Here is a 110076-nt window from a genome sequence, read left to right as displayed (position 1 = left end):
ACAGGATGCTCCTCGACGTCCTGGACCAGGGCTCGGCGGCCCCGGTGATCGCGGACGAACTGCGCGCCGGACGCCGCGTCCCTGGTCTCGGCCACCGGCTCTACCCGGGAGAGGACCCACGCGCGCGTGTGCTGTTCGCCCTCCTGGAGGAGCTTCCCAACGCCGCTCCCGCTCTGGCGGCGGCCCGCGACGTCGTCGCCACCACGGCCCGCCACGTGCCCCTGCACGCCAACGTCGACCTGGCCCTCGCCGTCCTCACGGCCGCGTCCGGCATGCACGCCTCCGCGGGCGAAACGATCTTCGCCGTGGCCCGTACAGCCGGCTGGATCGCTCACACCCTGGAGGAGTACGCCGAGGCTCCCCTGCGCATGCGCCCGAGCGGCCACTATGTAGGCGCGCGGCCCCCTCAGCCACTTCCGGAGCAGTGATACTTCCAGACCCGGAAGTCGTTCGCCGTCAAGTCAGGTTAGGCTCACCTCTGTGAGTACGTGCGCGAAGGTCTCCCGGGACCTGGCGGAGCCCCTCGCTGGGACCGCCGCCACCGCGAGGACGTGGCTGCTGGTGGAACAGCCCGGCCCCTGGGGTGCCAAAGCGCTGACCTCGAGCCATCTGGACCCCGCGCTCGGCCGCGCCCTGGAACAGGCCGCCGAGGGCACGGGCGTACGCGTCGCACTGATCCGCCGCCCGGGACGTCACGCCGACTTCCACACGATCGCCGAGCGACAGGTGTACGCGGCCCACACCACCCCGGGAAACGTATGGCTGCACAACGCCACCACATCGGACCCCGAGCAACTGCTCGAACTTGACTTCGCCGAACTCGGCAGGGGCCTCCCCCACAGCTTCGACGCGGCCCTCGACGGCCGCCCCCATACCGGCGACCCGCTCGCCCTCGTCTGCACCAACGGCAAGCGCGACCGCTGCTGCGCCCTCCTCGGCCGTCCCCTCGCCGCCGAACTCGCCGCCTCCGGAGTAGCAGGCGCCTGGGAAGTCACCCATCTGGGGGGCCACCGCTTCTCGCCCACTCTCCTCGTACTGCCGTTCGGATATGCGTACGGGCGTGCCGAGGCCCATGCCGTCAAGGAGATCCTCCAGGGAGTACGGGAAGGGCGTGTCGTCACCGAAGGTTGCCGGGGGAGCTCGGCCTGGGAGCGTCCTGGGCAGGCCGCCGAGCTGGCGGTGCGCACGGCGGCGCACGAGGCTGCCGCAGGCGCGCTGAGCGTCCTCCGCACGGACGGCGCGGCGCCGCGCTGGGAGGTGACGGTCGCCCACGCCGACGGCCGCCTCTGGCGCGTCACGGTGGCCCAGGGCGCCGGGCTGCCACCCCGGCCCGAGAGTTGTGGCTCGGCCCTCGGCTCCCCGGCCCGGATGGACGTGATGGCGGTGCGCGAACTGCCCCGTACGGCCGTCGCCAGCCGCGTCGACCACTGATCACGTCTCCCGAACGAGATCCACGCCACACCCCCCTACGGCACAGCCCGCACCTCCCCGTACCTTCATAGTCATGAGCCCCACTCCCCCTGCACGACGACTCCGCCTCGGCATGCCGAGGCGGATGTTCTCGCAGGTGCTGCTGATGCAGGTGGCGATCGCCGCCGGAGTCGCCGTACTCGCGACCGGGCTGTTCCTCGCTCCGCTCAGCGACCAGCTGGACGACCAGGCGATGCGCCGCGCGCTCGCGATCGCGCAGACCACGGCGGCGCAGCCACGGCTCGCCGACGAGCTGACGTCGACGAAGCCCTCGGCCGACGGGCCCGTGCAGGCCGAGGCGGAACGGATCCGCAAGGCCAGCGGCGCCGAGTACGTCGTGGTGATGAACATTGACGGCCTGCGCTGGTCGCACACCAACCCCGCCGAGATCGGTGGGCCCGTCTCGACCGATCCCCGGTCGGCCCTGGCCGGCCACGAGGTGATGGAGATCGACGACGGCACGCTGGGCCGCTCCGCGCGCGGCAAGGTGCCGTTGCGCGACGCCGACGGCGACATCGTCGGCGCGGTCTCGGTCGGCATCGAGTACGACAGCGTGCGCGCCCGCCTGATCCACGCGATCCCGGGGCTGTTGGCGTACGCGGGAGGGGCCCTGGCCGTCGGCGCGCTGGCCGCGTATCTGATCTCCAGGCGGGTGCATCGGCAGACCCGCGACCTGGCCTTCTCGGACATCGCCGCACTCCTCTCGGAACGTGAGGCCATGCTGCACGGCATCAGGGAGGGCGTCGTCGCGCTCGACCGCGGAGGCAGGATCCGGCTCCTCAACGACGAGGCCCGGCGCCTGCTGGGAATCGGCGACGAGGCCGTCGGACAGCCCCTCGACACAGCGCTCGGAGAGGGCCGTACGACCGACGTGCTGGCCGGCACCGTCACGGGAACCGATCTGCTCACCGTCCGAGGCCAGCGTGTTCTGATCGCCAACCGCATGCCCACCGACGACGGCGGAGCCGTCGCCACCCTGCGCGACCGCACCGAACTGGAACAGCTCGGCCGCGAACTCGACTCCACCCGCGGCCTGATCGACGCCCTGCGCGCCCAGGACCACGAGCACGCCAACCGGATGCACACGCTGCTCGGACTGCTGGAGCTGGAGATGTACGACGATGCCGTGGAGTTCGTCGGCGAGGTGGTGGGCGATCACAGGGCCACCGCGGAACAGGTGACCGAGAAGATCCACGACCCGCTGCTCGCCGCCCTCCTGGTGGGCAAGGCCACCGTCGCGGCGGAGCGCGGGGTGGCTCTGTGGATCTCCGACAGGACGCTGTTCCCCGATCGGTTGATCGACCCACGGGGACTGGTCACGATCGTCGGGAACCTTGTCGACAACGCACTCGACGCCGTCGCCGGCACCCTCCACGCGCGCGTGGAGGTCGAATTGCGCGCTGAGGGACGTACGGCTGTGCTCAGGGTGCGGGACACCGGGCCGGGAATCCCCGCCGACCAGCGTGAGTTGATCTTCGCGGACGGTTGGTCCACCAAGAAGCCCCCGGCCCACCGCAAGCGCGGGATCGGTCTCTCCCTGGTGCGCCGGCTCGCCGAGCGGCAGGGCGGCAGCGCACGCGTCGCGGAGGCGGACGGCGGAGGCGCCGAGTTCACGATCGTGCTTCCGGAGGCACTGACGGAGCCCGGTCTCGCACCGGCCCTCGTACCTGACCCCGTACCGGAGGAAGCCACCGCAGTCGCCACGACCACCAAAGAGGAGCCGAGATGATCGAGGTATTGGTCGTGGACGACGACACGCGGGTCGCTCGGGTCAACGCCGCCTACGTGGAGAAGGTCGCCGGATTCCATGTCGCCGGCGAAGCGCACTCCGCGGCGGAGGCGCTGCGGCAGGTGGAGGCGTTGCCTCAGCTGGACCTGGTGCTTCTCGACCACTATCTGCCGGACGAGACGGGCATCGCCGTGGTCCAGGAGATGCGTCGGCGCGGCCATCAGACCGACGTGATCATGGTGACCGCGGCCCGTGACGTGTCCACGGTCCAGGCGGCGATGCGGCATGGCGCGCTCCAGTACCTGGTGAAACCGTTCGCCTTCGCCGGGCTGCGCGCCAAGCTGGAGGCGTACGCGGAGCTGCGCCGCACGCTGGACGGCGGCGGCGAGGCCGAACAGGCAGAGGTCGACCGGATCTTCGGCGCCCTCTCGGCGGGCTCGGAGCCCGATCTGCCCAAAGGGCACTCCCCCACCACCGCGGAGGCCGTCCGCCGGGCGCTGGTGAACGCCGAAGGCCCCCTGTCGGCCCAGGAGATCGCCGACCGGACCGGACTCAGCCGGCAGACCGCCCAGCGCTACCTGAAGCTCCTGGAACGCACGGGGCGGGCCACGCTGACCCTCAAATACGGTGACGCGGGCCGCCCGGAGCACCGTTACATCTGGGCGACCCGCGCCTGAGGGCACGGCCGGATTGCGGGGGAGGTGACCGCGCCCCGCCTCCGTACGGCTGTCAGGGGAGTACAGCCGTACGGAGGAAGACTCAGCCCACGGCCGGTTTGGCGGCCTGGGACAGGGCCGTGCGCCAGGGGAAGGCGGCGTCCTGCCGAAAGACGAAGCCGACCTTGTCTCCGACGCCTTCGACCCGTGCGCCGGCCGCCAGGCCCTCGCCTTCAGTGGGCTTTTCGAGGCCGCTGACGAGGTTCGGAGTGGTCGATTCGCCGCAGCCGGCGGGGCGCACGACGGCGACGAACTCGCCGCATCCCAGGGTGAGATCGAGCCCGCTGAGGGCCGTGTGCGGTCCCCCGGACGGGGTCCTGGAGGCCTTGCTCACGCCTCGTGGTTCGATGGCGGGGCCGGTGTCTGCGCTCATGCCCGGGACGGTAGGCGGGGCATGGGGCACGGCATCAGCCTTGTGGGCGCAAGGCGCTCTTCTGCTTACAGAAGGGTGTTGTGCTCTTTTTGCTCGCGCTACAACACTGGAGGCCGACAGCCCGGGCTCAACGCTCACATCCGGGCTCGGGAAGAGAGGCCCGATGATTGAGGTCCTGGTCGTGGACGACGACTTTCGTGTCGCCGAGATCAACGCCAAGTACGTGGAAAAGGTTCCCGGCTTCCGGGTGGCCGCCCGCGCACACAACGCTGCCCAGGCCCTGGCCGCGGTCGCCCGCGAGCCCGTCGACCTGGTGCTGCTCGACCACTACCTGCCCGACCAAACGGGCCTCGAACTCGTCCATCGGATGCGGGAACTGGGCCACGGCGCCGACATCATCATGATCACCGCGGCCGGCGACGTGGAGACCGTGCGGGCCGCGATGCGCCTCGGCGCCCTGCACTACCTGGTCAAACCGTTCACCTTCGCGGCGCTGCGCACCCGGCTCGACTCGTACGCCGCGCTGCGCCGCACCGTCGACCGGGTCGGCGGCCGGGGCGTAGCCGGTCAGGAGCAGGTCGACCGCATATTCGGCGCGCTCCGCACGACGCCGACCCCTTCCTCCTCGCCCGGCCTCCCCAGCGGCCACTCGGAGCCGACCACAGACCTGATCTGCGCCGTTCTGCACCAGGCCGACCACCCCCTCTCGGCCCACGAGGTCGCCGCCGAGACGGGCCTAAGCCGCTCCACGGCCCAGCGCTACCTCCGCCACCTGGAACAGGCCGGACGGCTGCGGCTCTCCCTCAAGTACGGGGACACGGGGCGCCCGGAGCATCGGTATGCGTGGGTGACGCCTTGAGGGGTCGGGGCTGTACGGGGGCGGGGGCGCCCGGAGAAGTCAAGTTCCAGTACTTCATACCGAGCCGTTCGCGAGAGCCTCAGACCGCCCCCGCCCCCGTGAGCGCCCGTACCTCGGTCTCCGCGTGCTTGGCCTCGTCCGGCGGCTCCGCCGAGGTGACCGTGCCGAGCCAGCCCGCGAGGAAGCCCAGCGGGACCGACACCAGGCCCGGGTTCTCCAACGGGAAGTACTGGAAGTCGACGCCCGGGAACAGCGACGCGGAACTCCCCGACACCACGGGCGACAGCACCACGAGCACCAGAGCGGGCACCAGCCCCCCGTACACGGACCACACCGCGCCGCGCGTCGTGAAGCTCCGCCAGAACAGCGAATACAGCAGCACGGGCAGATTCGCCGACGCGGCGACCGCGAAGGCGAGTCCTACCAGGAATGCCACGTTGAGGTCGCGCGCGAGCAGCCCCAGCGCGATGGCGACCACGCCGATACCGACCGCGGCGGTCCGCGCCACGGCCACCTCGCTGTGCGGCTTCGCGCGCCGACGCCGCAGCGACGCGTACAGGTCGTGGGCCACGGACGCCGACGAGGCGAGCGTGATGCCGGCGACCACCGCGAGGATGGTGGCGAAGGCGATGGCGGCGACGACCGCAAACAGAACCGTTCCTCCAGTTGAGGCCGCGCCGCCACCCAGGTCGAGCGCGAGCAGCGGAACCGCCGTGTTCCCGGCCGCGTTCGACCCCCGTACGGCATCAGGACCGACGATCGCCGCCGCACCGAATCCCAGGACGATCGTCATCAGGTAGAAGCCGCCGATGAGACCGATCGCCCAGACGACCGAGCGACGCGCGGCCCGCGCGGTCGGCACGGTGTAGAAGCGCGACAGGATGTGCGGCAGCCCGGCTGTGCCGAGCACCAGCGCGAGGCCGAGGCTGATGAAGTCGAGCCGCGCGGTCCAGTCCCCGCCGTACCTCAGGCCCGGGGCGAGGAACGAGTCCCCGTGCCCGCTGCGCTCCGCCGCCGTACGCAGCAGCTGGTTGAAGTCCCCGTGGAACCGCACCAGGACGAGCACGGTCAGCGCGATCGCCCCACCCATCAGCAGGACCGCCTTGACGATCTGAATCCACGTGGTGGCCCGCATCCCTCCCATCGACACATAAATCACCATGAGCGCGCCGACACCGATGACCGTCCAGGCCTGCGCCGCCTCGCTCGTACCCCCCAGCAGCAGCGCGACCAGGCTGCCCGCCCCCACCATCTGCGCCACCAGGTACAGAACGGACACGGTCACCGAGGAAGTTCCCGCCGCGATCCGCACCGGCCGCTCACTCATTCGCGCCGCGACCACGTCGGCGAGCGTGAACCGCCCACAGTTGCGCACCAGTTCGGCCACCAGGAACAGCACGACGAGCCAGGCGACGAGGAATCCCACCGAGTACAGCAGCCCGTCGTAGCCGAAGAGCGCGATCAGCCCCGAGATGCCGAGGAAGGAGGCGGCGGACATGTAGTCACCCGCGATGGCAAAACCATTCTCCATGGGCGAGAAAAGCCGTCCGCCCGCGTAGAACTCCTCCGCCGAACCATGCCGGTGGCGGCTCACCCAGGTCGTGATCCCCAGTGTGATCGCGACGAACACGCTGAAGAGCAGGAGCGCCAGCGTCTGATGGTTCCCGGTCACCGCTCACCACCCGTGACGCTTCGCGTCAGTTCCTGTGTGTCCCAGCGCAGTTCGAGCGCGGCCCGGTCTCTGCGCAGCCGGGCGTGCCGGGCATACGCCCAGGTGAACAGGAACGTCGTGAGGAACTGGCCGAGCCCCGCGAGCATCGCCACGTTCAACGCACCGGCGACGGGCCGCGCCATGAGCCCGGGCGCCGTCGTCGCCGTCACCACATAGCCCACATACCAGGTGAAGAAGACAGCGACGGCCGGGATCACGAACCTCCGGTACCGGCTGCGCACCTCCTGGAAGGCCGCACTGCGCTGCACGTCCAGATAGACGTCGGCCGTGCGGGCGGTCCGGTCCTCCTGCTCCCTGCGCGCGGGAGGCACGGCGGGAGCGGGCGCGCCCGTGTCGTCCAACTCACCCCAGCCGGAGGCGAGCGCGTCGTACCAGGGGTCGTCGAACCGGACCTTTCCGGAGTCGGGACCGTCGTACTTCTCCACCGAACTCTCCTTGTCCCCGGCCCGTTTCGGCCGCGTGCCCAAGGATGGACAGAACGGGAAGATCCCTGACTCTTCTCACCGTGCTCTTCACCCCATCAGGTGACTCACCCCCCGGGTGGCCGCACAAGACCCTTCCCGTAGGCGTAACGGACCGCCTGCGCACGGCTCTTGAACCCGTCTTGGCGAAGGGGTTGTTGATCCGGGTCTTCACGGTGGCCTTGGAGACGGGCACTGCCGACGTCTTCGACGCTACGGAAATCGGCAGACGGGCAGATCGACAGACCGGGGCCAGAGAGGATCATGCCTGGAGCATGGGTGGATCCCGGGAGACCAGTCCCCACGCACGGGAGGAGACGCCCTCACGGACGTCTCCGCTGCCCCGGCCAGGCCCCCGTCTGCCCCAGCCAGGCCCGCTCTGTCGGCCCCGCCCCACCGGACCGCCTACGCGTCGATGCGCGAGCGGTCCAGCGTCGCCGCGGAGCTGGAGATGAACTCCTTGCGCGGGGCGACGTCGTTACCCATCAGCAGGTCGAACACCCGCTCGGATGCCTCCAGGTCGGAGATGTTGATCCGGCGCAGGGTGCGATGGCGCGGATCCATGGTCGTCTCGGCCAGCTGGTCGGCGTCCATCTCGCCGAGGCCCTTGTAGCGCTGGATCGAGTCCTTGTACCGCACGTTCTTGCGCTGGAGCTCCAGCAGCGTCTCCCGCAGCTCACCGTCCGAGTAGGTGTAGATGTACTTGTCCTGGCCCTTCTTGGGCTGGCTCAGCTCGATCCGGTGCAGCGGCGGCACTGCCGCGAACACCCGGCCCGCCTCGACCATCGGCCGCATGTAGCGCTGGAACAGAGTCAGCAGCAGGATGCGGATGTGCGCGCCGTCGACATCGGCGTCGACGAGGAGAATGATCTTCCCGTAGCGCGCCGCGTCGATGTCGAACGTCCGGCCGGACCCAGCTCCTATGACCTGGATGATCGCGCCACACTCCGCGTTTTTCAGCATGTCCGTAACGGACGCCTTCTGAACGTTGAGGATCTTGCCGCGGATCGGCAGCAGCGCCTGGAACTCGGAGTTCCGGGCGAGCTTGGCGGTGCCGAGCGCGGAGTCGCCCTCGACGATGAACAGCTCGCTGCGCTCCACGTCGTCGCTGCGGCAGTCCGCGAGCTTGGCAGGCAGCGAAGAGGACTCCAGGGCCGTCTTCCGGCGCTGCGCGTCCTTGTGCTGGCGGGCCGCGATCCGCGTGCGGGCGGCGGAAACGGCCTTCTCCAGGACAACACGGGCCTGCGCGGCCGCGTCACGCTTCGTGGAGGTCAGGAACGCCTTGAGCTCCTTGGAAACCACGTTCGTCACGATGCGGCGGGCCGCCGACGTGCCGAGCACCTCCTTGGTCTGGCCCTCGAACTGCGGCTCGGCCAGGCGCACGGTGACGACCGCGGTGAGGCCCTCCAGGGCGTCGTCCTTGACGACGTCGTCCTCGGCGACGCGCAGCAGCTTCTTGGTGCGCAGCACTTCGTTGACCGTCTTGGTGACGGCCTGCTCGAAGCCCGCTACATGGGTGCCGCCCTTGGGCGTGGCGATGATGTTCACGAACGACCGCAGGGTCGTGTCGTAGCCCGTGCCCCAGCGCAGTGCGATGTCGACGCCGAGCTCACGAGTGACCTCGGTCGGCGTCATCTGCCCGTGGTCGTCGAGGACCGGGACCGTCTCCTTGAAGCTGCCCTGGCCGGACAGGCGGAGCACGTCGCAGACCGGCTTGTCCGTGGCCAGGTACTCGCAGAACTCGCTGATGCCGCCGTCGAAGCGGAAGGACTCCTCACCCTTGCTGCCGTCCTCGCCGAGCCCGACCTCGTCGCGGACGACGATGGTCAGGCCGGGCACCAGGAAGGCGGTCTGCCGGGCGCGCTGGTGCAGGTCCTCCAGGGAGAGCTTGGCGTCCTTGAGGAAGATCTGGCGGTCGGCCCAGTAACGCACGCGCGTGCCGGTGCGGGTCTTGGGGATCCTCTTGAGCTTGCGCAGCCCGGCCGACGCGTCGAAGGCGGCGTCGGGGCCGTCCGCCTTGAACGCTCCTGGAGTGCCCCGCCGGAAGCTCACCGCATGGGTGTTGCCTCCGCGGTCCACCTCGACGTCCAGCCGGGCGGAGAGCGCGTTCACCACGGAGGCGCCCACGCCGTGCAGACCGCCGGAGGCCGCGTACGAGCCGCCGCCGAACTTGCCTCCGGCGTGCAGCTTGGTCATCACGACCTCGACACCGGACATGCCGGTCTTGGGCTCCACGTCGACCGGGATGCCGCGGCCGTTGTCCCGCACCTCGACGGAGCCGTCGTCGTGCAGGGTCACGTCGATGTGGTCGCAGTAGCCTCCGAGGGCCTCGTCCACGGAGTTGTCGATGATTTCCCAGAGGCAGTGCATCAGACCGCGGCTGTCGGTCGACCCGATGTACATGCCCGGGCGCTTCCGCACGGCCTCGAGTCCCTCGAGGACGAGCAGGTGCCGCGCGGTGTAGTTGGAACCGTCCCGGTCTGCTCCGGTCAGCAGCGCTGTGGACGGCACGGACGTCTCGGCGGTCACGCGGTTCGCTCCTCGCTGAATTTCAGATGGGGCCCTTTTGGGTAAGGGGCCGGCTTCGGTCGCCGGTCCGAGGGTACCGAGGCCTGGTAGAGCCGTTGTAACGCCACCCTCGTCTGAAACTCAGACTAGTCCAGAGTCGCATGCCTGTTCGATCCCTCGATGGAGTGAAGTACATATCACGTTCCCTTCCAGGCATGAACCATTTAGGCTCCGGGCACGTCCTCATGAACAACCGGCAAGCCAGCCGGGAGGACTGAACCTGACAGAGCGCGAACCCGTAAGACACGAAGACACGCAATACGGCTCATTCGCCGCCAACCGGCAGCAGCCAGCCGACTCGGAAAGATTTTTTCGAGGAAGAGCCACAAGCGGGAACGTTTTCGGCCTGGTTGGATGTTGACCCTGGTACGACAGCTCGTCGAGCTAGAGAAGAGGCGACGTGACTACTGTTCTGACCCCCGCGAGCCCGCTGACGGCCGCTGACCGCTGCGACCGTTGCGGCGCCCAGGCATATCTGCGCGTCGTCCTCCTGAGCGGCGGAGAACTGCTCTTCTGCGCCCACCACGGTCGCAAGTTCGAGCCGGAACTCAAGAAGATCGCCGCTGAGATACAGGACGAGACGGAGCGGCTTACTTCCGCTCCGGCGAGCGCCAACGACGAAGAGCACTGACACTTCGCGTCGACGACGAGCCATCTCCGGCAAAGGCCGGTGACCGGGCGGCCGCCCCTGGATTCCAGGGGCGGCCGCCCGTGCTCGTCCCCTGTGACGCCCTCAGAGGCCCATTCCCAGCCTTCTGACGACCTCGGAGACCCGCGTATAGACCCCAGGGCTTCCGGCCCGCCCGCAGCCGCTCCCCCACGACACGATGCCTATCAGCCGCCCCTGGGCGACCAGGGGCCCTCCACTGTCCCCCTGACAGGCGTCCCGGCCACCGGCTCTCTCCCCCGCGCACAGCATGGAGCCGGCGAGATACGTTCCGTCGGCACTGGCCGGGTACGCCTTTTCGCAGACCGCGTCGGGCAGCACCTGGACGCGTCCGGCCCGCAGAGCACGCGCGTAGTCGCCGCCCCCCGTCATGTCGCCCCAGCCGTAGACCACAGCGCCCGTAGCGGGTCTGTACGCGGCATCTCCCGGGCCCGCCATGCGGATGACCGAACTCGCGGCGAGCGGCTCGGCGAGGGTGAGTACGGCGAAGTCGCCGGCGTTCGTGTAGCCGTCGTACCGCGGGTTGATCCAGGTGTCGCGTATGGCGATCTCTCTGCCCTCGTCCGACAGCAGATCCCCGCGCCCCGCGATGACCCTCAGATCGCGGACCTGCCCCGGAGGCGCGCCCAGCACCTCCTCTCCCAGGCAGTGAGCCGCGGTCAACACGGACGAGCGGCCGATCACCACACCCCCGCAGAACTGCCCCGCACGCGTACCACCGAACCGGTCACGGCTGGACAGGGCGACCGTCCAGGGACTCTCGGAGATCTCGACGGGATAACCGCCGATGACGATGCTGTCGGCCGCCACCGGGGCGGGGGCGGCCAGCGGTATCAGGGCCGTCGTGGCCGCGAGGGCCAACGCTCGAACGAAAGGACGACGCATACGCGCTCCTCACTCTGAGGTCGTCATGAGACACCCAGAGTGATCCAGCGGGCAGCGGTGCGCACTCCGCGCAGACCGAGGGCCCGGTTCCCTGGACGGAAAACCGGGCCCTTCGTGTCGTACGGCCGAGATCTAGTCGAGGTAGTCGCGCAGGACCTGCGAGCGCGACGGGTGACGCAGCTTCGACATCGTCTTCGACTCGATCTGGCGGATGCGCTCACGCGTCACGCCGTACACCTTGCCGATCTCGTCGAGGGTCTTCGGCTGACCGTCGGTGAGACCGAAGCGCATGGAGACGACGCCCGCCTCGCGCTCGGACAGTGTGTCGAGGACGGAGTGCAGCTGCTCCTGGAGGAGCGTGAAGCTGACCGCGTCGGCCGGGACCACGGCCTCGGAGTCCTCGATGAGGTCGCCGAACTCGCTGTCTCCGTCCTCACCCAGGGGGGTGTGGAGGGAGATCGGCTCGCGGCCGTACTTCTGGACCTCGATGACCTTCTCGGGGGTCATGTCGAGTTCCTTGGCCAGCTCCTCCGGGGTCGGCTCGCGGCCCAGGTCCTGGAGCATCTGGCGCTGCACGCGCGCGAGCTTGTTGATGACCTCGACCATGTGCACCGGGATACGGATGGTGCGGGCCTGGTCGGCCATCGCGCGGGTGATCGCCTGACGGATCCACCAGGTGGCGTACGTGGAGAACTTGTAGCCCTTGGTGTAGTCGAACTTTTCCACCGCGCGGATCAGACCGAGGTTGCCCTCCTGGATGAGGTCCAGGAAGAGCATGCCGCGGCCGGTGTAGCGCTTGGCCAGGGAGACCACCAGACGGAGGTTCGCCTCCAGGAGGTGGTTCTTGGCGCGGCGGCCGTCCTCGGCGATGATCTCCAGCTCGCGCTTGAGCTTCGGTGCGAGCTTGTCGGCGTTGGCCAGCTTGTCCTCGGCGAACAGACCGGCCTCGATGCGCTTGGCGAGCTCGACCTCCTGCTCGGCGTTGAGCAGCGGGACCTTGCCGATCTGCTTGAGGTAGTCCTTGACGGGGTCGGCGGTGGCGCCGGCCGCGGCGACCTGCTGCGCGGGCGCGTCGTCCTCGTCCTCGTCGGACAGGACGAAGCCCTGGGCGCCGTCCTCGGCGGGCTCTTCGGCGCCGGCCTTGGCGGTACCCGAGGTCTCCTCGGCCGCCTCGTCGTCGACAAGCTCGGCGTCGTCCTTCTTGGCGGTGGTCTTCTTGGCCGTTGCCTTCTTGGCGACGGCCTTCTTCGCGACGGCCTTCTTGGCGGTCGCCTTCTTGGCAGCGGCCTTCTTGGCCGGCGCATCCTCGGCGGGAGCGTCGGCGGCAGGCATCGCCGGGGCGGCGGTGGCGGTGGCCGTCTGGGCCGTCGCCGTCTTCGCCGCGACGGTCTTGGTGGCGGTGCGCTTGGCCGGACTCTTCGCTGCGACGCTCTTGCGGGTGCGCTTGGGCTCCGCGGCACTGACCATCAGCGTCACACCCTCTTCCTCGAGGATCTGGTTGAGGCTGCGCAGTACGTTCTTCCACTGAGTGGCCGGAATCTGGTCAGCTTCGAAGGCCCGACGCACGTCATCGCCGGCGATCTGCCCCTCAGCCTTTCCCCGCTCAATGAGCGCCATGACAGAGACGGACTCGGCGATCTCCGGCGGGAGCGTACGGGATGTGCTGGCCGACACGAACAACCTCTCGGAACGTTGGAAAACGGCTTCCGGCCCCGTCCAGTGCGGACAGGAACCGACGACCGCCGACTTGGGGATGGGCCGACGGCGCGGGCGGGGCCGGGAAGAGTCACAGCGCCTTGAACGGCGCTCGTATTCCCTACTCGGCTGTCACCTCTTAGGTCATCGCGCTGTTCCGCAGAGCGTTACGCCCAATCTGCGTGGCCCGAGTCACACCCCGTAAGCACTCAAAAGCGGCCAGACATGGTCAGAGGTGGTCAACCAACGGGCCGAGCACCTCGCCACACCGCCGGACCCCGCTGGATTCCATGAGGATCCAGCGGGGTCCGGCGGCAGATGGTTCGCCTGCCAAGCGATGCCACGCGAGGGCGCATGCCCCGACCGCTCCGCCCCGGTACGCGGTCAGTGCTCGCGCGGCGCGGGCACCACGCGCTCCACCTCGGGATGGACGGTGAGCAGTTGCCGCATGGCCGCCTCGGCACCCGACCCGTCGCCCGTGGCGAGGGCGTCGACGATGCGGGCGTGGTGCGAGAGGGAGGCCTCGTTCGGCCGGTCGCAGCCGGCGATCGGGCCACCGGAGACCTGAAGCGCGGCCGACACGATCCCGGAGAGGTGCTCCAGCATGCGGTTGCCGGATACCTGGATGAGCAGGGAATGGAACTCCGCGTCGGCGCGCGAGAAGGTGAGCGCGTCGCCCTGCGCCATGGCATGACTCATGATCTCGACCATGTCGGCGAGCCGCTGCTGCACCTCCTCGCGTCCGTGTCCGGCCGCGAGGCGGGCGGCCAGCGGCTCGATCGTCCAGCGCAACTCGCTCAGCTCACGCCGCTGGTCATCTCGCTGCGGCCCAAAAGCCCGCCATTCGATGATGTCCGGGTCAAGAAGGTTCCAGTCACTGACAGGACGTACGCGCGTGCCGACATTCGGGCGGGCACTGACCAAGCCCTTCGCCTCAAGGACGCGGAGCGACTCACGGACGACAGTGCGGGAGACCTCGAACCGCTGCCCGATCTCCTCGGGCACGAGCGGGCGGTCCGCACCCAGGTCGCCGGAGACGATCATTTGACCCAGCTGCTGAACGAGTTGGCCATGCAGGCCACGGCCCCGGTTGCCGGCTGTACGCCGACCCACGCGGCCCAGCTCCGGGTCCGTGCTGTCCCAGACGGAGGCACTGACGCGGTCTGCGCCGGGGGCCTCCGCATAGGGGTAGCGGTCGAGTTCGCCCGGGCCGGTGAGGCCGGAGTCTGCGGAACGGGCGGCGGTCATCATGGTGTGCGCAAGGGTACTCACGGATCCTTTGTCGGCGCCGTCTCCAACTCCCTTGAGGTCTTTGGTGAAAAGCACACGAAAGGGTGATCGCTCACCCCGTCGCAATTGACGCCTTATCGGAAAGAAATGGGCGTTCCATGCGGAGTTGCGCACACCACGGGAACACGTGTGCGCGGACAGTCGTCATCGGACCCTGCTCCGCAGGGTCGTGAGCAGATATGCGCACAGCAGAGCGGTCAGCGACAACATCAGTGCGCCGCCGACCGGTTGGGCGATCACTCGCGCCACGGCGGCCAGATAGCGCTCGCCCCCGAACGGCCACTGCATCAGCACGAGCTCACGCAGCCGGGTCGAGAACCCCGCAGCCGTCCGTACGGACGGCCCCTCCAAGACTTTTTGCACGAGCGGTACGACGAGGATCGGCACGGCGAGAACCGCCGCGAGTCCGGCGGTCGTCGACCGGAAGATGCCCGCCGCCAGCACGCCCGCCCAGGCACAGCCCACCACGAGTCCGATCCAACTCACACTCATCGAAAGCCAGTCCGGGGGAACTCCGGCGAGCTCCCGTCCGTAGACGATGTAGAGCAGTTCGGCGTCCACACACACCGTGAGTAAGGCCAGGGTCAGGGCGGTGGCGGCGGCGACGAGGAGTTTGGCGGCGAGGAGTCCCAGGCGGCGGGGGACGGTGCCGCGATCCGCGGCCAGGGCGGGGTGGCGGAACTCGTCGCCGAAGGCGATGGCGCCGAGCAGCCCCGCGCCGAGCGCCGCGGGCGGCAGGGGGAACTCTTGCGGCCACGCGGCGAGCAGACGCGGCTGCGGCGTGTGTCCCACTCTGGCCAGGAGCACGGCGATGACGGCGGAGGCGGCGAGTACGGCTGCCGCGGTGAGGTAGCCGGTGCCGACTCCTGCCGCGCGGCGAAGCTCGTAGCGCAGCGGACGCAAGGGGCTGGGGCCAGGACGGACGGCGATGGGGGGCGGGAGGAGGGGCAGTGCGTCCGCGCCCTCCGCGTCGGCGGATCTCGGTGGCGCCAGAGCCTCGCGAGAGTCATTAGCGGGGTGCTGTACGGCAGCGGGCCCCATGTCACCGATTTCGTCTGCGAGTTGGTGTACGAGGATGCCGTGGCGGTACGCGGTTTCACCCACGTCGGCACAGGTGCTGCCGTACACGGAGAGGCGGTTGCCGTTTTCCCGCACGACCTCCACCGAGCGCCGCGCGGTGCGGGCCTCCTGCGTGAGCAGGGCGCCGAGACGGGCGGCGTACGGACTGCGGACGGCGACGCGAGGCCGTAGGCGGGTGCGGGCGAAGTCCGCGACCTCCTGGTCGGCGACGAGCCTGCCCTCATCCATTGTGACGACCCGGTCGGCGATCCGTGCTGCCTCCTTGGGGTCGTGCGTGCTGAACAGCACGGTGCCGCCGACGGCGGCGTGGGCGCGCAGAATCCCGTGCAGCCAGCGGCTTTCGCGGATGGAGAGTCCGTCCGAGGGGTCGTCGAGCAGGAGGGTGTGCGGGTCTGACAGCAGTGCGCAGGCCAGGCCGAGGCGACGGTCCATGCCGCGCGAGAGCGTGGCGAGGCGTTCGTCGCGCAGGCTGACGAGACCCACCACTTCGAGGACTTCGTCGGCACGCCGGGCGGGCACGCCCGCCGCGGCGCACAGCATGCGGAGTTGACCGCGGACCGTGCGTGCCGGGTGACCGGGGACCTCCCCGAGAAGAACGCCCACCTCGCGTGAGGGATGGGCGATGCGATGCAACGGGCGGCCTCGGAAGTAGGTGATCCCGCGACCCTGTTCGATTTCGAGCATGAGCCTGAGCGCAGTTGTCTTACCTGCGCCCGGGGCTCCCAAGAGCGCCGTGACGCGGCCCGCGGGCACCTCGAAGGAGACGTCGTCGACGGCGGGCGGAAGCTCCTTGCGGGGGTTGCTGGTCAGTCCGATGGCCTGGATCACCCAAAGCAAGATAGCGTGATATGCCGGATTTACCGGGCACCTCGAGCGTGCTCGGAAGCACACTCCGCACCGGTCCGCCCGCATGTCCGGATGTCGGGCCTCGGGGCGGTGTCGGACCTCGGAAAGTGTTAGACCTCGGGACGGAGCATCGGCGGGTTGAGCAGCGTGGCACCGCCCGCGCGGAAGAGCTGGGCAGGGCGGCCACCCTGTCTGGTGGTCGTACCGCCGGTGGGAACGAGGAAGCCCGGCGTGCCGGTCACCTTTCGGTGGAAGTTGCGCGGATCGAGTGCCACGCCCCACACCGCCTCGTACACGCGGCGCAGCTCACCGACCGTGAACTCGGTCGGGCAGAATGCGGTGGCCAGCGACGAGTACTCGATCTTGGAGCGGGCGCGCTCCACACCGTCCGCCAGGATCTGCGCGTGGTCGAAGGCGAGCGGCGCGGCCTGTTCGCCGTCACGGCCGTAGCCGCCCCGCTGAAGGAGTTCCTCGACGGGGGCCCAGCGTGCGATGTTCGCGTCGCCGCCTGCCCGAGGTGCGGGCAGATCGGGAGCAAGCGCGAGATGGGCGACGCTGACGACCCTCATCCGCGGGTCACGCTTGGGATCACCGTACGTCGCGAGCTGCTCCAGGTGTGCGCCGTTGGCCTGTGCGGGGGCGGCCGGGTCGTGCGCGCACAGCCCCGTCTCCTCGGCCAGTTCCCGCGCCGCGGCCTGCGCCAGGTCCTCGTCGGGCCGTACGAAGCCGCCAGGCAGCGCCCACCGCCCCTGAAACGGCGGCTCACCCCTCCGTACCGCCAGCGCGCACAGGGCATGGCGACGCACGGTCAGCACGACCAGGTCAACGGTGACGGCGAACGGTGGAAAGGCTGACGGGTCGTAGGGCATGCCGCGATCATAGTCGTCTGCCTGACGATAAACACGCCCTTCGCCAGTCGCTTCGGTGGCTGATCCACTGCTCTCAGGTACGGACGTCAGAGGCCGCTGTCGGCTTGGTCCCGTCGGGTTACATGAGCTCACGCTCCCAGCTGGAGGCCGTCTGCCGCCTCCTCGACCATGGCGAGGCCGAGTCTGCTGACGCGTATGGAGAAGGGGGCGCCCGCGACGCGCAGGCCCGTCAGGCCGATCTCGCCCAGGGGCGCGCCGCGGACCGGGCGCAGTGTCACCGTTCCGGCCGGGGCGTCGGGACGGATTCCGGCGAGAGCGGTGAGCAGGAGAACCCCGGCGGCCGCCGCCGTGGCCGCCGGCCGGCAGGCGGCCGGATGCGGCACCGGGGCGCCGCCTTCCGCACGCTGCTCCCCCGCGTACATCTCGGGCAGCCGGTGACCGAAGGCCTCGGCCGCCGCCAGCACTCCCCGCAGGAGTGAGCTTGCCTCCTTCTCATAGCCCGCAGTAGCCAAGCCCGCGACGGCCACGGCTGTCTCGTGAACCCGCACGGCCCCACTGCGATGGCCGAACGGGTTGTACGCCGCCTCCTTCACACCAAGGCTGCGCAGCCCCCAGCCCGAGTCCATGGCGGGCCCGCCGAGCAGCCGCGCGAGTTGTTCCGTCTGCACCTTGTCGAGCAGCCCCTGGGCCGGTGCACCTGCGCCGAGCAGCCCGGTGTCGAGGAGGTGGACACTGCCCGTGCCGAAGTGCGGCAGGAGCCTCCCGTCCGGCAGGCGAGCCGCAGCCGGTCTACCGCCTCCCCTGTCCTCGATCCAGAAGTCGTCCCGGAACGCGGCCCTCATCTCCCACGCCCACTGCCGCAGCCCGGCACCGCCTGCCTTTCCGTACGCGTCGAGTAGATCGGCACCCAGCAGCGCGGCTCGGTGAGCGCGCGCCTGGGTCTCGCAGCGCATCGGTCCGCCGGGGTGCGGGTCGGGCAGATACGTACCGTCGCCGACGGAGGCCCGCAGCCACTGAAGGCAGCGCTCGGCCGCGGGCAGCAGGTCCTCGGTCTCCTGCTCGGAAAGCCCCCAGCGCCTGGCCTCCGCGAGGAGCACCGGGAACAGGAGAGTCGCCTCTACGCCCGTACAGCTCGGTGGCAGATGCGTACCGGCGTGCCGTCGCGGCCCGGGAATCAGGCCGGACTGGGATCCCGTGTCCGCGAGTTGAGTACGGGCGAGGGTACGCAGGGTGCCTGCGGCGAGCCTGGTGCCCAGCGGCAGGGTCATGCGCGCCGCCGCGAGCGCCTCGGCCGGAGCCATACCGCAGCGCCACGGCGCGCCGGCCGCGAGGTGCGTGTCGGACGACTGCACGGGGTCACGCAGCAGCAGGGACTGGAGGTCCTCGATGCTGGTGTGCAGGAGCGCTTGAACCCTTGGGTCGTCGCCCATGGCCCGTGCCGGGGCGAGCGGGCTGGTGGCGCCGCGCGCGGCTGTACGGATGGGCCCGGCACCGGCCGGCCGCACCCTCAGTTCCACGCTTCGGGTGCCGCCTGGCGGCAGTTCGAGTTCCCAGCGCAGCAGCCCTGCGGAGGCCAGCGCGTCTGCGGGCGGCGGGTCGGCGGTGACAACGGATTGCCCGGTGGCACAGGACCACCGCATGCCGGAGTCGTGGACGCTGGCGGGCAGTTCGGGACCGGCTCTCCCCGAGGCGACCGCGCCCAGTTCCGCCAGGTCGGTGCCAAGCGCCACCTCGACGGGCAGCCGCAGATGGCGGTGGGCCGCGCTGCGCAGGGTGATCCGCTCCATGCCGTCCGCGTGCCGCGTCCGTTCGACGACGACGTCCGGGTCGGGGCCACCATCCCCGGTCAGGCTCAAGGTCGCCACGAAACATGCCTGGTCCGCCGTGACCATCCGGGCCTGGACCGCGAGCGGCTCCCGCCCCGCCACGCGCAGCCGGCACCGGGAGAGCATGCGTCGACCTGCGCAGTAGAAACCCTCCAGGCCCTCGCCGGTCAGCTGGCCCTGCGCCGTGGAGATCGCAAGCCCTGGCAGGGCGACACAGATCAGCGCGGCGTGCGCGGGCGGCAGGTCCGCTATCCGGCGCGGCGCTGCGACGGGCGCCTGCGGAGCAGTGGCACCGCCCGGACCCCTGAGGGGCTGTGCGGAGCTGCGAAGCAGAGGGTGATCGCCGTTCGGGGTGGAGGACGGGATGGGCAGGGGCATGGGGCGGCTTCTTCGGTGCTCCGTGCGCTGAGTACGCACTGGGCTGCGTGTGAGGGCTCCGGACGGGCAGTGTCGACGCGACGGCACGGCACGGCCGCGGGCTGCGCCACTCAGGTGAACGGAGCAGGACCGTCCCGGGTCACGCCCCGTGTCGTGCAAGCCGACCGGGTGGTGGTGAGCTAGGGGATCACCAGCCCTCATGCGTCGCCCTTCTTCATCCCCTGCCGACCGCCTCCTCGGCGGGACCGAGGAGCGTTGCCCGTACTGCCGACAGCCCGGCCGGGTCCTTCCACTGTGGGTGACCCGTCGACGGCGGGCCGAGGGCGGCGCGTGCTCCCGGTTCCGGGTGACCGGGGACTCGGACGACCGCCTGTGCTCCCGGGAGACCGCGGCTTGCGTCGGCGACGAGAATCCACCGATGTCGACCGCCTCGGGGCGGACCCTGACGGTCCGTCGGCGTCGACCGGTGACACCGAGGAGGCGACCACCTCCGCGCCGGAGCGATCCGCGCGCTCCCTGCGGAGGCAGCGGCGAATCGACTCCGGGTCCAAGCCCTCGTTGCACGCCTGGTGCAGAAGACGGGCGAAGAGGTATCCGGGATCCGCTCCGAGCGCCATGGCCAGGGCTTCCCGGGCCTCCAGCTCATCGCCGGAAGACCAGGCGACCCATCCAGCGAGCGTGAGCGGCGCCGCGGCGTGCTCCCCGTACGGGCCAACGCAACGGCGGGCCAGAGCCCGCCAGAGGCGGAGGGCCGGGTCGGCCTCATCGCCCTCCATCCACTCGGCCGCCCGGTCCCGCGTCGTGCGGTCCTGGAGGCCGAGAATCAAGGTGGCCGCCTCGTCATGGCCCAGCAGTTCGTCGTCTTGGAGATCCGCCGCAAGCGTGCCGGATACGGGCGTGGCGTCGGCGAACCGGCGCATGACCCGGTCAGCCAGTTCCAAGGTCTGGTCGGCCACACCCGTGCGGCTCTCGTCGTCCAGGATCCTGGGGATCAGCGCCATGCTCACCGCGTCCAGCGCGGACTCCTGCTCCAGCGCCGCCGCGGTCTCCCACGAAGTGAGCCTCGCCCTCAGCTCCCGCAGGGTGCCGCGCACTTGGAGACCGGCGTAGGTCGCGGCGGCGGCCAGCACGGAGGTGCCGGGCAATCCCATGGGCGTACCGTCGGGCGGGCAGCAGTGCTCACTGGGGCAGCAATACGACCAGAAGCGCCCGTCCGAGATACACAGGGCTTCGATCACGGGGACGTCGAGGGCACCGCATGCCGTGCGCAGCAACTGCGCGAGCGGGCGCAGGCGCTCCATGATCTCCCGGCCCGATTCGCCGTTCCTGGGGTCCTGGCAGAGGAAGGCGACCATGCTCTCGGGGAGGACACCCCTGCGCTCGCTGCCCTTCACGAGCCCGTGTGTCAGTTGCTCGGCCACGGACGGCCAGTCGTCCGCGTTGCCGGGGATGCCGAGCCGGGCGCGTCCGCCGAACCGGCCACGCCCGTCCCTGTCATGCAGGGCGACGAGCACGATGCTGTCCTCGGGCCGGTACCCGAGCAGGTACGGCAGGGCGTCGGCCAGCTCCGCCGGGGTACGGAGTGTGACCTGGTGCTCGGCGCACGGGAGGCCGGTCGCGCGGTGCCCCGAGCGGGCAGCGCTCTCGCTGCCGAGGGCTTGGCCATGCCCGCCGTGGGCGTCGTCATGCCCGCTGCGAACCTCTGCATGCCCGCCGTGCGCTTCACCATGTGCACCACGGGCTTCGCCAAGTCCACCGCAACTTTCGCGCCGGCCACTCCCGGCTTCGCCCTCTCCACTACCCGCACTCCTACGCCCGCCGTCCCCACCACGGCCGTCGTGCCCGCTGATGTCGCCGTTGCCGGAGGTCCCGGCCGCTTCGCTGTGATTCGTCATGCCGTGACCATCCCGCGGATCCCAAGATTCCGTTTTGCCCTGTGGATAAACACGACCATGATCACATCAGAAGTTGTCCACAGCTGGCGGGCTCATTCGCGTGATGTCCGACCCATCGGGTTGCATGGGGGCATGAGCAACGAAGAGCTGCGTACCGCGGCCGACACCGTCCTCGCCCGCCTCGTCGGCGACCCGGCAGGCGAGGCACGCCTGCGCGAGGACCAGTGGCACGCCATCGAGGCACTCGTCGCCGACAAGCGCAGAGCCCTGGTCGTGCAGCGCACCGGCTGGGGCAAGTCCGCGGTGTACTTCGTCGCGACCGCGCTGCTGCGGGAGCGCGGCGCGGGCCCCACCGTCATCGTCTCCCCGCTCCTCGCCCTCATGCGCAACCAGGTGGAGGCCGCCGCGCGCGCCGGCATCCACGCGCGGACCATCAACTCGTCCAACACGGAGGAATGGGACACGATCCAGGACGAGGTGGCCGCGGGCGAGGTGGATGTACTGCTGGTGAGCCCTGAGCGGCTCAACAATCCCGACTTCCGGGACCAGGTGCTGCCCAAGCTCGCCGCAGCCACCGGCCTTCTCGTGGTCGACGAGGCACACTGCATCTCCGACTGGGGCCACGACTTCCGGCCGGACTACCGCCGGCTGCGCACGATGCTCGCCGATCTCCCTCCGGGCGTTCCGGTCCTCGCCACCACAGCCACGGCCAACGCGCGCGTGACGGCCGACGTGGCCGAGCAACTGGGCACCGGCGGCAGCACGGACGCGCTCGTCCTGCGCGGCCCGCTGGACCGGGAGAGCCTGAGCCTCGGCGTACTCCAGCTGTCGGACGCCGCCCACCGCATGGCCTGGCTCGCCGAGCACCTCGGCGAGTTGCCCGGCTCCGGGATCATCTACACGCTCACGGTGGCCGCTGCCGAAGAGGTCACCGCGTTCCTGCGGCAGTGCGGGCACACCGTGACGTCCTACACCGGAAAGACGGAGAACGCGGATCGTCAGCAGGCCGAGGAGGACCTGCTCGCCAACCGCGTCAAGGCTCTGGTCGCCACGTCCGCACTGGGCATGGGCTTCGACAAGCCGGACCTCGGCTTCGTGGTGCACCTGGGCTCGCCGTCGTCCCCCATCGCGTACTACCAGCAGGTCGGGCGCGCGGGTCGCGGTGTGGAGCACGCCGAGGTGCTGCTCCTGCCGGGCAAGGAGGACCAGGCGATCTGGCAGTATTTCGCTTCGCTCGCCTTCCCTCCGGAGGAGCAGGTCCGGCGCACCCTGGACGTCCTCGCCCAGGCAGGCCGACCGCTCTCGCTGCCCGCGCTCGAACCGCTGGTGGAGCTGCGCCGGTCCCGGCTCGAGACGATGCTCAAGGTCCTTGACGTGGACGGCGCGGTGCATCGCGTCAAGGGCGGCTGGATCTCCACGGGGAAGCCGTGGACGTACGACACCGAGCGCTATGCCTGGGTCGCCAAGCAGCGTGCGGCCGAGCAGCAGGCGATGCGTGACTACGTGACGACGACGGGCTGCCGGATGGAGTTCCTGCGGCGGCAGCTGGATGACGAGGGGGCGGAGCCGTGCGGTCGCTGCGACACGTGCGCGGGGCCGCGGTTCGCGGATTCCGTGTCCCCGTCCGCCCTGGACTCAGCGCGCGGTGAGCTCGGTCGCGCCGGTGTCGATGTCGAACCCCGGAAGATGTGGCCGACAGGTCTGCCCGCGGTCGGCGTGAACTTGAAGGGACGTATCCCGGTCGGCGAACAGGCCGCGTCCGGGCGTGCGTTGGGGCGACTCTCGGACATCGGCTGGGGCAACCGCCTGCGGCCGATGCTCACGCCCCAGGCCCCCGACGGACCCGTTCCGGACGACGTCGCACAGGCGGTGGTCGGCGTGCTGGCCGATTGGGCGAAGGGACCCGGCGGCTGGGCTTCGGGGAGCTCCGACGCACAACCACGCCCGGTCGGCGTCGTCACCATGGCCTCGCACAGGCGACCGCACCTGATCCAGTCGCTGGGCGCGCGGATCGCCGAGGTCGGACACCTGCCCCTGTTGGGTTCCATCGAGTATGCCGCCGGGGCCGAGGCGGCGCAGGTCTCCAAGAGCAACAGCGCGCAGCGGTTGAAGGCGCTCGACGGAGCGCTGACGGTGCCACCCGCACTGGCGACGGCTCTGGCCCAAGCCCAAGGGCCCGTCCTGCTCGTGGACGACTCGGCCGAGACCGGCTGGACGCTCGCGGTGGCCGCGCGCATGCTCCGACGGGCCGGTGCGCAGGGGGTGTTGCCGCTGGTCCTCGCCGTGCAAGGGTGATCAAAACGGTTGCGTGGAGGATATGCGGCAGGGATATAGGCGACGGATCACCAGATAACGGTCGGTGGGCCCGATTGCTCGTTGCCGCAACCAAGTTCGACAGGAAGAATTGAGGGTGCGCCCCGCGCGGCCCTTATAAGGCCGCCCGTTCGGGCTGTGCCGCGGTGCGCTCCCCCAGTCCGACCCCGCCCGCAGTGTGGGCGCGTAGCCGAAGGGAGGACCGTGACCTTCGGATTCGCTCCGTCCTCGGCGGCATCGATGTCGACGTCCGCCACATCCGCCAACCCACTGGCCCGGATGCTCGAACCCGCTGAATGGGCCGCCGCAGGGATTCCGCTGCTGCGCAATCCCCGGGAGGTCGTCAGCGGCCTGCACTCCCGGCATCAGCCCCGGCCCACGACCGCGGTCGTGGCCGTTCTCGATCCGGACGAACGGCTGACGGCGAGCGCCTCCTTCACTCGGCGGCCGGCTCCGGCGGACGGCTGGATGTTCCGCAACGCGCTGCTCGCTCAGCTGCGCCGGGTCATCCCGCATGATCTGCGGCGGCGCACTCCAGTGCGTACCGCCGTGCTGCTCTACTGCCGTGACGGTGACGCTCGGTGGACGGAGGAGGATGGGGCCTGGATGTGGGGGCTGCGGGACGCCTGCACACTGCACGGGCTGCGCTGCGGGGCGTACATCACGCTGACGCGTGACGGCTGGCAGGTGCTGGGCGAGGGCCGCGGCGGGCGTCGGCCCAGCGCGGACTCGCTCCCGGAGTCTCTGGAGTCCTTCGCCGCGGCCGAGACCGTCCATCCACGCACCGGTGGCGCCGCCTCGGAGGTGCTGCGCCGCGCGGCCGCCCGCTGAGCCGACACCCGCCGCCCGTTGCACGGGCGGTCGTCCTCAGCACCGGCCTGTCCGCTGCCTCCGTGCCGCTACGGCCGACCTCGCGAAGGCGCGTGCCGTCGGCCCGGCTCGCGGCGGCCTGGCCCACAGACGCGCGGGGAGCACACCACGACTCCCCCGAACACATACAGAGGCACGTCGCCCCCAAGCCCGTACAGAGGCACGACCGTCCACCTGGAGAGCACCCCTGAAGGGGCCGCACTCCAAGGCGCCGAAGTGCTCCGAGGGCAGGCGAATACTGCCGCAGAGCACGGAGAAGCCCATGCACGCCCGTATGCGAGCACGGCACATGGGCATGTGACTCCACCCCACGGCGGTTCACACCACGACGGTCGCGCCGGCACGTCTCCCCCGTACCGGCGCACGCCGAACCATCCACTGTGCAGATGCCACCGCGGTGGCACCCCGCCCGAAAGAACCCCAGGAAAACGGGGGTCCTCAGACCCCCGCGCCCAGCACCGAGTTGATCTGCTGCGGATCCCCGCAGACGATCAGCAGGGCGCCGGCTCGGCCGAGAGCCAGCGGCAGGGCGGTGGCAGCGGCCGCGTCGGGCCCGCCGTTGACGGCGACGACGACCACGGGACGGGACGCGGCACGACCGGCGGCGGAGGCGTCGGCGTAGAAGACGTCGTCGCCCGCGTCGTGCTGGGCCCAGTACGCGGCCTCACCGAAGGACAGCTCGTGCGCGGCCCACGGGTGCGGTTCGCCGGTGGTGATCACCAGCACCTCACCAGGGGACCGGCCCGACTCGAGAAGCAGGTCGACCGCTTCCTCGGCGGCATCCAGCGCCCCCTCGGCCGAGGCCGGGATCAGCTGGATCTGCGGAGTCGAGGCAGCGGTGGGGACGGCCGGAGCGGATGGCTCCGGCTTGGCCACGGCCGTGTCGCGCGGCGCGCGTTGCGTCGGCGGCATCGGTCGGACAGGACCCGGACGGCCGGGCCGCGGCGGAGCCGCGGGACGGGGGCCGGGCACGGGACGGGGGGTCGGCGCGGTACGGCCACTGGCCGGAGTTGCGCGGGGACCCTGGGCACTCTCGTGAATCTGAGGCTCCTCGGGAATGAGAGGCATGAGCTGATTTTTATCAAACGCCGGTGCGACTCGCGTCGGCGGGTGGCACATGAGTGCGAGCGGAACCGTCAGAAGTCGAAGCCGAGCTGACCCTCGATCTCCGGAACGCTTCCGTCCGCCCAAGTACGGGCCTTCTTGAGATGCCGCCACTGAGGCAGCGCATCAAGATACGCCCACGACAACCGGTGGTACGGGGTGGGTCCCCGCATCTCCAGCGCGGCCTTGTGCACCGGTGACGGATACCCGGCGTTGGCCGCAAAACCGAAGTCTGCATGGTCGATACCCAGTTCGGCCATCATTTTGTCGCGCTGAACCTTCGCGATGACCGAGGCCGCAGCGACGGCCACACAGGACTGGTCGCCCTTGATCACCGTACGAACCTGCCAGGGAGCCCCGAGATAGTCGTGCTTCCCGTCGAGGATGACCGCGTCGGGGCGCACCGGCAGGGCTTCAAGGGCACGTACGGCCGCCAGCCGCAGCGCGGCCGTCATCCCCAAGTCATCGATTTCCTCGTGAGAGGCATGCCCCAAGGCGTACGACGTCACCCATTTCGCCAGTACCTCGGCGAGCGCCGTACGCCTCTTGACGGTGAGGAGCTTGGAGTCGGTGAGGCCTTCGGGCGGGCGACGAAGGCCCGTTACCGCTGCGCAGACGGTGACCGGGCCGGCCCAAGCGCCGCGCCCCACCTCGTCGACACCGGCAATGATCTTCGCTCCGGTCATGGCGCGCAGGGAGCGCTCGACGGTGTGGGTAGGTGGTTCGTACGGCATGGCGCTCTTAGACTACGCCGCCCGGAAGCCCACGCGACACCTCGGTATCCCCGGGCAGCCTCGACGCCTTCGCCCGAGCGCCCGAAGACCCGTCAAGCACCTCGGGCGTGCCGCTGCGAAGACCCGTCAAGCGGCCTCGGGCGTGCCGCTCCGAAGGACCCGTTCAGGCACGTCGGTCACGCCGCCCGAAGACCGGTCAGGCACCTTCCCGCCGCAGCAGCGGAACCATGAACTGGTCGATCATCTCCTCGAGATCACGCTCGGTCCATTCGCTCGCGCACATCTTGGAGCGGTACATCATCATCGCCGGAATGGCGTCGAAGACGTACCGGTTGGCCGCATCGGGCCGCACTTCTCCCCGTTGGATTCCACGGTTGATGACCTCACGGAGCAACCGGATGGTCGGCTCCACGACCCCCTCGAAGATCACCCCGTGGAATCGCTCGGCCTGGGAGGTGTCGCATTCGTGAATCACCGCGCGCAGCGCGAATCCGGGGCGCGAGAACATCGCCTCGCGCACCCATCGGCACAGCTCCAGCAGGTCCTCTCGCACGTTCCCGAGGTCCGGCACTTCCTGAAGTGACGGCAGCCCGGCCTGGAGCGCGTCCGCTACGAGGTCTTCCTTCGACGGCCAGCGCCGATAGACGGCCGCCTTGCCGGTCTGGGCGCCGGCGGCGACACCCTCCATCGTGAGTCCGTTCCAGCCGACCGTGCTGAGCTGTTCCAGCGCGGCGTCGAGGATCGCACGTTCGAGCACGGCGCCACGGCGGCGCGGAGAGGCCACCTGAGCGGGGGCAGCCGTCCAACTCGAAGTAATCATCAGCGTGTCTCCGTTGAGCGGGGAGGCGGCACGCACGCGTGCCAGGTGGACTGGGGGATCCGTGAGCAGTCAAGTGACGTAAAACGGAAGCGACTTCAGTGAACGGTTGCGTTCACTGTCGGGGACTCACTACCGTTTGACGCGGCAGTGAACGCGAGCGTTCACTAACGCACTCGTGGGGGACCTAATAGTGACAACCTCTCCGTTGATTAAGGATCAAAAACCGGGGGCGGCCCGCCGGGAGGGGCATCCCGGCATCGCGCTCACCGTCATCGCGGCCTGCCAACTCATGGTCGTACTGGACGCGACGATTGTGAACATCGCGCTTCCGCACATTCAAGACGCGCTCAAGTTCTCCACCACGGACCTCACCTGGGTGGTCAGCGCGTACACGCTCACCTTCGGCGGCATGCTGCTGCTCGGCGGCCGGGCCGGTGACATCCTCGGTCGGCGCCGGGTCTTCATGACCGGCATCCTGCTCTTCACGGCCGCCTCGCTGCTCGGTGGTTTCGCGCAGGAGCCCTGGCAGTTGCTGGCCGCGCGCGCCCTCCAGGGCGTGGGTGGCGCGATCGCGTCGCCCACCTCGCTGGCACTCATCACCACGACGTTCCCCGAAGGGCCCGAGCGCAACAGGGCGTTCGGAGTCTTCGCCGCGGTCTCGGCCGGCGGCGGCGCCATCGGCCTGCTGGCCGGCGGCATGCTCACCGAGTGGCTCGACTGGCGCTGGGTGCTCTTCGTCAACGTACCCATCGGTGTGCTGATCGCCGTCGTCACACCGCTCTACATCAGTGAGTCCGAACGGCACCCGGGGCGCTTCGACATCGCAGGCGCGCTGACCTCGACGGCCGGCATGGCGTCCCTCGTCTACGGGTTCATCCGGGCCTCGGAGGAGGGCTGGGGGGACAGCCTCACCATCGGATCCTTCGGCGCGGCCGTGGTCCTGCTGCTGACCTTCGCGCTGGTCGAGTCCCGGGCCAAGGAACCGATCACACCCCTGCGGATGTTCGCCGACCGCAATCGTTCGGGCACGTACGTGATCATGCTGAGCCTGGCCGCGGCGATGTTCGGTATGTTCTTCTTCATCGTGCTCTTCGTGCAGAACGTGCTGGAGTACACGCCGATCGAGGCGGGCCTGGCCTTCCTGCCGGTGACGGTCGCGATCGCGGTCGGCGCGGGCCTTTCCCAGCGGTTCCTCCCGGTGCTCGGCCCGAAGCCGTTCATGGTGGTCGGGTCGGCGCTCGCCGCGGTCGGGCTCGCCTGGCAGACCTTCATCGACCCCGGGAGCTCGTACGCCGGCGGGGTGCTCGGTCCGATGCTGGTGTTCGGCTTCGGCATGGGTCTGAACTTCGTGACGCTGACCCTGACTGCGGTCTCCGGAGTCGCTCCGCACGAGGCGGGCGCGGCGTCGGGCCTGCTCAACGTCACGCAGCAGGTGGGCGGTTCGCTCGGCCTCGCCATCCTGACCACCGTCTTCGGCACGGCCAGTCGTGACGAGGCGGAGAAGCAGGTGACGGACTTCATGGCCAACGCCTCAGCCGAACAGAAGGCGGAGTTCGCCCAGACACAGCAGTTGCCCGCGCCATGGGGTCACGAAGTGCTGTCCCAGGGCATCTCCACGGCCTTCATCCCGGCCTTCGCGATGGCCGTACTGGCGCTGGTCGTCGCCGCGCTGGTGATCCGGGTCCGCAAGAGCGACCTCGACGCTCTCGCGGGCACTGCGGGGCCCGCCGGGGGCTGACAAGAGCCTGAGGCCGAGAGAGGCCGGGCCGCGTCCTGTAAATGGACGCCGGTCCGGCCTCGCGGCTCGCGGCTCGCGGCTCGCGGCTCGCGGCTCGCGGCCAGGCGTCTCCGGATCCGCACGTCCCAAACTCGTACGCCTCTGAAGTCGTACGTGCCTGAAGTCGCGTACGGAGTCGACGCGAGCTGCCTCAGCGGTACCGCAGATTGTCACCCAGCCCGTTGCACACGCTCCAGTCGGCTTTGAGAGAGAGCGACCGGTCGTCGAGAATGTTCCGAGCGTTCGCCTCGCCCCAGCTCGTGGCATACCAGGGCTTCTCCTCCCGCTCCAGGTCCTGGGCGATGGACTCCAACGCGCAGGAACGCAGCGGTTCCTTGAGCCCGTCGAGAGCCGGTACGGCGTCGGCGGACAGCCCGCGCGCGTAGTCGAGGTCGAACTTCCCCGTCTCCTTGTACCGCTGGACGTTGCGCTCGGCGATCAGGCCGTCCGGCGACACGAGCCCGAACGCGAGCACTCCCGCGGCGGCACTGACCAGCACCGCACGCGGTAGCCAGCGGGCGCCCCAGATGCCGGCCGCCATGATGAGCACGATGACCAGGCCGAGCCAGAGCTCCACGCCCACCACCGAGATCCTCAGTCGCGTCAGTCCATATGCGTCCACGTACATGTACATACGCCGCACCGCCGATGCGACGACAACGAGCGCGAGGACACAGAGAGTTCCCAGGACGGCGCGCACCAGCGTCCGGTCACGCGAATCGTCGCGCGGGGCCCAGCGCAGGGCGAAGACGATGACGAGCAAGGTGAGAAGCGTGACCAGGAGCAGCTGCCAGAAGCCCTGGCGCGCGTACTCGGCATACGTCTGACCGGTCTTCTCCAGTACGGCGTCGTATCCGCCGAGCAGGACGACTAGCTGCACCGCGTTGAAGACCGCGAAGAGCACGGCGAGCACCACCAGGGGCAGCGCCCACTCGACGCGACCGCGCGGTCGGCCCGGAGGCACCTCGACGCGGTCCCACTGAACGGGCGCGGCGGCCGTGTGCGCCGCCGCGAGCGCTCCCACCACGCCGATCACGAACAGCACGACGTCCCACGGGGCACCGGAGACCGACGCGTCCGGCACGAGACCACCGAGGAGATCCGCGAAGGCGGCATCCGCCCCGGCGAACAGCGCGCCGAAGACCAGCACGAGCACCGCGGCCACCACGAGCGCGCGCAGCACCGGGCCCACGTTCCCGCGTGTGCCTCCGGTCCGCTCGCGCAGCCCGCGCCAGCCCCAGGCAGGACCGGTCAGCAGCGAGGTGTAGAGGCCGATCGCACCGAACAGCACCCCGGTCCAGGTGCGACCGCCGTGCAGGGCGAGCGAGCCCGCCGCCACGGCGGCCACGATGGCGAGGAACGACGGCCAGTCGGCGTCGCGGAGCGCCGGCACGATCAGCAGGGCGAGTCCTCCGACGCCCCACACCAGAGACCAGCGGCGCGGGCGGCGGCCCGCCCCGTGGGCCGCGAAGTACGCGCCGAGCGTGGCCGGTATCGCCACCAGCATGAGGTTGAGGGCCAGGCCGCCGCTGAGCAGGAGCATGCCGAGCACACCGGTGGCCAGGGCCGCCCAGAGAGTGGCAGTGCGAATGGGGCCCGGAGGCTCCGCATGGATGTCGGTGAACCAGGACTCGGCGAAACGATTGTCCCAGCCCTCGTACTCATCGAGTTCGTTCTCGTCCGAGTCACCCTGCTCGGAGTCGCCCTCCGAGGACGCGTGCCGGGACCGGGACGTGGGAACGGCGTCTTCAGGCCCCTCGGCCTCGGTGCCAGGTTTCATCGTCCGGGCAGCGGTACGCCCACGAGTAGGCGCCGCTGAAGCACGGGCACGGGCACCAGACCCCTCCGCCGGCGCACGCCCCCCGGCGCTTGGTCTTTCACTTCCATCCGCTACCGCTGACTCCTCCGTTTCCGACCCTCTCGGCTCGGCCTCGGACGGCGTGTCGGACACGGGACCCCCTCCCTACCGGTCCGCGCGGCGCACAGCTCGTGGCTGTGACAGAAGCCCAGGGACCGGTGTCTCGTCGGCGCCCGCCCGGGATGATCAACGGACGGCGTGGCGGAAAGGCTAACCGCGCGACAGACGGCACAGCGGGTCACAGGCTCTCTGTGGCAGGGCTGTGACAGTGGCGGACGATTAGGCGGACAGCCGCATGCGGGCCCTAACCCGCAACACCCGACGGCAGCCACTCCGGTAGCCCCTCAGTCCGCTCCACCCACTCCGCGGGCGGCGTCCCGGCCTTCCCTGCGGCCACCACACCCCCGACGATGGCACAGGTCGTGTCCACGTCCCCGCCCACCTGGGCTGTCGTCCAGAAGGCCCGCTCATAGTCACCGAGGGCCCGCGCGGCCGACCAGAGCGCGAAGGGCACGGTGTCGTGAGCAGACGTACGACGCCCGCAGCCGAGGACCGCCGCGACCGTCGTCGTGTCACCGTAGTCGAGCATGTCCCGGGCTCGTCGCAGACCGGCGCCCACGGCGCTCCGCGGCACGAGGGCGATGACTCCGTCGAGCAGCGACTCGGGGCTCGACGGGCCTCCCGGCGCGGCGGCCAGCGAGGCAGCCGCCGCCACGGCCATGGCGCCGACCACTGCTTCCCGGTGCTGGTGCGTGGGGTAGGCCGAGATCTCGGCCTGGTGCGTCGCCTGCTCCGGGTCGTCCGCGTACCAGGCGCCCAGGGGTGCGATCCGCATCGCGGCGCCATTCCCCCACGAGCCCTGTCCCTTGAAGAGGGCCGAGGCCAGCTCGCGCCAGTCGCCACCCTCCCGGACCTGCCGCAGCAGCCGGTTGACCGCGGGTCCGTAGCCCCGGTCGAAGTCGTGGTGCTCAGCGAAGGAGCGAGCCAGATCATCCTGGTCGACGCGGTGATGAGTGGCCAGAACGGCCACTACGGAGGAGGCCATTTCGGTGTCGTCGGTCCACTGCCAGGGGCCGGGCGGCAGCGTGCGGCGCTTGAGCGACGGATAGTTCGCGGGCACGAAGAACTGCGAGCCCAGCGCGTCCCCCACCGCGAGTCCGCGCAGGCTGGCCAAGGCGCGGCCCAGGCGCCCGTCGGGTGAGGAGTCAGCGGTCATCGCCCTGCCACTCTATCCAGTGACTCCGTACGGTTCCGGATCACGCCAGCGTTCGAAAGAACGGTCAAGCGTGTACCTGCCGTCCTCCCCGAGAACGAGCATTCGCACCTCCGCGTTCCCCGGGTTCGACAGCGACTCGAATTCCGCGACCGTCCAGTGGAACCAGCGCATACAGAACAGCCGCATGGCCAGGCCGTGGGTCACAAGGAGCACGTTCGGCGGGTGATCGGGTGCCTCGAAGCTCCGGTACAGGCTCTCCAGGAAGCCGCCGACCCGGTCGTACACGTCGGCACCCGACTCCCCCTGCGCGAAGCGGTAGAAGAAGTGCCCGTACGCGTCGCGGTACGCCTTCTGCAGCCGTACGTCGTCCCGGTCCTGCCAGTTTCCCCAGTCCTGTTCGCGCAGCCGCGGCTCCTCACGTACACGCACCTGTTCGGGGTCGAGGTGGAAGGCGCGGAAGGTCTCGTGCGTACGGCGGTACGGGGAGACGTAAACGCTTACGCGCTCATTGCCGAAGACCTCCCGCAGCCGCTTCCCCGTCTCCTCCGCCTGCCGCCACCCCTTCTCGGTGAGCGCCAGGGCGTGGTCGGGTTCACGCTCGTACACAGAGTCATCGGCATTGCCCACCGACTCGCCGTGCCGGACAAGGACGATGCGCCGTGGTCGTGCCATACCGAAACCCTAGATCGGGTCGGGGCCGATCGAGCACTCGTACGGACTTCATACGGCACAGGTCACATAGATCGGGGCCGTTTCAGACCGAAATCTCTACCGTCTCAGACCGTCCAAGTCGGTTCCAGCTGCACGATGTCGCCCGAGAGGGCCGCGACGTCCGCCTCGATCTGGGCCCGCAGGGCGAGCCGCTCCACGCGTTCGGCACGGTACTTGCCGTGCTCGGCGGCCGCCTGCCACATCGACAGGACCAGGAACTCGTGGCCGGGCCCCTCCCCGAACAGGCCCCGCACCATGCCGGGTGAACCGGCCATCGCGGGATTCCAGACCTTCTCCTGCATCAGCGCGAAGTGCTCGGCCCGCTCTTCGTGGACACGGCAGAACGCCACGCGTACCAGGTCGGCGTCCGTGAAGCGCGGCTCGAAACCGGTCTTCACATCGAAACGGTGATCGAAGAGCTTGATATGGGAATCCTTGAAGGTGCCTGACTGAGCGGTGGCCAGCCGATCATGGGAACGCGCCATGAAGGAGTCGTAGAAGGCACGGCTCTCCCAGAAGGCGAAGATGTGGGCCACCCCGGGCCTTCCCCGGCTCCAGCCCCCGCCCTGCCCCCGGAATCCCGGCTCCCCCAGAAGTCCCGCCCATTTCCGCTGCCCCCGTTCAAAACCGCGGCGGTCCACCACGGTGCAGCGAGTCCACTTGACCAGCACCGCGCCATCGTAAGGCCACGGAACGTGGCGTCGGTCACGCTCTGGCGGAGTACTTCCGCACGAGCGCCCCCGCGCGCGTGGCACGATGGGCAACGCGCCTCACCTGCCGGGCAGTTGGGGTGACTGACGCAGGGGGACCACGAGGGGAGAACCGGTGAACGGCCTCAACAAGGGCATCAGCAAGGTCGAGATATCGGTGAAATGGGATCCCAGTGCCGCCGGTGAGGCGGCCACCGATCTCGACATCATCGCCGCCACCTACCTCGCGACCGACACGCACGAAAACCCTGCCTACATAGTGCACTTCGACAGCCGCTCCCCGGACGGCACCATCAACCTCAACCGGGACAGCAAAGACGGCAAGGGCTTTGGCTGGGACGAGGTGATGACCCTGGAGCTGACCCGTCTCGACAAGCGGTACGCGCGCGTGGTGGTCGGCGTCGCCATCCAACAGCGCGGCGGGCGACGGACCTTCGTCAGTGTGCAAAACCCGGCTCTGCGGATCCGCGAGGGGTACACGGCGCTGGCCGAGGACGACTTCGGCGGCGTACTGGGGGCGACGGCCTCGACGGTCGCGGAGTTCGTACGCGACGACTCCGGAGAATGGACTTTTCACCCAGGCATCCGCGGGTTCGACTGTGACCCCGAGACCTTCGCCAGGACCATGGGCAGCGCCCACTCGTCCTGACCCGCTCACGCCGAAGGGGCGGTACGGCCGGTGGCCGTACCGCCCCTTCGGCGTGAGTCAGCTGCAGCCGCTGGTCGAGCCGCAGCCCTCGCAGATGTAGCAGGAACCGGCCCGCTGCATCTTCGTACCGCAGGAGAAGCACAGCGGGGCGTCTGCCTGGATGCCCATCTGCATCTCCACCAGTTCGGCACTGGTGTGCGCCTGCTGCGGGGCGGGCTTGGCCGCCTCGACCTCGGCCTTCGGGGCGGCGACGGCCTTCAGTTCCTGCGCGCGGGGCGCTGACTGGGCGAGGCCCTCGACGTCCATCTCCTCGTCGGTCGGCTCGTACGAACCGGTCTCCAGGTGACGCTGACGCTCATCGGCCGAGTGGATGCCGAGCGCGGAGCGCGTCTCGAAGGGCAGGAAGTCGAGCGCCAGGCGGCGGAAGATGTAGTCGACGATCGACTGCGCCATCCGCACGTCCGGGTCGTCCGTCATGCCGGCCGGCTCGAAGCGCATGTTGGTGAACTTCGAGACGTAAGTCTCCAGGGGCACGCCGTACTGCAGGCCCACGGAGACGGCGATCGAGAAGGCGTCCATCATGCCCGCGAGGGTGGAACCCTGCTTCGACATCTTCAGGAAGACCTCGCCGAGACCGTCGTCCGGGTAGGAGTTGGCGGTCATGTAGCCCTCGGCGCCACCCACCGTGAAGGAGGTGGTGATGCCGGGACGGCCCTTGGGGAGGCGCTTGCGGACCGGGCGGTACTCGACGACCTTCTCGACCGCGGTCCGGATGGTCTCCTCGGCCTTGGCCGTGACCTCGACCTTCTCCTTCTCCTTCTCCTTGGTCTTGGCGGAGAGGGGCTGGCCGACCTTGCAGTTGTCGCGGTAGATCGCGAGCGCCTTGACGCCCATCTTCCAGGCCTCGAAGTAGACCTCTTCGACGTCCTCGACGGTCGCCGTCTCCGGCAGGTTGACGGTCTTGGAGAGCGCGCCGGAGATCCAGGGCTGGATCGCGGCCATCATGCGGACGTGGCCCATCGCGGAGATGGAGCGCTCGCCCATGGCGCAGTCGAACACCTCGTAGTGCTCGTGCTTGAGGCTCGGCGCGTCGATCACATTGCCGTGGTCGGCGATGTGGGCGACGATCGCCTCGATCTGCTCCTCCTGGTAGCCCATGCGGCGCAGGGCCTGCGGAACGGTGCCGTTGACGATCTGCATCGAGCCGCCGCCGACCAGCTTCTTGAACTTGACCAACGCGAGGTCGGGCTCAAGACCCGTGGTGTCGCAGGACATCGCGAGACCAATGGTGCCGGTGGGCGCGATGACAGATGCCTGCGCGTTGCGGAAGCCGTTCTTCTCGCCGAGGCGGAGCACGTCCTGCCAGGCCTCCGTGGCGGCGGCCCAGACCGGCGTGTCCAGGTCGTCCATGCGGATGGCCACGGCGTTGGCGTCGGAGTGCTGCTTCATGACGCGCTGGTGCGGCTGCGCGTTGCGGGCGTAGCCGTCGTACGGGCCGACGACCGCGGCGAGCTCAGCGGAGCGCTTGTACGACGTGCCGGTCATCAGCGACGTGATGGCACCGGCGAGAGCGCGGCCGCCGTCGGAGTCGTACGCGTGGCCGGTCGCCATCAGCAGGGCGCCGAGGTTGGCGTAACCGATGCCGAGCTGACGGAAGGCGCGGGTGTTCTCGCCGATCTTCTGGGTCGGGAAGTCCGCGAAGCAGATGGAGATGTCCATCGCGGTGATGACCAGTTCCACGACCTTGGCGAAGCGCTCGACCTCGAAGGACTGGTGGCCGAGGCCGTCGTCCTTGAGGAACTTCATCAAGTTCAGCGAGGCGAGGTTGCAGGACGTGTTGTCCAGGTGCATGTACTCACTGCACGGGTTCGAGCCGTTGATGCGGCCGGACTCCGGGCACGTGTGCCAGCGGTTGATCGTGTCGTCGTACTGAATGCCGGGGTCGGCGCAGGCCCAGGCGGCCTCGGCCATCTTGCGGAAGAGCTCCTTGGCCTCGACCTCCTCGATGACCTCGCCGGTCATGCGGGACGTCAGACCGAACTTGTCGCCGTTCTCGACCGCCTTCATGAAGGTGTCGTTCACGCGGACCGAGTTGTTGGCGTTCTGGTACTGGACGGACGTGATGTCGTCGCCGCCCAGGTCCATGTCGAAGCCCGCGTCGCGCAGGGCGCGGATCTTCTCCTCTTCCTTGACCTTGGTCTGGATGAAGTCCTCGATGTCGGGGTGGTCGACGTCGAGGATGACCATCTTGGCCGCACGACGCGTGGCGCCACCCGACTTGATCGTTCCCGCGGAGGCGTCGGCACCGCGCATGAAGGAGACGGGACCCGAGGCGTTGCCGCCGGAGGAGAGCAGTTCCTTGGAGGAGCGGATCCGGGAGAGGTTCAGGCCGGCGCCGGAGCCGCCCTTGAAGATCATGCCCTCTTCCTTGTACCAGTCGAGGATCGACTCCATGGAGTCGTCGACGGCCAGGATGAAGCAGGCGGAGACCTGCTGGGGCTGTGGAGTGCCGACGTTGAACCAGACCGGCGAGTTGAAGCTGAAGATCTGGTGCAGGAGGGCGTACGCCAGCTCGTGCTCGAAGATCTCGGCGTCGGCGGGCGAGGCGAAGTACTTGTAGTCCTCACCGGCCTTCCGGTACGTCTTCACGATGCGGTCGATGAGCTGCTTGAGGCTCACCTCGCGCTGCGGGGTGCCGACGGCACCGCGGAAGTACTTGCTGGTGACGATGTTGACCGCGTTCACCGACCAGAAGTCGGGGAACTCGACGCCACGCTGGTCAAAGTTGACCGAGCCGTCGCGCCAGTTGGTCATGACGACGTCACGACGCGCCCAAGCCACCTCGTCGTACGGGTGCACGCCGGGGGTGGTGTGGATGCGCTCGATGCGCAGCCCCTTGCTGGCCTTGGTTCCCTTGGCCCGGGAACCTCGTGCCGGACCGCTCGCCGTCTCTGTCATGCCGCCTCCCTGTATCGGGCTAAAACGCCCTGAAGTGCCTCGTTCTTCCCGTGGCACGGTGTATGTCTGGTGCCGCGCGCAGCGCATACGCGTCCGCCCGCAACAGGTCTGTGATCGCCGCCGGCCGGGCCGGACCGACCCCCCTCGTCAGTCGGCGGCGCTGGCGGGCGCAGGGACTTCGACAGCCCCTCCGGACCCGCGGTCCGTTCCCTGGCGCTCCTCGCCCGCGTCTTCGTCGTCCGCGGTGGGGCGCTGCGTCTCTTCCCTGAGTTCCACGATGGCGGCCTCGAAGTCGTCCAACGAGTCGAACGCCCGATACACGGACGCGAACCGCAGGTAAGCGACGAGGTCCAGCTCCTGCAACGGGCCGAGTATGGCCAACCCCACGTCATGGGTGGTCAGTTCGGCGCTTCCGGTGGCCCGCACCGCCTCCTCGACCCGCTGGCCGAGCTGGGCGAGTGCGTCCTCGGTGACAGGCCGCCCCTGGCACGCCTTGCGCACGCCGTTGATGACCTTGGTACGACTGAAGGGCTCGGTAACTCCGGACCGCTTGATCACCATCAGTGAGCACGTCTCCACCGTCGTGAAACGACGGGAGCAGTCAGGACACTGGCGGCGCCTGCGGATCGACGTCCCGTCGTCGGTCGTACGGCTGTCGACGACGCGGCTGTCGGGGTGCCTGCAGAAGGGGCAGTGCATCGAACTCCAACCCTCCTTCACAGCACGACTCAATAGCCTCGACAGGCCCTTTGGGCCCCTCGAAGCAGCCCCCAGCATAGGTGATGACCATGGGCCCGAAGTACCGGGGGACCACAACTTCTGGGCTGCTACCGCAATCCAACCACTAGATGTGGGGCTTAGCCCGGAAATTCTCCACTCAGACGCGTGTCGCACCCTTATTGGCATGTGCCGCATGGCCATACCGGCGCCGGGCCTACGGGGATACGGTGGGCGCCACGGGGACAGGGGCCGGTTCCGGGCCGACAGGGCACCTGGTGGCACACTGTCCTTCGCCCCGCTCCGGCCCACAAGGCCATTGCCCCGGCGGCAAGGAGTACCGCAATGAGTGCTTCCGTCCGCCCAGTGCAGCGTCTGCCATACACCCAGGCACATGATCACGTCAGGTTATCCGCGATATTTCACTCGAACGTGTGTTTGGCGCAACCTTTCGAAAGCAACTACCGTTGTGCAGCAGGGAGACGAACGAGAGGGGCCGACGTGACCACCACCGCAGACAGTGCCACCATCACTGCCCAGGACCGCTCCCAGGGCCGATTTGAGCCGGTGCATGCCATGAATGAAGTGAACCAGGAGGGGCCCAAGCCCACACGCTCCCTGCCGGGCCGACCTCCAGGCATCCGGGCGGACAGCTCCGGACTCACCGACCGGCAGCGCCGGGTGATCGAGGTCATCAGGGACTCCGTACAGCGGCGCGGTTACCCACCGTCCATGCGGGAGATCGGACAGGCCGTCGGCCTCTCCAGTACTTCCTCGGTCGCACACCAGCTAATGGCACTGGAGCGCAAGGGCTTCCTGCGCCGCGACCCGCACCGTCCGCGGGCCTACGAGGTCCGGGGATCCGACCAGTCCACCGCGCAGCCCACCGACACGGCGGGCAAGCCGGCCGCGTCGTACGTCCCGCTGGTCGGCCGGATCGCCGCCGGTGGCCCGATCCTCGCCGAGGAGTCGGTCGAGGACGTGTTCCCGCTGCCCCGGCAGCTGGTCGGCGACGGCGAGTTGTTCGTCCTGAAGGTCGTCGGTGACTCGATGATCGAGGCCGCGATCTGCGACGGGGACTGGGTGACGGTCCGCCGCCAGCCCGTCGCCGAGAACGGCGACATCGTGGCCGCGATGCTGGAAGGCGAGGCCACGGTCAAGCGCTTCAAGCGCGAGGACGGCCATGTGTGGCTGCTTCCGCACAACTCCGCGTACCAGCCGATTCCCGGCGACGAGGCGACCATCCTCGGCAAGGTCGTGGCGGTGCTGCGGCGGATCTGAGCCGCCGCCCCTGACCGGGCCCCGGGACCTCTGCGCCGGTTCCGGGGCCCTGTGCTGTCCACACTGGCGCTCTTCACTGGGCCCGGCTCCGGCTTGAAACCGGAGCCGGGCCCAGTGATCTATGCGCCTTCAGCCTTCCGCGCCACCTCGTCGATCGCGGCCAGCGACCGTCGCACCTGATTACGGTCCGTCGTGTACCAGAAGTCGGGCAGCGACGCCTTCAGATAGCTGCCGTAACGGGCCGTGGCGAGCCGCTGATCCAGCACGGCGACCACACCGCGATCCCCCATCGCCCGTACGAGGCGGCCGGCTCCCTGGGCCATCAGCAGGGCCGCGTGGGTGGCCGCGACGGCCATGAAGCCATTGCCCCCGGCATCCTCGACCGCCTTCTGGCGCGCGCTCATCAGAGGGTCGTCAGGGCGAGGGAAGGGGATCTTGTCCATCACGACCAGCTGGCAACTGGCGCCCGGCACGTCCACGCCCTGCCAGAGCGAGAGCGTGCCGAACAGGCAGGTCTTCGGGTCGGCCGCGAAGTTCTTGATCAGCTCGCCGAGCGTCTCCTCACCCTGGAGCAGGATGGGGAACTCCGGGATGCGGGACCGCAGTTCCTCCGCCGCGAGCTGGGCGGCCCGCATCGAGGAGAACAGGCCGAGCGTGCGGCCCCCAGCCGCCTGGATCAGCTCGGTGAGCTCGGTGAGCATGTCCCCACGGTCGCCGTCCCGTGCGGGCCGCGCCAGGTGCTTCGCGACGTACAGGATGCCCTGCTTGCCGTAGTCGAAGGGCGAGCCGACGTCGAGGCCCTTCCACGGCGGGTTGTCCTCGCCCTCGGTGCCTTCCGGGGCGAGGCCCAGTGAGGCACCCACGCCGTTGAAGTCGCCGCCCAGCTTCAGCGTGGCCGAGGCGAGGACGACGGAGCGGTCTGTGAAGAGCTTCTCGCGCAGCAGGCCCGACACTGACATCGGGGCGACCCGCAGAGAGGCGCCGCTGTATCGATATCCGGCTCCGCCGCGGGGCTCGTGCCGCTCGTACCAGACGACGTCCCACTCGGAGCCGTTCGTGATCCGCTCCGCCACGTCGTGGACCGTCTCGACGGAGGCGAGGGCCTGCTTGCGTACCGCGTCCTCGTCTCCGACGGACTTGTCCCGAGTCGCGCCGATCGCCGAGATCACCGTACGGGCGGCGTCGCGCAGGGCCATCAGCGCGTATCCGAGGTCCTCCGGGATCTCCTCCAAGCGACCGGGCAGGGCGAGCTCCATCAGGCGCTCGAAGCCCTCGGCCGCCGTCTGGAGCTGATCGGCCGCCTTCTCGTTGACGAGCTTCGCGGCGCGGCGCACGGCGCGGTTGACCTGGCCGGGCGTGAGCTCGCCGGTCGCGACTCCGGTGACGCGGGAAACCAGCTCGTGCGCCTCGTCGACGATCAGCACCTCGTGCTGCGGAACGACCGGGGCGCCCTCGATGGCGTCGATCGCGAGGAGGGCATGGTTGGTGACGACGACATCGGCGAGCTTGGCGCGCTCCCGGGCCATCTCCGCGAAGCACTCGGCGCCGTATGCGCACTTCGAGGCGCCCAGGCACTCCCTGGAGGACACCGAGATCTGCGACCAGGCCCGGTCCGAGACACCAGGGGTGAGGTCGTCACGGTCGCCGGTCTCGGTTTCGTCCGCCCAGTCCCGCAGTCGCACCAGGTCCTGGCCCAGCTTGCTGGTGGGCGCGGCCGCCTCGAACTGGTCGAAGAGGCCCTCCTCCTCGTCCTGGGGCATGCCTTCATGGAGGCGGTGCAGGCACATGTAGTTCGACCGGCCCTTGAGCATCGCGAACTGGGGGCGGCGGCGGAGCAGCGGATGCAGCGCGTCCACCGTGCGCGGAAGATCCCGTTCCACGAGCTGCCGCTGAAGCGCCAGGGTGGCCGTCGCCACGACGACCCGCTCCCCGTGCGCGAGCGCGGGCACCAGGTAGCCGAGCGACTTGCCGGTGCCGGTGCCCGCCTGGACCAGCAGATGGGAGCCGTCGTCGATGGCCTGCGCGACGGCTTCGGCCATGGTCACCTGGCCAGGGCGCTCCGTACCGCCGACAGCTGTGACGGCGGCATGCAGGAGTTCAGGGAGTGAGGGCTCTGTCATAGCGAAACCACCCTACGGGGCGGCACTGACAACCGGGCGATCAAGGCCGAGGCGAGCGACGCGATCAAGACGCCTGCACAGTCGGTGATCAAGGCCGGTACAGCGGGTTCGGGACGGTGCCGTGCACGGCGGCGTGCGGGCGCTGGGAACGGTCGCGGTAGCCGTCCAGGTGCAGACGGTTGCGATTGAGACACAGCCGCTCAATGCGGGGAGTGAGCAGGTCAAACGTCTCGTAACGCTCCTTGAGCTCAGGGAAGAGCTTCTGGTGACGGAGGATCTCGGCCCGGACGAGCGACCAGAACTGGGCCTCGGGTACGCCCAGTTGTTCCTCGAACAGCGGCGCCAGGTAGCGGAAGACTCCGACGAAGAGTCCGGAGTGGATGAACTGGGTGAGGAACACCGGCGGCTCGCGGAGCAGGACGGCTCGTACGTCGTCCGGCATGGAGGCCTGCTCGGGGAGCGGAACCGCGCTGACGTTCACGTCGTCCACGAAGTCCTTCACGGCGAGTCGGACGGGGACGTCATGGTCGTCGAAGACAACGATCGCGTTCTCGCCATGTGGACTGAACACAGTGCCGTAGCGGTAGAGGAAGCGCAGCAGGGGTGGCAGCAGCGCGGCGAAGAGGCGGCGCAGCCACGTCCGCGGGGCCAGGCCCGAGCGTTCGACGAGCTCCGCGGTGAAGGCACGTCCGTCCGGGTCCGTATGCAGGAGAGCGGCCAGGGTGCGGGCGCGCTCGCCGGGTGCCAGATGGCGGGCGACCGGCTCGCGCCAGATCGCACCGAGCAACTCCCTGTACTGGTACGGAACTTCCGGGAGGGCGTCGTACACAGGATGTTCGACGGCCACCGAAGCGACCTCGCCGAGCAGGATGACCCCGCAGGTGTCGCGCAGGAAGGGATCGGCCTCACGCAGGCCGTGCATCCAGGCGGTGACGGCGGGGGCCGCGAGCGTCCGTTCCGTCGGAAGGCCGCGCCACACCAGTGTGTTGAGGACGGACAGCGGCAGCTTGACGGTGTGCCGGTCCGGGCGTGAGGTGTTGAGGAAGGTGCGGATCGACTGCTGGGGCAGGCGCAGGTCGCCGTCCGCGTGCAGCGGGACGATGGTGCCCTCGGCGACGGAGGGCGCGAAGAGCGGCAGCACGACGTCGTTCCACTGCCAGGGGTGCACGGGCAGATAGAGGTACGCCTCCGGAGCGAGCCCACGCGCGCGTAGTGCGGTGTCGTAGGACTCTTTGGTCTCGGGATCGAGCTCGCGCGCGTAGAGCCGCTCGGCGGTGTCAAGGCCCGCGACGCCCCGGTAGGTGGCGAGCGAGGTATGCACAGCGATCCAGGGCAGGGCCGTCGCTCTACGGCCCTCGGGTGCCCAGTGGGCGGCGTCCGTCGCGGAGAAACCGAGGCGGCCCTTGTTGAGGACGATCCAGGGGTGGCCCGTCTGATGGCCTTCCAGCTCCGCGTACCCGAGGTCGGCGAGGCGGGCGGCGGGGCGTGCAGTGTGGTCCAGGCGTGCGTCCGCGGCGAGTGTGGTGGTCAGTTCGCGAATGACGTGGCCGAGGGTGGCGCCGTCCAGGCCCAGCGTTGCGCGGGCGCGGGTGAGGAAGTCGAGGGGGTCGGTGAAGGGGCGGGGGGCTTTCCTTTCATCGGTTCCTCCGACACCGTCGGGTGCTTCGGCTTCGTCCGTTCTTCCTTCGGTTCCTTCGGTTCCTTCGGTTCCTTCGGTTCCTTCGGTTCCTTCGGTGAAGGTGAGTGATGCCGGGTCGACTCGCCAACTGCCGTATGCGCCGCGGCGGGCGCGGAAGGCGAGGGTGCCGCCGGCGTCGAGGCGGAGGGTGTAGGACCGCTCGCCCTGGGAGGCAGCTTCTTCCGGGGCGGTGGACGATGGCATGACCGACTGCACAGCGGCGGAGAGCGGGGGCGGGGGCTTCTGATCGCCTGGGGAGGGTGGCGAATCGTCTCCTCCGGGGCCAGGGTCTGCGAAGGGTGCCGTCACCCTGGGAGGGGCGGCGGCTGGGGTGGGCGTGGTTGCTCTGCCGGGTACGGATGGTCCGCAAGGTACGGATGATCCGCAAGGTACGGATGGTCCGCGGGACGTGGCAGATTCGGTGGGCGCGGCTGGTCCATCAGGTGTGGCTGGTCCATCAGGTGTGGCTGGTCCATCAGGTGTGGCTGGTCCATCAGGTGTGGCTGGTTCGTCGAGTGCAGAGAGCCTGCCGGGCACGGCCGGTCCGCCAGTCTCGGCAGGTTCGCCGGGCACGACCGGTCCATCGGGCACGACACGCCCCTCTGGCACCAAGTCTCCACCCGACACCTGTCCACCAGACACCGTGCCACCGGCAGGCTCCGACTGCCGCTCCGGCTCCGGCTCCGGCTCCGGCCGCAAGATCTCCTCGTGCGCGAACTCACCGATCATCTTGGCGAGCAGGCGGCGCCCGGCTCTTTCCCATCGCTCCCGGCTCAGTTCAGGCGGGTCGTAGAGCAAGGACGGCTCCCCGGAAGCCGGGGTGGCGGACGGGTTCGGCACGGGACTCCTCGGCTGGGAACCTGATCGGGGCGAGCGGTGTACTAAGAGTGATGGCGCTACAACAGATCGCGCAGGGCCCGGTCTCGGACCATGAGGGCTGCCCGCTTGTCGGGCAGATCGACCTCGGCGGAGAACCGGAAGCCGGCGCTGAGGAAGGCGGACACGGAGGGGGTGTTGCGCAGGTCTGGTTCAGCGATGACGCGTGCGCTTGACGCACGCCGGTCGAGGACGAGGTCGGAGACGGCCCGGAGCAGAGTGGTGCCGAGTCCTCGCCCGCGATTGGCGACACCACCGATGAGGAGGTGGATCCCGGTGTCGTGCAGGCGGGCGGGATAGTGGCGGGCCAAGGGGTCGAGGTCCGCGCGATAGATCTCCCAGTAGCTCATCGGAGTGCCGTCCAGCACTCCGAGACAGGGGGCGCTGCGCCCGTCGCCGCCGAGCTGGGCTCGCAGATGATCCTCGGTCGCCGTCTCGGGGCCGGAGAGCTCCCAAAAGGCCGCCACAGCAGGGTCGTTCATCCAGCGGCTGATGAGCGGGAGGTCTCGGTCGATGCGTACGGGGACCAGTTGGAAGACGCCCACGGAGGTGGCAGTCGGCCCCCAGTCACCGACGCGGTCGAGCAGGTCGTCACCGGTCGGGGTGGCGAGTGCAGGCCTCGCCATGCCCTGTGCCGTGCCGTTCTCCTCGCCCCGTTCCGCGGCCCCCCGGGCTGCCGGGGCTGCTTCGGCTTCCTCCGCGAAGAAAGCGAGGAAGTCGTCGGGCAGGCGCAGGTCGAGGGTGTCCTCGCTGTCCGCACCGGGGCCTGTGTCGCTGTCGGCGATGGAGAAGGGGGCGGTACCGGCGTCGGTGCTCGCATCGGTGGGAGGCACGACGACGCTCCTCTCAGGAGACGGGGTGGGTCATGTTCCTCAGGAATGAAGGGGGTTGGCGATGGTGACGTAGACGGACTGGGTATCGACCGGGCCGACGAGTTCATCGAGGCCGTGCAGCCGGGTCAGCAGGTTGGCCTTGCAACGCAGGACGGGTGAGTCGAGCAGGTGGGCAGGCAGGGATGTACGCAGCCGGGCGGGTCCGGACGCGACGTCGGCGAGGAAACGCCGGAAGGCGGCGATCAACAGGCGTTCGTCGGCGAGGCGTTGGGAGCCGAAGGCACCGATGAGGCCGAGCACGTTGTTGATGGCGAGGTAGTAGGCGAAGCGTTCGTCGGTGACCTCGTCGGAGACGAAGGTGTCGCTGCGTTCGCCGATGCCGGGGAGTCGTTTGTCCAGTTCCGCGCGTCGGGAGGCGCGGAAGTAGTAGCCCTGGTTGTCGCGGTAGCGGCCGCCGCAGGGCCACCCTTCCGCGTCCAGCAGGAGCAGCGTGTTCTGCTGGTGTGCCTCCAAGGCGATGCCGGCCTCGCTGTCCAGCCACAGGACGGGGCGGACGACCTGTTCCAGGTAGCGCAGGAACCACTCGGCGGCGACGGCGCCACGTGGCCGGCCCGTGCGTCCGGCGAGGCGGGTGACGATGTCGGTGAGCCGGGACCGCATCGCGGGCCTGCTCTGCTCGCGGCGCTGCTGTGCGTTGGACTGGGCCTGGGGCCTGGGTGAGACGAGTCCGGCGATGCAGGAGGCGTCGTCCGTCGGCGTGAACGGGTTGTGGCGGATCACCACGTCGAGGCCAGGCACCGGGTTGCCGTCCAGGTCGTTCACCGCGAGCCAGGCCGGGTCGCGGACGATGTCGAAGCCCGGGTGGGCCGCCCGCCACTGTTCGGCGAGGCCGCCGCGGAGAAGGCGGTGGACCTCGACACCACGGTGGAGTTCCTTGCGGAGGTTCTCCCGGCAGGAGTTGGTGATGCGCAGGCCCAACGAGAGCTTCAGCATCGCGGGGGTGCCGGAGCGGTAGACGGTGCGTACGGAGGAGGTGGAGTGCCACGGGGAGCCATGGGGGCCAAGGTCCTGGAGCAGCCCGGCGTCCAGGAGTTTCGCCGTCTCCAGGCGGTGGCGGACCTCGCGGATCTGCCAGGGGTGCATAGGCAGCGCGGCGTACCCGTCGGGCAGCGGAAGGCCGACTCCGGCGAGCCGAGGTGGGAGGTGCTCTGCGGGTACGGGTCGGCCTCGCTCGGTCCAGGCCGAGTCGGTGGCGAGTACGGAGGGGGCGACGGCCATCCAGTGCAGGGGGAAGGAACCGCGCAACTCAGGTGAGTAGAGGCGAGTCTCGGCCTCGGAGAGTCCCTCGCGGCTCTTCGGGGTGGGGTGCAGCGGGTGACCGAGCAGCAACGCCTGCTCGGCGGAGAGGAAGGTATCGGGGCCGTCGACCGGGTTCTCCCTGCGGTCCGTGAGGAACATGACGGTTCGCCGCATGGAGTCGGCGACTCGGCCGACCAGGTCACCGCCGTCGGTTCGGGCGTTCGTTCCGGCGGGAGCGAGCGCCTCGGCGAAGGCGTTCGGCGCTGAAGGCGCATTCCCTGTGACGAGGGCTCCGTGCCCGGCAGGAGCCCCAACCGTCGGTGCCTCGCGTCCCAGCAGGGCCGCCAGCGTGACCGCGTCTGTGGGAGGTGCCTGGTCGGGAGCGTCGGAGAGGTACGGGAGGCCGAGGCGGTGCCATCCCGTGGCGGACCAGTAATGGACCGGAACGGCGAGGGCCGTGCCGCTGGCGGGGAGGGGGATGCGGAGTGTGCCGTCGTCGGGAGCGGAGAGGTCGTGCTCGCGTACCCAGCAGCGCAGCAGGTTCTCGATGGCCGCGGCCTGGGCCGCGGTATGCGGATCGGGGTTCTCCAGCAGGTCAGTGGTGGCGCCACGCAGCCGTTCGGACGCCCGCGCCCCTCCCTTCTGCCGGGGGATCGATTCGGCCCCCGGCACGAGCGGGGCCCGCGTGCCGCGGACTCCTCGCTCGTGGGTGTGGGAGCGGCCGTCGGGTGCTGGGGTGGCGTTCAAGAGGATTCCTTGTGAGGTGGTTCAGGCTCGTGCGGTGACGAACCCGGGCTGTTCCGGGTACGGCTGGACCTGCGTGCTTCCTGGTCGATACGGGATGTCTGCTTGCCTGGGCGCCGTCGGGTCCACAGGCTTCGGGGAGGTGGACCAGCCGGTGATGCCTTGCCGGTATCACCGTGCGACGTCGAGTCCCGCGGTCCACGCCACGCGGTAGCGTCGTGTACGCCGTCCACCGCACCGGCCTATCCGGAGCACGCGGCCCGACCGGAGCGATTGGCCCGCTCGGTCGCGTCGACCTGCCCGGCCACCCCAACTCCCCGCCCCCACAGCCCACTGGACGCGACCGCCGCCACCGCGTCCGCCAGCCGGTCGAGCACCGCCCTTGCCTGCTCGTCGCTGATCGTGAGCGGAGGCAGCAGCCGCACCACGCTGGAGCGGCGGCCGCCGAGTTCGACGATCAGTCCGCGGCGCAGGCATTCCTGTTGGACGGCGGCCGCCAGTTCGGGAGCGACGGGAGGCGGTCCCCCGGCGAACGCCGGCGGTTCTTCGGGGTCCACGAGTTCGATGCCGATCATCAGTCCCCGGCCGCGCACGTCGCCGATGCACGGGAAGTCCGCGGCCAGCCCCCGCAATTGGGTGAGCATGCGCTCACCCAGGGCGGCCGCGCGCTCGGCGAGACGGTTCTCACGGACGTAGGCGAGAGTCGCGGCACCGGCGGCCATGGCCAGCTGGTTGCCGCGGAACGTGCCCGCGTGGGCGCCGGGTTCCCAGACGTCGAGGTCGTCGCGGTAGACCACGACGGCCAGAGGCAGGCTGCCGCCGATGGCCTTGGACAAAACCATCACGTCGGGCGTGATGCCGCTGTGTTCCACCGCCCAGAACGCGCCCGTCCGGCCGACCCCCGTCTGGACCTCGTCGGCGATCAGCGGGATGGAGCGAGCCGAGGTGATCTCCCGCATCCGCCGCATCCAGTCGTCGCGCGCCGGAATCACTCCGCCCTCGCCCTGCACCGGCTCCAGGATCATCCCGGCGGGACTCGGCACCCCGGACTTGGGGTCGTCGAGGACGGACTCGGTCCAGCGCGCGGCGAGTTCGGCTCCCTGTTGGCCTCCGATGCCGAACGAGCAGCGGTAGTCGTGCGGATAGGGCAGGCGCGCGACTCGTACGTCGGAGGCGCCCCCGGATGCCGCGAGCGCCCCCGCGGTCATCCCGTGGTACGCGCCGACGAAGGCAAGAATCCCGCTGCGCCCGGTCGCGGTGCGCACCAGCGTCAACGCGGCCTCCACGGCATCCGTGCCGGCGGGCCCGCAGAACTGCACGCGCGCGTGGTCGGCGAGCCCGGGCGGCAGCGTGCGGAACAGTTCGGTGGTGAACGCGTCCTTGACGGGCGTGGCCAGGTCGAGGACATGGAGCGGCGCCCCCGAGTCGAGGACCTTCCTGATGGCCTCCAACACCACTGGGTGGTTGTGCCCGAGGGCCAACGTCCCCGCCCCGGAGAGGCAGTCGAGATAGCGCCGCCCGTCGGCGCCCTCGATCGTCAGCCCGCGCGCCCGCACGGGCACGATCGGCAGGGCGCGCGCATAGGTGCGCGCCGCCGACTCGCGCGCCGACTGCCGCCGCAGGATCCCCTCGTGCGCCGTCTGCGCCCCCGCTGTCGCACGTTCGCCCGGGGAGTCGCCAGCCGGGGACGCCCTCGCGGACACCCCTGACGACTCGCGTGCCTCAGGCACTCCCACGGCTTCGTCCATCGCGGGCGCCACCCCGGGCGCAGACTCGGTCACAGCCACGTCGGTCGGTCCTCCCGCTGTCCACAGGCGAGTTGCACGGCCGCCCAGTGGGAGGCGGCAAGGGGATGAACGCAGCCGGAACGTCCCCCGTACGTACCAACGACGGGGACCGCGAGGGGCAACGGTGGGACGAAGATCCTTGCCGTGACGGAACCGTTGCGGTTCCGTCGGAAGTCCCCCACAGCAACGGCATAGTCTGTGGTGCCGTTCAGCGATTGCCGCTGATCAGCACACACGGTCCAGCACAGACGGTCCATGTGAGGCACATCCGGACCCCCGGGTTCGTACGAAGCCCCATGTGGCAGCGCAGAGTTGTTCGTTCACCTCCAGGGGGAGTCACACCATGCGACCCATACGCCCGTCCTTCGCCGCCCGTCGAGGGAGGAGCTCACGCCGCAGAACTTCCCCCGTGCTGGCCGCGGTCGGACTGGCCACCGCGCTGGCGCTGACCGCCACCGCCTGCGCCTCGGGCGACGACACCAACGTCAGCGGCGACGCGGCGGCGTCAACGGCCGGCGACGACAAGATCACGATTCCGGACGACCTCAAGGACAGGCTCAAAGAGCACGGGATCGACGTCGACAAGTGGAAGGGCGGCGCTTGGAAGAACTGGGACAAGGACGACTGGCTGCGCGAGGCCGGTGACTTCATCAACCCGATCATCGAGGGCCTGTGGGACCAGGAACGTATGCGCGAGGCCGAGGACCCGGAGCAGGGCAAGGGCGTCGACGAGAGCGACCTCTCGGGTGACCAGGGCGTGACCGATCCGGAGCCGGCGCCGGTCGCCGCGAAGGCCGTTCCGACGGGGTACCACGACAACGCCGCCGAGGCGGGCAAGGTGCTCTTCGACTCTCCAGAGGGCACGATGGTCTGCTCGGCGACCGTGGTCGAGGATCCGGCCAACCCGGGCAAGTCCAACCTGGTGTGGACCGCGGGCCACTGCGTGCACGCCGGCAAGAAGGGCGGCTGGTACCGCAACATCGCCTTCGTGCCCTCGTACAACAACGATGGCCTGACGGCGGCGGAGCTCCAGACCGCGACCAAGGAAGAGGTCGCTCCGTACGGTGTCTGGTGGGGTGACTGGGCGCAGACCTCGGACCAGTGGATCGAGCAGGGCGGCGCCACGGGCGGCGAGGGTGCCTCGTACGACTTCGCCGTCATTCATGTGACGCCGGAGAAGGGCAGCGAGGGCAAGTCCCTCGAGGAGACGGTCGGTTCGGCGCTCCCGGTGGACTTCAACGCTCCGGCCGTGCCGGAGGTCGCCAGCATTACGGCGACCGGTTACCCGGCGGCGAAGCCGTTCGACGGGGAGACCATGTACCAGTGCGTGGACAAGCCGGGCCGGCTCTCGATCGCCAAGACCGAGCCGACGATGTACCGCATCGGGTGCACCATGACCGGTGGTTCGTCGGGCGGCGGCTGGGTCGCGACGGGTTCGGACGGAAAGCCCGCGCTGGTGTCCAACACCTCGATCGGCCCGGTGACGGCGGGCTGGCTGGCGGGCCCGCACCTGGGTGCGGAGGCCAAGGGGATCTACGACGCGGTGAGCAAGAAGTTCGCAGGTCAGTAGTAGCGGCATCGGATGGACGGTGGCGGCCGGGCCGCGCGGAAACCTTCGCTGCCACGCCGCCGTTCGTCCTCAACCGCCCGGGCGTGGCGGGGTGTCCGGAACACCGCCCACCCGATCGGGGTGAACTCCCGTTCCTCGGCGCCCTGGCAGTCGAGGATCCGGCCAACCCGGGCAAGTCCAACCTGCTGTGGACCACGAGCCACGGCGGGCTCGCCGACGGCGACTGTTTCGCAACATCGCCTTCGTGCCCGCGTACAACGACCTCGGCAAGTCCGCAGCGGCGGGAACGGTACCCGGCCCGCGGGACCGAAGCCGGCGAGGGCACCGAGGCGGGCTTCGGTCCCGCGAGCAGAGTGCGCCGCCACGTAGCGTCGTGCAGGCCGTCGACGCGTCGCGAGTAGCATCGTGCGGGCCGTCGACGCGTCGCGCTCGTCGCTCGTCGGCGCCGCGTACAGCATGACGAAGGCCCGCCCCCTGGAAAGCGCCGAGAGGGGCGGGCCTTTTCGCTCTGTGAATCAGACGGCAGGCATCGGAACGTACGGAGCCAGTTCCGCCGCCAGTTCCTCGTGCACCCGCGCCTTCAACAGCGTGCCCTCCGGGGTGTGCTCCGCGGAGATCACCTCGCCGTCGTTGTGGGCGCGCGCGACCAGCCCGCCGTGCGTGTACGGCACGAGAGCCTCGATCTCGACCGAGGGACGCGGCAGTTCGACGTCGATGAGCGCGAGCAGCTCCTCCATGCCGAGGCCCGTGCGGGCGGAGACGGCGATGGAGCGCTTTTCGATCCGCATCAGCCGCTGAAGCACCAGCGGGTCCGCCGCGTCCGCCTTGTTGATCACTACGATCTCGGGCACCTTCGTCGCACCGACGTCGCGGATGACCTCGCGCACGGCGGCCAGCTGCTCCTCCGGCGCCGGGTGCGACCCGTCCACCACGTGCAGGATCAGGTCGGAGTTTCCGACCTCCTCCATCGTGGAGCGGAACGCCTCGACGAGGTGGTGCGGCAGGTGTCGCACGAAGCCGACGGTGTCCGCCAGCGTGTACAGCCGCCCGCTCGGGGTCTCGGCCCGGCGCACGGTCGGGTCGAGGGTCGCGAACAGTGAGTTCTCGACCAGCACGCCCGCGCCCGTGAGGCGGTTGAGCAGCGAGGACTTGCCGGCGTTGGTGTAACCGGCGATCGCGACCGAGGGCACCTTGTTACGACGGCGCTCCTGACGCTTGATCTCGCGGCCGGTCTTCATTGCCGCGATCTCCCGGCGCATCTTCGCCATCTTCTCGCGGATCCGGCGCCGGTCCGTCTCGATCTTGGTCTCACCGGGTCCACGAGTCGCCAGGCCGCCGCCCTTGCCGCCGCCCATCTGACGGGACAGCGACTGACCCCAGCCTCGGAGCCTCGGCAGCATGTACTGCATCTGCGCGAGCGCGACCTGAGCCTTGCCCTCTCGGGACTTGGCGTGCTGGGCGAAGATGTCGAGGATCAGGGCCGTACGGTCGATGACCTTGACCTTGACGACGTCTTCGAGGTGGATCAGCTGGCCGGGACTCAGCTCACCGTCGCAGATGACGGTGTCGGCGCCCGTTTCGAGCACGATGTCGCGCAGCTCGTTGGCCTTGCCGGAACCGATGTACGTGGCCGGGTCCGCCTTGTCGCGGCGCTGGACCACGCCGTCGAGCACCAGCGCGCCCGCGGTCTCCGCGAGGGCGGCCAGCTCCGCGAGGGAGTTGTCCGCGTCCGCGGCGGTCCCCGTGGTCCACACGCCGACGAGCACCACGCGCTCCAGACGGAGCTGTCGGTACTCGACCTCGGTGACGTCCTCGAGCTCGGTGGAGAGGCCCGCCACGCGGCGCAGGGCCGCGCGGTCGGAACGGTCGAACTGTTCGCCGTCCCGCTCTCCGTCGATCTCGTGGCTCCAGGCGACGTCCTCTTCCATCAGGGCATCGGCCCGAAGACCTTCGGGGTAGTTCTGAGCGAAGCTCTGCGCGTCCTGGGAAGGGGAAGAAGAGGAGGTCATTGGGTCCTTACGTCGATGGGATACCTGTGGGGCGACGGACTGCGGTCCATCACTCCTGACAACGTCCGGGACCGCCGGGAGATTCCCGGCCCGGGTCCGGGGGCCGCGTCGCCGACCTGCGGCGTCGTTGACCTGAAGATGGTCGCACGGCACGGCCCGTCTCGTCACCCGAGTTATCGCGGGTTATTTCGGGGCCGCCGCTGACTTTCGCGCACGCTTCTCGGCCTTCTTGGCGGGCGCCTCGCTGCGCCAGTCCGGGTGGCCCGGCATGGGCGGGGTCTTCGCCCCGTAGAGCCAGGCCTCGAAGAATCCGCTCAGGTCACGGCCCGCGATGGCCGAAGCGAGCCGCTCGAAGTCCGCGGTGTCCGCCACGCCGTCGCGATGGGTGCTCACCCAGGCTCGTTCCAGCTGCTCGAACGCGGGCCGACCGATCTTCTCGCGCAGCGCGTACAGGACGAGGGCGCTTCCGTCATAGACGTTCGGCCTGAAGATGCTGAGCTTCTCGCCGGGTTCGGCTCCCTTGGGTGCGGCGGGCGGGCCTCCGGCCTCCCGCCAGGTGTCGGAGGCGCGGTAGGCCGCGCGCATCCGGTCCTCCATGGGCCTGTCGGCCTTCTCCTCGGCGTACAGGGCCTCGTACCAGGTGGCGTGTCCTTCGTTGAGCCACAGGTCGGACCAGGTACGCGGGGCGACGCTGTTGCCGAACCACTGGTGCGACAGCTCGTGCACCATGACCGACTCGATGTACCACTTCGGGTACGCAGGACGCGTGAAGAGCTCTCTCTCGAAGAGAGAGAGGGTCTGTGTCTCGAGTTCGAACCCGGTCCGCGCCTCGGCGATCAGCAGCCCGTACGTCTCGAAAGGGTAGCGGCCGATCTTCTTCTGCATCCAGGCGATCTGGCCGGGCGTCTTCTTGAGCCACGGTTCCAGCTGCTCGCGGTCCTTGGTGGGCACCACATCGCGTACGGGCAGGCCGTTCGGACCGTCTCGGTGCAGCACGGAGGAACGACCGATGGACACCTGGGCCAGTTCGGTGGCCATGGGGTGCTTGGTCCGGTACGTCCAGGTGGTGGCCTCGGCTCGGCGGTCCACTTCTACGGGGAGCCCGTTGGCGACGGCCTTGTATCCGTTGGGCGCGGTGACCCGGATGGTGAACAGGGCCTTGTCCGAGGGGTGGTCGTTGCCCGGGAAGATCCGGTGACCGGCGTCGGGCTGGTTGGCCATGGCAAGACCGTCCTTGGTCCGTACCCAGCCGCTCTCCTTGCCCTTTCCGGGCATGGGGTTGCTGTCGTGGCGCACGGTGATCCGCATCGGGACTCCGGGCGGCAGTGGCTCCTCGGGGGTGACCACCAAGTCCTCGCCCGCGCTCCGGAACTCCGCGAACGCGCCGTTGACCTCGACGGATCGCACTGTTCCGTGCGAGTAGTCAAGATTGACCTGCTCCAGCCAGTCTGTCGTCCAGGCCCCGATGGTGGTGACGGTCGGCAGCGGCTTGCTGTTGCTGCCGGGATAGGTGAAGTCGAGGTCGTACGCCGTGACGTCGTACCCGGGATTGCCCAGGTACGGGAAGAGGCGGTCGCCGATGCCGAGCGGGGCCGGTGAGGGGGCGCTTGCGGCGATGAGGCAGGCAGAGGCGGCGGAGGCGAGGACCGCCCTCCGGGTCCGTCGGTGGGCCGTCGGGCGTGGCGTCCTGGTACGGGAGGTCCTGGGGGTGCGCAGCATGGACCACGGCTATCAGCGCCGGGCTGCCTCGCGGCGACGACTCGCGCCGTGCCCACCCGAACGGGCTCTTTCCACGTGACCGCGACGTGCGGCCGGCTTCAGGCGCCGCACATTCCCGAGGCCCTTCTACGGAGCCGTCGCCGGGTGCTGAGCGCGGGTCACGTCGTACACACCCGGCACGTTGCGCATGGCCCGCATCAGCGCGGGAAGGTGAGCGGCGTCCGGGAGTTGGAGCGTGTATGTGTGGCGTACGCGCTGCTGGCTGGGCGGTTCGACGGTCGCAGAGACGACAGCGACGCCTTCCCCGGCGATGGCTTCAGTGAGGTCGGCGAGCAGATGGGGCCGCCCGAAGGATTCGGCGACGAGAGTGACGCGGCACTCCATGGTGTCACCCCAGCGCACGTCGACCTCCGCGCGCCCCATGCCTTTCATCCGCGCCACCCCGGCGCACTCGAGGCGGTGCACGGTCACTACTCCCCCGCGTACGGAGAATCCGGTGATCGCGTCGGGCGGTACGGGCGTACAGCAGCCCGCGAGCCGTACAGTCGCGCCGGGCTGGTCGACGACGACATCCGCGGCGGCCGGGCGCGCGGCGGGGCCGTCGGCGTACGGGCGCGGGCTCGCGGCGGGGGCCTCGGGCTGCGCGGCGGGCGACGGATGCGCGGCCAGCCAGCGGGTGATGGCAATCCGCGCGACAGGCGTGTGCGCGTGCTCCAGCCACTCCCTGGAGGGCTCCGAGGACGGGTCCTGGCCCATGAGCAGTTGCACGGTGTCGCCGTCGCTCAGGACCGTACTCAGCGTCGCCAGGCGGCCGTTGACGCGCGCACCGATGCAGGCGTGCGCGTCCTCGCCGTACTGGGCGTAGGCGGCGTCCACGCAGCTTGCGCCCGCAGGCAGCCCCAGCGCGCCGCCGTCGGGACGGAAGACGGTGATCTCCCGGTCCTGGGCGAGGTCTTCGCGCAGCGTGGACCAGAACGTGTCGGGGTCCGGGGCGGCTTCCTGCCAGTCGAGGAGACGGGAGAGCCAGCCGGGGCGGGTGGGGTCGGCGCGCTCGCCGTCCGCAGGGCGCTCGACGGCGCTGTCCTTCTGCTCCTCCGAAGGAGGAGCGTAGGGATTGCCGAGCGCGATGACGCCGGCCTCGGCGACCTTGTGCATCTGGTGCGTACGGATGAGGACTTCGGCGACTTGGCCGTCAGGGCGGGCGACGGCGGTGTGCAGGGACTGGTACAGGTTGAACTTGGGGACGGCGATGAAGTCCTTGAACTCCGAGACCACGGGTGTGAGGCAGGTGTGCAGTTCGCCGAGGACTCCGTAGCAGTCGGCGTCCTCGTTCACGAGCACCAGGATGCGTCCGAAGTCGGAGCCGCGCAGCTCGCCGCGCTTGCGGGAGACGCGGTGCACGGAGACGAAGTGCCGTGGCCGGATGAGGACTTCGGCCTGCAGGCCGGCCTCGCGCAGGACCGCGCGCACCTCTTCGGCGATCTCGGCGAGGGGATCGTCAGCACGCGAGACGTTGCTGACGATGAGTTCCTTGGTGTGCTTGTACTCCTCGGGGTGCAGGATCGCGAAGACGAGGTCCTCGAGCTCGGTCTTGAGGGCCTGGACGCCCAGACGTTCGGCGAGCGGGATCAGAACGTCCCTTGTCACCTTGGCGATGCGTTCCTGCTTCTCGGGGCGCATCACGCCGAGGGTGCGCATGTTGTGCAGCCGGTCGGCGAGTTTGATCGACATCACGCGTACGTCGCTGCCGGTGGCGACGAGCATCTTGCGGAACGTCTCGGGCTCGGCGGCCGCTCCGTAGTCGACCTTCTCCAACTTCGTGACGCCGTCGACGAGATAGCGGACTTCCTCGCCGAACTGGTCGCGTACCTGATCGAGCGTCACTTCCGTGTCCTCGACGGTGTCGTGGAGCAGAGAGGCCGTCAAAGTCGTGGTCTCGGCACCGAGTTCGGCGAGGATCAGGGTCACGGCGAGCGGGTGCGTGATGTAGGGCTCGCCGCTCTTGCGCATCTGACCGCGGTGCGAGGACTCGGCGAGGACGTACGCCCGATGCAGCGGGTCGAGGTCCGCGTCGGGGTAGTGGGCGCGATGGGCCTCGACCACGTGGCCGATCGCGTCGGGCAGCCGGTCACGGGCTGCGGGCCCCAGGAGAGCGGCCCGGCTGAGGCGCCGCAGATCGATCCGGGGGCGGCCCCTCCTGCGATGCGCTCCAGGCGTGATGGGGCCGGGCATCGCGGGGTTCGTGGCCTCCGCACTCATGGGCACCTCCGGCTGCGTGGACCGGCGGACGGGGTGCCCCATGGCGTACTCGGCTCTGGGGATGGCGTCGTTCCCCCGTCCGGGCCGGTGCTTGATGCTACCGAGCCCACCACGCCCGGCTGACCGCCTCTCGCCGAGCGTGAAACGGATCACCCATTCGAGCGAAGGTTCAGGGGGTCGCGGTTTCGAGCCACTCGGCGTCGATCTCACCCTCAGCGACGATTACCGCGGGCCCGGTCATCTCGATCTCGCCGTCGGTCCGTTCCGTGATCACCAGGCGTCCGCCGGGCACATCGACGGTGTATGTCGCCGGGACGCCGGTCACAACGGGGTCGGCGCCGTCCCTGCGTGCCGCCGCCACGGCCACGGCGCACGCGCCCGTGCCGCACGAGCGGGTCTCGCCGGCACCGCGCTCGTGGACACGCAGAGCGACGTGACGCATGCCACGGTCGACGACGAATTCGACGTTCACTCCGTCCGGATACGCGGACGCGGGGCTGAACGGCGGCGGCGCGAACAGGTTTCCGGCGTGGCTGAGGTCCTCCACGAAGGCGACCGCGTGCGGGTTGCCCATGTTGACGTTGCGCGCGGGCCAGCTGCGCTCCCCGACGCTTACGGTGACGTCCCCTTCGGGGAGGAACGCCTTGCCCATTCCGACGGTGACGTCGCCCTCCTTGGCGATGTGCACTGTCTTCACGCCTCCGCGCGTGGCGACGGCGATGTCACCTTCGGCCACATGTCCGGCGCGCTGGAGGTAGCGCGCGAACACACGCACTCCGTTGCCGCACATCTCCGCGATCGAGCCGTCGCCGTTGCGGTAGTCCATGAACCATTCCGCTTCGGCCGACATCGCCTCGGCCTCGGCGTGCGCGGCGGACCGTACGACATGCAGCAGACCGTCCCCGCCGATGCCCGCGCGGCGGTCGCACAGGGCGGCGACAGTGGCCGGGGGCAGGTCGATGGCGTTCTCGGGGTCGGGGATGATCACGAAGTCGTTCTCGGTCCCGTGCCCCTTGAGGAAGGCGATCCGCGTGCTCATTCCTCGATCGTACGGGGTCTTGATGACAGCCCGGCCGACCAGTCCGGCAGGCGGACCACAGTCACCGGCGGCAGCTTTCCGGCCGCTCAGCGCAGGCGGGCCACGCGCCACACGGCGAGCACCACGACCGCGGTGACGACCACGGTGTAGGCGATCACGACCCGCCAGTCCGGGCGGCGGCCGGAACCGCGCTGCGGCAGGCCGGGCCACGTGTAACCAACGCGGCGAGCGGCCATCATGCCCCAGCCCGCGGCGCAGGAGGAGATCAGCAGGCCGAGCATGGCGATCATCGCTCCGCTGTCGCCGAAGTCGAAGGCCAGCGGGAAGGCGAACATCAGGGAGCCGAGCGCCGCGAGGCTCACGATGGGCGCCAGCTGCCAGATGCGCATCCGGCGCTGCGGGCGCAGCTCGACCTCGACCTCGGGCTCCGCGAACATCTCGTCGGGCTCGGGTCCGTCGGCCGTCACGCCGCCGGTCTCATCGGGCCCGTCCGGGCTCAGTCGGTCCCCGTCCGGGTCCTGCTGATCCTGTGCGGTGTCATACGCCCCGCCAGCGGCGGTGCCTTGCTCCGCGCCTTGTGCGGTGTCGCGAGGGCCGGCCTCCATCGCCACGCGCCCTCCCAACTAGGACTCCACTTGGTCGATCGAAGCTCGATGATGGCACGGCCTCAGAGGCCCGGATGACGGCCGGAGCGTCCCGATGCCATGACGTGATCAGGCTGTAACCGGTCGTTCGACCAATGCCAGCGCGAGCTGCGGGAGTTCTGTGAGATCCGCCGCAGCCCCACTCAGCCAATGCACCCGTGGATCGCGCCTGAACCAGGAATCCTGGCGGCGCGCGAAGCGCTTGGTGGCGCGTACGGTCTCGGTGCGCGCCTCGTCCTCGCTGCATTCCCCGGAGAGCGCCGCGAGCACCTGCTGGTAGCCGAGGGCACGCGACGCCGTACGCCCCTCTCGCAGCCCGTGCGCCTCCAGTGCGCGCACTTCGTCGACGAGGCCGGCCTCCCACATGCGGTCCACCCGGTGGGCGATGCGGTCGTCGAGCTCGGGGCGTGCCACATCGACGCCGATCTGCAGGGTGTCGTAGACCGAGTCGTGGCCGGGGAGGTTGGCGGTGAAGGGTTTGCCGGTGATCTCGATGACTTCGAGGGCGCGAACGATACGGCGACCATTGCTGGGGAGGATCGCGTGGGCGGCCTCGGGGTCGGCTACGGCCAGTCGGGCGTGCAGCGCGCCGGAGCCACGCAGGGTGAGCTCCTCCTCCAAGCGAGCCCGCACGTCGGGGTCGGTGCCGGGGAATTCCAGGTTGTCGACGGCCCCTCGGACGTACAGTCCGGAGCCGCCGACGAGGATCGGCCAGCGTCGTTCGGCGAGCAGTGCGTCGATGCGCTCCCGTGCCAGTCGCTGGTACTCGGCGACGCTTGCCGTCACCTTCACGTCCCAAATGTCCAGAAGATGGTGCGGGATGCCGTCGCGCTCCTCCGACGTCAGCTTGGCCGTACCGATGTCCATCCCTCGATAGAGCTGCATGGAGTCGGCGTTGATGACCTCGCCGCCGAGGCGCTGGGCCAGATGTACGCCCAGATCGGACTTTCCCGCCGCGGTGGGACCGACGACGGCGATGACCCGCGGGGCGGGAGCTGCACTACTCACCGGAACAGTCTCGCAAACCCCGGGACCTCTTCTCGAACGAGTTACGTGACGCCACGGCACCGGGGTCGTTGCCTGTTGCGAGGTTCCAGCCGCCGGTTTTGAGGACCGGTGACCCGGGCGCCGCAATGGGACGCACCGGGCAACGCGGGATTTCGCCCACACGAGTAAGGTATGGAGAGGATATGGGCGTTTTTGCACGGCTTCTTCGCAAAGAAGGACCTAAGTCCAAGGGATCGACGGAGGCGTCAAGCGCCGAGGCGCAGGACGGCACACTGACGGCCGAGCCCGAGGCCAAGTCGGAGGCAAAGGAAGCGGCGAAGGGGTCAGCCGAGGCTGAGACCGAAGCCGAGGCTGGGTCCGCAGCGGCGTCGGCGTCTGCGGAGTCCGGCGAGGCCTCGGGGGATGGCGTCGAGATCCCCAAGCAGCAGTCCGTCGAGGAGGCGGCCGACAGCGAGGCCGACGAGGGCGCCCACAAGTAACTGTCCTGCCAGGGAGGGCGAACCATGGGTCTTCTGGACAGCCTGAAGGCCAAGCTCGTCCCTGCCGAGGACAAGGTCTCCGAGCTCACCCAGCAGCACGGGGGCAAGATCGAACACGGTCTCGACAAGGTCGCGAACCGGGCCGACAAGAAGACCAAGGGCAGGTACAGCAACAAGATCCACACGGGCACGGGCACGGGCACGGGCGCCCTGGACCGACTCGCGCGCAAGGAGAGTGACGGGACAGACGGCGGCACGTCGCCTCCGTCGGCCCCACCGCCACCGCCTTCGACACCTTGAACAACAAGCACGTCAGCGGACGGCCACGGAGCACTTGAGCTCCTGGCCGTCCGCCGTGTTCTTGGACCACGCCACGGCGCTTGGGCCACGCCACGGATATCGCACGCCACTGATCTCCGTACTGCACCACGACGCTCGGCCGCACCTCGGCCGCACCTCGGCCGCACCACGGCCCTTGGGTCACGGTCCTCGGTCACACCACGGCCCTTGAGCCACGCCACGTTTCTGGAGCACGCCAAGGCTGTTGAGCACGCCCCTCGGACCCCACGACAGCCCGCCGCCGCGTGCGCCAACACCGGCCCGCCCCCGGCTACTTGACGCCAGCTCCGCCCGGGGCCCCGCAGCAAGCCACGGGACTCACACCCGCCACGGCCGGCCCCGTACGCGGCCTACGACCAGGTCGCCACCATGTACCCCACGCCATAAGGCGCGTCCTCGTACAGCAGCGTGCCGCCGAGTCCCGCTCCCTCGGCCGCGCCCGCGAGCACCTGCCAGGGAGCCCGGCCGGATGCCTTCAACTCGTACGCCAGCTCGGCGTCCAGCGCCTTGAGGGCCGCCACGTCCGCCGTCTCCAGCGCCCGCGCGACCTCCCGGTCGAACCCCTCCGCACGCTCGTCCAGATACCCCGGGGCCTTGAGGGTGCGGCACGCGCTGGCGTCGCCCATCACCAGCAGTGCCACCCTCTCGGGCTGCGCGACGATTTCCTTTCCGACTTGGATACACCGCTCGACCGCGAGAGGTTCCCCCACTCCGAGACCTTCGACGGGGGCGTCGGACCAGTCCGTACGGTGGAGCAGCCAGGCGGCGACGGCGAGTGAGGGCGGCAGCGCGCGCTCGGAGGGCTCGGCGAGCTCCGAGTGCTGCGAGCCGCTCGGTCCCTCCGGCGCCCGCACCCCGTATCCACCCAGCCGCACATCAAGATCCACCCCGAACCCGCGGAACGATCCCCACGTGCCCTCGGGATGCGACCCACGCCCGCTCTGCTCGGCGGGCCCTACGACCACCAGCCGGTCGGGCCGAGCGGCGGCCAGCACTCCCAGCGCATCCGTGCACGCGGCGCGCGCGGCGTCCAGCTCGGGCGCGGCACCCGCGGCGATGCCGGGCACGAGCAGGGGCGGACAGGGGCAGACGGCTGCGGCGACAAGCATGATCGGCAGCGTAACCCCGCGCGGTCGCCGGGCGTCACTCCTCGATGAGCACGTCCGTGAGATCGATGACCGTGAGGAGCAGCACCACGAGCTTGCCGTCGCTGATCACGTACTCGACGAACAGATTCCGGGACAGGGCTATCTCGCGGGTCGACTCGTCGCCGCCCACGGCGTGCGACAGCTTGTGACGCGGGTCGGCCACCAGTATGGCCAGCCCCCGGTCCAGCACCTCCCGGCGCTCGGCGGGAAGACTGTCCCGGACACGCGCGGCGCGCTCGGTGAACTCCACGCTGTACGGCATGAGGGACCCCTTCCCGGCCCGGGACCGGTCAGTCGCTGCCGCACCCGCTGCCCGTGGCTACCGGCAGCGGCTCCGGAGCCCCGATCTTCGGCAGTCCCAGCATGACGCCCGCCGGCTTCGCGGCCTCGGCGGCGTTGCGCTTCTGCCAGGCGTCCCCCGCGCGCGTGGGGCGTACACCGAGGACGGCGCCCTCGGCGAGCAGGTGGTGCGGGGCGGCGTACGTGATCTCGACGGTGACGACGTCACCGGGGCGAACCTCGACGTCGGGCTTGGTGAAGTGCACCAGCCGGTTGTCGGGGGCGCGTCCGGAGAGGCGGTGCGTGGCGCCGTCCTTGCGACCCTCGCCCTCGGCGACCATCAGCTCCAGGGTGCGGCCGACCTGCTTCTTGTTCTCGTCCCAGGAGATCTCCTCCTGGAGGGCGACGAGACGCTCGTAGCGCGCCTGCACGACCTCCTTGGGGATCTGCCCCTCCATGGTTGCCGCCGGCGTGCCCGGGCGCTTGGAGTACTGGAACGTGAACGCTTGCGCGAAGCGGGCCTCGCGGACCGCGTGCAGGGTCTGCTCGAAGTCCTCCTCGGTCTCGCCGGGGAAGCCCACGATGATGTCGGTGGTGATCGCCGCGTGCGGGATCGCGGCGCGGACCTTCTCGATGATCCCGAGGTACCGCTCCTGCCGGTACGAGCGGCGCATCGCCTTCAGGACCGTGTCCGAACCGGACTGCATCGGCATGTGCAGCTGCGGCATCACGTTCGGCGTCTCGGCCATCGCGGCGATCACGTCGTCCGTGAAGTCGCGTGGGTGCGGCGAGGTGAACCGCACGCGCTCGAGGCCCTCTATCTTCCCGCAGGCACGGAGCAGCTTACTGAAGGCCTCGCGGTCGCCGATGTCGGATCCGTAAGCGTTTACGTTCTGCCCGAGCAGCGTGATCTCGGAGACGCCCTCGCCGACCAGTGCCTCGATCTCGGCGAGGATGTCGCCGGTCCTGCGGTCCTTCTCCTTGCCGCGCAGCGCCGGGACGATGCAGAAGGTGCAGGTGTTGTTACAGCCGACGGAGATGGAGACCCACGCGGCGTACGCGCTCTCGCGGCGGGTCGGCAGCGTCGACGGGAACGCCTCGAGCGACTCGGCGATCTCGACCTGCGCCTCTTCCTGTACGCGGGCACGCTCCAGGAGGACGGGCAGCTTGCCGATGTTGTGCGTACCGAAGACGACGTCCACCCAGGGCGCCCTCTTCACGATGGTGTCGCGGTCCTTCTGGGCGAGGCAGCCGCCGACAGCGATCTGCATCCCGGGCCGCTTCGTCTTCATCGGCGCGAGTCGGCCGAGGTTGCCGTAGAGGCGGTTGTCGGCGTTCTCCCGCACCGCGCACGTGTTGAACACGACGACGTCGGCGTCACCGTCGGAGCCCTCGGGCGCACGTACGTAACCGGCGTCCTCCAGCAGCCCGGAGAGCCGCTCGGAGTCGTGGACGTTCATCTGACACCCGTAAGTGCGTACTTCATACGTTCTCGTGAGGTCCACTGCCAGGCTCCGGTCGCTGCTGCTCATGGGACAAGGGTAGGTGGTGCCCGGAGTGCGTCGGGCCTCGGAGCCTGTCGCGGGCTCCGTCCCGGTCTCCGACGAGGACGGCGGCTTCGGCCGACAGCGGGAGGGCGGCCGGGCAAGGCCGTCGGCGTCGGCGACGGTGACCGTGACGGTGAGAACGAACGGCTCGGAGCTCCGTGATCCACGGCCGCCTGGCACTCGGCCACCGTGGTCACGGCGCTCACGCGTCCTGCCCATCGTCGGAACCCGTATCACCTCCACGCGCGCGTGGAGCCCGTTTCCGTGAGCCCGGCCCTGTCGTCACGGACGGTGAACTGGCAGGATCGCCCGCATGTTCCAGGCGCTCCCCCGTATCGGCAGACGTCGGGCCCTGCAGGGTTCGGCCGCCGCCTTCGCGGCCTTCGGGCTGCTTTTGTGGTGGCTGCTGCCCCTGGGCGAGAGCTCGCCGGGCGGCAAGGTGACCTTCAGCACGGGGACGCAGACCGGCGTGTACCAGCTGTACGGGAAGTTGCTGCAGGGGGCGCTCGCGAAGGACATGCCGCGCCTGGACGTGAAGCTGTGGCAGAGCGAGGGCTCACAGGAGAACGTGGAGCGGGTGGCCACCGGGCAGGCCGACTTCACCATCGCGGCAGCCGACGCGGTGGAGCGGTACATGCTGCAGGACAAGCCAGGCGCGGACCAGTTGCGCGCCAGCGCACGGCTGTACGACGACTACGTACACGTGGTCGTCCCCGGAGCGTCCTCCGTGAACTCCATCGAGGAGCTCGCGGGCAAGAGGGTGGCCGTGGGGCAGACCGGCTCCGGAGTGCGACTGATCGCGGAACACGTGCTCGACGCCGCCGGCCTCGACCCCGTAAAGGACATCAAGCCGGTGTCCGCAGGCATAGGAACGATGCCGGAGGAGCTCGAAAGCGGGAAGATCGACGCCTTCTTCTGGTCCGGCGGCCTCACCACGAACGCCATCACCGACCTCTCGGTCCGCTTCGACATCAGGCTGCTCCCGATCGGCCCGGACCTCGTCAAGAAGCTGCATGAGCAGAGCGAGGAGTCCAGTTACTACCGCGCCGCCGTCATGCCCGCAGACGCCTATCGCAAGGCCCAGGCGGACACCGCCGTGCAGACGGTGGCGGTGCCGAACCTGCTCGTGACGCGGGCCGGGACTGATGAGACGCTGGTCGAGGGGATGACCCGCACGGTGATCAACAGTCGCGACCGCATCGGCAAAGAGGTGCACGCGGCACAGTTGGTGGACCTGCGGACCGCCATCTACACCGACCCGCTGGACCTGCACGAGGGCGCACGGCGCTACTACCGCTCGGTCAAGCCGTAGCGGCGCGTACGGCGGCAGCGGACCCGCCTGCCCCTCGCACCAGCGCGCCGCCCCAGCCTGGCCGGGCGAACGGACGGCAGCGGCCCCTCAGACGCCGTAGCGGCCCGCTCGGGCCCCGGGCACCGCCCGCGGCACAGTCACCGTCACCCTCAGACCGTGCGGTTCGTGGCGCGCGTACGCGATGGAGCCGCCGCCCGCCGCGAGCAGCGCCCGGGAGATGGACAGACCGAGGCCCGAGCCCTTGATGTTCTGGTGGCCAGGGCTGCGCCAGAAGCGGTCGCCGATGCGGGCGAGTTCGTCGTCATTCAGGCCTGGTCCGCGGTCGGCGACGACGACGGTGGACACCTCGCCGTTGGAGGCCACCTCGACCTCGACGCACTCGCCCTCGGGCGTGAACTTCAACGCGTTGTCGATCACCGCGTCCAGGGCGCTGGAGAGGGCGATCGGGTCGGCCCAGCCGGTCGTGGCGGGGCAGGTCCCGACCAGTCGTACGCCCTTGTCGTCGGCGACCGGCGACCAGGACGCCACGCGCTCGGCGGTCAGCTCGCCGATGTCGGTGAGCCGCACGTCCGCCTCGGCGTGCTCGGCGAGAGCGAGATCGAGGAGGTCGTCCAGGACCCGGGCGAGGCGCTTGCCCTCGGTGCGGACGGAGGCGATCTCCTCGTTGCCCTCGGGGAGTTCCAGAGCCAGCAGTTCGATGCGCAGCAGGAGCGCGGACAGGGGGTTGCGCAGCTGGTGCGAAGCGTCGGCGACGAAGGCGCGCTGCTGCTCCAGTACGTCCTCGACGTTGTCGGCCATCTCGTTGAACGACCGGGCCAGGCGCCTGAGCTCCGGCGGGCCACCGGCGGCCGCGACCCGGGACTTCAGGCGGCCGGTCGCGATGTCGTGGGTGGTGGCGTCGAGGACGCGTACGGGCCTCAGCACCCACCCGGTCAGGCGCAGCGCGGCGCCGACCGCGAGGAGCATCGCGGCAGCCTCGCCCGCGCCGATGATCAGCCAGCCGTGCAGGATTCTCGAGCGCATCCGTCCGGTGGGCGAGTCGGTGACCACGACCGCGACGACGTCGCCGTCCTGGATGACGGGGGACGCGACGACGAGACGGTTGCGTTGCCACGGCCAGACCTGCTCGGGGTCGTGGCTGCGGCGGCTCGCGAGTGCCTCCCTGAACGCGTCAAGGATCTCACCCTCCTTGGGGACGAGCCAGTTCGGCGGAGCGTTGGCCATGACTCCTTCGTCGCGGTAGAAGACGCCGGCCTTGATGCCGTACACCCCGTAGTACTTGGCGAGTTCCTGGCGGAGGGTATCGGCGCGCTCGTCTTCCGGTGGGGCGACTCTGGAGCCGGTCGGGCGGGGGGCCACCACGAACTGGGCGAGGGACGCGAAGCGTGCCGTGTCGTCGATCCGGTCGACGACCACCCGCTGCTGCTGGGCCGCCGCCAGGCTCACGGCGAGCGGGATGCCGAGGGCGAGCAGGACGGCCGCCATCAGAATGATGAGCAGCGGAAGGAGACGTGAGCGCACCTGGGCCCGCTACGCCGCGGGCGCGACGAGCCGGTAGCCGACGCCGCGCACGGTCTCGATCAGGGCCGGCATGCGCAGCTTGGAACGCAGGGACGCGACGTGCACCTCCAGCGTGCGGCCGGTCCCCTCCCAACTGGTCCGCCAGACCTCGCTGATGATCTGCTCCCGCCGGAACACCACTCCGGGGCGCTGGGCGAGCAGCGCCAAAAGGTCGAACTCCTTGCGGGTCAGTTGGACAACCGAACCGTCCACACTGACCTGGCGAGTGGGCAGTTCGATGCGTACGTTCCCGAGGCGCAGCGAGGTGTCGCCGGGGGCCGCCGCGTCGTCGGGGACGGTGCGCCGGCTGACGGCGTGGATCCGGGCGAGGAGTTCCCCGGTGTCGTAGGGCTTCACCACGTAGTCGTCGGCGCCGAGGTTGAGGCCGTGGATGCGGGAGCGTACGTCGGCGCGCGCGGTGACCATGATCACGGGGATGCTCGTGCGCTTGCGGATCTTGCCGCAGACCTCGTATCCGTCCTGGTCGGGCAGGCCCAGGTCGAGGAGCACCACTCCGAAGCCGGCGCCTTCCGGCACCAGCGCCTGGAGAGCCTCCTCGCCGCTGCGGGCGTGCACGACGTCGAAACCGTGGCGCGCGAGGACCGCGGACAGAGCGGCGGCGACATGGTTGTCGTCCTCGACGAGGAGCAGTCTCATTCCGGCCCCCTTCGGTTCATCGTCCGTACGGTCTTGGTGGATAACGGCGCACGCGCGTGTGCACCATGGAAGTCAGGCCGATGGACGCGGATGACGTCAAGGGGGTTCGGGTCGCGGACGGCTTCCGTTACGCAGCCGGTACGCGCCCGTAGCGCCCTTCACGAAGAGTGGCCTGCTGCTACCAGATCGTTATGCTCAATTTCCCCTCAGATGTAATGACGCTGGTCGTGCGGGGTTACTACTGTCCTCCGCAACCGAGGAGGACGGAGCAAGAGGCCGATGACCGAAGTATCGGTGACCAAGGACGCCGTACCCACGGCTGACGATCTGGTCGTGCTGAAGAACGTCAACAAGCACTTCGGCGCGTTGCACGTGCTCCAGGACATCGACCTGACCATCGCTCGTGGTGAAGTCGTCGTGGTCATCGGGCCCTCCGGGTCCGGAAAGTCCACCCTGTGTCGCGCCATCAACCGCCTGGAGATGATCGACTCGGGAGACATCTCGATCGACGGCAAGCCGCTGCCCCATGAGGGCAAGGAACTGGCTCGGCTGCGTGCCGACGTCGGCATGGTCTTCCAGTCCTTCAACCTTTTCGCGCACAAGACGGTGCTCGAGAACGTGATGCTGGGCCAGATCAAGGTCCGCAAGGCGGACAAGAAGGTCGCGGAGGAGAAGGCACGCGGGCTGCTCGACCGGGTGGGCGTCACCACGCAGGCGGACAAGTACCCCGCGCAGCTGTCCGGGGGCCAGCAGCAGCGTGTCGCGATCGCGCGGGCGCTGGCGATGGAGCCGAAGGTCATGCTCTTCGACGAGCCGACGTCGGCTCTCGACCCGGAGATGATCAACGAGGTTCTGGAAGTCATGCAGCAGCTTGCGCGTGACGGTATGACGATGGTCGTAGTCACACATGAGATGGGCTTCGCCCGTTCGGCCGCCAACCGCGTCGTCTTCATGGCTGACGGCCGCATTGTCGAAGAGGCTGTGCCGGACCAGTTCTTCAGCAACCCACGCAGCGACCGGGCGAAGGACTTCCTGTCGAAGATCCTGCACCACTGACGACCTGCGTCACCCGCACCGACGGTTCGCACATCTTCACCACGTAAAGGATGTTCACGATGAAGCTCCGCAAGGTCACCGCCGCCTCGGCCGCCGTCCTCGCGCTCGCCCTCACGGCCACCGCGTGCGGCTCGGACGACAAGGACAGCGACAGCGCTGACACCGGCTCGGGCTCCGGCGACAAGAAGCAGATCACGATCGGCATCAAGTTCGACCAGCCAGGCATCGGCCAGAAGACGCCTGACGGATACGAGGGCTTCGACGTCGACGTCGCGACGTACGTAGCCAAGGAGCTTGGTTACAGCGAGGACCAGATCCAGTGGAAGGAGGCGAAGAGCGCCGACCGCGAGACCATGCTCCAGCGTGGTGACGTCGATTTCATCGCCGCCTCCTACTCGATCACCGACGAGCGCGACGCGAAGGTCGACTTCGCCGGCCCGTACCTCCTGGCCCACCAGGACGTTCTGATCCGCTCCGACGACGACTCGATCAAGACGCCGGCGGACCTCAACGCCAAGAAGCTGTGTTCGGTGACGGGCTCGACCTCGGCGCAGAACGTCAAGGAGAAGCTCGCCCCCAAGGCCCAGCTGCAGGAGTACCCGACGTACTCGGCGTGCCTGACCGGTGTGCAGAACAAGGCCATCGACGCGCTGACCACGGACGACTCGATTCTCGCCGGTTACGCCGCGCAGCCGAACTTCAAGGGCAAGTTCAAGCTCGGTGGTTTCAAGATGACCAACGAGAACTACGGCATCGGCGTCAAGACCGGCAGCGATCTCACGGCCAAGATCAACACCGCTCTCGAGAAGATGGTCGCCGACAAGGCCTGGGACAAGGCCGTGGCGGACAACCTCGGTCCGGCGGGATACAAGAACGAGCCCGCTCCGAAGATCGGCGACATCGTCAAGTAAAGCGGGTCCTGATCTGACAGGTGCGCCGCCCCCGAGGGGCGGCGCACCTGCTCGAAAGTGCCCTCCACACACGCGGAAGCGCGGGAGATCGTGTTCGACTTTCTTGAAGGTTACGACCTGCTGGGAGCGTTCTGGACGACGGTGCAGCTCACCGTCCTCTCAGCCGTCGGCTCCCTGATCTGGGGAACCATGCTGGCCGCCATGCGGGTCGGTCCGGTGCCTCTCATGCGCGGTTTCGGCACCGCCTACGTCAACATCGTGCGGAACATCCCGCTGACCGTGATCATTCTGTTCAGCTCGCTGGGCCTCAACCAGACGTTGGGCATCAATCTCGGCGCGGACGCGTTCGACTCCATCAACTTCCGGCTCGCGGTGCTCGGTTTCATCTTGTACACCTCGGCGTTCGTGTGCGAGGCGCTGCGGTCCGGCATCAACACGGTGCCCGTCGGCCAGGCGGAGGCGGCGCGAGCCATCGGCCTGAACTTCACGCAAGTACTGACACTGGTCGTGCTGCCGCAGGCGTTTCGCTCGGTTGTGGGTCCGCTGGCCAACGTACTGATCGCGTTGACGAAGAACACCACGGTGGCCGCCGCGATCGGTGTGACCGAAGCGGCACTGCTGATGAAGGAAATGATCGAGAACGAGGCGCAGCTCCTGTTGATCTCGGCCGTGTTCGCCTTCGGGTTCATGTGCCTCACGCTGCCGACCGGTCTGATCCTCGGCTGGGTGAGCAAGAAGGTGGCGGTGAAGCGATGAGTTCGGTTCTCTACGACGCGCAGGGCCCGCGCGCCAAGCGTCGGAACGTCATCTTCACGGTGCTGTTCCTCGCCGCCCTCGCCGCGGTGCTGTGGTGGGTGTACCGCACACTCGACGACAAGGGCCAGTTGGAGTGGGTGCTGTGGAAGCCCTTCTTCACGGGCACCGACGCCTGGACGGTATACATCTGGCCGGGCCTGAAGAACACGCTCATCGCGGCGGCGCTCTCGATGCTCATCGCGCTCCCGCTCGGCGCTGTCCTCGGTATCTGTCGACTCTCGGACCACCTCTGGGTCCGCGCTCCCGCCGGGGCGATCGTGGAGTTCTTCCGCGCCATCCCGGTGCTGATCCTGATGATCTTCGCCAACGCGGCGTACTCCGAGTACTCGGACGTGAGCTCGGACGACCGTCCGCTGTACGCGGTCGTCACCGGTCTGGTGCTCTACAACTCCTCGGTCCTCGCGGAGATCGTCCGGGCCGGCATCCTTTCGCTGCCCAAGGGCCAGTCCGAAGCGGCGATGGCTGTCGGTCTGCGCAAGAACCAGGTGATGCGGTTCATCCTGCTGCCACAGGCGGTCACGGCGATGCTGCCCGCGATCGTCAGCCAGCTCGTGGTGATCGTGAAGGACACGGCGCTCGGCGGCGCGGTCCTCACCTTCGCCGAGTTGCTCGCGGCAGCCAACACGATGAGCGCCTACTTCGGGGCTAACACCATCGCCAGCTACACCGTCGTGGCCTTGATCTACATCGCGATCAACTTCTCCCTCACAAGCTTCGCGAGCTGGCTTGAGGGCAGGCTCCGCCGCGGCAAGAAGTCCACCGGCGCGGTGCTCGGAGCCGACGCGGTCGCCGAACTCAGCGCACCCGGTGAGCACGTGGACGTCACTCATGACGTCGACAAGAAGGGCCCGTGAACCGCCCGCGCACACCGAAGAACTGACGAGATGTGAGCAACCGGAGGCAGTGGCGTGATCGTCACTGCCTCCGTCACTTGACGCAAGCACCGGCAATAGGTTGCATACGTTCTGTGATCGCGCACCCCGCTCCACCTGCAAGTCCCGGTAAGACACTCAGGACACCGCTCCGGGCAGGGGGCGCCACGCCGTGGACCCGGTGATCATCGTCGGAGCGGGACCCGTCGGACTCACGCTCGCCCTGGCGCTGGCGCGGCAGGAGGTCCCGTCCGTCGTCCTGGACGAGGGTCCCGGCAAGGACGAGCAGCGGCTCGCGCGAACGGTCGTACTTCGCGAGGACACCGCCGCGTTGGTCGAGCGGCTGGCCGGCTTCCCGCTCACCGACGCCGGTTTCCGTTGGGCCGGATGGCGGTCGATGCGGCGCAAGCAGGTGATGCGGCAGATCACGTTCGGCGACGACGAGCCCGCGCCTCTGCACATCCCCCAGCACGTGCTGACCGCCGCCCTCAGGGAGGCGATCACAGCCGAGCGCCTGGTCAAGGTCTCCGTGGAGAGCCGCCTCGACTCGATCGAGCAGGAGAAGACGGGCGTCACGGCGCACACGCGCGGCCCCAAGGGCACGTGGTGGCGCGGCAGTTATCTGATCGGTTGCGACGGACCGCGCTCGACGGTCCGCAAGCTCCAGGACATCCGCTTCCCTGGACGTACGGCCGTGGAGCGACACGCCGTCGCCGCGCTGCGTACGGAACTTCCGTGGCCCGGTGAGGCGTTGCTGCACCGGATGCCGCCGTGGCGGACGTCGGGCCCCTCGGCCGGGGAGGTGACCGGGCGTCCCCTCGCCGACGATGTGTGGCGCCTTGACTGGCTGCTGCCGCCGGGCAAGGACCTCGTCACGCCGGACCTGCTGGTGGCGCGTGTCCGCGAGACCCTCGCGGGCTGGAGCGGGGGTTCCACACCGCCGTACGAACTGCTCGACACCGGAGTCCACACCGTCCACCACCGTCTGGCCCGCCGGTGGCGGGTCGGCCGTGTCTTCCTCGCCGGGGACGCCGCGCATCTGCTCGGCGCGCTCGGCACCCAGGGCCTTGACGAGGGTCTGCGGGACGCCGACAACCTCGCGTGGAAACTGGCCCTCGCCTGGCATCACGGCCCGCACGAAGCACTGCTCGACAGCTACCAGGTGGAGCGGCGCGCGGTCGTCGCCGCTCGGCTGCGCGCCGCCGACCAGGCGCTGCCGCTGCTGCGCGCCGGCGGGCTGCGCTCCGCCATGCCCGGCTCGGCTCGCGGGCATGACGCGTTGCTCACGGACGGTCATCTGGGGCACGGCCCGCTGGGTACGCCGGGGGTGTACGCCGATTCGCCGCTCGCGCCGCCACGCGCCGAGTCGTCGGTCGAGGTCGACACGGCGCTCGGTGCTCAGGTCGTCGATGTGCGGGTGACGGCGGAGGACGGTTCGTTCGTAAGGCTGCGGGAGCGGCTGGGCCGTGGGGCGCTTCTGGTGCTGCTGATCGCGCCGGGAACCGTGGTGTGGGAGCGCAAGCACTGGGTGACGGCCGGGATCATGCCACGGCTCGCGGCCGCGGTTACAGCGCTGCCCCACCCCGCCGAGCTGCTGGTCGCCGAAAGCTACCCGGGCGCGGCCGCGCACACGGTGCTGCTGATTCGCCCGGACGGGCACCTGGTCACCGCGTTGAGCGGGGTGCGCCCGGCGGATCTGTACGAGGCGGCGGAGGCGGCTCTGGGCGGCCCCCGGGCCACGACGGAGGCCACGGCCGGTACGTCCTCCTGAGTGCTCTCTGTCCACACGGTGACATTGAGTTGACCGGTCTGCACCGCCATGGTGTACTCCGGATCGTGATCGACACGTGTGTGCACCTGTGGCGGAGGGTCCATATGGACCTCGTCCGCTATGCGGGCTGCGTGTGTCGGCCGTCCTGCTGAATTCGCTTCTCTCTTCCCTCTGCGCGCGCCACAGATGTGCTGCCTCGCGCTGTTACGCGAACACTCGTCAGGACGGTACCCGTGTCTGTGTCACCCTCTGCATTCGTTCCCTCTGTCTCCGCTCCGGTCCGCCCACCCACCCAGGCCGACCTGCTCGACTTCGTCCGGCGCACCGCCGCCGACGCCGAGCTGATCGCCTCGCTCCCGCTCGATCCAGAGGGCCGCACGTGGGTGCGTCTCGAGGGTCCCGGCGGCAGCGAGGCCTGGCTCATCGGCTGGCCGCCCGGCACGGGCACGGGCTGGCACGACCACGCCGAGTCGGTCGGTGCCTTCCTCACCGCGTCGGGTGAGCTCAAGGAGAACTCGCTTGCCGCCCGGCTCCCCACCGACGGCTGGAAGACCCTGGAACTCTCGGAAGGGATCGACCGCGAGCGGCGGCTGCCGACCGGCAAGGGCCGCGCCTTCGGCCGCCATCACGTGCACGAGGTGCTCAACGAGTCCACCGGGGAGCACGCGATCTCCGTCCACGCGTACTACCCGCCCCTGCCGCAGATCCGCCGCTACAGCCGCAGCGGTCAGATCCTGCGCCTTGAGCAGGTCGAGCGTCCGCAAGACTGGCAGTGAGCACCGAAACTCCCGTGGGAATCGACGAGTTGCTGGCGCAGGTCCGTGCGGATCTCGACCGGATCGAGGCCGACGCTGCTCACGATGCCTCGCGGGCGGGCGAGGCGCTGCTGGTCGACATCCGGTACGCGGCACTGCGCGAGCGCGACGGACTGATTCCCGGCGCCCTCGTCGTCGAGCGCAACGAACTGGAGTGGCGGCTCGACCCACAGGGCAGCCATCGTTCCCCCGAGGCCACGAGCCACGACCTGCACGTCGTGGTGTTCTGCAACGAGGGCTATGCATCGAGCCTCGCGGCGGCGTCCCTGCGGCAGTTGGGGTTGCATCGGGCTACGGATCTGGTGGGTGGGTTCCAGGCGTGGAAGGCGGCTGGGCTGCCGGTGGGGTTCTAGCCGCTGGGTCTCCGGCAGCTTCTTGGCTGCGGGGTCTCCGGCAGCTTCTTGGCTGCTGGGTCTCCGGTGGCTTCTCGGACTGCTGGGCTCGGGTGTCGCCCTTATGTCTCTCGCCCATACACGGCGCGACGTCTGTCGCCCATACACAGCGCGTCCTCTGCAGCATCTCCGAGTTACTGCTGTGGCGTTTCCGAGTCACTTCTTGGGCATATGTAGTGGTGGGGGTCCCTTCGTGTAAGGGGCCCCCACCATTGCGTACTACCCCTTACCCCTTACTCCTTGGCCGTCGCCGCCGTGACAGGGCGGGTCTGGAGAGCCACACGACCCGGCAGCGCGGTGGCGACGAGGGCGAGCAGTCCAGCAGCCGCGACCACCAGGACGTACACCAGGGGTGTGACCGCCAGGGCCGCGCTGCCGGTCATGCCGACGCTGAAGGCCGTGAGGACGGCGAGCGCGATGCCGCTGCCGAGGGCCGTGGCCAGGAGCAGGACCGACAGTGCCTCGGTCCGCAGCATCCGCAGTACCTGACGGCGGGTGGCGCCCGCGAGCCGGAGCAGGGCGAACTCGCGGACGCGCTCGGAGACCGACATGGCGAGCGTGTTGACGACGGCGATGGCGGTGAAGGCCAGGACGAGCCCCATGGCGAGGTAGTTGACCTCGGCGTTCGCCTGCTGACGCTCGGCGTGGAGCGAGTCGGCGGTGGCCGGCGAGAGAACCCGGACACCCGGGAACTTCCGGACGGCGGCCGTGAGTTCTTCCTGTGAACGGGTGGTGGAGACGAGGACCGTGGCCGCGAGCGGGTTGTCGACGTGGCGGGCGACCAGGTCGTGGGCCATCGTGAGGTCGCCGAAGCCGAGGCCCTTGGCGTATACGGCGGCGACGGTGAGGGTGGCGGGCATGCCGTCGCCGAGGGTGAGTTTCAGCGTGCTTCCGGGCTTCAAGTGGAGCTGGTCGGCGGCGAGTTCGCTTACCGCGACCGCGTCCTTCGTGAGCTTCGCGAGAGAGCCCGCGGTGACGTCGGGGTCCCAGGTGCGGGTGAGGCCGGCGGGCGTGACGCCCTGTGCCGCGTACTTGTCGAGCCCGACGCGGACGGTCGTGCGGACGACTTCGGTGGCGACGTCCTCGTCCGTACGCAGCTGCCGCGCGGCTTGCGCCGGGACGCCGGGGCCCTGTGCGGCGAGGACCCAGTCCGCACGGATGCCCTCGCGGGCCTGGGCGCGGGCTGCGTCACCCAGGGTCGGCTGGACGAAGAGGACGGTGCAGGTCATACCGATGAGGAGGGTGAGAGGGGTGACGACGGAGGCCATCCGGGCGGCGTTGCCGCGCAGGTTGGCGGTGGCGAGCTTGCCGCCCGGGCCGCTGAACCGCAGTGGGATGCCCAGGACCGCCGCGGCCGCCCTCACCAGGAGTGGGCCGAGCAGCGCCACGGCCGAGGCGAGGACCACAACGGCCAGGAAGGTCACGGGAGTCGAGGCCGGCTCAGTGCGCAGGACACTGAGGAGGGCGACGAGGACCGCTCCTCCGGCGAGCAGCATGAGCCCCGCGAAGACACGTCCCCAAGCGGGTCGAGTTCGCTCGGCCCTGGCCTCGGTGAGCGCCTCGGCCGGGCGAATCCGGGTGATACGGCGGGAGGAGACACGGGCGGCTGCCCAGGCGCCGAAGAGGGTGGTGGCGACTGCGGCGAACAGCGGGAGCACGCTGGTTGTGTGCTGAAGCGTGGCGGGGACGGCGCCCATGGCGACGAATCTGCCGTGCAGCCAGCCGCCCAGTGGCAGCCCCACGAGCGCTCCGGCGATGCCGGCGGCCGCGCCGACGAGCAGGGCCTCACGGCCGAGGAGCTTGCGGATCTGTCCTTGTGTGGCGGCGATGGCACGCAACAGGGCGAGTTCGCGGTGACGCTGCTGCACGGAGAGTGCGAATGTGCCGACGACCACGAGTACGGCGACGAGCAGGGACGTACCGCCCATCGCGCCGCCCATGCTGACGAGCTTGACGCGTGCGGCGGCCGCGTCCAGGAACTCGACGGGGCCTCGCTCGTCTCCCCCGCTGATCTGCGCGGTGGTGCCACGCAGCGCCTTGGCCACGGACGCTTCGAGGGTGGCCGTGTCCGTTCCCTTGGCCGGGATGACGCCGAAGGCCGTGACCTGGCCGGGGTGCGTGGCCAGCCGCCGGGCTTCGGCGGTGGAGAAGAAGAGCGAGGTCTGGTGGCGTATACCGTCTCCGGTGGGCGCCGCGATGCCGGTGACGCGGTATGTGCGCGGGCTCTGGGTGGACTGGACGGTGAGGTGGTCGCCGGGCCCTAGGTGGGCGCGGTCGGCGAGGAAGCGGTCGATGACCAGGTCACTGGGTGCCTGGGGAGGGGCGCCGACGGTGAGGATGTAGGGAGTGAGGGCCGCGGAGTCCCAGGCGTGGCCGTAGGCAGTTCGGTCGCCTGTTCCGTTGGGCGTCAACGGCTGGGCGAGGAAGGTCAGTTCGGCGATGACGCGATCGGCGCCGGGGACTTCGTTGAGCCTGGTGGTGAGGTTCTCCGGCAGCCAGGCCCGCTCGGCGATCGGCTTGGCCTTGTGCTTGGTCTTCGTCTTGCCCTTCTTGTGCTTGACGATGGTCTGGTGGACGTTCTGGTCGGCGGAGACCACGACGGGGGCGGCGGCGTAGCGCTCGGTGGCGATGGTGCCGCGCAGACCGGTTTCGAGGAGGGTGCCGCAGGCGGTGATGAGGGCGGCCGCGCACATCAGGGCGAGGAAGGCGCCGAGGAAGCCGCCTTTGCGGTGCCGGACGGTCCGCAGGGCATAGCGCAGCATCATGAGGTCTCGGCCCCTCTTCCGTTGTCGGGCGTGGAGTCGCCCGTGGCGTGGGTCTGGGTGGGGAAGGCGAAGAACCGGGTGAGCACGGTGCGTGCGTCGGCCGGGGTGTCTGCCTCGGGGCGCTTGTAGCGGTTGAGGAGCGCGATGTACTCCTCGAAGAACTCTTGGAGTTCGGGGAGCGTCAGCCGGATCGTGCCGCGTGAGTACGGGAAGGCGTCGGCCCATGGGTCGTCCACCGCGTCCCGCTGGAGCTGCTCGAAGAGTTCGAGATCGGCGGCGTACGCGTGGTGGTTCAACTCATCCATGACGAGCCGCATTTCGGTGCTCTGACGACTGCGCGGCGGAAAGCGGCGGTCGCCGGGGATGGCTCGCCACCAGCGTTCACGGCCGTGTCCGGCAGCCCCGGTCTCTTCGACGAAGCCGTACCGGGCAAGCTCGCGCAAGTGGTAGCTGGTGGCTCCCGTGTTGAGTCCGAGGGCCCGCGCGAGTGTCGCGGACGTGGCGGGGCCGTGCACAGCGAGGTGTTGCAGCATCCGCTGCCGTCGGGGCTGCGCGAGCGCTTTGAGTGCGGCGAGGTCGGAGAGCTCGATGGGAGCGCGCGCTGCTTCGATCGGCTTGCCCTGGGCGCGTCCCGCCTTCTCGAGATCGGGAGAGGTGCGGCCTGCTTCCGCGGAGTCGGTGGTGCCGGGTTCCTGTGCCATGCGTACACAGTCGCCTGTGCACAGAGACCTGTGCATTGCGGTGGTCCGGTGTCTTCGGCAGGGGGTTTACCCCACCCTCGGTCACGGCAATGGAAGCTCCCTCATGGGGGAGTGGTCACTCATCCGGGATCGGTACTCCCTTGCGGAGGCGACCGCCCCTGTCCCAGAACGCGATGGGCGCCCCCGCGCGTTCACCGTGTCCTGGGACTGGGGCGGTCGCAGGCCCCTCAGGGCCCGGGTCAGACTCCCTCGTCGCCGAGGAACTCCGTGTCCTCGCCCTCTTCCTCCAGCGCCTGCCGGACCACTCTGAGGGCCATGCCCTCGGAGTAGCCCTTGCGGGCGAGCATGCCCGCGAGGCGCCGTATCCGCTTGTCGCGGTCGAGGCCGCGCGTGGAACGCAGCTTGCGGGCGACGAGTTCTCGCGCGGTCGCCTCCTCCTGCTCGGAGTCGAGCTGCCCGACGGCCTCGTCGATCAGTGTGGAGTCCACGCCCTTGGTTCGCAGCTCCTGCGCGAGTGCCCGCCGGGCCAGCCCCCGGCCGTGGTGCCGGGACTCCACCCAGGCATCCGCGAAGGCACTGTCGTTGATCAAGCCGACCTCTTCGAAGCGGGATAGCACCTCGTCCGCCACGTCGTCCGGAATCTCGCGTTTGTGCAACGCGTCCGCGAGCTGTTTCCGCGTGCGCGGGGTCCCGGTGAGCAGGCGCAGGCAGATCGCCCGCGCCCGCTCAGCCGGGTCCCCTGGGGGCTCCCCCTCCTCGGCCCTCGACGAGGAAGGGGGGCCTCCGTCCTGTCGGCCGCCGGACGGCTCGCCGAAGCCACGCGGCCGGCCGCGGCCCCGTCCGCCGCGCGGGGCGCCGTCGCCCTGCGGCCCGTCGTCCCCGTACGACCAGCCACCGCCACCGCGCCGACCGGCGCCGCGGCGCGAGCCGCCGCTCGGCGCACCGTCGTCGTCCGGCTCCGCGCCGTAGCCGCGGTGCGGAGCCTCACCACGGCGCGGTCCGCCGTCCGGCCGGCCGTCACCCGCTGGATCGCCGTACGCACCCTGGGCGCCCCAGGTCCCAGTGCCGGACGGCCCGTCACTGCCGTACTCCCTGTCCCTGTCTCCCGCGGAGCCGTTGTCGCCCCCGCGCCCCTGCCCTTCGGGGGCGACGGGGTAGCCGTACTCCGCCCAGTCGGTTCGTCGCGTCACGGACTAGCTCTTGGCCGCCGCGGCCTTGGGCTTGACGACCTTGGCCGCGGGAGCGGGCACCGTCTTCGCGGCGTCGCCCGGGGCGGCCGAGACCGCCGCGTCCGCACCCGGCTCGGCGGTGGGCTTCTCCGGCTTCACGCCGACGCCCAGCTTCTCCAGGATCTTCTTCTCGATCTCGTTGGCGAGGTCGGGGTTGTCCTTGAGGAAGTTGCGCGCGTTCTCCTTACCCTGGCCGAGCTGGTCGCCCTCGTACGTGTACCAGGCGCCGGCCTTGCGGACGAAGCCGTTCTCCACGCCCATGTCGATCAGACCGCCCTCGCGGCTGATGCCGTGCCCGTAGAGGATGTCGAACTCGGCCTGCTTGAAGGGCGGGGCGACCTTGTTCTTGACGACCTTGACGCGGGTGCGGTTGCCGACCGCGTCGGTGCCGTCCTTCAGCGTCTCGATGCGGCGGATGTCGAGCCGTACGGAGGCGTAGAACTTCAGTGCCCGGCCGCCGGTCGTGGTCTCCGGGGAGCCGAACATCACGCCGATCTTCTCGCGGAGCTGGTTGATGAAGATCGCGGTGGTCTTCGACTGGTTGAGCGCGCTGGTGATCTTCCGCAGGGCCTGGCTCATCAGGCGGGCCTGCAGACCTACGTGCGAGTCGCCCATCTCGCCCTCGATCTCGGCACGCGGCACCAGGGCGGCGACGGAGTCGATGACGATGAGGTCGAGGGCGCCGGAACGCACCAGCATGTCCACGATTTCCAGGGCCTGCTCACCGTTGTCCGGCTGCGACAGGATCAGGTTGTCGATGTCGACGCCGAGCTTCTTCGCGTACTCGGGATCGAGGGCGTGCTCCGCGTCCACGAAGGCCACCTGGCCGCCGGCCTTCTGCGCGTTCGCCACCGCGTGCAGGGTCAGGGTCGTCTTGCCGGAGGACTCGGGCCCGTACACCTCCACCACTCGGCCGCGCGGCAGGCCGCCGACGCCAAGAGCGACGTCGAGTGCGGTCGACCCGGTGGGGATGACCTCGATGGGCTCGTTCGGCCGCTCGCCGAGGCGCATCACCGCGCCCTTGCCGAATTGCCGTTCAATCTGTGCGAGCGCGGCGTCGAGCGCCTTCTCGCGGTCGGTTCCTGCCATGGGTTCCACCCGATTTGCTTGAGTCGATCGCTTCACGTCAAAGACGCTAACGCCTGCCACTGACAATGCGCCCCGACGCCCATCCAGCCTGTGGATAACTCGGGCACTTCTCCACGAAATCCCCGTCGACATCCCGTCTCGGGCTTCGCCGGAGCCTCCATAAGAATGGATGTTCGATTTTGGTGTCAAGCGCACCACACGGCTTCGCGGGAGCGCTTCTCAGACCGTGACGCCTGCCTGCTTCCAGGGTCGTACGGGCGGTGCGCGGATGCGCTACACAGCGTCCTGCGGCACTTCGTCCGCGACCGGCTGCGCCTCCCTGGACCCCCGCAGCACGCGCCGTACGCGCGCCAGGAGGGTCCCCGTACCCCGCTCGCGACGCCCGTGCACGCGGGGGTCGTCCGTGACGTCGTACCGCTTCACGTACGCCCCCAGGAAGGCCTGCAGCGTGGCGACGGCCGGGATGGCGATCAGCGCGCCCACCGCGCCGAGAAGGGCGGTGCCCGCGATGACCGACCCGAAGGCGACCGCGGGGTGGATGTCCACGGTCTTCGCGGTCAGCTTGGGCTGCAGCACATAGTTCTCGAACTGCTGGTAGACCACGACGAAGATCAGCACCCACAGCGCGTACCAGGGGTCGACCGTGAAGGCGATCAGCATCGGCAGGGCGCCCGCGAGATACGTACCGATGGTGGGGATGAACTGCGAGACCAGGCCCACCCAGACGGCCAGCACCGGCGCGTAGTTCACGCCCAGGGACTCCAGCAGGATGTAGTGCGCTATGCCCGAGATCAGCGCCATCAGGCCGCGCGAGTAGATGTAGCCGCCCGTCTTGTTGACGGCGATCTCCCACGCTCGCAGGACCTCGGCCTGCCGGGCGGGCGGCAGCACTGAGCACAGCGCGCGACGCAACCGCGGGCCGTCGGCTGCGAAATAGAACGCGAACAGTGTGATCGTCAGGAGCTGGAAGAGCCCGCCCAGCACCTGCGTGGACACGTCCAGGACACCGGTCGCGCTGTTCTGCGCGTACTTTCGGAGCCAGTCGGAGCGCAGCAGGCCCTCCTGGACGTCGACGCGGCTGAGCTCCGTGTTGAAGGTCGTGTTGATCCAGCTGATCACCGAGTCGACGTACTTCGGGAAGTCCTCGACCATGTCGATGATCTGCCCCGCGAGCATCGAGCTGAGCAGCGTGATGAAGCCCGCGCTCGCGATCATCACGATGAGGAACACGAGACCGGTGGCCAGCCCTCTGCGCATGCCGTAGGAGGCCATCCAGCTCACCGCGGGCTCGATGGCGAGTGCCATGAAGAACGCGATCAGAATGTTGATCAGCAGTCCGGTCAGCTGGTGGAAGGCCCAACTGCCCAGCTGAAAACAGGCGATGAGGGTGAGGGCGAGCACCATGGCGCGCGGCAGCCAGCGCGGCATGCGGGAACTCCTGCCGGCCGGGCCTCCGGCCGGCGGCTCGGGGGGTGTCGTGCCGAGCGGGGATGCGTGCTGTCCGACCTGCGCGGTCTCATCTGTCGCTGCCACGGGCCAAGTCTCCCGCACGCCGCCGACAATCGGCCCCCGCCCTGGGATCTTCGTGCCTCGTCAGCGGTTTTCGTGCGGAACGTTCACTGCCGTGCACACCGCGCGCCATACGTCCTTCGCTTCCCGGCCCGCGTCCAGAGCCTGCTGCACGGTGCGTCCGCCGAGCTCCGACATCACGTGGTCGCGCGCGAAGCTGTCGGCGTACCCCGCACCGAAGTGATCCACCATCCGCTGCCAGAAGACCGTCAACCGCATGACTCCAGTATCCCGCCCCTGAGGGTGGGCCCGAGCCGGGACCCCTTGCCGAGAACGCTTTCCGCCCTACGGTCTGACTCATGGCCGAAACAGGAGCATCCCCACTCCCCCCGACGCCCCCGGCGCACACCCCCCTCGCCCGCGCCGAGCACTTCGTGTGGCTCACCGCGCGCGTGCTGGAGCAGCGCCGTTTCGCGTACCACTTCCTGGGCGGTGGTGCCGACGCGGTCGAGACCGCGTTGTCCGCCTACCTCAACGAGGACGGCGGTTACGGCCACGCACTCGAACCCGATCTGCGCGGCCCGGTCAGCCAGCCCCTGCACACCGGGCACGCGCTGCGCGTTCTGGACTCGATCGGGCGCTGCGGCGGGCAGCGGGTGGAGCGCGTGTGCCGCTATCTGACCTCCGTGTCGACCCGGGACGGCGCGCTGCCGGCGATCCATCCCAGTCAGCGCGGCTATCCGGCGGCCCCCTTCGTGCCGATCGTGGACGACCCGCCCAGCGAGCTGCTTGCCACCGGCCCTGTGGTGGGTCTGTTGCATGGCAACGAGGTGTGGCACGCCTGGCTGTTCAGGGCCACCGACTTCTGCTGGCAGGCGGTGGAGTCCCTGGAGAAGTCCCATCCGTACGAGATCGAGGCGGCCGTGGCCTTCCTGGACTCCGCGCCCGACCGCCCGCGCGCGGAGGCGGCCGCCGACCGGCTCGGCCGCCTGGTGCGCGAACAGCGTCTCGTGGCGCTGGATCCGGAACGTCTGGAGGCGTTCCCGGTGTCGCCCGGCTACGCGCCGGGTGAGCACCACTTCCCGTACGACTACGCGAAAGCTCCGAGCTCACTCGCTCGCGCGTGGTTCACCGACGAGGAGATGACGCGCTCCCTGGAGTTCCTGGCGCGCGGGCAGCGGGAGGACGGCGGCTGGCCGATCCGCTGGCGCCAGTGGGCGCCGGGCGCCGCCCTGGAGGCCCGCTCGATCGTGACGATCGAGGCGCTGCGCACCCTACGGGCGTATGGATTGGCCGTCGGCTGACGGTTCCTGGGCGCACCCGGAGGGGCAGCGCGGCGATCGCGAGGCCGCCCCTTCGGATCGACGACAGTTCCATACCAACCATACCAGTCCATACCAGTCCATTCGCCGACCTTGGCGAGCCGGTTGCCGACCGTGTTCGGGCGCAGTCCCCAGACTCCGTCGCATGGGCGGCCCGGAACCGGCACACGCGCGTACGGAACTCGGATCGGCCTGCAGTACACGGAAGCCGACTCCTCCCGGCCGCCGCCGTGCGCGCGTGCCGCCCGCCGTCAGCCCGTTATCGCCCGCACTCCCGCCGTCACCACCACGGCCGCGGCGACGACGAGCAGGAGGGGAACGCGCAGGAGCAGCACCACGGCGGCCGCGGCGAGCCCGGCGGCCTTCGCGTCCAGCACCAGAGCGCGGCCGTCGGCGAAGGTCTGCTGGGCGGTGAGGGCGGCCAGCAGGGCTACGGGCAGCAGGGCGGCCAGCCGCTGAACGAGCGGCCGCTCCAGGACACCCGCGGGAACCAGCAACCCGATCAGCTTGACGGCATAACAGCCGACGGCGGTCACACCGATCGCGATCCACATGCTCATCGGTCCTCCCCCGACGCGTCTTCGCTGGTGGGCTTCACAGCGCTCGTACGCGTCCTGCGGCGGCCCTCCGCCCAGAGGACGGCCGGAGCGGCGAGCGCGGCCACCAGCACCGGCACGCCGGCGGGCAGTATGGGCAGGAGCCCGAGCCCGAGAACGACCGCGAGCCCCGCGACGGCCCGCTCCATGGTGGTCTTGAGCATCGGCGCGAGCAGGGCCAGGAAGACGGCGGGACCGGCCGCGTCCAGGCCCCAGGCGTCGGTGTCGCCGATGGCTTCGGCGCCCAGCGCACCGAGCAGCGTGGTGAGGTTCCACAGCACATAGAGCGAGAGTCCGGTGACGGTGAAACCGATCCGCACACTGCGCCGCGTGGGCTGTGCGAGCGCCACGGCCGTGGTCTCGTCGATGACCCACTGGGCGGCGAACGGCCGCACCGCGCGCGGGAGGGCCAACAACTGCGACAGACGCAGCCCGTAGAAGGCGTTGCGCACTCCCAGGAAGAACGCGCCCGCCGCTGCCGTGAACGGGTTGCCCCCGCCGGCGAGCGCCCCCACGAGGGCGAACTGTGAGGCGCCGGTGAACACCAGGAGGCTGAGGGCGCAGGTCTGCGGCAGCGTGAGGCCGCTGCCCGCCGAGGTCACTCCGAAGGCGAAACCGGACAGTCCGACGGCCACCCCGACTCCGAGGGCGTCCCGTACGACGGCGGCGTCGGGTTTTCCGGGGTCTTCACTGCGTATGTCTGCGAGAGCTGTCTGTTCTGCCACGCCTGGGACCGTAGAAGATGCCGCGGCTGTGAGTCTTGTACGTTCTTGCGCTCGCGCTGGTACGCCCCAGGCGGCACGCCGACGATCCGGGTGAAGTGCCGGTTGAGGTGCGGCTGGTCGGTGAACCCCACAGTGAGCGCCGCCTCGGCGGGTGTGATGCCGGCGTCCAGGAGACGGCGTGCGCGGCGTACGCGGAAGTCGGTCAACCAGGTATGGGGAGGCATACCGTAGGTGTCCCGAAAGGCACGCAGCAGCGCGAAAGGGCTGGTGCCGAGGTCGGCGGCGAGCCGCTCCAGGCTGGGCGGCTGGTCCATCCGTTCCTCGAGAACCGCACGCGCGCGTGCGGCGACCCGGGCTCCCGCCGTCCGCAGGGCCCGCTGCGGCAGCGGCCCGCCGTTCAGTCGCAGCAACCGGGTCACGGCAACCCGCAGCAACGTATCGGCGGCCAGCGCGTTCCCCTCGTCAGCGGCACGCAGCACTTGGTGCACCAGCCCGGCGGCGTACGGGTCGTCGAGTACTGGACTCGTGAATCCCGGGGTGCCGCGGAGAGCTGTGGTCTCAGCGGCGATCTCCGCCACCAGGTCCGGCGACGGGTAGACCGCCCCGTACCGCCAGCCCTCGGGGACGCCCGCACGGCCCGTGTGCGGCGTATCGGGATTGACCAGGGCCAGAGAACCGGGTCCCGCGTACTGGTCACCGCCACCATGGTGGAAAACCTCGACACCGTCGGCGATCGCCGCGATGACGAAGTTCTCGTGCGTGTGCCGGACAAAGGTCTTGCGAACATACCGGGCCCGCAGCAGATCGACCCCGGGCAACTCCGCGTACTGCCAGTGCCGCGCCAGCTCCGTCCCCGCACCCGCCATGAATCCATTCTCCGGTATCACCGCACGGACCTTCTTCGCCCTCAGGGCAGCGACCGGACGACGGCACAGCTCCGCCGGACCGCAGCCGCCGCGCCAGGGAAGGGGCCGCGGGCCAGAGTGTCCGCCCGCAGCGGCTGCCGCGTCCCAGCCGGGTCCTTGAGATCCCACGCAATCGCACCAGACCGAGGACGGCTTTCCCTGGCCCGGCCTCGGTCCCACAACAACGACAGGCGCCCCACCCACCAGCACCCACCGCAGACAGGCGCATCACTGACCGGATGCATCCCCGCAGGTCAGCCGCATTGTCAGTGGCGGGGTGCAGGATGGACGCATGGTCAGCTCCGCACACCGAGCCCTGAACGGCTTCTCCCCCGCGACCCGCGGCTGGTTCACGGGGGCCTTTCCCGCGCCCACCGCGGCCCAGGCGGGAGCTTGGCGAGCCATCGGCGAAGGCTCGGACGTGCTGGTGGTCGCCCCGACCGGCTCCGGCAAGACCCTCGCCGCGTTCCTCGCCGCGCTCGACCAACTGGCCTCGACCCCGCCTCCCGCCGACCCCAAGAAGCGCTGCCGAGTCCTGTACGTATCACCGCTCAAAGCCCTCGCCGTCGACGTGGAGCGAAATCTGCGCAGCCCGCTGACCGGCATCCGGCAGGAGGCGGTGCGCCTGGGACTGCCCGAGCCCGAGGTGAAGGTCGGCATCCGCTCCGGCGACACCCCGCCCGCCGAGCGCCGTGCGCTGTCCACGCGCCCGCCGGACATCCTGATCACCACTCCGGAGTCGCTGTTCCTGATGCTCACGTCGGCCACACGCGACGCGCTGACCGGCATCGAGACGGTGATCCTGGACGAGGTCCACGCGGTCGCGGGCACCAAGCGCGGCGCCCACCTTGCCCTGACCCTGGAGCGGCTCGACGAGCTGCTGCCGAGGCCGGCGCGCCGCATCGGCCTGTCGGCGACGGTGCGTCCGGTGGACGAGGTCGCGCGCTATCTCTCTCCCCACCGCAAGGTGGAGATCGTCCAGCCGCCGTCCGGCAAGGAGTTCGACCTCTCGGTGGTCGTCCCGGTCGAGGATCTGGCCGAGCTGGGCGGCTCCCCGGTGGCCGACTCCGACGAGGGTGCCGAGCGCCCGTCGATCTGGCCGCATGTCGAGGAGCGGATCGCCGATCTCGTCCAGGCCCACCGCTCGACGATCGTGTTCGCCAACTCGCGCCGCCTCGCGGAGCGGCTCTGCAACCGGCTCAACGAGATCGCGTACGAGAGGGCCACGGGCGAGCCCCTGGACGAGCACCATGCCCCGGCCGAGTTGATGGGCGGCTCGGGCGCGGCCCAGGGCGCTCCGCCGGTCATCGCCCGTGCCCACCACGGTTCGGTCTCCAAGGAGCAGCGCGCCCTCGTCGAGGAGGACCTCAAGGCGGGCCGTCTGCCCGCGGTGGTCGCCACCTCCAGTCTCGAACTCGGCATCGACATGGGCGCGGTGGACCTCGTCATCCAGGTCGAGTCCCCGCCCTCCGTGGCCTCCGGCCTCCAGCGCGTGGGCCGCGCCGGCCATCAAGTCGGGGCGGTCTCCACTGGCGTGGTCTTCCCCAAGTACCGAGGTGATCTCGTCCAGGCGGCGGTGGTCACCGAGCGGATGCGCACAGGCTCCATCGAGTCCCTCCGTGTCCCCGCCAATCCTCTGGACGTGCTGGCCCAGCAGCTCGTCGCCATGACCGCGCTCGACACCTGGCAGGTCGACGACCTCCTCTCGACGGTCCGCCGCGCCGCGCCTTTCGCATCGCTTCCGGAGTCGGCGTTCACAGCGGTGCTGGACATGCTCGCGGGTCGCTATCCGTCCGACGCCTTCGCGGAGTTGCGGCCGCGCGTGGTGTGGGACCGCATCGCCGGTACGGTCACAGGGCGCCCGGGCGCGCAGCGCCTCGCCGTCACCTCCGGGGGCACGATCCCGGACCGCGGCCTCTTCGGAGTGTTCCTCGCGGGCTCGGACCCCAAGAAGGGCGGCGGCCGGGTCGGTGAGCTCGACGAAGAGATGGTCTACGAGTCCCGCGTGGGGGACGTCTTCACCCTTGGCACCAGCTCGTGGCGCATCGAGGACATCACACGCGACCGTGTTCTGGTCTCGCCGGCGCCCGGCGTGCCGGGCAGGCTGCCGTTCTGGAAGGGCGACCAACTCGGGCGGCCGCTCGAACTGGGACGCGCGGTGGGCGCGTTCCTGCGCGAGGTCGGCTCGCTGCCCAAGGACGACGCACGGCTGCGGCTGCTCACCGCCGGCCTCGACGCCTGGGCGGCCGACAACGTCCTGTCGTACCTGGCCGAACAGCGCGAGGCCTGCGGCCACATCCCGGACGACCGCACCATCGTCGTCGAGCGGTTCCGCGACGAGCTGGGTGACTGGCGGGTCGTCGTGCACTCCCCCTTCGGCGCCCAGGTCCACGCCCCGTGGGCACTCGCGCTCGGCGCCAAGCTGTCCGAGCGGTACGGCATGGACGCCCAGGTCATGCACGCCGACGACGGCATCGTGCTGCGCCTGCCCGACGCCGACTTGATGGGCCTGGATCTGCTCGACCAGGAGCCCATGAAGCTGGGCACGGAGTACGACTCCGAACAGGCCCCCGTAGGCGCGGCGGACGTCGCCTTCGACAAGGGAGAGATCAACCAGATCGTCACCGACCAGGTCGGCGGCTCCGCCCTGTTCGCGTCCCGCTTCCGCGAGTGCGCCGCCCGCGCGCTGCTCCTGCCACGCCGCAGTCCAGGAAAGCGCACGCCGCTGTGGCAGCAGCGTCAGCGCGCTGCCCAACTGCTCCAGGTGGCCAGCGAGTTCGGCTCGTTCCCGATCGTCCTGGAAGCGGTCCGCGAATGCCTCCAGGACGTCTTCGACGTACCCGGCCTCACGGAGCTGATGGGCGACCTCGAGTCCCGCAAGGTGCGACTCGTCGAGGTCACGACACCGGAACCGTCACCGTTCGCACGCTCCCTCCTCTTCGGATACGTCGCCCAGTTCCTGTACGAGGGCGACTCCCCGCTCGCCGAGCGCCGCGCCGCCGCCCTGTCGCTGGACTCCCGACTGCTCGCCGAACTCCTCGGCCAGGCCGAGCTGCGCGAGCTCCTGGACGCCGACGTCCTGACCGAGCTGGAGCGCGAACTCCAGTGGCTCACCGAAGACCGCCGCGCCAAGGATCCAGAAAGCGTCGCCGACCTGCTACGGATGCTCGGCCCGCTCACCGACGCCGAGCTGGCCGAGCGCGGGGCCGAGCCGGGATGGGCCCGGGAGCTGGCCTCGGCCCGCCGCGCCATCCGCGTCCGGGTCGCCGGAGCCGACCACTGGGCGGCGATCGAGGACGCGGGCCGACTGCGCGACGCGCTCGGCACGGCACTGCCCGTCGGCGTCCCGGAAGCCTTCACCGAACCGGTCAAGGACCCGCTCGGCGACCTCCTCGCGCGGTACGCGCGCACCCACGGCCCGTTCACCTCGACCGCGGCGGCGGCACGCTTCGGTCTCGGTACGGCGGTCACCGAGGGGGCCCTGCAGCGGCTCGCCGCCGGCAGTCGTGTCGTACAAGGGGAGTTCCACCCGGCCGGGATCGGTCAGGAGTGGTGCGACGCGGCGGTGCTGCGCCGACTGCGACGTCGTTCGCTCGCCGCGCTGCGCCATGAGCTGGAGCCGGTGCCGCCCGCCGCACTCGCCCAGTTCCTCCCGCAGTGGCAGCACCTGGGCAACGGTCACGGCCTGCGCGGCATCGACGGACTCGTGCGCGCCATCGAGCAGTTGCAGGGTGCTTCGGTACCCGCGTCCGCGCTCGAAAAGCTCGTCCTGCCGTCCCGCGTCTCGAACTACGCCCCCGCGATGCTCGACGAGCTGACCGCCGCCGGAGAGGTGGTGTGGGCCGGAGCCGGTGCGCTGCCCGGCAAGGACGGCTGGGTCTCCCTGTACCTGGCGGACACGGCTCCTCTCCTCCTGCCGTCCTCGCATCCCCTGGAGCTGACCGCGCTCCACCAGTCGGTTCTGGACGCCCTCTCCGGGGGCTACGGCCTCTTCTTCCGCCAGATCGCCGATCAGGTCCGCGCCACCACGCACCCCGACGCCACCGATCCCCAACTCGCCGACATCATCTGGGACCTGGCCTGGTCGGGCCGGCTGACGAACGACACACTCAGCCCGATGCGCTCCCTCCTGGGCTCGGGCCGCACCGCGGGTTCCACCGCGCACCGCGCGAAGCGCACAGTGCCCCGCGGGCGGTACGGAAGTCTGACGGCCGCCGCACGACCCGCCTCCCGGACCGGCCCACCGACCGTCGCGGGCCGCTGGTCGCTGCTGCCAGGGCGCGAGCCCGACGCCACGGTGCGCGCCCACGCCCTGGCCCGCACCCTGCTCGACCGGCATGGCGTGGTCACCCGGGGCGCGGTCGCCGCGGAGGGCGTGGAGGGCGGCTTCTCGGCGGTCTACCGCATCCTGTCCGCCTTCGAGGACAGTGGCCAGGCCCGCCGTGGCTACGTGGTGGAGGGGCTCGGCGCCGCGCAGTTCGCGATGGACGGCGCGGTGGACCGCCTGCGCGCGGCCGCCAACGCCCGCGAACGGGGCGAGACCCTGCCCGATCCGGGGTTCCCGGGCGCTCCCCCGTCCGGCTACCCGAGCGCGCACACGCCGCCCTTCCCCGACGGCCCCGCACAGGGGCACCCGGACCCCTTCGCCGACGACGCCGCGGGATTCCCTGACGCGGACGCCCTCGGATCGGACGGCTCCTTCCTCGGGTCGGACGACTCCCCGTACTCCCTGGGCGACGCTTCCGAACGCCCCCTGACCGTTGAACGGCCCCTCACCGACGGACAGCCCTTTCCCGACGAACGCCCCTTCCCCAGCGCCTCGACGTCCGGCTCCGAGCGGAGCTACCCGACTCCCTTCGCCGACACACCCCGTAGGGCTCCGCACGCCTTCCCCGGAAGCCCCGCTTCCCGCGCCCGCGCCAGCAGTGCCAACCGTGCCATCGTCCTGGCCGCCGCCGACCCCGCGAACGCGTACGGCGCCGCCCTCCCCTGGCCCGAGCCCCCGACCGGCGCGGGTCACAAGCCCGGCCGCAAGGCGGGCTCCCTCGTCGTGCTGGTGGACGGCGAGCTGGCCCTCTACATGGAGCGCGGCGGCAAGACCCTCCTCGCCTGGCCCTCCACTCCGGATGACCCGGCACCGCACGACCCACGTCTGCGCATAGCCGCCGAGGCACTCTCAGCGGCCGCCCGCGCGGGTTCCCTCGGCACGGTCACGGTGGAGCGCGTCAACGGCGCCTCCGCGCTGACGTCCCCCTTCGGCACTCTCCTGGAAGGAGTCGGCTTCCACGCGACCCCTCGCGGACTCCGCCTCCGCGCGTGAGCCAGGCCGGTCTGGCGCACAGTTCCCCACCACGGCCGGGCGAACGCCCGGCACGCCCCTCCCCCGGCTACCGCCCAAGACACCCCGTCCACCTCATGCCACCCTGGATCCCATGCCCGAAGGAGACACCGTCTGGCAGACCGCCCGGCGCCTGCACACGGCCCTCGCCGGCCGTGTGCTCACCCGTTCCGACCTTCGGGTGCCCAAGTACGCCACGGCGGACCTCACCGGCCGCACGGTCCTGGACGTCACCCCACGCGGGAAGCACCTGCTCACCCGTATCGAGGGCGGACTGACCCTGCACTCGCACCTGCGGATGGACGGTTCGTGGAAGGTGTACGCCGCGGGCGAGCGCTGGAGCGGTGGACCCGGTCACCAGATCCGAGTCATCCTCGGCACGGCGGAGCGCACGGCCGTCGGCTACCGGCTCCCCGTACTGGACCTGCTCCGCACCACCGACGAGGACCAAGCCGTCGGCCACCTCGGCCCTGACCTCCTGGGCCCCGACTGGGACCCCGACAAGGCCCTGGCGAACCTCCTGCGCGACCCGGCCCGCCCGCTCGGCGAGGCCCTCCTCGACCAGCGCAATCTCGCCGGCATCGGCAACGTATACAAGAGCGAGCTGTGCTTCCTGCTCCGCGCAACCCCGTGGCTCCCCATCGGCGACCTCCCCGCCGAACACGCCGCCCAACTGCCCACCCTCGCCAAAAGGCTCCTCGAAGCCAACCGCGACCGCCCGGCCCGCAGTACGACGGGCCGCCGCGACCAGAACCTCTACGTGTACGGCCGCGCACCCCGCCCCTGTCTGCGCTGCCGCACCTCGATCAGCGCGGCCAACCAGGGCGACGGTTCCCGCGACCGCCCCACGTACTGGTGCCCGACCTGCCAATCGGGCCCGGCCCCCACGCCCGGTCGGCCAACCCAATGACCCACGGCCACCAGGTGTCTGACCAACCCTCATCACGTACAACTAATTGACGACCCGTCAGAAACCTTCGTACCGTCCCCTCATGCCCGTCACTGCGTACGACCTCACCGGACGCACCGCATTCGTCACCGGCGCCGCGAGTGGTATCGGCCGCGCCTCCGCCGTGCTGCTCGCGGAAGCGGGCGCCACCGTCCATTGCGCGGACCGCGATGCCCGGGGCCTCGACGAGACGGCGGCCCTCATCAAAGACACGGGCGGTACGGCCCACACGCACGCCCTCGACGTCACCGACCACGCCCAGCTCGGCGAGGTGGTCGCGGCCTGCGAGCGCCTGGACGTCATGGCCGCCATCGCCGGGATCATGCACAGCAGCCCGGTCCTGGAGACCCGGGACGAGGATCTCGACAGGGTCCTCGGCGTCAACTTCAAGGGTGTGCTGTACGCCTGCCAGGAGGCAGCCCGCACGATGATCGCGTCCGGCACACGCGGCAGCATCGTCACGATGACCTCGGGGGCCGTCGACACCGGAGGACCCGGACTGCTCTGCTACGGGGCGGCGAAGGCGGCTGTCGTCCAGTTGACCAAGACCCTGGCGACCGAGATGGGTCCGCACGGCATCCGCGTCAACGCGGTCGCGCCGGGCTGGATCCGTACACCCATGACCGACCGCCATGACGGCGAGGCCCAGGCGCGGACCGAGGCGTTCATGGCCCGCATGTCACCGCTGGGCCGAGTCGGCGAACCGACGGACATCGCACACGCGGTCCTGCACCTCGCCTCCGACGCGTCGTCCTTCACGACAGGCCAGATCCTCCGCCCCAACGGGGGTGTGGCAATGCCTTGGTAGCAGCGACCACCGACCGGGCCCCGAAAGATCCTCACCGAACCCGGAAGAGCCCCCGACGGCCCGATTGAAGAACTTTGCCGCCCGTCGGCAGCCCCCGGCCAGCAGACTCCTGCCGCCCAGGAACCCCGACGGCTCAGGAAGCCCCCCCGCGCCCCAGAAGCGGCCCACGCCTCATCCGCCTCAAAGCCTTCGAAACGCGCCGCCCCCACTGATCCGACCCGGCCGCCCCCGCAGCCCGCACCTTCGGCACACAATGCACCGGAAGCAGACTCAACCCCCACCCGCCCGCGACGACGGCACCCTCCACCACCCCGGCATCCGGCGCCCACGCCAGCCGCAGCACCCCCCACCACCACAGGCCCCCGCCCCCCAGAGCCAGCGCCCACCGCCCCCACTGCCCAGTCCGCACTGCCATGGCGCCACCTCCAGCCCAACTCCAGCCCGACGCTAGACCGCTCCGGTCACCTTCCGGCAGGGCGCACCGACACCAAGAGGGCGCACCCGGCGCACCAACAGCTCCCAACCCCGCACCGCACCACCCACAAGCCGACGCCCCTCCTCCGGCCCACCCCCGCCGAAGCCATCAACCACACCCGAAGCCACAAAGCCCCCAAGCTCCGTCAGCCCCTCTCCGCCTGGAACATCCAGTGATGCTTCTCGAGATCCGCCGTGATCCCGATGAAGATGTCCTGGCTCACCGGATCCGCCTCCCCGGTCGCCTCGACCCGCTCCCGCATCCGCCCGATCACCGCCGCGAGCCCATGCGCAACCGCCTCAACCGCATCCGTGTCCTTCACCCACCCGTCCGGCACGGCCGCGATACCGCTACTGCCGGCGACGGTCGCGGCACGCCCGTCGGGGGAGACGCCGAGCGTGGAGGCACGCTCCGCCACGGTGTCGGAGTGCAGCCGCGCGGTGTCCACGACCTCGTCGAGCTGGAGATGGACGGACCGGAAGCGCGGCCCGACCACGTTCCAATGGATCTGTTTGGCCACGAGCGACAGTTCCACCAGGTCGACCAACGCACCCTGCAGCGCCTCGGACACGGTCTTCAGATCAGCGTCGGACAACGGGCTCTTCACGACGTACATCGGCTTCCTCCGGTTCGGCCCCCGGCCTTCGCCCCGCCCCTCAACCATGGCCGCGCCGCTCCATCCCGGCAAATGGTGACAAAGGTCTCGCCGTCTCCCCACAGGAATCCGGCAAGAACCCCGGCCAGCACCCACCACACCCGCGAACCGCACACGCAAAAGCCCCGCCCGCACCCCTCCAGGTCTCCCCGGAGAGGCCCCGGCCGGGGCTCTCACACAGTTCTCTTCACATTTCAGCTCGCAGGCGCGAGCCCGTGGGCGTCAGGCGGCGACGACGTCGACCGCCTCCGCAGGCGCCTTGATGGTCACCCGTTCCGGCGGCACACCGGTCACCGAGACGGAATTGAGCCTCGGGCGTACCGGCGTGGGTACAGGCTCACTGGCCGCTGCCGACTGGGCCAGCTCGGCGAGTGCGAGCTCGTCGCTCACTTCCCGCATGAGCTCGGACATCCGTACATCCAACGCGTCGCAAATCGCGGAGAGCAGTTCGGAGGAAGCCTCCTTCTGCCCCCGCTCCACCTCGGAAAGATAGCCGAGTGAGACTCGGGCGGACGAGGAGACTTCGCGCAGAGTACGGCCCTGGCGCTGGCGCTGCCGACGCAGCACGTCACCAAGCAGGCGACGGAGCAGAATCATCGGTGGCTCCCTCCTCGGTCCGCGTAGCCGCATCCTTCTCGCCCCACCGTACCGCCTCGCGCCGCGGCCGTGCGGGGAGCGATGTCGTGTTCACTCAGGGCTGCAAACATCAAAACCCCCCGTTCTGTTCCGTATCCTGTGCCCGCTCATTCCCAGTACGTTCGCCCGCGATCTGCTCCAGAAGCAGTGCGAGTACGCTCCGTACACTCTCCATACGGATTTCCGTCCGGGAGCCGTTCAACCTCAGTGCCGCCACTTTCCCGCCAACCGGACCGGCGCCAGACACCCCTGAAGGCCCGTCCACGGCCACGAAAACCGTGCCGACCGGCTGTCCGTCCTGGGGCTCGGGCCCCGCGACACCGGTCGTCGCGATCCCCCAGTCCGCGCCGAGCGCCTTGCGCACACCGGCCGCCATCTGGGTCGCGACCTGCGGATCCACCGCCCCACGCTGATCCAGCAGAGTGGCGTCGACGCCGAGCACATCGCGCTTGAGATCGGTGGCGTACGCGGTCACCGAGCCACGGAAGGCTTTGGAGGCCCCGGGCACCGCCGCGAGCTCCGCCGCGACCAGACCGCCGGTAAGCGACTCGGCGACAGCGAGCGTCTCGCCCCTCACTGTGAGTAGTCGCAGCACTTCGGCGGCACTGGAGGTCATCCTTCCGCCTCCTCGGCGGCGGCCTTTCGTTCGGCCTGACCCTGGCGCCGCAGCACAATGGCCTGTCTCACATAGTCGAGCCCGGTGACGACGGTCAGGGCGACCGCCACACCCATCACCCAGAACCTCAGGGTCGCCAACGGCCCCGTCAGCGCCAGGATGTACATCCCGACGGCCGTGCCCTGCGCGAGCGTCTTGAGCTTGCCACCGCGGCTGGCCGGGATCACGCCGTAGCGGATCACCAGGAAGCGCAACAGGGTGATCCCGAGCTCACGCCCGAGGATCACTCCCGTCACCCACCACGGCAGATCGCCCAACGAGGACAGACAGATCAGCGCCGACCCCATGATCGCTTTGTCGGCGATCGGGTCGGCGATCTTCCCGAAGTCGGTGACGAGGTTGTACGTACGCGCCAGATGGCCGTCGAAGATGTCCGTGATCATGGCGACGGCGAAGGCGGCCCAGGCCCAGGCCCGCCACACCGGGTCGTATCCGCCGTCGGCCAGCATCAGCGCCACGAACCCCGGCACGAGCACGAGCCGGAGCATGGTCAGGAGGTTGGCGACGTTCCAGAGGCTGGCCTGGTCGACTGCCACGGCGCCAAGCTTCCCGGCACGCGCCGTCTTCGGCCCCTGAGAGCCCTTGGAGCCCTGAACACCGGAAGCGCCCGTACCCGAAGCGCCGGCGGCTCCATGCGCACCGGGGCCGCCCGCCGCGGATGCCGGGACTCCGGTCATCTGGCCGCCTCCTCAGGACTTGCGAGCGAGCCGGGGAGCGGCTCGGCCACCAGGTCGACACCTTCCGTACCGACCACCTTCGCCTCGACCATACGGCCCACGGTGAGACCTTCGCCGGTCGTGAACAGCACCTGGCCGTCGGTCTCGGGCGCCTGGTGCGCGGCGCGCCCGTACGCACCGTCCTCCTCGCCGACGGACTCGACCAGCACCTGCAGGGTCTCCCCGACGCGCTCCTCCGCCCGCTGCGAGACGAGCTCCTCCGCGAGCCGGGACACGCGCGCGAGGCGCTCGGCGACGACGTCCTCGTCCAGCTTGTTCTCGTACGTCGCCGCCTCGGTGCCGTCCTCGTCGGAGTACCCGAAGATGCCGATCGCGTCCAGCCGCGCGCCCGTCAGGAAGCGCTCCAGCTCCGCCAGGTCGTCCGCGGTCTCGCCGGGGAAGCCCACGATGAAGTTGGACCGCACACCGGCCTGAGGGGCCTTGGAGCGGATCGTGTCGAGCAGCCCCAGGAATTGGTCGGTGCTCCCGAAGCGCCTCATCGCGCGCAGCACACCGGGGGCGGAGTGCTGGAAGGACAGGTCGAAGTAGGGCGCGATCTTCGGCGTGGAGGTCAGTACGTCGATGAGCCCGGGCCGCATCTCGGCGGGCTGCAGATAGCTGACCCGCACCCGCTCGACCCCCTCGACGTCGGCGAGCTCGGGCAGCAGCGTCTCCAGCAGCCGGATGTCGCCGAGGTCCTTGCCGTACGAGGTGTTGTTCTCGGAGACCAGCATGATCTCCTTGACGCCCTGCTCGGCCAGCCAGCGCGTCTCCCCCAGCACGTCACTGGGGCGCCGCGAGATGAAGGAGCCGCGGAAAGACGGGATGGCGCAGAAGGAGCAGCGCCGGTCACAGCCGGAGGCGAGCTTCACCGAGGCGACAGGGGAGCCGTCGAGCCGGCGACGCAGAGGCGCGCGGGGGCCCGACTCCGGAGCGAGCCCCTCGGGAAGGTCCCCGGGACCGTGCCCCGGAAGCGCGACGTCCGCGCCGGCGCTCTGCCGCTCGGCCGGGCTGATCGGCAGCAGCTTGCGCCGGTCACGGGGCGTGTGCGCGGCGTGAATCCCACCGTTGAGGATGGTCTGGAGGCGGTCGGAGATGTCCGCGTAGTCGTCGAAGCCGAGTACTCCGTCGGCCTCGGGCAGGGCCTCGGCCAGTTCCTTGCCGTACCGCTCGGCCATGCAGCCGACGGCGACCACGGCCTGCGTTCTGCCGTGTCCCTTGAGGTCGTTGGCCTCCAAGAGGGCGTCGACGGAGTCCTTCTTGGCGGCCTCGACGAAGCCACAGGTGTTGACGACCGCGACGTCCGCGTTCTCGGCGTCCTCCACGAGGTGCCAGCCGTCCGCCTCCAAGCGGCCTGCGAGCTCCTCCGAGTCCACCTCGTTACGGGCGCAGCCAAGAGTGACGAGTGCGACGGTACGGCGTTCAGGCATGGGCTCAAGACTACTTCGTCCCACTGACAGCCCACGTCGACGGGGTTGGCCGATCTTGGCCAACCCCGTACCTGCGTGTCCCGAAAAGCCGTGCGCCTCAGTGAACCGCCCGCATCGGCCCGGTCCGGCACCTCAGCTCAGTCCAGCGGTGTGACTCATCCGACCTCGGGGTCGCCCTTCGTATACGTGAGGCGCTCGACGCCTCCCGGCTGGAACTCGTCCTCGATCTTCTTGCCGTTCACGTACAGCTGGAGCGCGCCCGCGTCACCGAGGACGAGGTCGATCTTCTCCTTGTCCTGGAAGGTCTTGGAGTCGCCCTGCTTCAGGAAGCCGTCGAAGAGCAGTCGGCCGTTGTGGTCCTTGGCCGAGATCCAACTGCGCCCGTCGGGAGCGGTCACCTGGACGGTCACCTTGTCCTGCGGCGCGGCCGCGATGGCGCTGTCCGACGGGTCGGGCTTGGGATCGGTGGGCTTGGTCGGGGTCGGCTTGCTCTTGGTGGGCTTGCTGGTGTTGGGGGTGGACCCCTCGGCGACCTGCGTCCCCGCACCTTCCCCGTCGTCGCCGTTGACCAGCGTGAACCCGACGAAGCCGATCACGGCGACGATCGCGGCGACCATGGCGGCGGTCCAGTTGGGACCCCGACGTTCCGGACGGATCCGCTCCGCCTCGAACATCGGCGCTGCCGGGGTCGGCGCCGGCCGCCCGCCGTGCTCGGCGTCGTACTGCGCGAGCAGCGGGACCGGATCGAGGTTCACGGCGCGAGCGAGGGTTTTGAGGTGACCGCGCGCGTAGACGTCGCCGCCGCAAGGGGCGAAGTCGTCCTGTTCGATCGCGTGCACGATGGCGATGCGGACCCGGGTGGCGTTACTGACGTCGTCGACGGTCAGCCCCGCCGCGATGCGCGCCTGCTGGAGAGCGCGGCCGATCGAAGGGCGATCGTCCTCTTCGAAGGGACGCTCGTCCTGAGGGGAGTTGTCGTCAGGGGAGTTGCCGATGGACACGGGGGCGCCTTTCGAGGGTGTAGCCACCTGTGCTGGGGGTTCAGTCTAGGGGGGGTCAGAAAGGGTGGGGCAACCGGGCGGTGGGACTTTGTACGCCATCAGAATGGCCGGACAGCCTGATGGTGGGACACGTGCCTGTCCCCTCCCTCAACTTGACGTGCGCCGAAGGGAAACGGTTGCTCGCCGTTTCCTTACGGGTGAGTCACGTTCGGATATCCACGCGCTCTCGCCCCACCCGCAAGGGGACCCGGCCTGCTCCCGATTCCTCACGGTTGAGCCTCCCCACGGATCACCGCGAGCACGCCGTCCAGTTCGTCAGCTTTCACAAGAACGTCACGTGCCTTGGAACCCTCACTCGGACCGACGACGCCACGGGACTCCATGAGGTCCATCAGCCGCCCGGCCTTGGCGAACCCGACCCGCAGCTTGCGCTGGAGCATCGAGGTCGACCCGAACTGCGTGGAGACGACGAGTTCCGCGGCCTGACACAGCAGGTCGAGGTCGTCGCCGATGTCCTCGTCGATCTCCTTCTTCTGCTTGGTGCCCACGGTGACGTCTTCGCGGAACACCGGCGCCATCTGGTCCTTGCAGTGCTGCACGATCGCCGCGACCTCGTCCTCGGTCACGAAGGCGCCCTGCATACGGGTCGGTTTGTTCGCACCCATCGGCAGGAAGAGCCCGTCGCCCTTACCGATCAGCTTCTCGGCGCCGGGCTGGTCGAGGATGACGCGGCTGTCGGCGAGCGAGGAGGTGGCGAAGGCGAGCCTGGACGGCACGTTCGCCTTGATCAGACCGGTGACGACGTCGACGGACGGCCGCTGCGTGGCGAGCACCAGGTGGATGCCGGCCGCGCGCGCGAGCTGCGTGATCCGCACGATCGAGTCCTCGACGTCGCGCGGCGCGACCATCATCAGGTCCGCGAGCTCGTCGACGATCACCAGGAGATACGGGTACGGGCTCAGCTCGCGTTCGCTGCCCTCCGGCAGCTTGACCTTGCCGTTCCTGATGGCTTCGTTGAAGTCGTCGATGTGGCGGTATCCGAACGCCGCCAGGTCGTCGTAGCGCAGATCCATCTCCCGTACGACCCACTGCAGCGCCTCGGCGGCCCGTTTCGGGTTGGTGATGATCGGCGTGATCAGGTGCGGAATGCCCTCGTAGGCGGTCAGCTCGACGCGCTTGGGGTCGACGAGGACCATGCGTACGTCCTCGGGGGTCGCGCGCACCATGACCGACGTGATCAGGCAGTTAATGCACGAGGATTTACCGGAACCGGTCGCTCCGGCCACCAGCACGTGCGGCATCTTGGCGAGGTTGGCCATCTCGTAGCCACCCTCGACGTTCTTGCCGAGCGCGACGAGCATCGGATGGTCGTCCTCGGCCGCGTCCGCGAGGCGCAGCACGTCGCCGAGTTTGACCATCTCGCGGTCGGAGTTCGGGATCTCGATGCCGACGGCCGACTTGCCGGGGATCGGGCTGATGATCCGCACATCGGGGCTGGCGACGGCGTACGCGATGTTCTTGGTGAGCGCCGTGATCCGCTCGACCTTCACGGCGGGGCCGAGCTCGACCTCGTACCGCGTGACCGTCGGGCCGCGCGTGAAGCCGGTGACGGCGGCGTCGACCTTGAACTCCATGAAGACGTTCGAGAGCGAGGCGACCACCGCGTCGTTGGCGGCGCTGCGCGTCTTGCCGGGACCGCCGCGCTCCAGGAGGTCGAGCGACGGCAGCGCGTACGTGATGTCGCCGGAGAGCTGGAGCTGCTCGGCACGCGGCGGGAGGTCGCGCGGCTCCTCGGGGGCGGGTTTGGTCAAGTCGGCGACTTCGGCCTTCAGCATCTCCTGCTTGGGCTTGGCGCCCTTGGTGCGCGCGGCTGGGACCGGTGCCGGCTCCTCGCGCCCGCCCGTGTCCTGCCGCTCCCCGCGGTCCACTCCGACGCCCTGTGTCAGATCGGCCACCAGCGGCGAGGGCGGCATTCCGTGCAGCACGGCACCGTCGAGCGCCGCCGCGGCGGCCGCGGCCACGTCGACCGCGTCCATGGGCCGATCCAGGGCGGGCTGCTGCACAGCGGGCCGCCTGGGACGGCTCCGGCGCCTGGAGAGGGCCTCCTGTTCGGCACCGTCCGGGTCGTACGCCTCGGGCGCCGTCCGACGCCGCCGGGAGCGACCGGGGAGCGCCTCGCGCCACTGCTCGTCGTAGCGCTCGTCGTCCTCGCCGAAGCCGTCCTCCTCGGTCTGGGGCTGTACGACTCCGAGCCGGACGCCCAGCAGCCGCAGCCGCTGCGGAATGGCGTTGACGGGGGTCGCGGTGACCACCAGGAGCCCGAAGACCGTGAGCAGCACGAGGAGGGGTACCGCGAGGACCTCGCCCATCGTGTAGGTCAGCGGGGTCGCAGCGCCCCAGCCGATGAGCCCGCCGGCGTCCCTTATCGCCTGCATGCCGTCGCTGCGCGCGGGCGACCCGCAGGCGATGTGGACCTGTCCGAGCACACCGATGACGAGCGCGGACAGGCCGATGACGATGCGCCCGTTGGCGTCGGGCTTCTCGGGGTGCCGGATGAGCCGGACAGCGACGACCGCCAGCAGTATCGGCACGAGCAGGTCGAGGCGGCCGAAGGCGCCGGTCACCAGCATTTCGACGAGGTCGCCCACCGGACCGCGGAGGTTGGACCAGGTCCCGGCGGCGACGATCAGTCCCAGGCCGAGCAGCAGCAGCGCGAGACCGTCCTTGCGGTGCGCCGGGTCGAGCCCCTTGGCGCCCCGCCCTATGCCGCGGAACACGGCACCGACGGCGTGCGCGACACCGAGCCAGAGGGCGCGCACCAGCCTGTACACGCCCCCGGTCGGGTTGGGCGCCGGCTTCGGAGGCGCGGCTTTCTTGGCCGCGGCCTTCTTCGCAGGCGCCTTTTTCGCGGGAGCTTTCTTCGCGGGGGCCTTCTTCGCCGCAGCCTTCGTCGGAGCGGCCGCCTTCTTCGCGGGCGACTTCTTGGCTGCGGACTGACGTGAGGCCATGAGTGTGAGGTTACCGGTGGAGACCACTGCGGACACGTGTGCCTACTGCTTCACCCGTTCGTGTCGCCCTTACGGTCACCCCAAACTGACGCGCCCTCACCAAGACACACGAAACCGGATCAGTCACTCACAGGAATGCGATCCGGCAGCGCAGATCGGGGCCCGCAGGCGGCAACCCGCTGAACTCGCTCCGAGCCAGACCCCGTTGACACTCGCTCAGGTCGCTAGATCGCGGCCCGCGTCACGCTGACCCAGCCCGCGCGACCGCCCCCGCAGCGACCCGTCAGTTCTGTCGCCGCGATCCGTCAGTTCTGCGAAGGCAGCGAAGCCGCCCCGCTCCCGGTCCCCGGCTCCAACGCGTCCAGCGCCCGACGCAACCCCGTGAGTTTGCGTTCGAGATGGGCCGCTGTCGCCACCGCCGCCGCGTCCGCCGAGTCGTCGTCGAGCTGCTTGGAGAGCGCCTCGGCCTGCTCCTCGACGGCTGCGAGCCGCGCGGACAGTTCGGCGAGCAGTCCCGCGGGCTCCTTGGCCTCGCCGACCGCGGTCTTGCCGCCACCACCCTCCAGCTGCAGCCTCAACAGAGCCGCCTGCTCCCGGAGTTGGCAGTTCTTCATGTAGAGCTCGACGAAGACCGAGACCTTCGCGCGCAGCACCCACGGATCGAACGGCTTGGAGATGTAGTCCACCGCACCGGCCGCATACCCCCGGAAGGTGTGATGCGGCCCATGGTTGATCGCGGTGAGGAAGATGATCGGGATGTCCCGAGTCCGTTCTCGCCTCTTGATGTGCGCGGCGGTTTCGAAACCGTCCATGCCCGGCATCTGGACGTCCAGCAGAATGACCGCGAAGTCGTCCGTGAGCAGTGCTTTGAGCGCTTCCTCCCCGGACGATGCCCGCACCAGTGTCTGATCGAGCGCGGAGAGGATCGCCTCCAGCGCCAGCAGATTCTCCGGCCGGTCATCGACCAGGAGGATCTTGGCCTTCTGCACCATGGCCCGCCCTCCTCGCCCCGGCAGTGCACCGGGCGCCGCCCCAGGGGACGACTCCCTTGCGCCGCCCGTCCTTGTGCCGGTCATGGTAGCCGCACCCCGCCTGTCGCCACACCCTGTCACCGCGATGTCACTGTGCACGTAGCAGAAACGTAGCGGGAGACCAGAAGGTTCCCCGAATCCCGGGTTTCTACACGGCATCGAGCACACTCAGTCAACAACTGGGCGTGCCCGCCTCGCCACTCGATCACTCCTGGCCGTCCCGTCCGGTCACTGCTCGCGCATCCACTGTTGCATCACCGCCAGCAGGTGATCAGGATCGACCGGTTTCGTCACATAGTCGGAAGCCCCCGACTCGATGGCCTTCTCCCGGTCACCCTTCATCGCCTTCGCCGTGAGCGCGATGATCGGCAGCCCGGCGAACTGGGGCATCCGGCGAATCGCCGTCGTGGTCGCGTACCCATCCATCTCGGGCATCATGATGTCCATCAGGACGAGCGTCACATCATCGTGCTGCTCCAGCACTTCGATGCCCTCGCGGCCGTTCTCGGCGTACAGCACCGACAGTCCGTGCTGCTCCAGGACACTGGTGAGCGCGAACACGTTGCGAATGTCGTCGTCGACGATCAGCACCTTCTCGCCCTCGAACCGGAAGACGGCGCGCGACTGCGCGGCCGCCTCCTCGCCGCCCGCGGCCCAGGTCTGCTGAGCCTGCGTCTGCTGCCCCAACAGCGCGGGCCGCTGCTCGGCCCCGGACACGGCCCTCCGGCGCCGCCTGAAGAGCGCGGCGGTCCCATTCTGGGCCTCCTGGTACGACTTGACCTCGGCGGGCGTCTCCACATGAGCGCCGCCCTCGTCCTCGGCGGGCGGCAGAAACTCCCCGTTCGCCATCGACGGGGCGAGCTGCGGATAGCCCTGCGGCGGCAGTTCACTCGGGTGCAGCGGCAAATACAGCGTGAACGTGGAGCCGCGTCCCGGCTCGCTCTGCGCGTGGATCTCGCCACCCAGGAGCCGCGCGATCTCCCGCGAGATGGACAGCCCCAGACCCGTACCGCCGTACTTGCGGCTCGTCGTACCGTCCGCCTGCTTGAACGCCTCGAAGATCACCCGCATCTTGCTGCCCGCGATACCGATGCCGGTGTCGGTCACGGAGAACGCGATCAGGTCGGCGTCCGCGTCCCGCAGCGAGCCCGCTTCCAGGAGCTGCTCCCGGATGGCGACCGGCACCTCCGCGCCCGCCGGCCGGATGACCAGTTCGACCGCTCCGGAGTCGGTGAACTTCACCGCGTTGGACAGCAGGTTGCGCAGCACCTGAAGAAGCCGCTGTTCGTCCGTGTGCAGCGTGGCCGGCAGTTCCGGAGACACACGTACGGAGAAATCGAGGCCCTTCTCCGCTGTCAGCGGACGGAAAGTGGCCTCTACGTAGTCGACGAGTTGGACCAGCGCGATGCGGGTCGGCGACACGTCCATCTTGCCCGCCTCGACCTTCGACAGGTCGAGGATGTCGTTGATCAGCTGGAGCAGGTCGGAGCCCGCCCCGTGGATCGTCTCGGCGAACTCGACCTGCTTCGGAGTGAGGTTGGAGTCCGCGTTGTCGGCGAGCAGCTTGGCCAGGATCAGGAGCGAGTTGAGCGGCGTACGCAGCTCGTGCGACATGTTGGCGAGGAACTCGCTCTTGTAGCGCATGGAGACCGCGAGCTGTTCGGCACGCTCCTCCAGGACCTGCCGCGCCTCCTCGATCTCGGTGTTCTTGACCTCGATGTCGCGGTTCTGCTGGGCCAGCAGCTCGGCCTTCTCCTCCAGCTCGGCGTTGGACGCCTGGAGGGCCTTCTGCCGGTTCTCCAGCTCGGCCGACCGCTCCCGCAGCTGCTCGGTCAGCTCCTGCGACTGCCTGAGCAGCACCTCGGTCTTCGTGTTGACCGCGATCGTGTTGACGCTCGTCGCGATCATCTCGGCGATCTGGTTGAGGAAGTCCTTCTGGATCTGAGTGAACGGCTGGAACGACGCCAGCTCGATCACCCCGAGGACGGTCCCTTCGAAGAGCACCGGCAGCACGATGACATGCGCCGGGGGCGCCTCACCGAGCCCGGACGCGATCTTCAGATACCCCGGCGGCACGTTCTCCACGAGAATCGTGCGCTTCTCCTTGGCGGCCGTTCCGATCAGCGTCTCACCGGGCCGGAACGACGTCGGCATGGACCCCATCGAGTACCCGTAGGACCCGAGCATGCGCAGTTCGTACGAGTCGTCCTGAGCGGCGCCCACGTCCTTGCCGTCGTCCAACGGCATCGCCAGGAAGAACGCGCCGTGCTGCGACGAGACCACCGGAGTCAGCTCGCTCATGATGAGCGAGGCCACGTCGGCGAGGTCGCGGCGGCCCTGCATCAGACCGGAGATCCGGGCCAGGTTGCCCTTCAGCCAGTCCTGCTCCTTGTTGGCGATCGTGGTGTCGCGCAGGTTGGCGATCATCTTGTTGATGTAGTCCTGAAGTTCCTGGATCTCCCCGGAGGCATCCACGTCGATCTTCAGGTTGAGGTCCCCCCGGGTCACCGCGGTCGCCACACGCGCGATGGCGCGTACCTGCCGGGTCAGGTTCCCGGCCATCTCGTTCACCGACTCGGTGAGGTCGCGCCAGGTGCCGTCGACGTCGCGTACGCGCGCCTGGCCGCCCAGTGCTCCCTCGGTGCCCACCTCTCGGGCGACCCGGGTGACCTCCTCGGCGAACGACGACAGCTGGTCGACCATCGTGTTGATGGTGGTCTTCAGCTCGAGGATCTCGCCGCGCGCGTCGATGTCGATCTTCTTGGTCAGGTCGCCCTTGGCGATGGCCGTGGTGACCATCGCGATGTTGCGCACCTGGCCGGTCAGATTGGACGCCATGCCGTTCACGGACTCGGTGAGGTCCTTCCACGTACCGGCGACCCCCGGGACGTGCGCCTGACCGCCGAGGATGCCGTCCGTGCCCACCTCGCGGGCCACCCGCGTGACCTGCTCTGCGAACGAACTCAGCGTCTTCACCATCGTGTTGACGGTGTCCGCGAGCTGGGCGATCTCGCCGCTCGCCTCGACCGTGACCTTCTTGGTGAGGTCACCGTTGGCCACCGCCGTCGCGACCTGGGAGATGTTGCGCACCTGGCCGGTCAGGTTGTTGGCCATCACGTTGACGTTGTCGCTCAGGTCCTTCCAGATGCCCGTGACGCCGGGCACCCGCGCCTGTCCGCCGAGGTTGCCGTCGGTGCCCACCTCGCGGGCCACCCGGGTCACCTGCTCGGCGAAGTTCGACAGCTGGTCCACCATCGTGTTCACGGTGGTGACGAGGGCGAGGATCTCGCCCTTCGCGTCGACGGTGATCTTCTTGGACAGGTCGCCCTTGGCTACGGCGGTCGTGACGTCAGCGATCTGCCGCACCTGGATGGTGAGGTTGTTCGCCATGAAGTTCACGGACTGCGTGAGGTCCTTCCAGGTGCCGGAGACACCCTGCACCTCGGCCTGACCGCCGAGGATGCCCTCCGTGCCCACCTCGCGGGCCACCCGCGTGACCTGCTCGGCGAAGTTCGACAGCTGGTCCACCATCGTGTTGAGGGTGTTCTTCAGCTCCAGGATCTCGCCGCGCGCGTCCACGTCGATCTTCTGCGACAGGTCACCGCGCGCCACCGCGGTCGCCACCTGGGCGATGTTGCGCACCTGCGCGGTGAGGTTGCCGGCCATGCCGTTCACGGAGTCGGTCAGGTCTCGCCACACACCGGCGACGCCCGGAACCTGTGCCTGACCGCCGAGCCGGCCGTCCGTACCCACCTCACGGGCCACACGGGTCACCTGCTCGGCGAAGGCGCTGAGCTGGTCGACCATGGTGTTGATGGTGTTCTTCAGCTCGAGGATCTCGCCGCGCGCGTCGACCTCGATCTTCTGCGACAGGTCACCACGCGCCACCGCCGTCGTCACCTGGGCGATCTGCCGTACCTGGGACGTCAGGTTGCCCGCCATGAAGTTGACGGAGTCGGTGAGGTCCTTCCAGGTGCCGCTGACGCCGTCCACGCGCGCCTGACCGCCGAGCCGGCCCTCCGTACCCACGTCACGCGCCATGCGCGTCACCTGGTCGGCGAAGGTCGACAGCTGGTCCACCATCGTGTTCACGGTCTTCTTCAGTTCCAGCATCTCGCCGGAGACGTCCACGGTGACCTTCTGCGACAGATCGCCGTTGGCCACCGCCGTCGTCACCTGCGCGATGTTGCGCACCTGACCGGTGAGGTTCCGGAACGCGGTGTTGACGGAGTCCGTCAGGTCCTTCCAGGTACCGGCCGCGCCCGGCACCTGCGCCTGGCCGCCCAGCTCACCCTCGACACCGATCTCCCGCGCCACCCGCGTGACTTCGTCACCGAAGGACGACAGCTGGTCCACCATCGTGTTGACGGTGTTCTTCATCTCCAGCATCTCGCCGGCCACATCGACGGTGACCTTCTGCGACAGGTCACCGCTGGCCACCGCCGTCGTCACCGAGGCGATGTCCCGCACCTGGGTGGTGATATTCCGGAAGACCGTGTTCACCGAATCGGTGAGGTCCTTCCACGTTCCCGCCGCACCCGGCACGTTCGCCTGGCCGCCGAGCCGCCCCTCGCCGCCGACCTCGTTGGCGACCCGGGTCACCTCGTCCGCGAACGTACGCAGCGTCTCGGTCATCTGATTGATCGTCTCGGCGAGCTGCGCCATCTCACCGCGCGCCGAAACAGTCACCTTCTGCGACAGATCACCGTTGGCGACAGCAGTGGTCACCTGGGCGATCCCGCGCACCTGGGCCGTCAGATTGCCGGCCATAAGATTCACCGAATCGGTGAGATCCTTCCACACACCGGCCACACCCGGCACCTGCGCCTGCCCGCCGAGCTCACCCTCCGTACCGACCTCACGCGCGACTCGCGTCACCTCGGAGGAGAACGAAGAGAGCTGGTCCACCATCGTGTTGACGGTGTTCTTGAGCTCCAGCATCTCGCCGGCCACATGAACCGTGACCTTCCGGGACAAGTCGCCCTTGGCGACCGCCGTCGTCACCAGCGCGATATCCCGCACCTGCGCCGTCAGCCGGTACGCCATCGTGTTGACCGAGTCCGTGAGGTCCTTCCACGAACCGGACATTCCACGCACCCGCGCCTGCCCGCCCAGCTTGCCCTCCGTGCCCACCTCGCTGGCCACGCGCGTGACCTCGTCGGTGAACGTGGACAGCTGATCGACCAGGTTGTTGACCGTGCGGCCGACCTTCAGGAACTCACCGCGCAGCGGATGCCCATTGCCCCCGTCATCCGTCTGCGCCCGCAACTCCATACGCGGCGACAGATCACCCTCGGCCACCGCGGACAGCACCCGGCCGACCTCGGAGACGGGCCGTACGAGGTCGTCCACGAGCGCGTTGGACGCGTCGATCGCCGAGGCCCAGGAACCCTCGCAGGCGCCCGTCTCCAGCCGCTCCGTGAGCTTGCCCTCACGCCCGACCATGCGCCGTACGCGCGACAGCTCGCCCGTCAGATGCAGATTACGGTCGGCCACTTCATTGAAAACCGCCGCGATCTCAGACATCACGCCGTCGCCGGAAACCGTGAGCCGCTTACGGAAGTTGCCGTCCCGCATAGACACCAAGGCCGCCAGCAGCTTGTTCAGGGCCGCGGTGTCCACCGCCGTGCTCCCATTGCGCGGTTTGCGCTGGTTACTAAGGGACTGTCCGCCTTTTGCGCGCGCCTTAGTGCCCCGCGTCGCTGCGCCAGACTCCACTGTGTCCCTCCCGCAAGGGTCGACCATCACTGCTCGGCGTACTCGGGTACTTCTGCTCGGCGTACTGGAAGGCACTCACAGCCTGCCAGGACCTTCCCTTGAAGCTTGCCCAGTGTTTCACCATGGCTGAACCAGGCCATAACAGTTCGGCAGCTTCGCACATCGTCCGCACACACCCTCCGGACGGAAACAGTGGTGACCGGCATCCGCATGGACCGCGAAGGTAAGTAACCTTGCATGCGGCTGTCCAGCCGCGCCGACCCGTCCGGCCTGGGCGGTGGCACGAGCACGAGCGGGCAGGCATCGGAGGGGCGCCGCACCATGACCACCGGACTGCATCCTGGGGGACCACCCCAGGATCCCCGGCCGACGGGGAACCAGCTTCTGCCCCGGCAGGAGCGGGTCGGCCACGGAACCCCGCACCCCGACAACCGGACAAGGAGTTCTGTGATCACCGCGCGCGCGGCCGCCAGCTTCGATCCCGTCGGGCGGTCCGTCGCGACCGCTCGGTCCTTCGTCCGTGACACCCTCCAGGGCTGGGGCTTCGCCGACATCGTCGACGACGCCGTGGTCCTCACCAGTGAACTGGTCACCAACGCAGTCGTGCACGCGGGCACATCCGCGGACGTCCTGTGCCTACGCAGCGACGACGGCGTACGGATCGAGGTGGCGGACCGCTACCCCGAACGCGAGATTCCACTCCAGGCGACCGCCATCAACATGGGCAGCCCCGACCGCGAGGGCGGCCGCGGTCTCCAGCTCTGCGCCGCCCTGGCCGGCCGCTGGGGCGTCGAGTACACGCCCACGCACAAACAGGTCTGGTTCCAACTGGCCCTCCCGGAACGCTCGGTGGGCACGCGCGCGGCCGGCCCCGCCCTCCCCGCAGACCTGCTCCCCCTCGCCGACGGCCGGGTCCGTGTCGCGGTCGTCCAGATCGACCGCGCCGGCGCCATCAACGCCTGGAACGAGGACGCGGAGGAACTCTTCGGGTACGCGGCCGAGCAGGTCATCGGCAAGCCCCTGACCGACCTCGCCGCCTGGCCCCACACTCCCGGCACCAGCACCGGCATCGTCGAGGCGCTCCAACTCTCGCGCTGGGAGGGCAGTTACGGCCTCCGCGGCGCCAATGGCCGCGTGACACCGGTGTACGCCTCGCATCTGCGCGTACGGGACACGGGCGGCGAGCCCTCGACAGTCTGCCTGCTCGTACGCGACCATGAACGTGCCGTCCTCCAGACCCCGTTGCGCGTGTCGGCGTCCGACACGACCACCAGCTCCGAGGGCCAGGCCTCGGACCCCTTCGAGGTCTTCATCGGCTCACCGGCCCCCGACGATCTCGACGGCCTCCTCCAGCGCACGGTGGAGCGCGCCCGCGACATGCTCGACGGCGACTCCGCCTTCCTGCTCCTGGCGACCGACGACGAAACGGAGTTGGAGGTACGCGCCTCCACGGGCCTGCCCTCCGCCCGCCAGCGCTTCGCCCGCGTCCCCGTCGAAGCGGGCCCCGGCCGCTACGGCTCGGCCCGCATGCCCGCCGTACACGAGGACCTTACGGTCGTCCCCGGCGCCGTTCCGCTCCTAAGCGGCACCGGCATGCGCTCGGTCGTCACGGTCCCGCTCAAGGTCGAGGGCCGTCTCACCGGTTCACTCGGCGTCGCGGCCGAGGCCCAGGGTCGTTACTCGAACGAGGAGGCCCTGCGGCTCCAGTTCGCCGCCGACCGCATCGCACTCGCCGTGGAGTCGGCACGCCTGGGCGAACTGGAGCGCCTGCGCCGCGGCTCCCTGTCCTTCCTCGTCGAGGCGTCGGACCTCCTCGCAGGCACGCTCGACCGCGATCAGACACTGGCCCTCATGGCCCAGATGACCGTCCCGACCCTGGCCACCTGGTGCGCCGTCTACACGATCGCCGACCAGGCCTCGGACCCGTATCTCTCGTACGTCCTGCACGAGGACGAGGAGCGCATCGACGGCCTCAAGGCCCTGCTGTCGAAGATCGCCCCACCGGACCCGGTCCCGACCCCGGGCGCCCGCGTCTGGTCGGCCCCCGCCGAAGCAGCCCACCAGGCGGCCCTACGCACCTCCATGCGCAGCCTCGGCCTGGGAGAGCCCGCCACGGTGAGCTCCGGCATCGGTACGACACTGGCGACGGCCGCCGCGGTCGGCGGCGAGACGGTCGTACTCCCCCTGGTGGCCCGCAACCGGGTCATCGGCATGCTGACCCTGGGCAAGCCGTCGGACGAACACTTCCGCCAGGAAATCCTGGAACTGGCCGAGGACTTGAGCCGAAGGGCCGCCCTGGCCCTGGACAACTCCCGCCTGTACTCGGAGCGCATGGCCATCAGCCAGTCGCTCCAGCGCAGCCTCCTCCCCCCGGAACTCCCCCACATCGAGGGCGTGGAGGTCGAGGTCATCTACCGCGCCGCGGGCGAGGGAAACGAGGTCGGCGGCGACTTCTACGACCTCTTCCCGATCCGCGACGGCGCGTACGGCTTCGCCATCGGCGACGTCTGCGGTACGGGCCCGGAGGCGGCCGCGGTCACGGGGCTCGCCCGGCACGCGCTGCGCCTGCTGGCCCGTGAGGGCTTCGGCGGCCCGGCGGTCCTGGAGCGCCTCAACTCGGCGATCCTCGACGAGGGCGCCCGCAGTCGCTTCCTCACGCTCCTGTACGGCGAATTGTGGCCCCAGGAGGACGGCTCGGCCCTACTCAAGGTGGTCTGCGCCGGCCACCCGCTTCCCCTCCGCCTGCGCCAGGACGGCACGGTCGAACCGGCCGCCGAACCCCAGCCGCTTCTCGGCGTCATGGACGACCTGGAGCTGTACGAGCAGACGGTGACGCTCGACCCGGGGGACGTCCTGCTGTGCGTGACGGACGGCGTCACCGAACGCCGCGAGGGAACCCGCATGCTGGGCGACGACGGCCTCACAGACGTCCTCACCACCTGCACGGGCCTGACGGCCGGCGCGGTGGCCGCCCGCATCATGCGCGCGGTCGAACGCTTCGCTTCAGACGCCCCGTCCGACGACATGGCCATTCTTGCGATGCGCGTTCCGGGCCTGCGCAAGGACTAGCGCGGGACAGCCGGTCCGGGATATGGGAAAGGTCCCCGCCCTATTGGGCGGGGACCTTTCCCGTCAGAGCCCCCAAACGGAATCGAACCGTTGACCTTCTCCTTACCATGGAGACGCTCTACCGACTGAGCTATAGGGGCCTGTTGCTTTCGAGGTCTCCCTCGCGGCAACGCAATAGATCATACCCCGAACGGCGGCGTACTCCCAACCAGGCATCCACGTCGGAACGGCTAGAAAGCAGGCTGCAGGAGCCCACCGAGCGCATTGCACGCCGACACGATCCGCTGCATCTCGCGCTTCGTCAAAACCGCGTCAATCGGCAGCGCCAGCGTCTCGTCAGCGGCCCGCTCGGTCTCCGGAAGGCAGACGTCACACCGAAATCCGGGCATCCGGTGCACGGGAGTCTTCACTGGCACATGGCACTCAATTCCCCTACTCCGCACAGCACGCGCGAAGGCGTCCCGGTCCGGCCGCCCGTTCCCCGGTACCCGCACGACGTACTGCTGGTACGTGTGCTCCGTGCCGCGCTCCGGCGTCCGCACACCCCTCAACCGCCCGTCGAGGAAAGCGGCATGAGCCCTGCGCTCCTCGACCTCGTCGTACGGCGCCTTGGACTCACCCTGCTCAAGCAGCAGCAGACCGTGCCGCTGACCGACGTCCCACAGCCGCGCCATGTCAGCGGGCCGGCCGAATCGGTGCACGGCGACAACGGCGACCGTTCGCGGGCCGACCACGGCGTTCACCTCGGCGGCGTCGAGGCAGTACGTCGCCGGGTCGATGTCGGCGAACACCGGCGTCGCACCGGCCAGGATCACGGCCTCGGCGACCTCGACGTTGCCGAACGCCGGCACGATGACCTCGTCACCGGCTCCAACGCCCGCGGCCCTGAGCATTCCCACAGTCCCCATGCTCGGGATGTTGGTCGCGCAACGTGAACTCCAAGTAACACACAACAAAAAAGAGCTGGTCCCCGAACCGAAGTTCAGGGACCAGCTCTTCAAGATTTGTTCGGCGGTGTCCTACTCTCCCACAGGGTCCCCCCTGCAGTACCATCGGCGCTGTAAGGCTTAGCTTCCGGGTTCGGAATGTTACCGGGCGTTTCCCTCACGCTATGACCACCGAAACACTA

82 protein-coding genes, 1 tRNA gene, 1 rRNA gene and 2 pseudogenes are annotated in these 110076 nt (G+C 69.6%); 28 read left to right on the top strand and 58 right to left on the bottom strand.

The window, feature by feature from the left end; translation table 11 throughout:
• The 4 genes from ACTWQR_RS27560 to ACTWQR_RS27545 form a co-directional block, all read left to right on the top strand.
• On the top strand, positions 1-428 hold a 428-nt coding region (locus ACTWQR_RS27560), incomplete at its 5' end, for a citrate/2-methylcitrate synthase (protein ID WP_443229860.1).
• Between the two features lie 52 nt (positions 429-480).
• Positions 481-1431 (top strand): sucrase ferredoxin, encoded by a 951-nt coding sequence (locus ACTWQR_RS27555; RefSeq protein WP_443229859.1) that lies wholly within the window; start codon positions 481-483, stop codon positions 1429-1431.
• Between the two features lie 73 nt (positions 1432-1504).
• Positions 1505-3199 (top strand): sensor histidine kinase, encoded by a 1695-nt coding sequence (locus tag ACTWQR_RS27550; RefSeq protein WP_443229858.1) that lies wholly within the window; start codon positions 1505-1507, stop codon positions 3197-3199.
• Positions 3196-3876, top strand: coding sequence for a response regulator (locus ACTWQR_RS27545; protein ID WP_443229857.1), 681 nt, complete (start codon positions 3196-3198; stop codon positions 3874-3876). The genes ACTWQR_RS27550 and ACTWQR_RS27545 overlap by 4 nt, the downstream gene beginning before the upstream one ends.
• A gap of 109 nt (positions 3877-3985) precedes the next feature.
• On the opposite strand, the pseudogene ACTWQR_RS27540 reads toward ACTWQR_RS27545, so the two are convergent.
• A pseudogene (locus ACTWQR_RS27540) lies at positions 3986-4288 on the bottom strand (ATP-binding cassette domain-containing protein); the annotation flags it as partial.
• A gap of 163 nt (positions 4289-4451) precedes the next feature.
• On the opposite strand from ACTWQR_RS27540, the gene ACTWQR_RS27535 reads away from it, so the two are divergent.
• Complete coding sequence (locus ACTWQR_RS27535) at positions 4452-5147, top strand: response regulator (protein ID WP_443229856.1); 696 nt, start codon at positions 4452-4454, stop codon at positions 5145-5147.
• 79 nt (positions 5148-5226) lie between these two features.
• Here the strand turns inward: ACTWQR_RS27535 and ACTWQR_RS27530 are convergent, their stop codons facing one another.
• The 4 genes and pseudogenes from ACTWQR_RS27530 to ACTWQR_RS27515 all read right to left on the bottom strand — a co-directional run bounded on the left by ACTWQR_RS27530 (position 5227) and on the right by ACTWQR_RS27515 (position 9869).
• On the bottom strand, positions 5227-6819 hold the full coding sequence (locus ACTWQR_RS27530; RefSeq protein WP_443229855.1) for a solute symporter family protein: 1593 nt from the start codon (positions 6817-6819) through the stop codon (positions 5227-5229).
• A complete protein-coding gene (locus ACTWQR_RS27525; RefSeq protein ID WP_443229854.1) occupies positions 6816-7304 on the bottom strand; it encodes a DUF485 domain-containing protein in 489 nt (162 codons plus the stop codon). Before ACTWQR_RS27525 ends, ACTWQR_RS27530 begins: the two co-directional genes overlap by 4 nt.
• Before the next feature lie 104 nt (positions 7305-7408).
• Positions 7409-7530 (bottom strand): annotated as a pseudogene (locus ACTWQR_RS27520) (DNA-binding response regulator); the annotation flags it as partial.
• Between the two features lie 215 nt (positions 7531-7745).
• Positions 7746-9869 carry a DNA gyrase/topoisomerase IV subunit B gene (locus ACTWQR_RS27515; RefSeq protein ID WP_443229853.1) on the bottom strand — a complete coding sequence of 708 codons (2124 nt, stop codon included), beginning with the start codon at positions 9867-9869 and terminating at the stop codon, positions 7746-7748.
• A 439-nt stretch (positions 9870-10308) separates the two neighbouring features.
• Here ACTWQR_RS27515 and ACTWQR_RS27510 point away from each other — a divergent pair, with 439 nt between their 5' ends.
• A complete protein-coding gene (locus ACTWQR_RS27510; protein ID WP_151477575.1) occupies positions 10309-10539 on the top strand; it encodes a DUF7455 domain-containing protein in 231 nt (76 codons plus the stop codon).
• 102 nt (positions 10540-10641) lie between these two features.
• Here ACTWQR_RS27510 and ACTWQR_RS27505 read toward each other — a convergent pair whose 3' ends face one another.
• From ACTWQR_RS27505 to ACTWQR_RS27475, 7 genes are all read right to left on the bottom strand, one after another.
• Positions 10642-11460, bottom strand: a complete 819-nt coding sequence (locus ACTWQR_RS27505; RefSeq protein ID WP_443229852.1) for a S1 family serine peptidase — start codon at positions 11458-11460, stop codon at positions 10642-10644.
• Positions 11461-11592: 132 nt separating this feature from the next.
• Entirely contained in the window at positions 11593-13134 is a 1542-nt protein-coding gene (locus tag ACTWQR_RS27500) for an RNA polymerase sigma factor (protein WP_443229851.1), read from the bottom strand.
• Between the two features lie 405 nt (positions 13135-13539).
• Positions 13540-14427 carry a FadR/GntR family transcriptional regulator gene (locus ACTWQR_RS27495; protein ID WP_443229850.1) on the bottom strand — a complete coding sequence of 296 codons (888 nt, stop codon included), beginning with the start codon at positions 14425-14427 and terminating at the stop codon, positions 13540-13542.
• A gap of 162 nt (positions 14428-14589) precedes the next feature.
• Positions 14590-16353, bottom strand: a complete 1764-nt coding sequence (locus ACTWQR_RS27490; protein WP_443229849.1) for an ABC transporter ATP-binding protein — start codon at positions 16351-16353, stop codon at positions 14590-14592.
• Between the two features lie 128 nt (positions 16354-16481).
• Positions 16482-17240 (bottom strand): NUDIX hydrolase, encoded by a 759-nt coding sequence (locus ACTWQR_RS27485; RefSeq protein ID WP_443229848.1) that lies wholly within the window; start codon positions 17238-17240, stop codon positions 16482-16484.
• A gap of 128 nt (positions 17241-17368) precedes the next feature.
• Positions 17369-19444, bottom strand: a complete 2076-nt coding sequence (locus ACTWQR_RS27480) for a glycogen debranching N-terminal domain-containing protein (RefSeq protein WP_443229847.1) — start codon at positions 19442-19444, stop codon at positions 17369-17371.
• A 197-nt stretch (positions 19445-19641) separates the two neighbouring features.
• Positions 19642-21339, bottom strand: coding sequence for a DUF4192 domain-containing protein (locus tag ACTWQR_RS27475; RefSeq protein ID WP_443229846.1), 1698 nt, complete (start codon positions 21337-21339; stop codon positions 19642-19644).
• Positions 21340-21471: 132 nt separating this feature from the next.
• Here ACTWQR_RS27475 and ACTWQR_RS27470 point away from each other — a divergent pair, with 132 nt between their 5' ends.
• The gene (locus ACTWQR_RS27470; protein ID WP_443229845.1) at positions 21472-23634 is read left to right on the top strand and encodes a RecQ family ATP-dependent DNA helicase; all 2163 of its coding nucleotides are present in this window, start codon (positions 21472-21474) and stop codon (positions 23632-23634) included.
• Between the two features lie 222 nt (positions 23635-23856).
• The gene (locus tag ACTWQR_RS27465; protein ID WP_443229844.1) at positions 23857-24483 is read left to right on the top strand and encodes a hypothetical protein; all 627 of its coding nucleotides are present in this window, start codon (positions 23857-23859) and stop codon (positions 24481-24483) included.
• Between the two features lie 477 nt (positions 24484-24960).
• On the opposite strand, the gene ACTWQR_RS27460 is transcribed toward ACTWQR_RS27465, so the two are convergent.
• From ACTWQR_RS27460 to ACTWQR_RS27450, 3 genes are all read right to left on the bottom strand, one after another.
• On the bottom strand, positions 24961-25590 hold the full coding sequence (locus tag ACTWQR_RS27460) for a hypothetical protein (RefSeq protein WP_443229843.1): 630 nt from the start codon (positions 25588-25590) through the stop codon (positions 24961-24963).
• A 68-nt stretch (positions 25591-25658) separates the two neighbouring features.
• Positions 25659-26360 carry a ribonuclease HII gene (locus ACTWQR_RS27455; RefSeq protein WP_443229842.1) on the bottom strand — a complete coding sequence of 234 codons (702 nt, stop codon included), beginning with the start codon at positions 26358-26360 and terminating at the stop codon, positions 25659-25661.
• A gap of 196 nt (positions 26361-26556) precedes the next feature.
• Positions 26557-27180, bottom strand: a complete 624-nt coding sequence (locus ACTWQR_RS27450; protein WP_443229841.1) for a TetR/AcrR family transcriptional regulator — start codon at positions 27178-27180, stop codon at positions 26557-26559.
• 190 nt (positions 27181-27370) lie between these two features.
• On the opposite strand from ACTWQR_RS27450, the gene ACTWQR_RS27445 reads away from it, so the two are divergent.
• On the top strand, positions 27371-28918 hold the full coding sequence (locus ACTWQR_RS27445) for an MFS transporter (RefSeq protein WP_443229840.1): 1548 nt from the start codon (positions 27371-27373) through the stop codon (positions 28916-28918).
• A gap of 190 nt (positions 28919-29108) precedes the next feature.
• Here ACTWQR_RS27445 and ACTWQR_RS27440 read toward each other — a convergent pair whose 3' ends face one another.
• From ACTWQR_RS27440 to ACTWQR_RS27425, 4 genes are all read right to left on the bottom strand, one after another.
• Positions 29109-30737 carry a DUF4153 domain-containing protein gene (locus ACTWQR_RS27440; RefSeq protein ID WP_443229839.1) on the bottom strand — a complete coding sequence of 543 codons (1629 nt, stop codon included), beginning with the start codon at positions 30735-30737 and terminating at the stop codon, positions 29109-29111.
• 382 nt (positions 30738-31119) lie between these two features.
• Positions 31120-32031 (bottom strand): ADP-ribosylglycohydrolase family protein, encoded by a 912-nt coding sequence (locus ACTWQR_RS27435; RefSeq protein WP_443229838.1) that lies wholly within the window; start codon positions 32029-32031, stop codon positions 31120-31122.
• A 12-nt stretch (positions 32032-32043) separates the two neighbouring features.
• The gene (locus ACTWQR_RS27430) at positions 32044-32703 is read right to left on the bottom strand and encodes a histidine phosphatase family protein (protein WP_443229837.1); all 660 of its coding nucleotides are present in this window, start codon (positions 32701-32703) and stop codon (positions 32044-32046) included.
• Between the two features lie 104 nt (positions 32704-32807).
• The gene (locus ACTWQR_RS27425; RefSeq protein ID WP_443229836.1) at positions 32808-33413 is read right to left on the bottom strand and encodes a YdbC family protein; all 606 of its coding nucleotides are present in this window, start codon (positions 33411-33413) and stop codon (positions 32808-32810) included.
• A 154-nt stretch (positions 33414-33567) separates the two neighbouring features.
• Between ACTWQR_RS27425 and ACTWQR_RS27420 the strand changes: the two genes are divergently transcribed.
• The gene (locus tag ACTWQR_RS27420) at positions 33568-34101 is read left to right on the top strand and encodes a TerD family protein (protein WP_443229835.1); all 534 of its coding nucleotides are present in this window, start codon (positions 33568-33570) and stop codon (positions 34099-34101) included.
• A 57-nt stretch (positions 34102-34158) separates the two neighbouring features.
• Here ACTWQR_RS27420 and ACTWQR_RS27415 read toward each other — a convergent pair whose 3' ends face one another.
• Entirely contained in the window at positions 34159-37059 is a 2901-nt protein-coding gene (locus tag ACTWQR_RS27415; RefSeq protein ID WP_443229834.1) for a vitamin B12-dependent ribonucleotide reductase, read from the bottom strand.
• A gap of 147 nt (positions 37060-37206) precedes the next feature.
• Positions 37207-37758 (bottom strand): transcriptional regulator NrdR, encoded by a 552-nt coding sequence (gene nrdR, locus ACTWQR_RS27410; protein WP_443229833.1) that lies wholly within the window; start codon positions 37756-37758, stop codon positions 37207-37209.
• Positions 37759-38277: 519 nt separating this feature from the next.
• On the opposite strand from nrdR, the gene lexA reads away from it, so the two are divergent.
• Positions 38278-39057, top strand: coding sequence for a transcriptional repressor LexA (gene lexA / locus ACTWQR_RS27405; protein WP_443229832.1), 780 nt, complete (start codon positions 38278-38280; stop codon positions 39055-39057).
• 119 nt (positions 39058-39176) lie between these two features.
• Here lexA and ACTWQR_RS27400 read toward each other — a convergent pair whose 3' ends face one another.
• The 5 genes from ACTWQR_RS27400 to ACTWQR_RS27380 all read right to left on the bottom strand — a co-directional run bounded on the left by ACTWQR_RS27400 (position 39177) and on the right by ACTWQR_RS27380 (position 48394).
• Complete coding sequence (locus tag ACTWQR_RS27400) at positions 39177-41177, bottom strand: ATP-dependent DNA helicase (protein ID WP_443229831.1); 2001 nt, start codon at positions 41175-41177, stop codon at positions 39177-39179.
• A gap of 88 nt (positions 41178-41265) precedes the next feature.
• Positions 41266-43059 (bottom strand): IucA/IucC family protein, encoded by a 1794-nt coding sequence (locus ACTWQR_RS27395; RefSeq protein WP_443229830.1) that lies wholly within the window; start codon positions 43057-43059, stop codon positions 41266-41268.
• 692 nt (positions 43060-43751) lie between these two features.
• Positions 43752-44564 (bottom strand): GNAT family N-acetyltransferase, encoded by an 813-nt coding sequence (locus ACTWQR_RS27390; protein ID WP_443229829.1) that lies wholly within the window; start codon positions 44562-44564, stop codon positions 43752-43754.
• 39 nt (positions 44565-44603) lie between these two features.
• Positions 44604-46610, bottom strand: a complete 2007-nt coding sequence (locus ACTWQR_RS27385; protein WP_443229828.1) for an IucA/IucC family protein — start codon at positions 46608-46610, stop codon at positions 44604-44606.
• 239 nt (positions 46611-46849) lie between these two features.
• Positions 46850-48394, bottom strand: a complete 1545-nt coding sequence (locus ACTWQR_RS27380) for a diaminobutyrate--2-oxoglutarate transaminase family protein (protein WP_443229827.1) — start codon at positions 48392-48394, stop codon at positions 46850-46852.
• Positions 48395-48737: 343 nt separating this feature from the next.
• Here ACTWQR_RS27380 and ACTWQR_RS27375 point away from each other — a divergent pair, with 343 nt between their 5' ends.
• Positions 48738-49964, top strand: a complete 1227-nt coding sequence (locus ACTWQR_RS27375; protein ID WP_443229826.1) for a trypsin-like serine peptidase — start codon at positions 48738-48740, stop codon at positions 49962-49964.
• A gap of 515 nt (positions 49965-50479) precedes the next feature.
• Here ACTWQR_RS27375 and hflX read toward each other — a convergent pair.
• From hflX to miaA, 6 genes are all read right to left on the bottom strand, one after another.
• Entirely contained in the window at positions 50480-51973 is a 1494-nt protein-coding gene (hflX, locus tag ACTWQR_RS27370) for a GTPase HflX (protein ID WP_443229825.1), read from the bottom strand.
• A 183-nt stretch (positions 51974-52156) separates the two neighbouring features.
• On the bottom strand, positions 52157-53692 hold the full coding sequence (locus ACTWQR_RS27365; RefSeq protein ID WP_443229824.1) for a M1 family metallopeptidase: 1536 nt from the start codon (positions 53690-53692) through the stop codon (positions 52157-52159).
• A gap of 126 nt (positions 53693-53818) precedes the next feature.
• Positions 53819-55951: a RelA/SpoT family protein gene (locus ACTWQR_RS27360; RefSeq protein WP_443229823.1), complete on the bottom strand. Its 2133-nt coding sequence runs from the start codon at positions 55949-55951 to the stop codon at positions 53819-53821.
• 169 nt (positions 55952-56120) lie between these two features.
• A complete protein-coding gene (gene dapF, locus ACTWQR_RS27355; protein WP_443229822.1) occupies positions 56121-56990 on the bottom strand; it encodes a diaminopimelate epimerase in 870 nt (289 codons plus the stop codon).
• A gap of 86 nt (positions 56991-57076) precedes the next feature.
• On the bottom strand, positions 57077-57595 hold the full coding sequence (locus ACTWQR_RS27350; protein ID WP_443229865.1) for a hypothetical protein: 519 nt from the start codon (positions 57593-57595) through the stop codon (positions 57077-57079).
• A gap of 108 nt (positions 57596-57703) precedes the next feature.
• On the bottom strand, positions 57704-58642 hold the full coding sequence (gene miaA / locus ACTWQR_RS27345) for a tRNA (adenosine(37)-N6)-dimethylallyltransferase MiaA (protein ID WP_443229821.1): 939 nt from the start codon (positions 58640-58642) through the stop codon (positions 57704-57706).
• 182 nt (positions 58643-58824) lie between these two features.
• Here miaA and ACTWQR_RS27340 point away from each other — a divergent pair, with 182 nt between their 5' ends.
• Both ACTWQR_RS27340 and ACTWQR_RS27335 read left to right on the top strand, forming a co-directional pair.
• Positions 58825-59121, top strand: coding sequence for a hypothetical protein (locus ACTWQR_RS27340; protein WP_443229820.1), 297 nt, complete (start codon positions 58825-58827; stop codon positions 59119-59121).
• Between the two features lie 24 nt (positions 59122-59145).
• A complete protein-coding gene (locus tag ACTWQR_RS27335) occupies positions 59146-59421 on the top strand; it encodes an antitoxin (RefSeq protein WP_443229819.1) in 276 nt (91 codons plus the stop codon).
• A gap of 389 nt (positions 59422-59810) precedes the next feature.
• Here ACTWQR_RS27335 and ACTWQR_RS27330 read toward each other — a convergent pair whose 3' ends face one another.
• Genes ACTWQR_RS27330 through miaB form a run of 3 tightly spaced genes read right to left on the bottom strand, consistent with a single transcriptional unit; the run spans position 59811 to position 62419 of the window.
• Entirely contained in the window at positions 59811-60569 is a 759-nt protein-coding gene (locus tag ACTWQR_RS27330) for a class III extradiol dioxygenase subunit B-like domain-containing protein (RefSeq protein WP_443229818.1), read from the bottom strand.
• A gap of 34 nt (positions 60570-60603) precedes the next feature.
• The gene (locus ACTWQR_RS27325; protein WP_055616853.1) at positions 60604-60870 is read right to left on the bottom strand and encodes a hypothetical protein; all 267 of its coding nucleotides are present in this window, start codon (positions 60868-60870) and stop codon (positions 60604-60606) included.
• A gap of 28 nt (positions 60871-60898) precedes the next feature.
• Entirely contained in the window at positions 60899-62419 is a 1521-nt protein-coding gene (miaB, locus tag ACTWQR_RS27320; protein ID WP_443229817.1) for a tRNA (N6-isopentenyl adenosine(37)-C2)-methylthiotransferase MiaB, read from the bottom strand.
• A 328-nt stretch (positions 62420-62747) separates the two neighbouring features.
• Here miaB and ACTWQR_RS27315 point away from each other — a divergent pair, with 328 nt between their 5' ends.
• The gene (locus ACTWQR_RS27315) at positions 62748-63746 is read left to right on the top strand and encodes a TAXI family TRAP transporter solute-binding subunit (RefSeq protein ID WP_443229816.1); all 999 of its coding nucleotides are present in this window, start codon (positions 62748-62750) and stop codon (positions 63744-63746) included.
• Between the two features lie 87 nt (positions 63747-63833).
• On the opposite strand, the gene ACTWQR_RS27310 is transcribed toward ACTWQR_RS27315, so the two are convergent.
• Entirely contained in the window at positions 63834-65267 is a 1434-nt protein-coding gene (locus ACTWQR_RS27310; protein WP_443229815.1) for a sensor histidine kinase, read from the bottom strand.
• Between the two features lie 9 nt (positions 65268-65276).
• The gene (locus ACTWQR_RS27305) at positions 65277-65963 is read right to left on the bottom strand and encodes a response regulator transcription factor (protein WP_443229814.1); all 687 of its coding nucleotides are present in this window, start codon (positions 65961-65963) and stop codon (positions 65277-65279) included.
• A gap of 279 nt (positions 65964-66242) precedes the next feature.
• On the opposite strand from ACTWQR_RS27305, the gene ACTWQR_RS27300 reads away from it, so the two are divergent.
• From ACTWQR_RS27300 to ACTWQR_RS27265, 8 genes are all read left to right on the top strand, one after another.
• Positions 66243-67019, top strand: a complete 777-nt coding sequence (locus ACTWQR_RS27300; RefSeq protein WP_443229813.1) for an amino acid ABC transporter ATP-binding protein — start codon at positions 66243-66245, stop codon at positions 67017-67019.
• A 59-nt stretch (positions 67020-67078) separates the two neighbouring features.
• Positions 67079-67930 (top strand): glutamate ABC transporter substrate-binding protein, encoded by an 852-nt coding sequence (locus ACTWQR_RS27295; protein ID WP_443229812.1) that lies wholly within the window; start codon positions 67079-67081, stop codon positions 67928-67930.
• Between the two features lie 90 nt (positions 67931-68020).
• Positions 68021-68686, top strand: coding sequence for an amino acid ABC transporter permease (locus tag ACTWQR_RS27290; protein ID WP_443229864.1), 666 nt, complete (start codon positions 68021-68023; stop codon positions 68684-68686).
• Positions 68683-69600 (top strand): amino acid ABC transporter permease, encoded by a 918-nt coding sequence (locus ACTWQR_RS27285; protein WP_443229811.1) that lies wholly within the window; start codon positions 68683-68685, stop codon positions 69598-69600. Before ACTWQR_RS27290 ends, ACTWQR_RS27285 begins: the two co-directional genes overlap by 4 nt.
• Before the next feature lie 190 nt (positions 69601-69790).
• Complete coding sequence (locus ACTWQR_RS27280; RefSeq protein ID WP_443229810.1) at positions 69791-71389, top strand: FAD-dependent monooxygenase; 1599 nt, start codon at positions 69791-69793, stop codon at positions 71387-71389.
• A gap of 65 nt (positions 71390-71454) precedes the next feature.
• The gene (locus ACTWQR_RS27275) at positions 71455-71541 is read left to right on the top strand and encodes a putative leader peptide (protein WP_356162854.1); all 87 of its coding nucleotides are present in this window, start codon (positions 71455-71457) and stop codon (positions 71539-71541) included.
• An 81-nt stretch (positions 71542-71622) separates the two neighbouring features.
• Positions 71623-72165: a cysteine dioxygenase gene (locus ACTWQR_RS27270; protein WP_443229809.1), complete on the top strand. Its 543-nt coding sequence runs from the start codon at positions 71623-71625 to the stop codon at positions 72163-72165.
• Entirely contained in the window at positions 72162-72557 is a 396-nt protein-coding gene (locus tag ACTWQR_RS27265) for a rhodanese-like domain-containing protein (RefSeq protein WP_443229808.1), read from the top strand. Before ACTWQR_RS27270 ends, ACTWQR_RS27265 begins: the two co-directional genes overlap by 4 nt.
• Positions 72558-72829: 272 nt before the next feature.
• On the opposite strand, the gene ACTWQR_RS27260 is transcribed toward ACTWQR_RS27265, so the two are convergent.
• From ACTWQR_RS27260 to ACTWQR_RS27235, 6 genes are all read right to left on the bottom strand, one after another.
• Positions 72830-75361, bottom strand: a complete 2532-nt coding sequence (locus ACTWQR_RS27260) for an FtsX-like permease family protein (RefSeq protein ID WP_443229807.1) — start codon at positions 75359-75361, stop codon at positions 72830-72832.
• On the bottom strand, positions 75358-76062 hold the full coding sequence (locus ACTWQR_RS27255; RefSeq protein ID WP_443229806.1) for an ArsR/SmtB family transcription factor: 705 nt from the start codon (positions 76060-76062) through the stop codon (positions 75358-75360). The genes ACTWQR_RS27260 and ACTWQR_RS27255 overlap by 4 nt, the downstream gene beginning before the upstream one ends.
• A gap of 239 nt (positions 76063-76301) precedes the next feature.
• Positions 76302-77252, bottom strand: coding sequence for a recombination regulator RecX (gene recX, locus ACTWQR_RS27250; RefSeq protein WP_443229805.1), 951 nt, complete (start codon positions 77250-77252; stop codon positions 76302-76304).
• Between the two features lie 3 nt (positions 77253-77255).
• Positions 77256-78380, bottom strand: coding sequence for a recombinase RecA (gene recA, locus ACTWQR_RS27245; RefSeq protein WP_443229804.1), 1125 nt, complete (start codon positions 78378-78380; stop codon positions 77256-77258).
• Positions 78381-78653: 273 nt separating this feature from the next.
• Complete coding sequence (locus tag ACTWQR_RS27240; RefSeq protein ID WP_443229803.1) at positions 78654-79913, bottom strand: AI-2E family transporter; 1260 nt, start codon at positions 79911-79913, stop codon at positions 78654-78656.
• A 60-nt stretch (positions 79914-79973) separates the two neighbouring features.
• Complete coding sequence (locus ACTWQR_RS27235) at positions 79974-80168, bottom strand: DUF3046 domain-containing protein (protein WP_443229802.1); 195 nt, start codon at positions 80166-80168, stop codon at positions 79974-79976.
• Positions 80169-80248: 80 nt separating this feature from the next.
• On the opposite strand from ACTWQR_RS27235, the gene ACTWQR_RS27230 reads away from it, so the two are divergent.
• Positions 80249-81193 carry a hypothetical protein gene (locus ACTWQR_RS27230; protein ID WP_443229801.1) on the top strand — a complete coding sequence of 315 codons (945 nt, stop codon included), beginning with the start codon at positions 80249-80251 and terminating at the stop codon, positions 81191-81193.
• A 269-nt stretch (positions 81194-81462) separates the two neighbouring features.
• On the opposite strand, the gene ACTWQR_RS27225 is transcribed toward ACTWQR_RS27230, so the two are convergent.
• From ACTWQR_RS27225 to ACTWQR_RS27215, 3 genes are read right to left on the bottom strand one after another with little or no spacing between them, the layout of a single operon-like run.
• Positions 81463-81771 carry an AzlD domain-containing protein gene (locus ACTWQR_RS27225; RefSeq protein WP_443229800.1) on the bottom strand — a complete coding sequence of 103 codons (309 nt, stop codon included), beginning with the start codon at positions 81769-81771 and terminating at the stop codon, positions 81463-81465.
• Positions 81768-82505 carry an AzlC family ABC transporter permease gene (locus ACTWQR_RS27220; RefSeq protein ID WP_443229863.1) on the bottom strand — a complete coding sequence of 246 codons (738 nt, stop codon included), beginning with the start codon at positions 82503-82505 and terminating at the stop codon, positions 81768-81770. The genes ACTWQR_RS27225 and ACTWQR_RS27220 overlap by 4 nt, the downstream gene beginning before the upstream one ends.
• Complete coding sequence (locus ACTWQR_RS27215; RefSeq protein ID WP_443229799.1) at positions 82406-83398, bottom strand: AraC family transcriptional regulator; 993 nt, start codon at positions 83396-83398, stop codon at positions 82406-82408. Before ACTWQR_RS27215 ends, ACTWQR_RS27220 begins: the two co-directional genes overlap by 100 nt.
• Positions 83399-83729: 331 nt before the next feature.
• On the opposite strand from ACTWQR_RS27215, the gene ACTWQR_RS27210 reads away from it, so the two are divergent.
• The 3 genes from ACTWQR_RS27210 to ACTWQR_RS27200 all read left to right on the top strand — a co-directional run bounded on the left by ACTWQR_RS27210 (position 83730) and on the right by ACTWQR_RS27200 (position 90532).
• Positions 83730-88757: an ATP-dependent helicase gene (locus tag ACTWQR_RS27210; protein WP_443229798.1), complete on the top strand. Its 5028-nt coding sequence runs from the start codon at positions 83730-83732 to the stop codon at positions 88755-88757.
• A 112-nt stretch (positions 88758-88869) separates the two neighbouring features.
• Positions 88870-89685: an Fpg/Nei family DNA glycosylase gene (locus tag ACTWQR_RS27205; RefSeq protein WP_443229797.1), complete on the top strand. Its 816-nt coding sequence runs from the start codon at positions 88870-88872 to the stop codon at positions 89683-89685.
• A gap of 82 nt (positions 89686-89767) precedes the next feature.
• Positions 89768-90532, top strand: a complete 765-nt coding sequence (locus ACTWQR_RS27200; RefSeq protein ID WP_443229796.1) for an SDR family NAD(P)-dependent oxidoreductase — start codon at positions 89768-89770, stop codon at positions 90530-90532.
• A 620-nt stretch (positions 90533-91152) separates the two neighbouring features.
• Here the strand turns inward: ACTWQR_RS27200 and ACTWQR_RS27195 are convergent.
• The 9 genes from ACTWQR_RS27195 to ACTWQR_RS27155 form a co-directional block, all read right to left on the bottom strand.
• Entirely contained in the window at positions 91153-91623 is a 471-nt protein-coding gene (locus tag ACTWQR_RS27195; RefSeq protein WP_443229795.1) for a Dps family protein, read from the bottom strand.
• 261 nt (positions 91624-91884) lie between these two features.
• Positions 91885-92259 carry a helix-turn-helix domain-containing protein gene (locus ACTWQR_RS27190; RefSeq protein ID WP_443229794.1) on the bottom strand — a complete coding sequence of 125 codons (375 nt, stop codon included), beginning with the start codon at positions 92257-92259 and terminating at the stop codon, positions 91885-91887.
• A gap of 109 nt (positions 92260-92368) precedes the next feature.
• A complete protein-coding gene (locus ACTWQR_RS27185; protein WP_443229793.1) occupies positions 92369-92914 on the bottom strand; it encodes a CinA family protein in 546 nt (181 codons plus the stop codon).
• The gene (gene pgsA / locus ACTWQR_RS27180) at positions 92911-93651 is read right to left on the bottom strand and encodes a CDP-diacylglycerol--glycerol-3-phosphate 3-phosphatidyltransferase (RefSeq protein ID WP_443229792.1); all 741 of its coding nucleotides are present in this window, start codon (positions 93649-93651) and stop codon (positions 92911-92913) included. The genes ACTWQR_RS27185 and pgsA overlap by 4 nt, the downstream gene beginning before the upstream one ends.
• Entirely contained in the window at positions 93648-95120 is a 1473-nt protein-coding gene (gene rimO / locus ACTWQR_RS27175; RefSeq protein WP_443229791.1) for a 30S ribosomal protein S12 methylthiotransferase RimO, read from the bottom strand. The genes pgsA and rimO overlap by 4 nt, the downstream gene beginning before the upstream one ends.
• Before the next feature lie 155 nt (positions 95121-95275).
• On the bottom strand, positions 95276-96121 hold the full coding sequence (locus tag ACTWQR_RS27170; RefSeq protein WP_443229790.1) for a helix-turn-helix domain-containing protein: 846 nt from the start codon (positions 96119-96121) through the stop codon (positions 95276-95278).
• Positions 96122-96387: 266 nt separating this feature from the next.
• A complete protein-coding gene (locus ACTWQR_RS27165; protein WP_443229789.1) occupies positions 96388-99129 on the bottom strand; it encodes a DNA translocase FtsK in 2742 nt (913 codons plus the stop codon).
• Positions 99130-99434: 305 nt separating this feature from the next.
• Positions 99435-100121, bottom strand: a complete 687-nt coding sequence (locus tag ACTWQR_RS27160) for a response regulator (protein WP_165267119.1) — start codon at positions 100119-100121, stop codon at positions 99435-99437.
• Between the two features lie 267 nt (positions 100122-100388).
• Positions 100389-105878 carry a HAMP domain-containing protein gene (locus ACTWQR_RS27155; RefSeq protein WP_443229788.1) on the bottom strand — a complete coding sequence of 1830 codons (5490 nt, stop codon included), beginning with the start codon at positions 105876-105878 and terminating at the stop codon, positions 100389-100391.
• Positions 105879-106199: 321 nt separating this feature from the next.
• On the opposite strand from ACTWQR_RS27155, the gene ACTWQR_RS27150 reads away from it, so the two are divergent.
• Positions 106200-108947 (top strand): SpoIIE family protein phosphatase, encoded by a 2748-nt coding sequence (locus tag ACTWQR_RS27150; protein WP_443229862.1) that lies wholly within the window; start codon positions 106200-106202, stop codon positions 108945-108947.
• Between the two features lie 67 nt (positions 108948-109014).
• Here the strand turns inward: ACTWQR_RS27150 and ACTWQR_RS27145 are convergent.
• The 3 genes from ACTWQR_RS27145 to rrf all read right to left on the bottom strand — a co-directional run bounded on the left by ACTWQR_RS27145 (position 109015) and on the right by rrf (position 110070).
• A tRNA-Thr gene (locus ACTWQR_RS27145) sits at positions 109015-109087 on the bottom strand.
• A gap of 90 nt (positions 109088-109177) precedes the next feature.
• On the bottom strand, positions 109178-109840 hold the full coding sequence (locus ACTWQR_RS27140; protein WP_443229861.1) for a DegT/DnrJ/EryC1/StrS family aminotransferase: 663 nt from the start codon (positions 109838-109840) through the stop codon (positions 109178-109180).
• 113 nt (positions 109841-109953) lie between these two features.
• A 5S ribosomal RNA gene (gene rrf / locus ACTWQR_RS27135) occupies positions 109954-110070 on the bottom strand.
• Positions 110071-110076: the final 6 nt, after the last annotated feature.

Source organism: Streptomyces sp. 2A115, assembly GCF_052245575.1.
Lineage (GTDB): Bacteria > Actinomycetota > Actinomycetes > Streptomycetales > Streptomycetaceae > Streptomyces.
The sequence above is the reverse complement of the archived record's forward strand: the minus strand, read 5'-3'. Positions and strand labels throughout refer to the sequence as shown.

Bases quoted from the DNA above. Each gene is read 5' to 3' on its own strand.
- ACTWQR_RS27550 (WP_443229858.1), top strand. From the start codon at position 1,505: ATGAGCCCCACTCCCCCTGCACGACGACTCCGCCTCGGCATGCCGAGG.
- ACTWQR_RS27545 (WP_443229857.1), top strand. From the start codon at position 3,196: ATGATCGAGGTATTGGTCGTGGACGACGACACGCGGGTCGCTCGGGTC.
- ACTWQR_RS27535 (WP_443229856.1), top strand. From the start codon at position 4,452: ATGATTGAGGTCCTGGTCGTGGACGACGACTTTCGTGTCGCCGAGATC.
- ACTWQR_RS27505 (WP_443229852.1), bottom strand. From the start codon at position 11,460: ATGCGTCGTCCTTTCGTTCGAGCGTTGGCCCTCGCGGCCACGACGGCC.
- ACTWQR_RS27485 (WP_443229848.1), bottom strand. From the start codon at position 17,240: ATGCCCTACGACCCGTCAGCCTTTCCACCGTTCGCCGTCACCGTTGAC.
- ACTWQR_RS27480 (WP_443229847.1), bottom strand. From the start codon at position 19,444: ATGCCCCTGCCCATCCCGTCCTCCACCCCGAACGGCGATCACCCTCTG.
- ACTWQR_RS27475 (WP_443229846.1), bottom strand. From the start codon at position 21,339: ATGACGAATCACAGCGAAGCGGCCGGGACCTCCGGCAACGGCGACATC.
- ACTWQR_RS27470 (WP_443229845.1), top strand. From the start codon at position 21,472: ATGAGCAACGAAGAGCTGCGTACCGCGGCCGACACCGTCCTCGCCCGC.
- ACTWQR_RS27460 (WP_443229843.1), bottom strand. From the start codon at position 25,590: ATGCCTCTCATTCCCGAGGAGCCTCAGATTCACGAGAGTGCCCAGGGT.
- ACTWQR_RS27455 (WP_443229842.1), bottom strand. From the start codon at position 26,360: ATGCCGTACGAACCACCTACCCACACCGTCGAGCGCTCCCTGCGCGCC.
- ACTWQR_RS27450 (WP_443229841.1), bottom strand. From the start codon at position 27,180: ATGATTACTTCGAGTTGGACGGCTGCCCCCGCTCAGGTGGCCTCTCCG.
- ACTWQR_RS27440 (WP_443229839.1), bottom strand. From the start codon at position 30,737: ATGAAACCTGGCACCGAGGCCGAGGGGCCTGAAGACGCCGTTCCCACG.
- ACTWQR_RS27435 (WP_443229838.1), bottom strand. From the start codon at position 32,031: ATGACCGCTGACTCCTCACCCGACGGGCGCCTGGGCCGCGCCTTGGCC.
- ACTWQR_RS27430 (WP_443229837.1), bottom strand. From the start codon at position 32,703: ATGGCACGACCACGGCGCATCGTCCTTGTCCGGCACGGCGAGTCGGTG.
- ACTWQR_RS27415 (WP_443229834.1), bottom strand. From the start codon at position 37,059: ATGACAGAGACGGCGAGCGGTCCGGCACGAGGTTCCCGGGCCAAGGGA.
- nrdR (WP_443229833.1), bottom strand. From the start codon at position 37,758: ATGCACTGCCCCTTCTGCAGGCACCCCGACAGCCGCGTCGTCGACAGC.
- ACTWQR_RS27400 (WP_443229831.1), bottom strand. From the start codon at position 41,177: ATGACAGAGCCCTCACTCCCTGAACTCCTGCATGCCGCCGTCACAGCT.
- ACTWQR_RS27395 (WP_443229830.1), bottom strand. From the start codon at position 43,059: ATGCCATCGTCCACCGCCCCGGAAGAAGCTGCCTCCCAGGGCGAGCGG.
- ACTWQR_RS27375 (WP_443229826.1), top strand. From the start codon at position 48,738: ATGCGACCCATACGCCCGTCCTTCGCCGCCCGTCGAGGGAGGAGCTCA.
- hflX (WP_443229825.1), bottom strand. From the start codon at position 51,973: ATGACCTCCTCTTCTTCCCCTTCCCAGGACGCGCAGAGCTTCGCTCAG.
- ACTWQR_RS27365 (WP_443229824.1), bottom strand. From the start codon at position 53,692: ATGCTGCGCACCCCCAGGACCTCCCGTACCAGGACGCCACGCCCGACG.
- ACTWQR_RS27360 (WP_443229823.1), bottom strand. From the start codon at position 55,951: ATGAGTGCGGAGGCCACGAACCCCGCGATGCCCGGCCCCATCACGCCT.
- dapF (WP_443229822.1), bottom strand. From the start codon at position 56,990: ATGAGCACGCGGATCGCCTTCCTCAAGGGGCACGGGACCGAGAACGAC.
- ACTWQR_RS27350 (WP_443229865.1), bottom strand. From the start codon at position 57,595: ATGGAGGCCGGCCCTCGCGACACCGCACAAGGCGCGGAGCAAGGCACC.
- ACTWQR_RS27340 (WP_443229820.1), top strand. From the start codon at position 58,825: ATGGGCGTTTTTGCACGGCTTCTTCGCAAAGAAGGACCTAAGTCCAAG.
- ACTWQR_RS27335 (WP_443229819.1), top strand. From the start codon at position 59,146: ATGGGTCTTCTGGACAGCCTGAAGGCCAAGCTCGTCCCTGCCGAGGAC.
- ACTWQR_RS27330 (WP_443229818.1), bottom strand. From the start codon at position 60,569: ATGCTTGTCGCCGCAGCCGTCTGCCCCTGTCCGCCCCTGCTCGTGCCC.
- ACTWQR_RS27325 (WP_055616853.1), bottom strand. From the start codon at position 60,870: ATGCCGTACAGCGTGGAGTTCACCGAGCGCGCCGCGCGTGTCCGGGAC.
- miaB (WP_443229817.1), bottom strand. From the start codon at position 62,419: ATGAGCAGCAGCGACCGGAGCCTGGCAGTGGACCTCACGAGAACGTAT.
- ACTWQR_RS27315 (WP_443229816.1), top strand. From the start codon at position 62,748: ATGTTCCAGGCGCTCCCCCGTATCGGCAGACGTCGGGCCCTGCAGGGT.
- ACTWQR_RS27305 (WP_443229814.1), bottom strand. From the start codon at position 65,963: ATGAGACTGCTCCTCGTCGAGGACGACAACCATGTCGCCGCCGCTCTG.
- ACTWQR_RS27300 (WP_443229813.1), top strand. From the start codon at position 66,243: ATGACCGAAGTATCGGTGACCAAGGACGCCGTACCCACGGCTGACGAT.
- ACTWQR_RS27295 (WP_443229812.1), top strand. From the start codon at position 67,079: ATGAAGCTCCGCAAGGTCACCGCCGCCTCGGCCGCCGTCCTCGCGCTC.
- ACTWQR_RS27285 (WP_443229811.1), top strand. From the start codon at position 68,683: ATGAGTTCGGTTCTCTACGACGCGCAGGGCCCGCGCGCCAAGCGTCGG.
- ACTWQR_RS27260 (WP_443229807.1), bottom strand. From the start codon at position 75,361: ATGATGCTGCGCTATGCCCTGCGGACCGTCCGGCACCGCAAAGGCGGC.
- ACTWQR_RS27255 (WP_443229806.1), bottom strand. From the start codon at position 76,062: ATGGCACAGGAACCCGGCACCACCGACTCCGCGGAAGCAGGCCGCACC.
- recA (WP_443229804.1), bottom strand. From the start codon at position 78,380: ATGGCAGGAACCGACCGCGAGAAGGCGCTCGACGCCGCGCTCGCACAG.
- ACTWQR_RS27235 (WP_443229802.1), bottom strand. From the start codon at position 80,168: ATGCGGTTGACGGTCTTCTGGCAGCGGATGGTGGATCACTTCGGTGCG.
- ACTWQR_RS27230 (WP_443229801.1), top strand. From the start codon at position 80,249: ATGGCCGAAACAGGAGCATCCCCACTCCCCCCGACGCCCCCGGCGCAC.
- ACTWQR_RS27225 (WP_443229800.1), bottom strand. From the start codon at position 81,771: ATGAGCATGTGGATCGCGATCGGTGTGACCGCCGTCGGCTGTTATGCC.
- ACTWQR_RS27215 (WP_443229799.1), bottom strand. From the start codon at position 83,398: ATGGCGGGTGCGGGGACGGAGCTGGCGCGGCACTGGCAGTACGCGGAG.
- ACTWQR_RS27210 (WP_443229798.1), top strand. From the start codon at position 83,730: ATGGTCAGCTCCGCACACCGAGCCCTGAACGGCTTCTCCCCCGCGACC.
- ACTWQR_RS27205 (WP_443229797.1), top strand. From the start codon at position 88,870: ATGCCCGAAGGAGACACCGTCTGGCAGACCGCCCGGCGCCTGCACACG.
- ACTWQR_RS27200 (WP_443229796.1), top strand. From the start codon at position 89,768: ATGCCCGTCACTGCGTACGACCTCACCGGACGCACCGCATTCGTCACC.
- ACTWQR_RS27195 (WP_443229795.1), bottom strand. From the start codon at position 91,623: ATGTACGTCGTGAAGAGCCCGTTGTCCGACGCTGATCTGAAGACCGTG.
- ACTWQR_RS27190 (WP_443229794.1), bottom strand. From the start codon at position 92,259: ATGATTCTGCTCCGTCGCCTGCTTGGTGACGTGCTGCGTCGGCAGCGC.
- ACTWQR_RS27185 (WP_443229793.1), bottom strand. From the start codon at position 92,914: ATGACCTCCAGTGCCGCCGAAGTGCTGCGACTACTCACAGTGAGGGGC.
- pgsA (WP_443229792.1), bottom strand. From the start codon at position 93,651: ATGACCGGAGTCCCGGCATCCGCGGCGGGCGGCCCCGGTGCGCATGGA.
- rimO (WP_443229791.1), bottom strand. From the start codon at position 95,120: ATGCCTGAACGCCGTACCGTCGCACTCGTCACTCTTGGCTGCGCCCGT.
- ACTWQR_RS27165 (WP_443229789.1), bottom strand. From the start codon at position 99,129: ATGGCCTCACGTCAGTCCGCAGCCAAGAAGTCGCCCGCGAAGAAGGCG.
- ACTWQR_RS27160 (WP_165267119.1), bottom strand. From the start codon at position 100,121: ATGGTGCAGAAGGCCAAGATCCTCCTGGTCGATGACCGGCCGGAGAAT.
- ACTWQR_RS27150 (WP_443229862.1), top strand. From the start codon at position 106,200: ATGACCACCGGACTGCATCCTGGGGGACCACCCCAGGATCCCCGGCCG.
- ACTWQR_RS27140 (WP_443229861.1), bottom strand. From the start codon at position 109,840: ATGCTCAGGGCCGCGGGCGTTGGAGCCGGTGACGAGGTCATCGTGCCG.